The following is a 115,343-nucleotide window of genomic DNA, read 5'->3' on the forward strand; positions in this document are numbered from 1 at the left end:
TGACCGTCGATATCGGTAATGTTGCCGTCGTGTCGGTACCGCAAACCACCCTGGATCTAGGCGGACGATTAGATGCCTGGATCGATTTGAACCGAGATGGCGATTGGGACGATGCCGGAGAAAGACTGACACCGGCGGGTGGTCAACTGCTGACGACGCTGACCACTGAAATCAATTTGCCGGCTGTCGCAACAGCAGGAAACAGGTACGCAAGATTTCGACTCAGTTTGACCGGCGGCCTTTCTCCCGGTGGCAGCTTGATCAATATCGACCCCGTCACCAGCGAAGGTGATAACATCCCTGGCGAAGTCGAAGACTACTTGGTTCGTGTCGTTTCATCGCCGTCCGAGGCTCCCATCACGAAACGTCGCTTCATCGTCTCATCGTTGGAAAATGATTCAACGCCTGCAACCACATCTGCAACCACGCAAGCATCGTCCACTGTCCCCATGACCTCGCGATCGGGAACGGTGGTTGCGGCGGCGACAACCAATGCCAATGTCACGCCGGACAGCCATGATGCGGTGTTCGCGGAATTGGGGCAGCCGACTGTTTCTTCGCGACGACTGATGCTGACCTCCAGTCGCTAGCACTTGGAGTATCCGAGCAGGTTTTCACGGAACGCGGTCAGCAGGCGACTTTGGAATCGATAGGGGTTCCAAACGGCGACGATCGTTCGTGTCGGCTTGATGCCATGAAGTCGTCGGTACACGCGACGTTTGCTGGTGTCTAGCTTTTTTGCCATCGCAGGGATCATCGACACACCGTGCGAGAGTGACACCAGTTCTTGGACCATTGCGAGTTGACTGGTGCGTTCCACTGCGACGGGATGTACGGATCCTTGTCGGCAAAACGATGTGATATTGTCCGACAAACAGTGTGCTTCGTCTAGCAAAACGAACGGGTAGTGCTCAATGTCACTGAGTCGGATCTGTTTTTTGTTGGCCAGCGGATGATCCAAGGGCAACACGAGACTCAATTCCTCCGTAAACAGCTCTTCGATCTCCACATAGCGGGCCGGCACGGGCAAGGCCATGATGGCCACGTCCAGTTCTCCCTGCTTGATTCGATGCAAGAGTTGATCCGTGATGTCTTCTTGGACAATCACCGAAGCCTTGGGATAGGCATCGGCAAATTGACGGAGCAGCCCTGGCAGAAAGAAAGGAGCGACCGTGGGGATCGCGCCGATTCTGATTCTGCCGCTCTGTCCGTCGTCGCAGATCTCAGATTTGGCATCCTCAAAGATCAAGAGGATTTGTTCGACGCGTTTTTGAAACAGCAAGCCGGCGTCGGTCAAGTCCACCGATCGAGGCTTGCGTTCGAACAGTGGTTGCCCCAACTCATCCTCCAGTCGCTGAATGGAACGACTCAGCGCAGGCTGGGAAAGGTGCAGGCGTTCAGCGGCACGGGTGAAATTCTTCAGTTCCGCGACGCACTGAAAGTGCCTGAATTGATCCATGTCCATCTAGAAAAAACCTGTACGATCGAGATCAAAACTTACTTTTCTACCGAATGATGCTACAACGGAAAACGCTGGAACAACTCGTCTTGAGCTGTGGCCCTGAAATCATCTTAAAGCCAGAGATGAGGGTCGATGTGGGCTATGCGGAAACGGACAAGGCAATGCGAATTCAAACGGGATTGAGATTTCAATGAACGGCACGCTCACTCAGATGATTGCCCTTGTGTCAGCGATTCACGGTACGATGGATGGGCAGCGATACGACACTCGCGAACTCATGCAAAAGCCGAGTTTTTCCTATTGTAGCCGGATTGTTTTTATCGACGAGTTAGACGTGAATCGTCCTGATTCACGTGAACCAGAGGACCTGTCGCATTGGCTGGCGTCGTTGATCGACGACCGCGTCCAGAATGCTCGGCTGGCCTACGTTGGCAGCGATGAAACCATCGCCCCAGATCATCATGCACCAGATCATCAGCTCGCCGCTTTTGCCAACGGCGGTGGAACTTGGCAGATCGTGCTTTCCTTTCCAGATCGCAGCGAGCAATGGACATCACGATGGGTTGTGAAGAAGCCAGGTTTCTTTGCCGATCGTTCACGCATTTGGGAAGTGACTTATCGGATTTCCGCAAGGTCGGAGCTCGTCAACGCTCCACCGCCGGCGAGACTTTCGGAGGCCAAGACTCGGTTGAGACTGGCGTTGGACAGGATTCACGCGTTTGCAACGAAACACGCGTTGTCTATTTGGGCCGAAACCTTTGACAGGGCACGCAAGGTCTTGGAAGGCACCACTGAGCAGAATAGCGGCAACGAAACATTTTTTGTGTACCCGAACTGTTGTCCAAGAGATGCCAGGCAACTTTTTTCAGCCGCATCAGCCGCGTGGGTTTTTGGTGGGATGGGATCGTGGAACGATCTGGGATTTGATCCCGAATCCGAACACCGGGAATATGAAGAGCTATCCGCCGAGCTCTATCAAGCCATCCTGTTCGCGATCCAGCAAGGCAGCAACGCGTTCGGCTCCGAGGCATGAAGTCGCCTCGCCCAAGGAACGCTTCCTCAAAAAACAGCGTCGTGGATTTCGCCAGAAATCCCATGCGAAAGGAATTCTGGCGAATCCCACTACCTAGCCCGGATTATTCACGCGACTCACTGCGGTCTTCGCAATGCGTTTGCACGAAACGGTTTGCGCGTATTGGTACGAAAACAGTCTGGGCATATGAGCCGCCACGCGATAGCGTCCGGTTCTCACGCCTAAACTCGGGAACCGGACGCTATCGCGTGCCGGCTGATGAATAATCCGGGCTAGTGCGCAAGTAAATGTTTCGTTGCGTCTAAGTTGGCGCGTTAGCTTTGGCCATCAGTGATTCGAGCCTTCGCAGCATTCGGCGGCTGAAAGGAGAGTTGGGACGGAACTCGATGTAGCGACGTTGTTGTTCGATCGCTTCCTGGATCACCACTTGGGCTTCGGAGAGCTGTTCCATTTCGATCAAGTTCTCGCCGTGATCTTTGAGCGAAAAGGCGAACATCAGGTGGTAGACGGGGATGTCTGAAAATTGGGTGACGAGTGACCGATAGATTCTGACGGATTGCGACAGCGATTCATTGGCGGCGACTCGATCCGTTCGGCTCATGACGTCACCCAGTGTTTGAAGAGACTTTCCCAGGGCCGCGCGGTAACGCGGGATGGTTGGGTGACTCTGAGTCAGTTTTCTCGCCAATGAGACGGCTTTCCTGAGACGTTGCGAAAGTTCTTCCGACTCGACGTCACAGCGACGTGAATACGTCTCTGTCAGAATCTCGCTGAGTTCGCATTGGTAGTCCGGGACGTTTGGAAAATCCGTCACCAAGGATTCCAACAGAGAGATCCCGGACGATCGAATCCTGTTCAGTTCCTCCCGATTGTCTTCCCAAGGAGTCGCCTGCATGAAGACGTTGCGATAGGCGTGTGCGAGCGCCAATCGGTGCGAGGCATCTTGAGGATCATTCCCGACGATCTTTTCCAAGATGGCGACTGCCTGCCGATGATGTTGAGATGCGAGTCTGCCTTTCCCCAGCAGCCATAGTGTCGGGCCGAGATGATTATGCGTATTGGCCAGTTCGGCTTGGAATCGTGTATCGCCTACTTTGGAGGAGTTCTCCAGAACACGTTGTGCTTCGTCAAAGGCTATCTTTGCGGATTCGAATTCACTCTTTGCGAACAGAGTCAGTCCCATTTGGTTGAGCGTCCCCGCTTTCTCCAGTGCCAACTCCGCAGCACTATCGCCGGAGGTCTGATGCAGAGTGTCGGCGTTGAGAATCTGCAACGATCGGCGGTACGCATCTTCGGCTTTTTCGTGTTGTCCCAGTCGATCGTAGATATCCCCCACTCGCCGGTGAACTTTAGCGGTATCTCTCTGCAGCGTAATGTTGCTGGCGTTTTGCGCGGCGAATTGATCGTAAAACTTCAAAGCGTTTTGCAGCACAGCGGCGTTGTGATCTGAGACGGCGATCTGAAAGTTGACGTCGGAGGTGGTGGTCTCACCATCGCCTTCGACTTCGGACGTATAGGGATGAGCCATCCATCCTGAACCAAAGCGTTCGAGGATCTGGTCCATCGACTCCAGCGCCAGTGACAAGTTGGCTTCGGCGCGTTGATTCTCTGCGATTGCTTTTCGCCATTGTTTGCCGACGAGGGCAAAGGAGACGATGGCACCGAGCGCCAGTGTGGCGGTCAGGCCCGCGACAATCGGACTTCGTCGACTCCATCGCCACAAGCGTCCTGCCGGGCCGATCCTGCGGGCGTGTACCGGTCGTCCTTGAGTGAAACGCGTCAGGTCTTGAGCGAATTCGTCCATGGAATCGTATCGCTGTGACGGATCAAACGCGACGGCCTTTAGAATGATCGCTTCCAAGTCTTTGGGGGTCGCAGGATTGATTTGAGATGGTGGAGGAAAATCCGCCTTCTGAATTCTCTCGATCAATCTCAATCGACTTCGCTCGAAAAATGCCGGCTGCAGTGTCAGCAATTCATAGAGCGTCAGCCCCAATCCATAGATGTCAGCGTGTACGGTGTGACGACCGTCAAAACATTCGGGAGCCATGTAACGAAGGGTCCCCGCGATCTCTGCTTGCGATGAGGGGGGCTGCCCAGGTTCCGTTGCGATCTCGGCGTTGCCAGTTTCCAAAGAGGTGGCCAAGCCGAAATCGGAGACCCAGACCGTTCCATGTGGATCGAGAATCAGGTTGCTAGGTTTGATGTCACGGTGCAACACGTTTTGTCGGTGCGCGTACGCGACCGCTTGCGCGATCTGAATGCCAACGTCTGCAATCCAATTTCCGTCGATCCGGTCGGACGGGGAGACGGCATCGCTGAGATGGAATCGCGACTTCTTTGCTCTTGCTGAATCACCAGGGCGCTGCCACGTACCGCTGGATCCAGGATCCGGTGTGTCTCCGGCATCGGTCGATACCGGCTTGATTTGGCTCTGAGTGCTCGCGGAGGCAATCCGTCCATTGGGCGCAGGAGTTTTCTCTGACACGCTGGAACCGGGTTGCCCCGACATGCCGGTGATGTAGACGTCCAGCGGTACGCCGTCGATCCGCTGCATGACAAAAAAATGCAGGTCGTCGTGTTGTCCTACACCGAACACGGGCACGATGTTGGTGTGGTGCAGCTGGGCGGCAGTGCGGGCTTCTCGATGAAATCGTTCCAGCTGTCGAGAACTCTGCAGCATCTTTTTGGGAAACACCTTCACCGCAACGCGCCGGCGGAGCGATTGCTGCTCGGCTTCGTAGACGATGCCCATGCCACCACGACCGATTTCGCGCAGGATACGAAAATCGCCCAACTGTTTCAGATCTGCGATTTCACTGACCGTTGACGGTTCGGACGGCGCGACAGTGGATTGCTTGAATCGCTCCATCGCCAACATCGCTCGAAAGATCTTTCGGACTTCCCCTGACAATTCGGGATACACCTCTTCGTATTCGCTGATAGAAACGTTCTCGTTGGCCCGGCGGCGTTGCAAGAATTCCTCCGCAAGGACTTCGACCGGATTGCGGTCGTCTTCATTGATGATCATGTAGGGATCCTTCGTTGGACGCTGCAGATTCAGTCTTCATCGGCGAGTCCAGGAATGGAGTCAAGGATTTCACCCAGGCGAGCGAGTGCCCGCACGTATCGATTACTTGCTGCGGCTGGTTTCAAATCCAATACTTCAGCGACTTCGTTGTTTCGTAGTTCTTCGAAATGTCTTAATGCAAGGATCTCACGGTCCAGAGGGTCCATTGCTTCGATGGCCAGTTGAATCTGGTCGTGCAACTCGGCTTTCATCGCCAGTTGACTCGGCGAGGCCAGTCGCGCGGCAAGTTGAAACGCGATTGATGCGGATGTCGCCGTCGGATCGAATCGGTTCAGTGCCACCTCGTGGTTGACGCTTCTCATGTCGGTCGCGACGTGTCTGCGGTGGACATCAATCAAACGCTGGGCCGTGAGCTGTCGCAGCCAAATGTAAAACGATAGATCGGGTCTTTTTAGGTAGTGGCGAATCCGTTGGTGGGCATCGATGTAAACCTCCTGCAGGATATCCGACGCGTCCTCTCGCCCCCGCAACCGCCGGTCCAGGCGGAACTCGATCATACGCTTTAATCGACTCCGGTTCTGGGTGAACAATTCAACAAATGCGTGCTCGTCTCCGCAGCCGAGTCGCAGAATGAGTGAATCGTTGAGGCCATCGTGGGACATTGATATTCCTAAAAACGCAACTCACTCATTCTTTTACACTCCCTGCGCCCATCCGTGACTCATTTGCACCTGCCGGACGGCCAAATCTCCAAGGCAGCCTATCGCGGAGGGAAGATGCCTGAGCCCTCCCAAGCACCACCCTGCAGGGGGGTGAGGGCGTCGGTGGTCGGAATTGTCGCAGAAATCAACCTGAGGGGTGTAAAAGTGATCCTGTTTCCCGTTTCAACACCTCAGAACCACATTCGGACTGTCCAAACTCACGAACAAAAAACTCGACTTGGTAGCCCTCACGATGATCGCACCTGCTCGCCCCCCGCATTCCAGTGACATTGATACCGATCTGATGCTGCAGGCGAGCCTGGATGATGACGATGCGTTTGTGGAGTTGTACGACAAGCATCGCCACCGTGTGGTTCAGATGGTCAACAGCATGATGTGGAACAGTGGGCAGTCAGAGGATTTGGTGCAGCAGGTGTTTCTGAGGGCGTATCGTGCCAGAAAGCAGTTCGTGCCATCGGCGAAATTCACGACGTGGCTTTTCACCATCACCCGCAACACGGTTCTGAACTCGCAACGCACGCTTCGTCGGCGTCCAGAACCGCTGCTTCCCTCTCAAAGTCCGACCGAGTCTTTTCGGCTTGCTGATCTTGCTACATCGCGAGACGACGAGCCACTGGAGCGGATTTCGAGTCGCGAACGTAAGGAATGGGTCCGTCATGCGGTGAGCCAACTGAAAACGACTCAGCGAAGTGCCGTCGAGCTTGTCGACCTCAATGGCATGAGCTACCGAGAAGCCGCTGAGGAGATGGGCGTGACGATCGCATCTGTGAAGCAATTGTTAAGTCGGGGGCGGGTCAAGTTGCGTCAGATTTTGATGCCCTTGGAAAACTAGGCTTTGCTCGACTTCTTTTTTCTTTTGACGAGGATTCTGACGCTTAGGCGGAAAGTGGTGCTGTCCAGACGGATGGGCTCTGGTAACGTTGTGGTTTGCGCGTTCCACACTCTGTCCATCTGCTCATGACGAAACCATTCACGGCCGCCGTTGTCGGCACGGGGTTCATCGGCCCGGTGCATGTCGAAGCCTTGTTGCGTGCCGGGGTCAACGTTGCCGGCATCGTCGGCTCGACGCCCGAAAAATCTCAACAGGCAGCACGATCCCTGGGATTGGACAAAGGTTACGCGTCGCTGGATGAGGTTCTCGCTGATGAATCGGTCGACGTGGTGCATCTGGCCACGCCCAATCGCTTGCACTTTGAACAAGCGACAGCCGTGCTGAAGGCTGGCAAGCACGTGATGTGCGAGAAACCGCTGGCAATGAATTCCGACGAGTCTGCACAACTCGTGAAGCTGGCTGCGGAATCGGGATTGGTCGCCGGAGTAGCCTACAACATTCGCTTTTATCCGCTTTGTCACGAATCACGTGAACGCATTGCATCGACTGATTTTGGCGAAACGTTGCACGTGACCGGCAGCTACGTCCAAGACTGGCTGCTCAAACCGACCGATTTCAATTGGCGAGTGGTTGCGGCGGATGGCGGTGAACTACGCGCGGTTGCCGACATCGGAACGCACTGGCTGGACTTGATTCAGTTCATCACCGGCCAGCACGTCGTTGCCGTCTGCGCGGATTTGCAGACGGTCTATCCGACCAGGCATCGGCCGGTCGGCGGAGTGAAAACGTTTTCCGGCGAGGCGGACCGAGGCGAAACGGAACCGATTGAAATCACGACGGAAGACGCAGCAGCGATTCTGCTGAAATTCGCCAACGGTGCCCGTGGCTCTCTGTCGGTTTCCCAAGTCACTGCGGGGCGCAAAAACTGTTTGAGATTCGAAATCGCCGGGGCGCAGCAATCGATTTCGTTCAACAGTGAACAACCCAATCAGCTTTGGATCGGCCACCGCGATCGACCCAATGAAACACTCATTCGTGATCCCGGAACAATGTCCGCGTCCGCCGCAGCGATCGCGAATTACCCAGGCGGGCATAACGAAGGTTTTCCGGACACGTTCAAGCAACTGTTTCGAACCTTTTACGGATACATCGAATCGGGTGATCAAACGTCGGCGTGTCCATTTCCAACGTTTGCCGACGGGCATCGCGAAATCTTGCTTTGCGAAGCGATCCTGACAAGTCACCGGGAACAGCGTTGGGCACAAGTAGAGGAGGCTGGATCATGAAAGAATTATTCGCCGGCGTCGATCTCGGGGGCACCGCGGTCAAGGCGGCCATTGCGGACTCTGATGGCACGATCCTGACGCAAGATTCCATCGCCACGCATTCGCACGACGGCCCCAATGCCGTGCTGAAACGAATTGGCGAGTTTCTGGTCGACATGAGCAATCGTGTCTCGGACGGACATGGAACGCTCAGTGGCGTTGGCATGGGCGTCCCTGGATTGGTGGATGTCCAAAATGGGATCACAAAGTTTCTGCCGAATTTGACCACCCAATGGCGCGATGTGCCTGTGGCAGACCTGCTCTCTGATCAACTCGGCTGCCCGATTCGATTGCTCAATGACGTTCGCACCGCGACCCTCGGTGAGCTGCACTTTGGCCACGGACGGGACCGCCCGGACATCACGATGGTCTTCATCGCGTTGGGCACCGGAGTCGGCGGCGGACTAGTGATCGACGGCCGGCTACGTCTGGGTCCTCTCGGCGCGGCTGGCGAATTGGGGCACCAAACGATCTTGCCACAAGGTCCTCGATGTGGGTGCGGCAGCCGTGGTTGCCTGGAAACACTCGCCAGCGGACCGGCCATCGCATCGGAAGGCAGCCGGCTGATGCAAATCGGGCTCGCGCCGACCCTGCACGACTTGGTCGATGGTCAAGGAGACAATGTGACGACCAAAGCGATGTCGATCGCAGCGGAACACGATCCCGCGATCCGAGAAGCCATCGTGAATGCGGCAAGCTATGTCGGCATCGCCGTGGCCAACGTGATCACCACCCTGCACCCGGACATGATCGTGCTGGGAGGCGGTGTCGCGCAGTTCGGACGCATCCTGCTGGAAACGGTACGCGCCGTCGTCGCCGACCGGGTCCGCATGTTCCCCACCGAATCCATCGCGATCGAGCAATCGCAGCTCGGCGAACAAGCCGGCGTGATGGGTGCCGTCGCCCTCGCTCGAAGTCCAGTGGTGGATTGAGTCCAGGCCAGCCTGGTCTGTTCAAAAGGTCGGGGTTGTGGCACTACTACGCAGTACGGCTCAATGCGTATGGTTCGTGTTTGGGCGGATGGTGGTGTTCGTTTTCGACTTGGAAAGTCGAACGACAATCGTCGCTCGACTTTCCAAGTCGATAGCGTGCCCCGCCAAGCGTATTGCCATTGCTGATCGCTGACTTGCACCAACCGGCCCCCTCCCTCGCATTCGCCGAAAGGGCTCTGCTCGACCTCCCCCAAGCTCCTTGGGGGTGGTGACAGTGGACAAGCAATAGCGCCGAAACTTCGAGCCAATACCAAAGACCAAACAGCCTAGCCCGTTATCCCAGATTATGACTCACACAGCGGGATGATCGGGCTGGCAGACTCCACCAGCGATTTGATCGTCACATTCGCGAACGCTTTTTCCGTCGCCGCGTACGCTTGATCCAGCTCCTTGTGCAGCGGACACAGGTCCGTGTGTGACTTCAGCCCCAATGGGCAATCCTTGATTCGCTGAATCGGGTCGACCGTGTTGACCACATCCAGAATCGTCAGGGAGTCGGTGGGGCGTGAAAGCTCATAGCCGCCACCGGGTCCGGGCCTGCTGGTGACCAATCCCGAAGCGGCGAGGTCCTGCAGCACACGCGTCAAGTAACGGCGTGGAACCTTGGTCTGCTCGGCCAAGACATCCGCCGAAATAGGCTCACCCGTTCGGCTGCCCATGCAAGCAACGGCACGCAATGCGTACTCCGCGGTTTTAGAAAGCATCAAAAACGCCTAGTCGTGTAATAATGAATCTCGAAGGGGACCTTGACCGGCCGCCTTTTATTGTATACCTTGAGGTGCACTAATGCTTGTTCGCCGCGATTTTTTTGCACGGCGATCGGGCACAAGTGCATTGCCCCGCCATACTCGCTGCCAAACTTACTGCCGAATTCGCCGCCAAACTTGCTGCTGATTTCGCTGTCCCGCCACTCGTTTCGCTGCCCAATTCACCGCCCAATTCTATGTGTCGTACTCTGGGAATCGTTGTCGCCTTGCTCTCTGTCGCGTTCACGCTGGTTCGTGGCGCAAACGCTCAGCAAGCAGACTTCGAGCGACCACCGATCGATTATCTTAACGCCAAGGTCAATGATCCGGTCGCCCGGTTGGCAGAAAAAATTGCGGCCGGGTCCGTGACGCTGGAGTATGACGAAGGATTCGGTTTCCTCAAATCGGTCTTGGAGCACTTGGATGTGCCGCTCAGTTCTCAAACGTTGGTTTTTTCAAAGACAAGTTTGCAACTGAGCCGGATTTCACCGACTCGTCCCCGCGCGTTGTATTTTAACGATGACGTTTACGTGGGTTTTTGTCAGCGGGGCGATGTGCTGGAGTTTGCCGCGACGGACGCGAAGCAGGGTGCAACGTTTTACACCCTGAAACAAGACCGCGACGCAGTGCCAACTTTCGTGCGGGACAAGGGCGGTTGTCTTTCGTGCCACGCTTCCTCGCGAACGCAGAACGTACCGGGGTACTTGGTTCGCAGTGTGTTCCCTGACAGGTCAGGGCGGCCATTATTGGGCAATGGAACGTTCACCACCGATCACACCAGTGATTTTCGCGATCGATGGGGCGGTTGGTACGTGACGGGGCGGCATGGCAGCATGCGTCACATGGGCAACACCTTGTGTGGAGAGGATGACACTGATTTTGATCGGGAGTCGGGCGCCAACCGCACGGATTTGAATGACAAGTTCTCCGTGGATGCTTATTTGACGCCTCACAGCGACATCGTTGCGTTGATGGTGCTGGAGCATCAGACGCAGATGCATAATGCGATGGCTGCGGCCAATTATGAAACACGTCAAGCGTTGCATCAGTCGTATCAGATGAACGAGCTGTTGGATCGGCCTGCCGATCACATCAGCGAGAGCGCGCAACGTCGAATCGCGTCGTCATCGGAGCGAGTGCTGAAGCATTTGTTGATGTGCGACGAGTTTCAGTTGACCGATTCGGTCTCGGGAACGTCGGGCTTTGCGACTGACTTTGCTGAACGGGGCAAGAAAGATTCCCGTGGACGATCCCTGCGAGATCTCGATTTGAAGACGCGGGTTTTTCAATACCCTTGCAGCTATTTGATTTACTCGCCCGCCTTTGCCGGATTGCCAGACGAAGTCCGTTTGAAGGTGCTCGGTCGCCTACATGAAATACTGCGAGGTGACGATGATTCGCCCGAGTATTCCCATTTGAGCCCGACGATGCGGCGAGCAATTCTAGAAATCCTGGTGGACACGTTGCCGGAATTTGATTCTCTGCATCCTTCCGGCAACGCCAGTTGATCGGTCATTCCTCCACGAGATGTGCGCGATGAAGTCGCTGAGTGTTCTTTTTTGGCTGTGTCTGATGCCTTGCTGGTTCAACAACTTCGCGGTGGCCCAGTTTCAGCTGGACATCGAGGAGGCACCGTTTCACTACACGGAAACGAAAGCCGAAAATCGTGTGACACGTTTGATGGAGCGATTGGAGTCCCGGGAGCTCAAGCTCGAGTATTCGCCCCAGCAAGGTTACTTGCAGTCGTTGCTCAAAGAACTCGATATCCCCGAGTCGTCTCAAACGCTGGTGTTTTCAAAAACCAGCATGCAGGTGCGTTACATTTCACGGCACAACCCGCGAGCCATCTACTTCAACGACGACACGTACGTTGGCTGGGTCAACGGCAGCTCACTGGCGGAGATCTCGACCACGGATCCGAAGCTCGGAGCAGCGTTTTACACCGTCGACATGATGCCATGGCGTGCCAAGATTCAGCGAGCCGACTACGACTGCTTGGCCTGCCACTCCACATCAATGACGCAGGGGGTACCTGGACATACGATTCGCAGTGTCTTGACGACGTTTGATGGCAGCATCGATTCGCAAAAACAGTCCTTCATCACCAGCGATGCCAGTCCGTTTTCTCAGCGTTGGGGCGGATGGTACGTCACCGGTCGGCACGGTGACATGAAACACATGGGCAATGCTTACCTCAAAGCAGGAATGTTGGACACCTCGGCCAACGGCAATTGGACTCATGTGCGAGACGAGTTCGATACTCAAAACTATCTGTCGCCCTACAGCGATATCGTGGCATTGATGGTGCTGGAGCATCAAACGCAAATGCACAACGAAATGACTCGGGCGGATTTTGTGGTCAGACAGATGCTGCACCAGCAAGGCTCTGCACCGACCGACGCTGAGGAATGGAAAGTGCAGCTGGCAAGCGTTGCCAAGCGGGTCGTCGATAGAATGCTATTTTGCGACGAAGCCCCTTTGACGAGCGAGGTCAAAGGCTCAGTGGTTTTTGCCGATCACTTCACTCGCCGTGGGCCATCAGATTCCAGCGGACGCTCCTTGCGGGATTTTGATCTGCAGACACGAATGTTCCGCTACCCACTGAGTTATCTGATTTACTCGGACGCCTTTGACTCGCTGCAGGATTGTTTAAAACAGGAAGTGTGTCGCCAGTTGGAGGCCGTCTTGACCGGCAAGAACCAGTCGGAGGAATACGCGCATCTTGATGCAACGTGCCGAGCTGACATCGTGCAGATCCTCAGAGAAACGAAACCCGACGTGATTCGTGCACGCTAGCCCGGATTATGCACGCGATTCACAACAGTCATCGCAACACGTTTGCGTGAAACCGCTTGCGCGGATGCGCACGAAAACAGTCTGCGCACATCAGCCGCCACGCGATAGCGTCCGGTTGTTGCACCTATACACGGGAACCGGACGCTATCGCGCCAGCGGCTGATGAATAATCCGGGCTAGTAACGAGCGCCCATTTACCGCCGTAGTGGACGAGATGCGGGGTACTCGTGCCCTCGTCCACTACGAGATGCGTTGGTTAGCCAACAGCATTTCGATCCAGGGGCCGACGTATGCGCCGTTGTCGTGGAACGTTCGTCCGCTGAACAGGTTTCCGTCGATGACGCAGGGTTCGTTGACGAAGATTCCGCCACAGACTTCCAAGTCAAATTGGCACTTCGGGACCGTCGCCATCCGCCGACCGCGAACACAATCTGCGTAGGCGGGGATTTCGACCCCGTGACACACACTTGCGATCGGCTTTCCTTCGGCAAAGAAATGCTTGGTGATCCGCACGAGGTCTTTGTCGTAGCGGATGTACTCGGGCGCGCGACCGCCGGAGAACATGATCCCGGCGTACTCGGACTCGTTGACTTCACTGAACGGAACGTCACACTCCAGCGTGTACCCTTCCCACTCCTTGGTGATCGTCCACCCCGGTTTGATTTCGTGCAAGACGAGTTGGTAGCGACGTTTTTCGGGTGCCGTCACCACGGGCTCAAAACCGGCTTCTTGCAGTCGATAGTAGGGATACATCGTGTCGAGCAATTCGGTTGCGTCGCCGATAACAATCAAGACTTTGTTCATAGGGGGGCTGATCTGGTAGGGTGTGGGCTAGTGTTGCGATCTAAATTTGACCTTGATTGGAAAAGATTCAAGTACCAGCACGAAGCTCAAGTCGCGGCTTGGGCACTCGTGAAAAGACTGGTTGGAATGGGATTGTATCGTCGGACGTGACTACACCGTCTCGAAACCGGAACGCTGCTCACGCTTGAGGTGCCCGTTGGCTTCGTCGTCCCCCACGAACACTTCTTTGCTGGGGTCCCATTTCAGCGGGCGTCCCAGTTTCATGGAAATGTTGGCTAGGTGACAAGTGCTGACGCTGCGATGCTGTCCTTCGATGTCCGAGATCGTTTTTCGACGGGTATCGATGCAGTCAAAGAAGTTGCCCATGTGATTGATGATGGCGTCCAGTTTTCCCGTCCGTTCGGGGCGTTCCAAGTTGTCATCTTGGTAGACACCAAACGACCCGCGTGGCAACGGATTGTCGGCCAGTTGCTCGACGGGCGCACCGGAGATCACCCCGCGATTGACAAAGATCCGGCCCTGGTCTCCCTCGAACATGATCCCATTGCGTCCTTCGTCCATGATGCGTAGCTCGACTCCGTTGGCGTACTGGATCGTTGCGCCGAAGTCGGTTGCGACGTTGTACCCGTTTTGGACGTTGGGATACTTGGCGATCCCATCGATGTGGACGGGCAAGCTATCGATGGCCCATTGGGCGATGTCGATATGGTGTGCTCCCCAGTCGGTCATCTTTCCGCCAGAGTATTCCTGCCACCAGCGAAAGGTGTAATGGCATCGCTCGGGAATGTAGGGCACGTCAGGCGTTTGTCCTTGCCAAAGATTCCAGTTGAGGTTGCCGGGGACCGGGGCGGTTTGGAAGGGGCCACCGGTCGGGTTTTTGTCGGTCGCGCAGGTCACCCGTTGCAGTTTGCCGACGCGTCCTTGGCGAACCATCTCGACGGCCAAGCGAAAGAGGTGGTCGCTGCGTTGCCACGTGCCGACTTGAACGACCTGCTTTGTATCGCCGATGGTGTCACGCAGCACCTTGCCTTCGTCGATCGTCAGGGTCAGCGGTTTTTCGCAGTAGACGTCTTTGCCTGCGCGAACCGCATCGATCAGCATTTTGGTATGCCAATGATCAGGAGTGGCGATCAGGACCACGTCAACATCCTTGCGTGCCAGCAAATCCTGGTAGTCTTCAAAGATGCGTGGGGTGCTGCCAAAACTCGCTCGCGCTTGTTCTCTCACGTGACGGTCGATGTCGGCGATCGCCACCACGTCGCCGTACAATCGAGCTTTCTCGGTGATCACGCTGCCCTGGTACCGCATGCCGATCGCGCCGATTCCCAAACGCTCCACCCGAGCGGCGGGCTTTTCGTTCGGTTCGGCGGCAGTGGCGCGGTCGCCGGAACCTGAGTTCAATGCACCGACCCCTAGAGAGGCAAGGGTCATGCCTGCGGAAAGGGAAGCGGCGGAGCCGAGAAATTGACGACGCGAACCTTCAGACGACATGTTGACCTCGGGTGAAAAGTGGGGGGAGAGTGGAATCAGGACGACAGTCGGTCGAAGATTCCGGCGGGTGGATGGCACCATTGTAGAAGGATTGAACGAGCAAGTGTCGTCTCAGGTGCGACAAACTCATCACTAGTGCATCGTCCAGTCTTAGAACGTGGGTTCGGTAGATGAGCCGTTTTGGCGTTAGCCACGGTTTTTGACACAACCGTGGCTAACGCCAAAACGGCTAACGCCAAAATCAAGACCGGATGATGCACTAGGTGTCGAGCGGACTGGCCAAACGCCGGGAATGCTATCAATCCTGGGTGTTTTTTGCCCCCGGGAGGTCTGTTCGCCGGTGAATCACGTTGCCTCTGGAGAGTCGCATCCTGTAACGTGCGGCAACTGAGCTGAATGCACCGGTCAATGGAATTGCCGGTCGAACCGTCGTTGCCAAGGAAGGATTTCAAGGTGTCATCTGCAAGTTCGCGGTCTCGCGAATCCCTCGGCGAACTTTCCACGCCCGTGGTTCCTCAATCATTGGTGGAAAGACTGCGAATGTTGCGGGAAACCGTTACCGCAGAGGCCAATGCGATCGCCGCAGCGGCAAAACTGTTGACGGCGGACGCGGTGCAAGCCGCCGAGATGACGGCGCAGTGTGACGGATGCGTCGTGGTCACCGGGGTCGGCAAAGCAGGGTTGGTCGGCCAGAAGCTGGTGGCGACGTTGGCGAGCACGGGGACGCCGGCTCATTTTTTGCATCCCGCAGAAGCCGTCCATGGGGATTTGGGGCGTGTCCGCGAAAACGACCTCGTTTGGGCGATCTCCAATTCGGGACGCAGTGAAGAAATCACACGCATTGCATCCATTTTGCGTCATCAATCCAGCGGCTTGATCGCCATCACGGCGGATAAAGAAAATCCGCTTGCCGCCGCGGCCGACTGCGTGGTCACGATCGGTCATCATAGCGAATGCTGCCCCAACGGTTTGGCGCCGACAGCCAGCACGGCGGTGATGATGGCCGTGGGCGACGCGATTGCGATGTTGGTCAGCCAGCTCAAGCAGTTCACGCCACAGGACTTTGCAAAGTTTCATCCGGGCGGATCCCTGGGGCGAAAACTCGCGACCGTTCAACAATACATGCGTCCCCTGTCGGCATGCCGCGTTGCAAGTGAGACGGCAACCATTCGCCAAGCCATCGTCACTCGCAGCGATTGTGGACGACGCAGTGGCGCGGTGATGCTGATCAATGACAGCGGCCAACTGAGCGGAATCTTTACCGACAGCGATCTTGCTCGGCTGTTCGAAACCGGTGACGACAGCGCCACCGACACACCGATCGCGAGCAAGATGACATCGCGGCCACACAGTATCGCGACAGGTGTACTGCTCAATGATGCCATCGCCCGCATGTCGCGTCATCGAATCAGTGAGCTGCCCGTGGTGGATACGGATCACAAGCCCGTTGGGATGCTCGACATCACGGATTTGATCGCGTTGGGCGAAGTCGACGATACGTTTCGCGCCAGCGTTCCTCTGACGCGTCCGCGTCTCAGTGTTTCACACGCGACCCCCAACTCGTCATCCCAATAAACGACCACGCATGCCCTTCAAACTTCAGTCCGAATCAGAGACCGCTCTGCCGATCACGTGCATTCTGTCGGATGTCGACGGCGTGATGACGGATGGCAAGATCATTTATGATGCTGCCGGATTGGAGACAAAATGTTTTCATGTTCGAGACGGGTTGGGGGTCAAGCTTTGGATGCAAAGCGGATTCCAGTTTGGGATCATCACCTCTCGTCAGAGTGAGATCGTGCGTCGACGCGCGACCGAGTTGGGGATCCAGCACGTCAGCCAAGGCCAAGAACAGAAGTGGCCCGAGGCCGTGGGGATGATGGCGGCGCTAAAGTGCAAGCCAGAAAACGTTTGCTATGTGGGCGACGATTTGCCGGACATTCCCGTCATGCAACGCGTCGGACTGGCGGTCGCCCCCGCCGATGCGGCAACGGATACGCGTCGTGCCGCCCAATGGATTCTACGCAGTCGTGGCGGCGAAGGAGCCCTGAGAGAGTTAATCGAGCGACTGCTGCGCAGCAAGCAACGTTGGGAGGAACATCTCTGCCATTGATCCAACGTCACGACTCTGTGTGACTTAGGAGAAATCGTCGGCTGATCACTCAATCATGTTGCGAAAGCTTGCCCATTACTTCACCGCACTTTTCATTCTCATCGGGATGGCTGCTGCCTACAACGCGGCAGCCACCCAGTGGTTGCGTCCCCCTGTCATCGCGATGGTGCCCGCCCGTCAACCGACCGCTCAGCCGGAGCTGAAAGACAACGTTCGGGACCTGTTCGCACCTGGCGACTGGCAACTGGGTGAATGCCGACGTTTGTTGACGCCCAACGGAACGTTGCTGTTCAACAACTGGCAGCAGACGTCGGATTATGAATGGAAACTTTGGCCGATCACGTTGATCGTGGGTCGCGGATTCGGCGACGATCAGTCCGACGAGCCGCTCGTGCTGACAGCGGAGGAAGGTGCGGAATTATTGTTCTCCAAGTCCTTTGACATGACCGACGGCAGTGCACCACCGATTCAGCGTGGTCGCATGCTCGGTAAGGTCTCCATCAAGCGACGTAGCAAGACCAGTCCGAATCAGTCACTTGCGTTGCAAACCAGCAACGTCGGAATCGACAACCAAAAAATATGGACCACCGAAACGATCAAGATGACCATCGGCAGCGCGATGCTGATCGGGCAAAACTTGACCATCAAGCTCGCATCGACGGCATCACGGGCAGCAGCAGGCCAGTCCGACCGATCGATCCTCGACTCGATGGAGTTGGTGTACCTCAAGCAGCTCGACATTCCCTTGGATGATTTCATCAACAAGTCTCCGCCGACGAATGCTGGTGACGTTGCAAAACGGAGACCGGCGGGAACGGTTTCGATCAACTGTGACGGGATGCTGCTCTATGATTTCCTGATCGATCAACTCTCGGTCCGCGACAAGATCGAGTTGCTGTATCGTGTGCCGGGTGAACCCGACGGCCGATTCTCCTGCGATCAACTCGATCTGGTGCTTCGTGATCCGATCAACTCCAAGCTCAAACGCGATGGGCCGATGGACTGGCTGGATCGCTTCAAAGCGGTGGGAAATCCCGCCGCGATGGATTTCCCGTCTCAAAATCTTCAAATCGTGGCCGAAGAAATCAACTTCGACGCGATCAACGGCTGGATGCGTGCTCACGGCAGCACCGGCGTTCAGCTACGTCGTGGAGCCATCGGCGCCAGGCTGTCGCGATTTGAGTACCTTTATCGCCCCGACCGACCAGAGGAACTGGGAACGATCGATGCACAAGGAGCCGGTATCGTCACGGTGGATGATCCAAACATTCCTGTCGCTCAAATCCGTTGGCGCGACGGATGCCGAATCGAGCCCCAAGATCGCACTTCACTCAGCGATCTGCGAGATCAAACCTTGACGAGCAAGGTCAATGTTTTTCTCGATGGAGCAGTGTTCGCAAAACTGACCGACGGCGGCGAGTTCCACGCGGACTCTGTGCAGGGTGTCTTTCAACCGGGGCCGTCACGTTCGCCAACGATCGAACTGGCGGCCACTCCAGCGTTGGAAACACGAGACCCAAGCGGGCTTTCTCCGTCCACCGTGTTGCAGCCTTTGGTTTCCACTTCGTCGACCAAGACACGCGGTTCGACTCAAACCTTGGTTCCCGACCGCGTCCAAGCCACCGGGAACGTCTCCATCGACTCCCGGGCGCTCGAAGCCACTGCGAATGCGGTCTATATTCAGTTCAAACATTTGATCGACCCATTCCCACCGGAAAGCGGCAACTCGGCTGCCGGTCTTGCCGGCAACACAACCTCGGGGGGCACGTCGGGATCTGTGCTCAGGCAATGGGTCGGCCAGCCCCAGAACGCTGACGGCACCAGTCCCCCGGTATCGCGTCCACGTCCATCGATTCACGGCGATCAAGTCAGCGTGATGCTGCAGTTGACCAACAACGTGGTCACGGCGCAAGACCTGAGCGCAACCGGAGGCGTCGAACTGCATCACACGCTCGCCGCGGGCGATCAAATGCTGCGAGCCAAGATGTCAGGCGACCAATTGCGCATGATCGATGGTGGTGGAGCGGACCTGCTGCAATTGGGCAGCGGCCCAGAATCGCCTGCTCGTTTTGAACTCGGCGACGGATACTTCGTCGGTCCCATGATCCGAGTTTGGCCATCACAGAATCAGATCCGAATCGACGGCGCCGGTGAGTTCATGATGCCAACGGCGGTGATGCCCGCATCGCTCGACGAAAGAGCTGAATCGAGAATCCAGTGGGTTCGTCCACCGCATTGCCAATGGAACGGGGACATGCAGTTTGATGGACGCATGGCCGTGTTGACCGGCGGTGTTCAGATCAAAGCCGCCTTGATCCAGAATCTGGAACCGTGGGCCATTCACGTGCAAGGCCAACGAATGGAGATCGATTTGTCCACCCCTGTCGATGTCCAGCAGACGGCCAGCATGCAGCAAGCAAGTATCTCTCAAATTCGTCTGATCCAAGGACCCGGTGAGATGGTGGTCGCGCAAGCCGAACAGCATGACCAACACGGGCAGGTGCTTTCTCGGCACGAGATGCTTGCGAGGCAGATCTTTTTGGAACCATCCGCCGGTGGCAATCTGCTGGCAAGCGGCCCGGGCTCTTATCGCGGATGGATGCTGACCCCGCGCGGTGCTTCCTTGACCGGTCAACTCGGCGGATCCGAAACCACCGAACGCACGAAACCTTCAACGGACGCACCCGTGCTCAACGGTTTGCACCTCACCTTTCACCATTCGATGCGTGCGGATCTCGGGACGAAGATGCTCTCGTTCCTCGGTGGTGTGCGTGCGGGACTTCGTGAACTGGACAACTGGGAGCAAAGTGTTGACGTTAGGCAGATGGAGCAACTGGCGGTCGGCGAATCGACGCTCGATTGCAATGATCTGCGTTTCGGAATCTCGCCGGACGTCTCTCCGGCTCTAAAGTCGATTCCGGGATACCCGATGCCTTGGGAGATGGAGGCCGTCGGCGGGGTGCTTGTCAAGTCTCGTGATGAATCGGGAATCCTGCAGTGCACCGCCGGACGCGCGTCGTACGCGTCGCAAAAAGGTCGTTTGATCATCCAACGTTCCGCCGATGCCAGTGCAACGATCAGTCAACGATTGGCCAATGGCAAACCGGGGCCAAGTTTCCGAGTGTCTCAAGCGTCCATCGATCCAAAGACCTTGAACTTCAACACGCACCTGGAGGAAGCAACGATCGGAACCCTGCCCGGCACGGGAAACCGCTAGCCCATTCTTCCGTAATCAATCGAAAGTCATGTTCTGCATGACAAATCCGGCACGCAGTGAGGCTGGTTTGCAACCTGCCAATACCGGTAGGTCATGCTTTGCATGACGAAATACGTACTACGTAACTCGGACGTCACTGAGAGTTTCTCCCGAAGCAGATCCATTAAGCTTGAGGTCGGGCGTACCGTAGAATTGAAGCAGCATGCCTTGGCAGAGCAGGCGATCTCTGGGACGAGTACGCTGAAACAATGGGTGTTCCTGCTGCTGCACGCCCAGGATTACGACGCGGAAACTCTCCGCCGACGTCTCCAGCAGTTCTTGAGAGAGGAACCCAGTGATTTTCACAGTAACACTTCTTACAGTGGTACATACAACCGGTTGAGTGCGAGCAGTACTCCCGGCCATAGAAAAATTTCTCGTGGCGATTGCTGGAAGCCTGTCATCTCTCGCCGGTGCGTGTGGAAGTACACGTCTGAGGCGAGCAAAACGCTTGACAAGTGGCAAGCAAATTCAGCTCCAAGTTCGATCGCGTTGGCACACCAATTGCAATACCCCCTGAAGTGGACAGGTGCGAGTCAGTTGATCCTTTCCGATGCCGAACGCGTCACCTCGTCCACAATACCAGACATCTGCCGTGGATGCGGTGGAAGACCGATCGCAGTCCATTCAAATCGTCATCGCCGAGCCAGTCGATAAACGTTTGATCCTGCCAGACCTTTGACGAAACCCACAATATCATGCGCTACCACGTTCTCGCTGCGGACTATGATGGCACGCTCGCTAAAGATGGACACGTTGAAGACTCCACCGTTGACGCCCTTCGCCGACTACGCGACTCAGGACGCAAGCTGATCTTGGTGACAGGTAGACGACTCGAACCCGTCCTCGATCTGTTCTCCGATGTTTCTTTGTTCAATCGTATCGTTGCCGAGAACGGTGCTCTGCTGTTCGATCCATCGACTGGTGAAGAAACCTTACTCGCCGAACCGCCACCACCCGGTATTGAGAACGAGCTGCGCCGCCGAGGAGTAGATCGTTTGGAGACCGGCCGATGCATCGTGGCGACCTGGCAGCCTTTTGAGACGATCGCGTTGGACGTGATTCGCGAATTCGCAATTGACTGGCAGATCATCTTTAATAAAGACGCAGTGATGTTATTGCCCAGCGGTGTGAACAAAGCGTCTGGTTTGGCACGAGCTTTGGACCAGCTGGGCTATTCGCCGCAAAACGTTGTCGCAGTCGGTGATGCAGAGAACGACGAGGCAATGATGCGGTCGTGCGGCATTGCAGCTGCGGTCGACAATGCGTTATCCCGAGTAAAGGAGATGGCCGATCTGGTGACCAGCAGTGCTCGCGGCAAAGGTGTCGAGGAACTGATCGAGATGATGCTAGACAGTGATCTTTCTCAGCTTCGCGATCGCCCCGAGCGTCGATTGGTTTTCGGAAGCATGCTCGATGGAAAGCCGTTTTCGATACCCGGTTACGGCGATAGTGTCTTGGTGACTGGCGGACCAGGTGGCGGCAAGAGCAAGCTGGCTATCAGCGTCATGGAGTCACTGACCCGCCGAGGTGAGCAATGCTGTGTCGTCGATCCAGAAGGCGACTACCGCGGATTGGATGGCTCGATCGCACTGGGGACTGCCGATCGTCCGCCGGCAGTCGAAGAAGTGGTGGGTGTGCTTGAACAGCCCGACGACCACTGCGTCGTCAGTTTCTTTGGAATCAAAAAGAATGACCGGCCAGAGTACTTCAATCGTCTCTTTCGCGCTTTAGCGGAGTTGCGAAGTCGTACCGGCCGGCCGCACTGGATCATTGTTGACGAAGCGCATTATGCCGCGCCGAAAGATTGGCAACCGGCAAGAATGTGGAGTGGCGACGAACTGGCCGGAATCATTTTTATCACCGCATACCATGATCAGATCTCAACGGCGGTGCTGGAACACGTCGATTGGATCATTTCCATCGCCGAGAAACCCGATGACGCGATCCGTCAATGTTGTGAACTGATGAAAGAGACTCTTCCCAAATTTCATCCGCCCGAAGATCATCGTCCGCATCGTGCCTTGGCTTGGCGACGAGGTGACGAGCGGCCAGTTTGGTTCAGCCGACTGGCACCACGAACCGATGGCCAACGACATCAACACAGCTACTACGACGGCGAGATGGACCAGGAGCTGCAGTTCGTTTTTCGTGGTGCTGACAAACAACTCTCGCTTGCGACCGCCAACTTGAAGGAGTTTATCAAAACAGCCGAAGGCGTCGATGAAGCAACATGGCTGCACCATCTTCACCAGCATGACTACTCGACTTGGTTCCGAGACATCATCAAGGATGTGGAGCTGGCGGCGGAGATTGAGGACATCGAGCATACGCAGGATTTATCAGCCAAGAAAAGTCGGGAATTGATAGTCGGGCATATCCATGATCGCTTCAAGCCACAATGGTGAGCCATGCCGACAACAAACGGACACTTGCTCAGTGGCGACTTGCTCGATCAAGTTCGCGTTGCAGACCTGCTGGACATCGGTATCGTTGCTGTACTGCTGTATGTGGTTCTTGTCTGGCTGAGGAATCGAGCATCGAGAACTCTCGGGCTTGTTTCGACTGGACTTGTACTTCTATTCTTGCTTGCCCGCTGGCTTGATCTGTACCTGACCACGATGTTTTTTCACTATGGGTTGGTCGGTATCGCATTGGCGATCGTTGTTGTATTTCAACAAGACATTCGGCACGGGTTCGAGCGGTTGGCTTCTTTTCGTTTGTTTCGTCAGCACTCGCCCAACGACTCACGAAGGCGACTGGTCGAGACGATTACCGAAGTAGCCGATGAAATGGCTCAGAAGCGGATTGGAGCGTTAATCGTCTTTCCAGGACGTGAGCCGCTCGATCGCCATATTCACGGTGGCGTTTCGGTCGATGCGAAGATCAGTCTGCCGTTGCTATTGAGCATCTTTCATCCCAAGTCACCAGGGCACGATGGTGCGGTATTGATTGAGAGTGATCGCATCATGACCCTTGGCATGCATCTACCTTTGACGACCCAGGTCGAAAGAGTACACGACTGCGGAACCCGTCACGCTGCCGCGTTGGGATTGGCGGAACGCTGCGACGCGTTGGTCGTCGCAGTCTCCGAAGAACGAGGCACGATTACTGTCGCCCAGGACGCTGAGATGACCGAGGTCGATCCCGCTGATCTGGCCGATCACCTGCGACGCTACTTTGATACTCAAGACGGTTCCTTCGATGCCAAAGGCGAACGCCGACTATCGGATTGGGCGACCGGTCTTGCTGCGTTGTCGGCAGCCACCGCACTTTGGTTCGCATTCGCCTATCACACAGATATCGTCCAACGAACATTCGCGGTACCCATCGAGTTCCGCAATATACCCCCAGATTATGAAATCGCCGAACCCAAACCAAACTTCGCCGAAGCCACTCTCTCAGGACCCGAGCCGACATTCGCAATGCTCGATCCGACAAGGCTTGCCGTCTCGCTTGAGATCAGGGAAGAGCAAGGCAAGACCATTTTCCGCTGGTTCACCGCGGATAGTCTTACCAACCTCCCAGAAGACCTACGAATTGAGAGTACCGTACCCGCTGAGATTGTGGTTTCACTGCGACCAAAACTTGATGAGTCACAGTAGAGCACGTAGCTCAATGATCAAAAATTCTCTGGCACACTGTTTGCTTTCTCGAATCCGCTTTCCAATTCGACTCCGCCGCACCACTCGTATGCCAATGTCCCGTTAGCAACTGATCCAAGACTAGATTCGGGATCTGCTTTGCGATCATGTCAAAAGGAAACCCTATGCAGAACCCTTTGTGGTTGTTTTTCGATCAGCCTGACTTCAAAACAAACTCAAGCAGCTCTACTTCATTTCTCTACTGGAGAATCGAAAGATGAAACATGTTCAACACGAGACCGGCGGCGGGTTCTTTGGTGTTGGCAATAGTTGTTCACGGCGATCTTTTCAATTCCAACTCAGCCCGAAAGAAAGAAAATGAAAACCATTCTTATCTCTTCCCTGCTCACCGCAGTCCTGGTTACAACCGGATGTGACGTCGATGTCAATGAAACATCGCCTGCGACGCCACCGGTGAATGGATCACCAACAGTGGAGATCGATGCTGACTCCGATACCCCTGCAGAGAATCGCAGGGAACGTCGAGAAGAACGTCGAGAGACCCTTCAAGACGCGATCGACAACGTTGATGTCGAAGTCGGTAACGGTGGCGTCAAAGTCGACGTAGACGGGGAATAGCGGCAGACCGTGTACACTGCTGAATGTCGCTGAGTCTAAAGACAGCAGCACCCACTGCGTTATCAAGGACGCCCTTCGACTGATGTCTCGCCCGTGATATTGATGAGCGGCCACGACCGCTACGGGCCCGAATTCCAGACCCGATTGCTTCTCTGCAACTGAAGCTCGGCGTATCGCGACCTTTGGTCGCAGCTTGGTAGGCCTTCGATTACATTAGTCGAATGAAAGTCAAACCAAGCGCGTCCTCAATTGCTGCTCAAGTGCAAGACCTTGGACAAGCATGAACACCTACGATCGCAATTTCCATCCAACGATAACGCCGAGAGCAAAGCACCAGCACACCGCCACGTCCGGCTTCTCATGAGCGTACTGTTGCAATTGCCCGAGAAGGTTTTTTGCGGGCGTAGCTATAAAATGCTCGGCGGCAGCCTGGCCGTGGCGGCTCAGTGCTTCGCCGACGCTTCGATCAGAAGACTCATTGTCGGATTTCGGCGTGGAGGTCTTCGGACCGCGCGACTGAGATGGTGCATTGGACATAATGGTGTTTCCAGTAATGCGATGGTGTGAGCAGTTAAGTTCGCCTATCGTCGCCCAGCGTTGGGGAGGCAGGATTGCAGTAACGATTCTTTCTGCTGAGAACGAAAGTAGGCCGCAGTGGCAAGCACGCCCCACGCCACGCCTGTGACGAAAATCAGACCGCCGACAACGCCAGGCCGTTCGTCGACTTCGTATCGGACACGTTCAATGGCTGATTGAACCGGTGGAACAATGTGCTGGCTGACTTGTTCACCTAAGTGACCTGCACGTTGCAACACTGACGGTGCTGGAGCAAACTCCCGCACCACGGCTTGAATTTCCTCAGCGGATGTTTCGGTAGCCACTCTCAGAAAGTGTTCGATCTCGAAGACATCACAGCGGAGCGATTCGACATCACGTTGATCGAGATGCGGCCACCGCTCGGTGATTGCTGCCTTGACTCGAGCCCAAGGTTCTTCCGACCAGTGAGAATCACTGGGAAGCTTCTTCGCCACGTTGGTTTCAGTCTTTGGATTCACATCTGCACTCCTGTGCAAAAGTTTGTTAGGGGAAACGCATCCGCGATGCCAACGATGCGAATGGCAACAACGGTGTCCGTCCAAAAACGTGTCGGAGACACTGCAACTTTTCGGCTCCGCAAATGGCGAGAGTGCGTGACGTACTGGTGAAGTGGGCAGGGCTACTGCTCGGCACCAACAAACGCGGCTTCGGCATCCGCATGGACGCCATCACGCGAAATGATTCGTTCGAAGTCACCTCGCAACGCTTTCAGCGCGTAGCGTTCCTCATTGATCTCGGCTGATGTGCGGAACCCCATTCGTCGCAGGATCGGCAGTGGGGGACACCAACCTTGCAGTGCATGTTGAAACAGGAATCCGGTCACCAAACCGGGAAGTAGAAGCCATCGTTTGTCGACTGTCGCCGACAACACCACTCCAGAAAAGGCGAGTGCCGAGGCATTGCATTCAAGCGCCCGCTCGATGTCCCATTCGTGATCGAGTTCCAGAAGACGGTCGCTCACTTCCTGCGGCGACCTCGTCGAATAGAATGCAATTCGCTCACGCGTCTGCTCAGCGATTTGCCGATTGGTGGCATCGCAAGTATGCAACTCAACGCGTTGATTCGTCGCTGGTATCATCGGTTTCTCCACTTTCGGGTTTGAAAAAGCTCCAGTTGCCGCTTCTCGATTGTTGAGCATACGTTGTTACGGTCCATAGATTTGCGGTTTCAGGAACGCAACTGATTCGCCGAAGCGTGTCCGGGCTTTTGGAAAGACTATCTGGCCAGCAAATAACGCAAAAACTGTTCCGCTCATTTGCTGTGGAGGCTCAAGTCGGATCGGAACATCTTTTGCACGCCCACCGTTTTCAACGGCATTGCGACTTTTCCAACAACGATTGGATCAGTCAATTCAAATCAACCTTCACAGGAGTCGGTTTTAGTGCCCAAGCAGCCTACAAAACGAATTCGGAGAACTGATCCTGACGTAGTGGACGCGAAACTTCCACTGAATGATCAGCTAACGGTCGAGATGCTCGGAACTACGTCACAGATGAACTCGGGACCCGAAAACGGCGAGCTGTTGCTTCGTGGCACTGAAAGAATGAATGGATCGTCGACACGGGGCAACGGTGTTGACAACGCGGTCAATTGGAACGGTGCGATCTGCTTTGACCGCAATGCGGCGGACGACGCGACCAACCATTTGTCCGAGAGCGGCGACGCCCTGCGCACCGAAGATCCGGTGCCTTTAGACGTCTGGCTCGCCAGGCCTGAAGACGGCTAAGTCAAAACAGAAGCGTTCCGATGCACTGCTAAGAGCACAATGCCGATTTCCACGCTTACCCTACATTGATTCCCTTCTTGGAGATAACGTCATGGCTGAGTGGACTGATAAAGATGAACGGCAGTACGAGCACATCAAAGACAGCCAACTTGAGCGAGGCAAACCGGAAGATGATGCGAAAGAGGTCGCTGCCCGAACAGTGAATAAACAGCGGCGAGAGGACGGACGAACTCCGAACCAAACGACGCAGGGCACCGGGAATCCTAACACGCCGCTGGAAGATCGCACGGTCGATGAACTTCGCAATCGAGCCGCCGAGTTAAACATCAAAGGTCGTAGCAAAATGAGAAAGTCAGAACTCATCGAGGCAATTCGCAACGCCAGCTAAGGTTGATTTCTCGGTAATGAGTGTATCATCCCTTGACCCGTTTACGGATTTGCTCGTCAACAGCTGTGTCGGCTCGGGCCGGCATCTATTCGGCAATCACAGACGATGCTGACCCTCGCCGTTTTCGACGCGTTGACAGCTGACATCGCGATAGACACTCAGTCCGCACGTGCTGGAAAACTTGAATTCCTCGGCATTTCCCAGCGGCGAATTGCGTGGTCGCTACCCGCCTCATTTCCAAAGCTCGCTCCGCCCTTTCCTCCGCCGCCCGACAGCAGATATCGACCATCTGGGGAGACGGTAATTGCCCAGGCAATCTCATGATGATCGCTTAAACGATACAGTTCGTCACCTGACTGAGCATCCCATATACGCACCGTTCCATCACCAAGTGCTCCAATGACTTGCATTCCATCTTGGGAAAACTTAACACCAAAAACTCTAACGCCATTGGTCGCGATGCGACACCGCGACTGTCCCGCAGCGACATCCCAAACAATTGCCTCGCTGCCGCCACAACTGGCCGCGAACTGTCCGTCAGCCGAAAAGGAAATGTCCTCAACTGGACTGGAGTGGCCAGAGAGCATGTGAATCCGTTTCCGTTGGGCAACGTCGTACAAGTACAGCAGCTCAGCTGACGCAGCAAGGACATGCTGAGAAGTAGGTGAGATTGCGACGGCGAGAACACGATCTGGCAGACGATCCAAATCCTCAAGTTTTTCGCTCGCTTCAATGTCCCATAGACGGATCTTCGCATCGTCACCACCGGATACAGCCAAATGCCCCCCAGGACTGATGGCCGTCTCGAGTACGCGTCCCTCGTGACTCGTCAATTTCTGAATCTCTTCTCCTGTTTCGATATTCCAAAGCCGCAACGTACCGTCGTGTCCAGAGGATAAGAGTTTCGTGCCGTTGTCAGCAAAGTGAACACTTTGGACATCATCCGTATGTCCATCAAAGCGGCGTAACTCCTTGCCTAGATGCACATCCCATAGTCGAACCGTCTTGTCTCCCTTGGGCCATCCGCTGGCGGAAGCCGCTAGCTGGCCATCGGGTGAGAAAGCGAGATCGCGAATCGGGCCTTCATGGCCATGCATCCAGTTGAGTGGGGTGATCGAATGTCGATACGCCGTGCGGTCGCTCGATTCCCAAAGCGTGACTGCGAGCCCTTCGCCACCGGCCGCAACGACGTCACCACCAGGACTCATCGCCAGTGTTCGGGGCAGTACGTCGGGCGTATCTAATGCCAGTACTTGTTCCCCCGTTGCCATATCCCATAGTTTGACAGTACGGTCTTCCGAGCAAGTAAGAAGCCGTTTGCCGTCAGGACTGATGGCCATGTCAGCAATGTTTCGGTTGTGAGCCGTGAACGTTTTCAGCGGCTTACCGGACTTTAGTTCGATCAGATGTACCGATTGATGGACAGCACACGCCAACATTTCATCGTTGGATACAAAGACGGCGTTTGCGGTGCCAATTTGAGGGAACTCCATCACCAGCAACCCCGTTTCGCTTTCCCAGACTTTGCTCCCGAGACTTGAGGCGGCCGCCAGTAGACGACCGTCAGAACTGTAAGTTAGCGACTTGATTTCTTCTCCGCTTCCAGCGAGCGTATGGATTTCCTGCCTCGTTTTCGAGTCCCACACCTGCACCGTGTTGTCGACAGTCCCCGTAACGAGAAAGCGACCATCTGGGCTGAACTCTACTGCGCGAAGCGGACTTTTGCTTTTCAAAAAAGTGTTGATTCTTGATCCGGTCGCTACGTCCCATATCATGACGGTCCGATCTTCACTTGCCGTAGCAATTGAAATGCCATCGGGGCTGAAGGCGAAACTGTTTACCGCACCGGTGTGCCCGGTTAGCCGATGCGATTTGGCGAGAGTCGTCGTGTTCCAAAACTGTACGGCTCCCGGATCGCCAACATTCCACACCGCGGTGTCGACACAAGCCAGCCAACGTTGATCGGGACTAAACTTCATATCGGAAACGGTTTTTTGCTGCCCAGAAAGCAGAATGCTTTCTTGGCTGCTGCTCGCATCCCAGATCTTGATCATGCGATTTCTCGCACACGAAATGATGCGAGCGTCGTCAGGATGAACCACTATGCTGGCCACATCATGAGTGTGTCCCTTGAACACACGCAGCAGTTTGCCCGAGTTCGTATCCCATACGTGCACCGCTTGATCGTTGCCACCACTTACAAGCCGCTGGCCATCACGTTGAAATGCAACGCTAAGAATCTGACCGGCACCTTTCAGAACGATGAGTTCTTTTCCAGTCCCCGTATCGCAGATCTGAATGTCGGTACTCCAACCACTGCAAGCCAGTCGTTTACTATCAGGGCTGAATGCCAGTGCTGTTACTGCACTATAGTTGGAACGCCAATGGGCAGTCGCTTCGCCTGTTTGGTAGTTCCAAAATTCGACATGTCCTCCACGCCTGCCGGTTGCCAGTAAATGACCATCAGGACTAAATCGGATCGCAAGCACCCCGGATTTCGCTTGGGGCTTAACAGATAGTTGCTTCGCCGCATCGATGTCCCACAGACAAATCTCACCGAGTTCGGAATTTTCAAAATCTCCTCCCGCTGATGCGAGTAACTTGCCGTTGGGATGAAAAGACAAAGACTCGATCGGATGCTGATGATCCTGAAGAGAAGTGAGCAGGCGACCGGATTTCACATCCCAAACTCGAACTATCCTATCGGCACCACCACTTGCCAATCTCTTACCATCAGGACTGAACGCAACGCTCAACGTATGACCAGTGACTCCATTGAGCCGAGCAATGTTTTTTCCCGTTTCAATGTCCCATAAATGGAGTTGATTGCCCGCGCTGGCAATGATTGTGCCGTCGGGACTAATGGCCACATCATTCAGCCATGAGTCATGCGAATCAATCGTGAGCAAGTCGCTATGACAAGCGTTCCACCAATAGTGCCATTCAAAGCCCCGTAGATCTTCATCGTCATCAGTCACGGGCTGTTGCGAGTTCAACATCTCTACTGTACGACCAACGTTGTCGTTTTTCCATGCGTTCTGGGCCAAGTTCATTTGCGACACATAGAGGTGTCGGGCCATCGTACGCTGGGAACGGCGTGCCTCGTCAGCGGCCTGTTCGGCTTGCTCCCTATGACTGTCGGCAAGCTCTCTGGCGGCTTGCTCGTTGACCGCGAAATAGGATGAAACAATCGTTCCAATCATCAAGACGACGGCGACAAGTGCCATTAGGCTGGCGACACCTGGATTGCGAGCACACCATCGATACGTCCGCTCCAGGCGACCGACCGGACGAGCCAGTATTGGTTCGCCCCTCACAAAGCGACCGAGTTCATCGGCTAGCGCGTCGGCTGATTCGTAACGCTTCTTCGGTTCCTTTTGCAAACATTTTAGACAGATTGTCTCTAGATCTAGCGGGACTTGAGGATTGAGTTGACGTGGTGGAACCGCGTCTTGCTCAAGCACTTGCAGGAGCGTGTCGACGACGTTTGCAGACTGAAAAGGAGGGCGACCGACAAGTGCTGAGTACAAGACTGCCCCCAACGAGTAGACGTCAGCCGCAGGTCCGATTTCCTTCAGCTTTGCGGACGCTTGTTCAGGAGGCATATAGCTAGGTGTACCAAGGATCTGCCCCGTCCCTGTCAACTCGCTCGTGTCAGCGGTGTGTTTCGCTAATCCAAAGTCAGTAACCAAGGGCTCATACCAACCAGCACGTTGCGGACATTCAGACGTCGGTCCTAATAGGACCGTACTCTTGCTACTACCAGAACTACGAGAATCAGGCCGGGACATAAGAATGTTTGCTGGTTTCAGGTCGCGATGGATTACTCCACGTGAGTGTGCATAGCCAATCGTTTCTGCCACTTGTCGGACAATCCCAGCAGCCTCCCGAGGCGTTAACGGTCCGTCGATCAAAACTTGAGCTAAACTAGGTCCGTCGACAAACGCCATGGAAAAGAAGTGTTGTCCATTGTGTTCGCCGACTTCATAGATCGGAACAATTCCAGGATGCTGCAAATTCGCGGAAGCTTCGGCCTCATGGTAGAAACGCCGTACGTCGCAATCAGAGGCGAGTTGTCCGGTCAATATCATCTTGATCGCAACGATTCGATCAAGGTTGACTTGCCGCGCTTTGTACACGACACCCATCCCGCCACGGGCGATTTCAGATAGTAACTCGTAGTCTCCGAAATAAGCGATCGGCTGTCGGTGGGCTCCAACGGATCGATTCGGATTTACAAACCCTTCCATCGTGGGCTCAACAGTGTTTTGGTCACGGATGGCTGTGAGAGGCGCGATGGTGACATCATCCATGAAGTTTCTTAAGTCTTCGTCGGCATCAATAGCGGAACGTACCGAATCTGCATGATCAGGATTCTCGTCAAGCAGACTGTTTGCCTGCGAAAACCTTCCCGCTTTGACCAGCTCGATGTACTCCGCCAATACACTTTCAAACTCTCTACGATCCATACGGGAATCACTCATTCTTGTGCGACCTAAACGAAACCTGATCTGAACGACTGCTGGTTAAACGCAGCAACGACGCGTTTTGGCGATTTACAAACCGAAACGTCATGTGACGAATTAGCGCTTTCGTGTTTAGTTTGTGGCTATTCCTTCGAATTGATCATGGCAGTGAACTCCGTCTATGAGCTTTTCAAGCCTTTTCGCTCTTCTCAAGTCGTAGACCAGTTGTCCGTTTACCTATCCATCTCAGATGTTTTATTGTCCGTCACTCGATTCTTTGCCAATCCGGTAGGTCCTAGAAAGGCGGCCACGGGCAGACCGACGCAGGCTCCGTACATTCCACCCTTAAGAAACCACTCGATGCTGCCTGGCGGCAATACTTCCGCTGCGGATGCAGCGAAGAAACAAGCGAGCATCGCTCCAAAGCCGCTGGCGAAGACCGACACTGGCCAATTCAAGCGCATCGACAACAGTTGGGCGAAGCACCCTGCCGTGGTCAGTCCAATGCCCATGAGCGTGACGCCGCCACCCGGCGGCCACCAGAGCATCCCAAAAACCATCGCGCTGACCAGTCCCAGCAGTGCCGCAAGGGCTGATGCCGCACAACTAACAAATAGTCTGTTCATGTTCTCATCTAGAATTGCAGGGATTCGTAAGGGGTTTGGGCTCGACGAAATTGGATTTTTCTACTTTGCAGAGCCTGTCCATGCTCCAGATGAATCTGAAATTCCCGCAGACACGTCGTTTCAAGGCTTTTTTCCTCAGTTATCGAACTGGCTATCTGTTCCGTGTGACAATCGATACTCGACAGAGTGATCGCTTGACGAATCCACCTACTCCGAGAATCAGTGCTGAGTGTCGAGTCTTGAGATGCTGCCCGTTTCAAACCTCTCCTTCCCCGCCGATGGCGGACTTGACCAGCAGCAGAAATCAATGCTCTCCGATCATGCTGCGAAGTTCCGAAAGCGCTCTCAACCACAGCATGCGGACCGCTCCGACACTGCGCTTCATTCGCTGAGCGACCTCTTCGTGCGATAAGTCATGCAGATTGCGCAGTACAATGACTTCGCGATAATCCTCCGGCAATTCTTCCAAGACTTTGGCCAAAACAAGACTCCGTTCGTTTGCGATCGCTTGTCCGCTGGGGGATGATTGTTGGGCCGCAAGGAAGTTTTCGATTCGTACGGAAGACTGAGCTAACGAAGCTTCGATGGAGGTCTCTCGCGAAACATTGCGTTTTTGCGTTCCCGCGAAATGTCTCGCCAATTTCGCTAGTTGATGTGCAAGGATCTGTCGCAACCAAGCACGACGCTGAGCCTCACTGTCGCCCCGAAACTGGTCCCAATCCTGCCAAGCCGCGAGCATTGTTTGTTGAACGGCGTCTGACGCTGAGAATTTGCCTTGAAAACGACTGTCGATCTCCATCCGCGCAAGGCAACGCAGCCACGACTGGTAGCGAGTGAGTTGTTCGGATCGATGATCGTCCCTATTCAGTTCTGTCATGTCGATGTTTGCCGACCTCATTCATTCCGCGTTTCAGCAATCGTAGAATCTCGCCCTGGCTACGCCGCGTGTCAAACGCAAGCTGATCGATGCTGGTTCCTAGCAAGTAATGCTCGATGAAAACACGTTGAATCTCGGATTCCAGCGAAGCAATCGCGTTTCCCAGTTGCGACAGTTGTGACAACGTGACGGCTTGCTGTGACTGCGACGGCAGATGATGCCGCAAAAAGTTTTCCATGGAATCGGAGATTGAGTTCAATTTCGCCTGCGCCACAGACACTTGCACATCCGTACGTCTGGCTAAAGACTCGCCAAGCAAGATGCGCAATTGGTGTGTGACTAACTCCTCCGCCCTATCGCTCCATTCAATTTCACCAGATTCCGCATCCCGAAGCACTTCCTCCACAACCCACCACATCTCACCGCGCCCCGGCAGTGACCAGTGCCAGAAATCATCAGCAAGAAACATCAAATAACCACGAGCATCTTCTTTGCGGGTTGCTCCGGACATCATTCGCCTCTCTCTCGACTCGCTCAATCGATCTTCCAAGCGCTGCCCGATCATTACAAAGGTTCACGTTTGCTAGATCCATCGATGTATAAAACGTCCACCCAGTTCTGATCTTCGGATATCTTCACGGACATCACGCCACGAACTGTCTGTTCGTTTCCGTTAGCATCCTTCTCAATCAACGCGGTGTAACGTCTCGTGCCGCTGAGGAAGGGCCATTTATCGGTTCCAACCTGAGAATTTCTTGCTATCTGATAGATCCGATTGTATGGCAGATTGTTGTCGTCTAATTCGACAATATCTTTCCCATCAAATTGAACAGCAACGGTATCGATTCTCCAAAAACCAGGTGGATAGACATCGCTGGTGAGCAGTTGCACGATATCCTCTCGGCCAGCATCGATTGCATAATCGACGACACGTTTACCGTCGGCACCCGTGGCTCGGTGATCGGCACCCGCTCGGTAGAGCATCTCAACAATGTCCCAATGGTCTTCGTCCGCCGCGTAGACGATCGCCGTGAAACCGTCTTTCTCCATGTAGTTTGCGTTCGCGCCATTTGCAATCAGATGGCGTGCCAGACTCAAGTGGCCTCGCCATGCAGCATCCTGGAGCGGTGACCAATTGTACCCAAAGTTCTTCTTGATACCGTCGTTGGGATCGGCTCCCAGCCAAAGGTAGAAATGAATCGCAAACGTTCGATCGTCCTTCATTGCGCGATATAGCCGACGGTTCAGATCCGGCCCAGTCGCAATCTGAAAGACAACAAGGCACAATCCCGACACAACGGTCAACAACAACAAACTGCGAATGGAGAACCGCAGGCGAAATCTTCGGAACTTTGTGGGCTTGGTGTTCATTGCTTGATCGTACCATTTGATGTTTCGATGAGGTTGCGAACGTCCACCAGCGATCGAAGTTTCAAATCTCGGTCGATTTGTCGGTTACTCCGACATTCCGCGGGATGATCTTGCATTGCATCCTCATCATGATAGGACCGCTCTGCGAGAAACCGTTTACGGTCTCTCATAGTCGCACCAACGACTTTCCGCTGCGAATCCCATGAAAGAACAACCGCCAAAACGTTCGCAGTGTCAAAAACAGAATCACCGCTAGACAGGGCATCAGAAACATCCAATACGCTACTGGTGCCAGGCCATAGTACCAGCCGCTCCAGTCGTAGCGTTCGCCCGGTTGCAGCAATCCGGTTCGGTAGCGATCCAGCCACACTGCGTACATTCCTAAGCTGATCGAAACGAACGCAACCACAAGCATTGAAATCGCAATCCGTCGCCGCTTGCCTTCTCGCCACCAGCGAGTGAACAAGACCAATGTGAACAGAATAGGCAAGGCCATTACGGCTCCTAACAACTTGATATCCCAGGCAGCAAATTCGAAGTTGCTGGGTTGTGTCAGCATTCCGATCATGGCGATCGCGGTAACGATGGGCAACAACATCATCGACTTCAATCCCCATCGCCTGCGGGAGACGCACCAGTAGAAGAATGCCGCTGGCACAAATCCCATCGTTAGTCCGTAAAGGCCAATCCACAAAAACGCTTTGCGTGCTTCGGCGATCTCAAAATCCTGAGGCACCCAGGGCAAAGGGCGCAGCAACCGCGAGTCAAAACTTTGTGGCGTTGTTCTGGCTGGTTCGGCTGAAATACCAGTCCAGTCCGCAAACCGAGTTTGTGTTGAAGAACCTCGCCGGACCATTGCTTGACCATCGTGTTGAAATAAGGCGAACGGAGGTACTTCGACCGATGGAGTGCTCAGCATCTCCGCTGCGATCTGCCGATCCACTGCCGGACCAACGCAAGTCCAATCCGTTTGACCTGTCAGTGGATCGAGTCCACGGAGCGAGCCGTCGAGCGTTCCGCCCTGAATGACAATCCTCCCAGGAGTATTCTCGTCGGGCAATATCCCGACAATTTCATCCATGTCGGACATCACTCTTTGACGCGTCCAAATCGGCTGATCCAAGTGATCGATCGGCCGCACCGAGATTTCTAATCGGTTGATTATCAACAATTCGTCTGCACCGTCTTGATCGGCATCAATCACAAAGGGGCGTTCGCCACTGTCGAAGAAAGAATCGACGACGATCCGTTGAGTTGTCGCTTCACCTAAATGGTTGATCACATGGATATCACGTCCGTCGTTCCACAATAAAAAGGCGACGGCAGAAGTACCATCGGTGCGATTTGCCAGTAAGGGACGCAGCCGGTCTTGAATTCGATCGCGACGACGCTCAACTTGGTTTTGATCACGCGAGGCTATCGTTTCCCACTGCCACAAACGACGACCATCACTGCCGCCATGTGCTGAAACATGCAATTGCTCAGGTTGCCCATGCTGATTTCGATTTCGGCCAAATGCCATTACGATCACTTCCGGAGTTCCATCGCCATCGAGATCGCCGCTGGCGGCGGGAATCGCGTTACCGAAGGCTTCCTCTGGTTGATCAAAGGCCGGCAGCGGCACGCCCCAAAACGTCTGCCCGTCACGACCGTTGATCGCCAGCATGTCCAAAGTGCTTGCTCCGTCAGACGACTGTGCAGGCAACACTAAGTCCAGCACACCGTCTTGATTCAAGTCGTCGTAGCATGGCTCAATAAACGTTTCTTTGATGTCGAACTGTCGATTGCCATCAACCTGAATACCGCAAAGTGGTTTGGACCAACGGATGCTTCCATCATTTCCGGAAATAACCGCAAGCCATAGCTGCCGATCATTTCCTGTCATATGGGTCGAGCTGCCGAGGTGTTGCGGAACGTTTGTTGGCTGGTCAAAATCGCAGGCCACCACCATGATGATTTCCGCTTGAGCATCTCCGTCCAGGTCTCGACAATCTAACGCCGACATATACTCAAGCGACTCGACTACGAACTGTGAGTTCCACAATCGTTGACCGTCGATCCCTGAAACAGCAATCAGCACCGATCTGGAATCGCCGCGTGAGAGTCTCCAATCTCTCACCAACAGGATGTCAGGCACGCCATCACCATTGAGATCATGGTGATGACCACCAATCTCGTGCCGAGTGTCTCTCTGAGCTGTTGAATGAACAAAGTAACGCCGTGAAGCTTTGTCGACCGCACTTTGCCAAAGGATTTTTCCACTCGCTCCCGAACGCGCAACCAGTTCGTGAACGAGATTGTCTTGCACGGAATCGGCAACCCCATCATGGTCTAAGTCGCCGACGACCCGCTGCGGCGGCAGGAAACGATGCCACGCTTCGCGAGCCACGCCGTGTATCGCCTGAAGTGTCACGCTCGCGTGCATGTCGTCTTTGTTTGCCTGCTTCCCATACAGCAAGTCTTCCGTGCCGTCAGCGTCTAAGTCGGCAATCTTTGGATGGGAGGCGTCTAAGGCGATGTGCGTCAGCTTTCCCCTTCCAGCAGACACGAAAACGATTCGATCGCTTGCCCCCGCGTTGACTTCCCAAGTCTCGTCGTACTGCATCGGGATCATCAACTGTGGCCACCCATCGTCCGTGGCCTCAAACCATTGTAGCCGACCCACACGAAACTCGCCGCCTTCGTGATCGCCCATCAGCAGTGGTTGCTCCAAACGCCAAAGCGACCTGCCGTCTTTTCCAGAAAGACAATCGACGAATAAGTCCAAGTCGATTCCCCATTGCGACGCGATAAATAGATCGTTCACACCATCGGCGTCGACATCCGGTCCAACGATAAACGAGTCGATTTGCTGGTCACCACTGAAGAACTGCCGTTCCCAGCGAGGCTTGCCCGTTTCGCCATCGATCACTTGCACCTTTCCCCAAGGTCGCCCCCAGGCGCGAGGTGCTGTTGCTTCGCTTGGCACGATCACTTCGCATGTTCCATCACCATCCGAATCGACGACCTGCGGCCAGTCGGGGACTGGCAGATCGATTTCAGCCTGTCGCGGCAAATGGGCTTCAATCACCTTTTCCCAAAGCATGGTTCCATTTTTCACAGACATCGCCACCAGTCGCTGTTGTGGCATGTTGTATTGCCCGCCGACAGTGATCGGTTCGACCAACAACAAGTCGTCTTCACCATCTCCGTCCAAGTCGCCATATTTCGGCAGTACGGCCGTGCGCGTCTTTAAATCAATCGAATCATCAGTAGTTGGCTGTCCGGTGCGAAGATCAAGTTGAATCAACTGCGTGCCGCAAACCGTCAAGCCGGCGCTGCGATCGGTGTTCAATTTCAGCGGCGTCTGTGCATATTCGTGGTCTCCGCTGCGTGAATGATTTCCCGCATCTCGGGTACGGAAATAGCTGTGTCGATTGCTACCTGAATTCCCTGAACTTCCACCCCCTCCAGTGATCCACTGTAGCGCCAGCGGAATTTCTTCATTCGCCGAGAGCTGGAAGTACCTTGCAGGAATTTCGTATTTCCAAAGGCTTTCACCCGTTCTGCCAGATAACAGCTCGACCCACCGCTGCGTTTCAGTTCGCTTGCTCGGCGCGAAGATAAACGATACGACAACGTCAGCAACTCCATCATCATCAACATCGGGAACCAATTGTGGCGGCCCGACGGTGGTGCTCGTCAACTGGTACTGTTGCTTCGGTTTCTCTCCTTGAGTTGTTTCGCCCCTGGCCGCAATCCATAGCGGTTTCCCGTCGCGGCCATTGATCGCAATGATCCACGCCTGATGTCGTGCGGCCAACAGCAGATCGCTGTGGCCATCGTCATTCAGATCAGTATTTTCCTTGGTCTCGGCAGCATCGCTTTGCTCATTAGGAATGATCCAGGGTCGCTGATCCCAGAGACCTAATCCTCGGGAATAGCTTCCCCCGTGAAACTGATTCCAGGGCCAAATCAATTGCGGCACCGCTTTGAGGGCATCCTGTTCGGGTGTTTGTAGATTTAGGTCCCAGCGGGCGTAACCGCTCAGTCCGCCGATGCAACGGATCCCCTGTTCGCCCAGTTCGATGATGTCGACACCGCGCGTCCCGCCATTGTCGTCCATTCGTGACGCCAACCGAAAACCGCCCGAAAGCTCGACGTCCTTCCACAGCAATCGCGAATCAAGATCTAGTTCGTGATCGATCTCACTTCCTGGTTGCAAGCTCATGCCAATCGTTTGGCTCAAGCGACCATGACCAGCGACCCGCACTTGATAGTCGCCGGCTTCGATCTCCAATCGCTGTTGCGTTGGCACAGCGATCAACGGAACCGCACGCGTATCGCCATCCAACAATTCAGCAACCAGTGGCTGATGTTTCGCACGCAGCATCACACTTGCCAAACGTGATCGCTGGTAGGCATAGCTGATTCCAACAACCAGTAAGGTCAGCAACAACGTGGCTGCTACCGCACCGCCAGCCAGTGCAACGCTACGACGTTGACGTTTCACCCAACGCGAGGCTCGTTCTGTAAAGCCAACTCGTCGCGCCGAGATCGGACGCCCTTCTTGAAACGCTCGCAGATCGCTAGCCAAATCATTGGCCGAATGGTATCGCTGCGAGGCGTCTTTCGACAAGCATTTCACCAGGATCGTGTCGAGATCGCGTGGCAAAGAAGGACGGTGTACGTGTGGTGCGATCGGCTCGCTGGCAATGATTTGACTGATCACATCGTGCGGCGAGTTCCCGACGAAAACTGGCTGACCCGTCGCCAGTTCGTACAACGTCGCGCCGAGTGAATAGATATCGGTCCGATGATCCAGCTTGTGATGCGCCGCTGCGGCTTGCTCGGGGCTCATGTAACGCGGCGTCCCCAGCAGCGCTCCTGTCATGCTGAGCGTCACATCGTCGAGTCGTTTTGCCAAGCCAAAATCAGTCAGCCAGACGCGTCCTTCGTCATCATCGATCAGCAGGTTCGACGGCTTGACATCGCGATGAATGACGCCGCGAGCGTGCGCGTGCGCAAGCGCCTCGGCAGCCTGCAATCCCCACCCCGCGACCGTGTCCGGCGCAATCGGCACCTTTCGGTCGGCATGTTCACGCAGAACTTGATCCAAGCCGCGACCTTCGATGAACTGCATCGCAAAGTAGTTGACACTGTGTTCACTACCGACGGCAAAGATGGGCACGATGTTCGTATGATGCAAACTGGCGACGGTTTGCGCTTCGCGCTGAAATCGCTGTACTGCGTCCGGATCGCTGACGCCCCCAAACCTCAGAATCTTCAGCGCCACGCGCCGCCCGAGCGAAATCTGGCGGGCTTCATAAACCGCGCCCATCCCACCGCGACCGACCTCACGCAGAATCTGGAAATCGCCAAGTCGCCGCTGCGAGTGGTCCATATCGCTCGTTGAATGAATGAACTCCAGACCAGCTAGACAAGCTTCAAGCTGGCTGGCCAGCTCTGGGTGCTCGGACAACAACTGATTCCGATCCGGTAGTTCTCCGGCTTTCAATTTCGCCAGATACTCGTCCAGTACCTCGACCACTCGCAGCACCTGCGACTCGCCGGGCGCATTGACGCGGATGATCGCCTCCGTTTCGGCTGGTTCGGGGTCTGATTTTTCACGGAATTCGTCGGGCATATCGTAACTCTGGATCTCACTATCCGTTCATGATTCTGGTCCCTGATGACTCAGTACCGAAAACAGGCGTCGTGTCACGCGAAAAACTTAATGATTCGTCCGCATCCAGTTTGCCTACTTTCTTCAGGTTGAAAAATGCTGAATACAGGACCTCGCTGCCGAGCACGAAATCCGCCGCATCAAATGGCCTCCGCACAAGGAGAAGAAGCAAAACGCCAACGAGGTAACACCCTTTTCCCGAAAATGGGTGTTTTCCAGGTTACGTACTAGTGCTGCGAAAACGAAATCATGTGTCTTGAAAATTTCCTAACCCGATGCGTAAGCGAGGGATAACGGAAAAAAATCCCTCGCTTACGCGTCGGGTTAGGAAGCAAGTTCGATTCGTTCTCGCAGCACAAGCTCTTGCTCGCATCGACGAAATTTCTTGGTTACCTTTCCCCTGCTTTGCTTCTGTTCTTGGTAGCGACGACAATATCAGTCTACCAGGAACCGACTCATGAGCAGCGAATCCCATCAACCGACACAACCGCATCGCTGTCCACAGTGTGGCAGTCATTTGCCATTCACATCGTCTGAGCGAACGCCCTGTCCTGTCTGTTTGATGAAGCTGGGACTGGAAAGCTGTGCCGATCCAACCAGTGATGCCGCAGCCAATGGAGGTCCGGCCGAGACAATCGCAAGCAACGGTGGGTTTGAAGCTCCCGAAATCGACCAACTGCAACCCCACTTCGCACAGTTCCAATTCATCAGGCTGCTCGGAAAAGGCGGTATGGGAGCGGTCTATGAAGCGAAGCAAACGACCCTTGATCGCACGGTCGCGGTGAAGATCATTCATCCGGCCGCTGCCGCCGATAAGAACTTTGCCGAACGGTTTCAGCGTGAAGCTCGTTCACTCGCCAAACTTAGCCATCCGAACATCGTTACCGTTCATGACTTTGGCGAGGTGAGTATCCAAGGGAAAAGTGGCGAAGCGAGGAAGCTGTACTTCATCGTAATGGAACACGTCGATGGTGCCAACTTACGTGAGCTGATGCGGACGAAGGAGTTGACACAGGCGGAATCGCTTCGAATCGTTCCAGCGATTTGTGACGCATTGCAATACGCTCACGACAGCGGCATCGTGCATCGAGACATCAAACCCGAAAACATTTTGGTGGATCGAACGGGTCGTGTGAAGATCGCCGATTTTGGTTTGGCAAAACTTGTGGGCGGTCTGCAGAAGGACCGCACGTTGACAGGCGAGTTCCAAGCAATGGGCACGATGCACTACATGGCACCCGAGCAGCTTGAAAAACCGCTTGAGGTGGATCATCGCGCTGATATCTATGCGTTGGGCGTGACGCTGTACGAATTGCTCACCGGCGAGTTGCCATTGGGTCGATTCCTGCCGCCATCGCAGCGGGTGCAAGTGGATGTGAGACTGGATGAAATTGTCCTCAAGTCGATGGATCGTGAGCCCGGTCGACGGTATCAACATGTCAGCGACGTCAAGACGGATGTTGAACACGTTTCGGCATCTACCGCTACACAAACTGAAAATCAAGATGCGCCAACCATCCAACGCAAAACCTATTTGAGCTCGATAGCTGCGACTTGGGTTGGTCTGCCAGATTTTCTTCGCTTTATCGGCCACCTCATTCTTAGCTTCGGCATCCTCTTCTGCTTGATACGATTCCTCGGTTTCCAGCTTGATCCGTCAAACGGCGAAGTTCATTTCCGCTTCGGTGGACCTCAACCGTGGATGACGATTGACATGACGCCGACCAGCAGTTCCGTTCACTGGCATCTAACCCTATCAGCATTGGTGGGTCTGGCTGCATACGGTCTATTCAAGTTGGATAGCTGGCTAACGACCATTGAAGGTAAATCCTATCCGTCCGAGATATGGCTCGGATTCGGTATCGGCTTGTTTTACTATTGGTTCCTCGGCATTTGCTCAATAGGATTGGGAAATAATGCCAGGTTGGCACCCGAAGGCTCGCCGCTCTCGATGCTCCACCTCGGTGCTCAAGGAATGGCACGCTTGATTTCCGCGATTGGATTTTTGATCATGATTGGCTGCCTCGTGCGAATTTCGTGGGAGGCAAAACAGAATGCGATCGCTCAAAATGGAAAATCTCACACGCCAAGACTGTTCCATTCCAAAGAAGGTTTGATCGCGATAGGAATTGCCGTCGCAACGTCGCTGGCGTTGATTGCGTTTGTGGTTATCAACATGCGCGCGATCCCAGTCGCCGAACGCAACCAAGCTGACTGGGAGACAATGCTCCTCGGCGACTGGACCGCGTCGAACGATACCGATGGGGGGCCAAAGCATACGCTCCTGTTTCTGGAAAGCGGCGAGTTCATGGAATTCGGACGGATGGAAATCTCACTGGGAGATAGTCCAAAGATTGCGGTAACCAAAGACTTAGACGATGATGGCAAAGAAGACTTCGTACCGGTACGGTTTACGGGCTGGTGGAAACGAAAAGGCGATCAGCTCGTGACACAGATCACTAGCAGCACGATTCATACATTCAACGAAGAATCACCCTCCGGACGGCGTTTGTTCGACATCAAAGAACTGACGCCTCACAAGTTATCGCTGGCAATGATCGATGATGCTAAACTAGAAATTGAGCGTTGGACTTTCTTTCGGCCCAAAGACCATTAGGCTGATGTATACGCATGAACGACAAAGCCGACTCCCACCACAGGTTTCAAACGACACGCTGGAGCATGGTGCGAGGAGCGGCTTGCCAGTCAGGTTCCGATCAATCGAAACATGCATTGGCCGAACTGTGTGAGTTGTACTGGCCACCGCTGTACGCCTATCTGCGGCGATGTGGTTTGTCGCCTGCCGACAGCGAAGACATGGTACAAGGTTTTTTTGCGCGGTTGCTCGAGCGGGAAGACTTTGGTTCGTTGTCACCGGAGAAAGGACGCTTTCGATCTTTTCTTCTGGCGTCACTAAAGCACTTCCTCAGCAACGAGCGTGACCGAGCGAGAACGATCAAACGTGGCGGTAAGGCACGCACAATCTCGCTGGAATGCGACGAAGCCGAGCGAAATTTCACTCTCTACGCCGCTCAAAATGAAACGGCGGAAGTCGTTTTTGAGAGGCAATGGGCACTCACGATGCTCCATACGGCAAAGAACCGGCTGATCGAAGAACAGGGGGCGCAAGACCAGAAACTGAGTCATGCATTGATTGCTTACCTCACTCCGGATGCCAGTTTGCCAACCTACGCGGACGTCGCCAAGGAGTTCGCGGTATCGGAAGGCAGCGTCAAAATGGCGATCAGCCGCATGCGGAAGCGTTATCGTGAAATCCTGCGTTCGGAAATCGCGCAAACCGTGTCGTCACCCCAGGAGATCGAAGAAGAGCTGCAACATCTGATTTCTGCGTTGCAATCATGAAAAAGCTCTTCCCTATCATCCGTCTGGTCAACCGGCGAACCCATCATCCAGAGTTTCAAAATACAGAGGATTTCTCACATCTATGAAATCGAATGGGCAGTTCGCTGAATTGCCCTGGAGTAAGACTCCGCAAATCCGGAAACACTATGCTGCACGGTGTGACTGAAATCTTTCACAAGTAATCGTATCGAATTTAGAAAGACACGTATGAAACGAGAACGCATTTTCCTTTTTTTGATCGTCGTCCTCTGGATGCTGATTGAAACGTCGGCAAGGATGCTTGCGGAGGAACCGAAACTGACGCCGCAGACGCTTGATCGGCTTGCCGAACCCTATGTTGACGGTGGGATCGTTCAGGCGATGTCGGTGGGCGTGATCGATGGTGCGCGTACCTGGACACGGCACTATGGAAAATTGGGTAAAGACAATTCCATGCCACCGACCGACCAGACCGTCTACGAAATCGGGTCCATCACCAAAGTCTTCACCGGCGTGCTACTAGCTGACGCAGTGGTTCAAAAGCGACTGAGCTTGGATGATCCCTTAAGCAAGGTACTGCCCGAACTGGGCAAGCAAAACCCTGAGCTTGCCGAGCGAATCACGCTGCTCAACCTTTCGACGCACACCTCTGCATTGCCTCGATTGCCCGGCAATTGGATCCCCAAGGACTTCAATGATCCGTATGCCGACTACAACCGCTCTCAATTGGATCAATTTCTGGCCGGTTACCGACTGCTGCATACACCGGGAAAGTACCGAGAGTACTCCAATTTAGGTGTCGGCTTGTTGGGTGACATTCTGGTACGCAAAAGCGAACTTGAGTACGAAGCGTTGGTGCGTCAAACCATCTTTGAGCCATTGAAGATGTCTGACAGCCACTGCCTCGCAAACGCCGCAGCGGACGTTGCGCCCCCGCACAACGTTGCCAACGCTCCCGATCATCAATGGAGCTTCAACGTCCTGGCTCCCTGTGGAGCGATCCGCAGCAATACAGCCGACATGCTGAAGTTTGCTCAAGCGTGTTTGGTACCACCGGACAGCGATCTTGGAAAAGCGATCGATCTGGGCTGGAAACAACACTTGCCGGCAGACAAATCAGCGTTTGCGATGGGACTCGGTTGGCACATCGCACGAGATGGTGAAACTCGATGGCACAATGGTCAAACGGGCGGATATCACACCATGTTGATGGTCAATCGTAAGTTGAATGCAGCCGTGATTGTGATGTGCAACACGGCGACAGAGAAGATCGACGCGGTGGCAGAGCAAGCCATCCAAACGATTGCAGGGATGAAGGTAGAACCGATGTCCGTGCCAAAGACAGTGAAGGTATCGACCGATGCGATGAACGCGTTGGCGGGAAACTACCGGCTTAGTCCATTGGTCACCATCAGCGTGCGGGTCGACGACGACGTATTGCGGGTTCGCTTGACCGGCCAACCCGAGCTGCCGGTTTATCCATCAAGTGAAACGAATTGGGAGTACCGAGCCGTCAAAGCAACCCTTGTGTTTGAACTTGACGATAGTGGCAAAGCAAAATCACTGACGCTGCACCAAAACGGAATGAAGCTCCCTGCGCCGAGGATCTCCCCATAGCCTCATGAAGACATTCCACTCTCAATCTGACTGAATGGATGACGTAAAACGTACCGGAAAAATTGATTTCAAATCTACCTTATCTGGTGGCACGGGGATTGGGGACTAGCTCACAGCGTCCACGGAGTCCCGCGCCGCATTGATTTCTTATCCAAGTGAGTGACCGTGCCCACTAGCCAACACATCGCCCTTCGCCCGCTGATCCGCTACCTCGGTCTGCTCATACCGCTTCTTATTGGCGTGCCCTACGCAATCGGAACGCTGTACTTTGTCCTGAACCCTGACGTCGCGGTCAAGGAATGGCCCGGCGTTTTGATGTCAGTGTTCTTTGCGACCCTTGGACTGGTCAGTGGGTGGAGATGGTGGCGGATCGGTGCCGAGATCGGTCAAGACGAAATCGCAATGCGAGGCTTGCTTTTTAGTGTCTATGTTCCTATCGATGGCTTTGATCGAGTCAACAAGGTGTGGATAGAAACCAACCATCATGAGCAAGGAAAGGGCAAGACGTATCAGTATCGTTTCGTTGACGCTAATGAATCCGTCGTGGGAAAGATTCCCGCCAGCGTCGAAATGTGCGTTGATTTCCAGTCGTTTCTTTCGAAGCTGGAGCAAATCGCGGCAGGCAACCGAAAAACCTCAGCCGGTTCGTCAAGCCGGCAACTCTCCAGTAAACCAGTCGATGAGTGGACGATTCAAGACATTGAACGGTACGAACAGGAGAACTAATTGTGACAGGCCGCCTGAGCTTTGACTACGCTCAAAGTTCTCCGGTCGTGACTAGATCGCCCAGCGAAACGTCATCATCCAATAACTCGATCTGGCTCACTGCCGGCCGAGAGCTGAGCTTGGCCAATTGAGCGTTCACTACCATCTCCGATTTCACCTGAGCGTCAATGCATGATTTGATCTCGTGTGACCGCAAACCGTTTTCGCGACGATGCAATCAAGAACTCCATTGATGCCTCATTGTTTAGTCGTCGTGCCTCGATGACTCATCATCAGATCCCTGGACAGTCGAAAAGTTTCTCCTAGAAAACAGAAGAACAAGAATGCCGAGGCAGCCGGCCATCCCCAAAGGGAGATCCATCGATCCGCCAACACTTGATCCGTGCGAGTCGGATCGTAAAGGACATTGATCGTGTCGCCCACTTTGACTCGTGAAAAAGAAGCGTCGATCGTCGCTTGTCTTGACTGTCCATTGGCTGTCGGAAATTTCACGTGCCAGATGGGAGAATCCAAGTTGTCCGTTCCGACCTTTACTGTTTCGATCTTGGTAACGGTGGCTGTTGCCCTTTCACCACGGCTGACGAGAATCCATGAGTGATAGGTGGTGTAGATACAAGCACCTAACGAGATCGTTACCGTCAAAAAACAGGTAATGATTCGGTACCACCCAGGACGTCCCGGGGTCGTGTCTTGATCGGATAGTGACATCGCATTGAACCTCATTCGGTGTGTTGGCTAAAACTGGGCTGTTCAAAATTTGGAGTTGACTTGATGTTTCGGCGTTTTTCTTGGAGCCGTTTCTTGTCCACTGCCACCTCCCCCAAGGAACTTGGGGGAGGTCGAGCAGAGCCGTTTAGGCGAATGCGAGGGAGGGGGCATTGCGAGCCGGTTGGGCATTAGAGCACGGTTTGCCCAGCGTAGGCCCTCTTCCGGATCTTGCTTCGCTCGATCCGACCTCCCCCAGCTGCGGAGACTGCTGATTTAGTCGTGTTGCATTGTGACTGTGAGCCGATGGCGCTAGCCACGGGCCTCGAACGGTTCCGTCAACACCATTAGGCCCGCGGCTAGTGGCCTGTTGATTTAATCGAAATTGGGAACGCAAGGGTGAGCCGTGGGCCGTAAGGCACCGGGCAATGCGGTAGGCCCGGCCGCTTACGCGTCGCGGCTCACTAAATCAGCAGTCTCCTGCGCCGGGAGAGGTGACAGAAACTTGCGGAGCGCCACAGTGCTACAACCCCAAATCTTGAACAGCCCAGGCTAAAACTGGTTGCGGCATCACTATGGACGACGACCGGCAGCGTTTGGCCTAGCAAATGACGGCTTGATTCCATTGGGGTTTCTCAACAGCTCCAATGCTGCTTGTCGGGCTTCGTAGGACATCCGGCCGCCAGTCGACGTTCCGGCCTTTTGTTGGCCCAACGCTGGTTCCGTTGCGGCAGGCCGGTTAGTAGATGCGGTTGAACCAGGGCTGGAAAGTTGGTACGCGCCCCCAGATTGTGGAGCCGAACTCCAGTGCGTGTGAATTCCTTGAAAGCGGATTTCGCGAGACTTGGAGACCAAACCGACGTAGGTAAGACTTTTCCAAAAAGCGTGGTGGCGTATGAGCTCCTCGACCCCAGTGGCATGAAAATCGACTTGACCAAACACGGAGTACATCGCCGTCCCGTCACGCCACCGTTTGTTGCGAAGTTTCGCGAATCCCGAGCATAAGAAAATAAAACTGACCTCGACTTGCGTCATTCGCTGTATCCACGGAGGTCTCCGAAAGAAGTGCACATCATCCTGATGCGGTGACTTCGGTTCGATCTGCCAGCCCAATCGATTGGTTCTAGGCGCCAACATGAAAAACAAGAAGGTGCTTCGCGCAACTGAACACCAATGGTGTTGCGTTCGTGGAACGACGCAAAGATCGTGTACCGCCCAACACATGTCCCTCGCAGAGCGCATCCGGCGATGAATAGCAATGCTGCCTGCACTCCCAACTAAGAAATGCAGATCACGCCGACGTATCCGTCGATCCAAAGAAGAATGCTGTCGCGTCGTCTTCCCCATCGAGTCGACTGATTGCTTGCAGTCGCATCAGATCACCGAGCAAATGATCATCGGCTTGTTGCTCAGAGGGAATCTCCTTGATCACCTCTCGATGCGTTTCTTCATCTGCTGTTGATGCAGGTCTGGAATGCAACCTTCCAAGTCCGAATCCAACGCTTGCAATTCTCATTGCGTTTGCTCACCTTGCCGGGACAACCTTTCTGAAAAGCTCCGAGAAACGAATGGCACGTATCGGGTAAAAAAAAACCGCGGCCCGAATTTGAATCCTTCAAATTCAGACCGCGGTCTTGCCGCGACTTGCGCACTGGGCACTGCAATCCTTTGCTGTGTCAAGTCTCAAGCGTCATTGCGGCAAACGAAAATTGGGGAGTGACTTCCTTTGTCGCAAGCCCGGGGTAAGACTTGCTGGCAGAGTCCGTTTGGCCAACTCCCAATGTGACAATTGCGTCCTTGCTCAGGTCCGCGATGAGCCAATTCGTTCAGCTCATGCGAGGTCGGTTGATGATCGTTCCGTTGTGTGCCAGTGTGCTGCGTCAGGTCTCGATGCAGACTGGCGTGAACGATCCGTGTTGATCAGGAATGGCAGTCGGTGGTGTGATGATCCGAAGGGACTCGCAAGTCGTTGGTGACATAATTCTGAGCAAGACTCGGAACTCGCATGGGTCACGCACTCCGGTGATTTGAAAAGTTGTTTCAAAAGTAACACTCGTTGCAGCCGTTGTTGCTGGCGGCGATTTGTGTCACTCACGATGGGCCAGAATTTGGCGTTCTCGCTTAGCTGTGTCAACAACAAAGTTCGATTACTTTTTCATGTTCATTTCACCGATGACGTTTTTTTTCGCAAATCGTTTGGCAAAACGATTTAAAAAACTTTTCGTTTTTCAATTCGCGCACACCCATGCAACTGCATCTGGTAAAACGGTGCGTTCTTGAGGGTTCGAAATGAGCGACGAGGTAACTGTCAACGATTTCTAGATGTCCAACGCCGCACATTATTGGTCACGCGATTACGTCGCGCAAATGCAAGCTTTGCTGGGACCGGATGCTTGCCGAAAACTTGCGATCTACGAGTTGCCCGATTCGTTTTTGCTGTCCGTCATTGTCCCCGTCTACAACGAACGTGACACGGTCGCTGGTGTCGTTGAGCGGCTTGCATCCACTGGCATTCCCATGCAGGTCATTCTTGTCGATGACGGCAGTCAAGATGGCACAGGAGACGTCCTGGAGGGCTTGGCAGATGGACAAGGTGTCCTTGCTTGTCGTCATGAAAGGAATCTCGGTAAAGGTGCAGCGATCCGTACCGCGTTGGGTTCTGTGAAGGGTGACTTGGTGGTGATCCAAGACGCAGATCGTGAATATGATCCGTCGGACTTCCGTTACTTGATTCAACCGCTGCTATCAGGCGAAGCAGATGTCGCATATGGGACACGCTACGGCCACTACGACCGCCAGCTTTCTCCGTGGTGGCATCAAGCCGTCAACGGGCTGATCACTTGGCTGGCGAGCATCGCCATCGGCATCCGGCTGAGCGATGTCGAAACCTGCTACAAGATGGTTCCACGCGAGCATCTCGCCGCGATCGAGAGCGATCTGCGCGAGAACCGATTCGGCATTGAGATCGAATTGACCGCGCGTTTGGCGAGACGCGGGCTGCGGTTTACCGAACGACCGATTCGTTACCAGCACAGGTGGTATGGCGAAGGAAAAAAGATCGGCTGGAAAGACGGCGTGGGCGCCCTTTGGTGCATTCTGAAATACGGACTGCTGAGACGCTGAGTTGCTGCCGGCGATTGACCAGGTTTCGACGCTACAGGCCCGCGCTGATGCGGCTGAACTCGACGCAAAGCGTGGAAAGATTCAACACGAAATGAATCAGGATCGGGATCGCAAGCCGCCCCGTTTGGCGGTACACATAGCCGAGTCCGATCGAGAACACGAACAGCGGGATCGGCGCGGCACCTTGACCCAAATGCATCAACGCAAAGAAAACGCTCGAAGCAAGAATGGGTGCCCAGCTCGTGAAGATCATGACCGAGCGAGGTTTTGGATCCGAATGATTCGAGAGCATGCGATTTGCCAATGTCTGTAAGCCGCCTTGCAGGAGCATTCGGAACGCGAGTTCCTCGGCGACCGGCGTCACAATCACCGCGGAAACGAGCAGCAGTGCAAATGAGTCCCAGGTGGGGTCGCTTGCCATCGTATCGAGCAGCAGATGCCGATACGGGACCAGCCAGGAAACCAACGAACTGATCAGCAGCACAGGAGAAAGAATCCAGACGGCCGCAATCAACCCACGTCGAACATCAGCGAAGGTCACGCCCAAGCCGAAAGCCGACAAAGGTCGCCGATAGGAGGCTTGAAGCCAGACGAGCGTGAGCAAGATGGCAGAAAAACTGGCGAAGGTGTGAAGGACGATGGCGCGACGGTACTGATTTCGTTGCTTCGTCGAATCGACAGCGTGTTCGGATTGCTTTGCGAGGACTGCGTCGATTTCCGGTTTCGCCACTTGTTCCGCCGGAACACTTTGCCGCAACGAATTCGGCGACGGGGTGCCGGCAAACGCGTAGGCGGCAAGCACGTACGCGATGATGAAGCTGCCGATCATGATCAGAAAGTCCGACCACTCCCAAAAGGGTTTGGCCTCAGGGTCGGATTCGAGCAGTGGAGTTCGCCGACCGAGCGCAAACCATTTGACCGCCCAGAGTAGCCAGAGAACGACACCTGCAACGACACCGATCCAGACGAGGATGTTCAGTGTCCAGAAGACAAGCGTCGCAGGCTCCATGATCACTGGTCCGTTGAATCTTGGCTCATCACGCGAGCGGCAGCGATGCTGTAGTCGTACCCGGAGTAGATGGTCAGCGCAATCGATCCCCACAGCAGGACTTGGGTCACCACGATCAGCCATGCCGCTGGAGTCTCAACAATCAGTGTCAAGAGGACGGCAATGATCGCGGCGCACTGGAGGACCATTTTCCACTTGCCGAGCCAACTGGCGGAAAAGTCACCCCCGGCGCCCTCAATCATTCCTCGCAAACTGGTCACCAGCAGCTCGCGGCCGACCACCGCAGTTGCCATCCAAGCAGCAACGCCGCTGGATGCAACGCTGACCAATGAGATGAACGAGCCACAAATGATGATTTTGTCCACAAATGGGTCAAAAATGCGGCCGAACTTGGTCACTTGGCCGTATTTTCGGGCCCAGTAGCCATCCATCCAGTCCGTGGACGCAGCAACCACAAAAACAGTCAGGGCAGATTTGTAGTAGGTCAGCGGGATCAGAACCATGACGGCAATAGCCAGCCCGAACCGGACACTCGTCAGAGCGTTGGGAACGTTGTAGATCGAGACTGGTTTCGTCGCACTCATCACAGTACACATGATGATCACCGTCGGGAAGCGTGGAAAGGGGAGTAGGAATCTGAGCCCGGGCCCCCTATGGAGGTGACAACGTCTCCATCAACCAGAGCCCGCCGAACGTCGGACGCGGCGCGGCGGTACATCACGGTTCATAAATCAAAAGTCTGTCGCAATGTGTTCACCGACCCTGATTGAGGGGAGTTCAAGGCGAACGGTAGATAAATCTGCACCCGCCGTAGTGGACGAGGTCATTGTTCATCTGCCTCTCGCTCAGTGAGTTGAACCATGCTGCCTTAGCACGCTGGGTAGTGTTTCCCCTTCCACCAAAAGGTAGTCGAACCCACCCCGCATCTCGCCGATCGAGATGGGAGCAGCCCCCGGCCACTGCACCGTCACATCGGCAGCCGAAGGATGGCCCCCCAGACCGATGCTGATGACCCGTTCGTTGGCGCACTGATAGCCATCGCCCGCGGTCAATTGAGCAATACGACGCTGATTGCCCACGGTCGCTGTGATGGTGGTACCGATCGCATCTCGATGGACGCTACGTCCCTTGAGGAACAAACGGACGGAGGTGTGATCAGTGGGCGTACGATTGACCAATGCGGCAACGGGATCAAACAGATGCGTAACCACCGCGTCCTGTCGGCCATCGCCATCGATATCGGTCGTGACCAGGGCGCGACCGACGACTTGTTTGGAAAAGTATTCTCCGAGCGCAGAGTGATCGGGCTCGGACCACTGCCCGTATTGATCTCTGGCAAAGAACTGCGCCGACATTCTTAGTGGATGTCCGTTGTGCGAGAAATCGTCCACGTTTCCGTTGGCGACCAACAACTCTTGATTGCCGTCGTTGTCGGCATCTAGCCATTCGGTGCCGAAAGCCAGCATGGGGAGCGTCGGTTTGAGCAATCCCACTGATGACGTCTTATCGAACCAAGTCCCCGGTCGAATCTGCTGATACAGCGTGTTGTAGTCTGCGGTGAAATGGGTGACGTAGAGATCCAAGTCGCCATCGGCATCCGCGTCACCCAAGGCAATTCCCATGGAGGCTTGCGCGCGAGAACGGGCATCGACCGCGATGCCTCTCACCGTCGCTTGCTCAGAGAATGAAAACCCGTCGTCTCCATGCTGGGAAGACCAAAACTGGTTAGAGCTTTCATCATTGGCAACGTACAGATCCAGGCCGGGCGTCTCATCGATCTCTCCGATCACTAAGCCCAAGCCGTGCCCTGGCGACTGATTCACCAACCAAGTGTCAGAGACGTCTACAAACGTGCCGTCACCGACTCCCTGATACAAATGATCGGCCTCTGCAGGAAAGACCAGCGGGCTGCAACCACGTGGCTCGCCGACTTGGTCAGACATACAGTCTTGTGAATAAACCTCATCGCCACCGCAGTAGTTGATCTCGACGAGGTCACCGTGTCCGTCTCCGTTCAAATCTGCGATTGCCAGTGACGATGTCCAGCGTTCGCCGGCGATCCCCGACTCAGCGGTCACGTCGGTAAACGTACCGTCTCCATTGTTTCGGTACAGGCGGTTCTGCCCGATGTTTCCCGACAAGAGGTCTGGAAAGCCGTCTGAATTGAAATCGCCAACCGTTAATCCTTGTGTGAAACCTCGGTCATCCAACGAAGTAAACGGAGTTACGTTCTCAAAGTTGCCATCGAGATTGCGGTACAACTGATTTGCCCCCGAGTCTTGCTGCATCGGCTTCCCATCGACGATCGTCAGATAGATGTCCGGCCAACCATCCAGATCAAAATCCGTGACCGCAGCGCCGCCGGCGTTGGACTGATAGATCGCAAACGATGATTCCTTTGTGAGACTGGTCCTGCAGACATGATCCAGTCCACGCTGCTGGGCTTCGTCGGCAAACCGATACTCTGCGTTTGCAATCGTGTCCGATGAGGGCTCTCGCAAAGTGGGAGCGGGCGTTCCACGGTCATCGTCCCAGCGAAATTCAGCTAAGTCGGAGAGATCGAGTCGCAGAGTAAGCGTCTTCTCTGGCAGTTGCCACGGTGTCTCCGCCTGCAAGACGGTTCGCATTGCACGATGCGTTTCCTTGACCGCCGGATCCATTTTTTGCGTCATCGGAAACGACGCCCTGGCCCACGCTTCGGCCTCCCAGGGCCGACCCAACTGCTGCGCTGCGCGAGCGACCCGCAAGCAATCCTCTTGTGAGTTCTTTCTCCAGGATAAGAATCCTTCGACAGCCAAGTGCATCGCAGCTACGTCGGCCGCGCGTTGTGCAACCAGCTTTGCTTCCTCGGCGCGACCGATTTGACCGAGATTGGCTGCCAAGTGTGATAACGCTTCGCCGTGTGAGTCATCGATCTGTACGACTTTCCAAAACGCAGACGCTGCCATTTCGGGTGCATCTGAATTCTCCGCCCAGAATCCGGCTGCCATCCAATAGTTCGGCCAAGCATCGACGTCGTGAGGAGCCTGCTGTCGCCAAGTCAACAGTTCCGCGTTCAAGTTTTGCTGGGCCAATGCTCGTCCATAAAGAGCCCATGCTGGTGCAAAATCAGGATGCTTTGCCGTTACTTCGGCCAAATTCTCGGCGACCTTTTGCCATTTGCCTTCGTATGCGGGTGCGATCATCAACGCATACAAAGGGCGAAGATCCTCGGGTTGCTTCTCGATTGCAAAGCGACATGTGGCCTCGTCCGTCTGAGGTTTATTGAGGTCGGCCAACATGATCAACTCTTCCATACCGCCTTTGCCGCGACGCAGCAGCCAACGCAAGTGGTCCGAGACGGTTAGCGACATTCCTAGCGAAGCGATCAGTCCTGCATAGTCTGCTCGTGCCCGCGGGTTGTCTGGATACGCTTGGACTAACGCTCTCAATTGGTCCGCTGCCTGATAGACGCGACCTGTGTTCATCAACAACCGCGCGTATTTGTCCATCAAAGCCGCCGAAGCAGGCTTCGATAAATCCACTGCGGACCGATAATACTCGATCGCTTCATCCGCCTCGCCAAAGTGCACGGCGAGGTCACCCGCAAGTTCCAATACATCAGGATCGTTAGGGTCCAGGATCATTTGCTGATGGACCGCATGTTTGGCCTGGACGACCTTGCCCATGTTCAACAAACGATGGATCTCGGCCTTGGAAACGGCCTGCTTGGCTGCATCGCTCGTCCCGTCCACAGTCGTCGGCGTTGATACGGATGACGAATCGGACCGAGATCCACAGCCCAACACGACAATCCCCGCAATCAAGATGACGCAGCAAAGACTCGGTCTGTTCTCATAACGTCGTAGGAACGCCTCACATCCACTTCGCCTGTCGCCCCCACCACTCGCGGTGGCCCAGTGAGCCGCGGGATGCGTATTCGCCGAAGGACACTTCGGCGTTCGTTTCGAGAGTAGGTCTTGTTCCACCCCGCTGATTGTATCTTATGGTGTGGCACGACACCATCGAATTGCCGGTCACAGATTCTTGCTTGCAACGGTTTCGTGTGACATGGCAATCAAAATCGCATGGAAAGCCTGTCCATCAAGCGATCTGGTGTGCAGCGTGTCAGCCTGGAAAGTCTGTCGTACACGCTGGCAGGCATGCGGCCCCGGGTGTCGTCCACGCGGCTCTTTCAATGCCAACCTTGGTCACCAAAGTCACCGCCATTGGCAAAGAACCGATCTACCCCGTGGAATCCGCACAGTAGGTCCGGGATCTGGTCGTCATCCACGGTGGCGCCCATGATTTGAACCGGTACTTGACCCGGTCGACTGGCCCCAACGCCGTCTTTGGCCCCCACGCCGTCACTTGAATCGCTGGCTCTGTTCGCCCGGTGTTGCCCCAGTGAGCCCAAGAATCGCAACAAATTCATGGACATCGCGCGTTGCCCCGTTTGTGTATTGAGAAAGTAATGAAAAGGTTTACCTCATCACCCGAAAGAGTTACACCTGGCTGAATGGCGATGCACTCGTCTCCCAATAACCGGCCGGACCAAAATATAGCCATTGCTAACGATGCGGAGATTGCCCGAATGCTCCGATTGGTGGATGGATGTCAACCGTTACAATTCGCAGCGTCGATGCGATACGTGAACAATCCCCATGAAATCGACCAGACTCATAGGCGATATCCGGGGCGCTGAATCCCGTCATCGCCTGCCGTCCAATGGCCCTTGCTCACCTCACCTAATCTTCCGTTTGCGGATTTTCGTGCGGCGCGTTCCAATGCTGGGCGACCACGTTCTATTTGGCAGAAACAAAACATGCAACTTCCCGTCGTTGACGCTCAATCGCCCGCATCCCCTAAGCCCGGCAGCTCAGCCACCCCCCCAGGGTCCGCAAGGGGGCAGTACGCCGTTGTCTCGCTTGGGTGTCCCAAGAACCTAGTGGACACGGAGCAAATGCTGGGACGTCTGGACCAAGACGGCTATCGCATGGTGTCCGATGTCGAGTCCGCTGATTTTGTCGTCGTCAACACGTGCGGCTTCATCGACTCCGCGCGAGAAGAATCGCTCGGCGCGATCGACGAGATGCTGGAGCTGAAACGCCAGGGCAAGATCCGTGGCGTCGTCGTCACCGGATGTTTGGCCGAGCGACAGCAGGGCAAATTGTTGGCGGCACGTCCTGAGATCGACGCGATGGTCGGCGTCTTTGGTCGCAATGATATTGTGTCGGTGGTGGACCGATTCCAATCCGGGATCACGGAACAGCAACAAGTGTTCCGCCCGGCGCCGATCCGACCGCTCAGCGATGCGGTGCGAACCGCGGTCACTCCGAGACATTTTGCCTACCTGAAAATCAGTGAAGGATGTGACCGACTGTGTACGTTTTGCGCAATCCCCAAAATGCGAGGCAAGCACTACAGCAAGCCGATCGAGCAAGTGGTCGACGAAGCCAAACGGTTGGGCGAGAGCGGTGTACGCGAAATCGTCGTCGTTGCCCAGGACACGACTTACTATGGCAAGGATCTGTACGGCCAACCGCGTCTGAGTGATCTGTTGTTGCAGCTTGACCAGATCGAAACGGTTGATTGGATCCGTTTGATGTATTTTTATCCGATGTACATCGATGACAAACTGATCGATACGCTGGCCGGTGCACAACGTATTGTGCCTTACATCGATATGCCGTTGCAGCACGCCAGCGATACCATGTTGAAACGGATGTCTCGAAAGACCACGCGTTCATCACAGGAGGAAATCCTGGGACGGCTTCGAGAGCGGATCGACTCGCTTGTCATGCGAACGACGATGATCACGGGATTCCCCGGCGAAACCGACGATGATTTTCAGCAATTGCTTGAGTTCACCCAGCAACAACGCTTCGAACACTTGGGCGTGTTCACGTATAGTGTGGAAGACGACACGCCGGCGGCGAAGTTGCCCGACCGAGTTCCACCAGAGATCGCGCAAGAGCGAATGGGCGAGTTGATGGCCGTCCAACAGGAGATCGCATTTGATTGGGCGGAGAGCAGAGTCGGCACCGTCGATGACGTGATCATCGACGCACCGCTGCCCGAGCAAGACGGCGTGTGGATCGGACGGACGCGAGCGGAAGCGCCGGACATCGATGGCGTCGTTTACGTTTCGGGTGTTGACCCCGACGAACCATTAACGGTCGGCAGCATCGTTCCCTGCGAGATCGTTACGGCCAACGGATACGATTTGGTCGCCGCGCCACTTTCTGATTCGTGAACTGTCTGATTCGTGAAACAACATCTCTGCTGATATCCGCTAATGCCGCAACGTTCGCCACGAACCAGTGCCCCCGCTGTTCACCGACCGCCAAGACCCGTCGCCGTGATCGACATCGGTGCTTCGGCGATCCGGATGGCCATTGCCGAGATCCGCGACGCGGGAGAAGTCCGTACGTTGGACACACTGGTTCAACCGGTGAGTCTGGGGCGTGAAGCGTTTGAAACACGCCGCTTGTCACGAAAAAACATCGAACGTGCAGCGGAAATCCTAAAGCAGTACCAGCGCGTGCTGCGTGAATATGGGATCACCGATCCAGCCAACGTCCGCGTCGTTGCCACCTCCGCCGTGCGCGAAGCGGCGAATCGACTAGCGTTCACCGACAGGATCTTTGTCGTCACGGGGCTGAGCGTCGAGCCGATCGACGAAGCCGAAGTGAATCGCATCACTTACATGGGCATTACACCGCAACTGCGAGCCCACAACATCTTGGACAACGGACGCACGGTGGTATTGGAAGTCGGCGGGGGCAGCACAGAACTGCTGGTCGTGCGAAGCGGAAACGTGCTCAGCAGCGATTCCTACCGTCTCGGCTCGTTGAGAATGCTGAAGACCCTGGAGACGGCGCGCACGGGAGCCGTCCGGCGACGTCCGATCTTAGAAAATCACATCCGCCGCGCATTGACGCTCGTTTCCGAAGCGGTCAGCAGCGATGGCGGGCTGAACATGGTGGCGATCGGCGGCGACATCCGCATCGCCACCCGATTGTTGCTGGGCGATGACTGGGAAGGAGGCGAGTTGGCGGAGATCGATGTCAAAGCACTTTCCAAGCTGACCGATGAAATCGTTGTGCTCGACGATGACACCATCGTCAAACGCTACGGAGTCAGCTTCATCGAAGCCGAGACGCTCGGACCAGCGTTGCTTTCTTACAGCATGTTGGCAAACCACTTCGGATTGAAGAAAATATTCGTCAGCGATACCAACCTGCGAGATGGTTTGCTGCATGACATGGCCGTCGGTGGCAGTTGGACGGCTGAGTTTCGCAACCAAATCGTGCGTTCTGCGTTATCATTGGGGCGTAAGTTTCATTTCGACGAGATGCACACTCGAAATGTCGCCGAGTTGTCCCGCAAATTGTTTGATCAACTGCATTCGGCCCATCAATTGGACAGCCGTCACGAAGTCCTCTTGTACGTCGCCGCACTGCTGCACGAGATTGGCACGCTGATCAATGTGCGTAGTCATCACAAGCACGCGTTGTACATCATCAAGAACAGCGAACTGTTTGGACTCTCCAAAGGCGAACTGTTGCAAGTCGGCTTGGTGGCGCGTTACTATCGCCGCGCCGCGCCGCAGCCATCACACGTGGACTACATGTCGCTCTCGCGTGACGAACGAGTCGTGGTCTCAAAATTGGCCGCAATCCTGCGAATCGCATCGGCATTGGACGACACCCGCAGCGGCCGAATCCGCGAGATCGAGTGTGTCCGTGAAGGAGACCGGTTGGTGATCAACGTTCCTGGCGTTTCAGACGTATCGCTGGAGCGAATCGCCTTGCAACAAAAATCGTCCTTGTTCCGCGACATCTACGGCATGTCCGTCCTCCTCCGCGCCGGCAACTGAGCACGTCAGTCTTTCCAGGCGGACATGCCCACACGTACGTCAGCCTTTCCAGGCTGACACGGAATCCAGTTTCGCAATTTTAGGGGGGGGTAACAGTTGCGAAGCACGGCACAAGGCGTCTGGCTTGTGTTTGGGCGGATGGTGGTGTTCGTTTTCGACTTGGAAGGTCGAACGACAATCGTCGCTCGACTTTCCAAGTCGATAGCGTGCCCTGTCAAGCGTTTTGCCATTCCCAACCATTGACTTGAGCAGACAAGCCCCCTCCCTCGCATTCGCCTAAACGGCTCATAAAAAAACGCCGAAACATCAAGTCAACGCCAAGTTTTGAGCAGCCCGGGCGAACCCCAGATTCAAGACAGGATGTCAGTCTAGAAAGACTGACGTACTAGAAAGACTGACGTACTTGGTGGCTAACTTTCTTGTCCTGCGTATCGCAGGGCCCGCACGATGGCTGCCTTGGCGGTCACTTCATCTACCCCGCAAGCGACTTCCATGTTGCGCTGCCACTGAGGTCGCAAACGTTGATCAAAGACGGTCATGCCGCGTGTTAACTCACCGCTCGTCTCGACCTTGCCCGCCATTTCCTGCCATTGAAACAGCTCCGGCTCCGTCACCGACAATAACGCCGTCGCGTCATGAAAGGGAATCAGTTCGCGGCCTAATTTCTGGTGCGCCGTGCGAAACGCAAACGACAGCATCTTGTGCAACAATTGGCCCGCACGTGTGTACTTGGCCGGCAATTGCTCCAAGATCTCGAGCCCAAAGGAGACTTGATCGGTCACGTCCAGCGGCATCAAGCTTTTGGTGGTGGGCGACGCAAAGACTGCGTTGGCCGATGCTGCGTCAAAATACATGTTGCGTTCCGCAACCGCAGTTGCATTTCCCGGGCTGGTGACTGCCCCTCCGCTGATCACGATCTTGTCGATCATTCTCATCACACCCGGATCGCGCTCGCACAATCTCGCCAAATTGGTCAACGGCCCCAGGCAAACCAGGGTGATTTCGCCGGGATACTTGCGCAGCAGCTCCGCGATGACTTTTTCGCTCGGCGTGGAATGTTGGCGATCGGTGGTTTCCAGGCAGCAGCCGGCCAAGCCGTCTGGACCGTTGAGATGAATGTCGTCTGAAATCGCCACCCGATCCGACTCGGTTGCTTTGCCGAATCGAGGATAACGCGGCGGGTCCAAAGCTCCGACGATCGACGCCACATTGGACGTCGCCTGATCGGCGGCGACGGTCCCGGCGGTCGCCGTGATCGCTAGGACTTCCAGACGCGGGTCAAACAACGCCATGCAGAGTGCGACCGCGTCGTCGATCCCGGGGTCGCAATCGAGGATGATTTTTCTTGTCATAATCCAAAGTGTATTAACCTTGGCGTCGCAAAACGAGACCGATGCGTTAAGTTATTGGCACATTCTGACCCCATTTTTTCGCCGACGATCTCGACACCCGATGACAGACTTTGCCGACGCGATCGATCAAGTCCAGCATGGACATGACTTGCCAGCCGAACAGACCAGCGATCTGATCGACCTGATGCTGCAGGGCAACGCAGACGAAAAGCAAGTCTCAGACTTGCTGCTGGCCTTGCGAGATAAAGGTGAAGCGGTCAGTGAACTGGTCGGCGCGGCCCGTGCGATGCGTCGTCATATGACTCGCATCCCACACGGACACGGCACCCTGCTGGATACCTGCGGCACCGGTGGCAGCCACAGCGGAACATTCAACATCAGCACGGCGATCGCGATCGTCGCCGCGGCAGCGGGAGTTCCGGTCGCCAAGCACGGCAATCGCAAGGCGACCAGTTTGACCGGCTCTGCGGATGTCTTGGAGGAGTTGGGAGTCCCGATCGAATCGGAACCTGATGCGGTGGCCCAGCGTTTGAACGAACAAGGAATCTGCTTCTGTTTCGCGGTCAAGCTGCATCCTGCGATGCGGCACGTGGTCGGAATTCGTCGAAAACTGGGCGTCAAAACCCTGTTCAACTTACTCGGCCCCTTGTGTAACCCCGCCGGTGCGACGCACCAATTGCTGGGCACTTCATCTTGCGACGCACAAACTAAGATTGCGGATGCGATCTCGCAGTTGGGGACCGTGCGATCGTTCGTGGTCCATGGTCGCGACGGTCAGGACGAAGTCTCCTTGGACGGCTACACCGATGCGATCGACGTTACCACGGGCGGCCAATCTCAACAGCGATGGGTGCCCGAAGATTTTGGATTGGCACCGACCACCATGGAATCGCTGTCCGCAGCCAATCCTGCACAAAGCGCTCAGATCATCCGCGAGATCTTTGACGGCCACTCAAGCCCCAGAGCAGACACCGTTCTAGCGGGCACCGCCGCCGCTTTGTTGTTGGTGGGTGAAGTCGACTCGTTGAGGGATGGGGTCAGCAAAGCACGCGAGACGATCCAAAGCGGCGCGGCGAAAGCAAAACTGCAAGAGCTGGTCGCCAGCTAGCCCGGATTGTTCACACGAATCACTCCAGTCATCGCAACACGTTTGCGTTAAACGGCTTGCGCGGATTGGTAGGAAACACTGCGCAGATCAGCCGAGCTATCGCGCTGCGGCTGATGAATAATCCGCGCCGAGGAAACACGAACGCGCTCTCTCAAAGCAATCCAGCGCAACCGTCACAACCGAATCCTTCTGTCGCCCAGTGTCATATCGACAACAAGATTGGTGCGACAAAAATGACCGGAGCGTTTCCGCGACGGATGCTCGATGCAGGGGGGCGTTCATTGCCTCCCGTCCTCTCTGCCCATATTCCGACAGAGAGATTCCCCGGATTCATCTCCCGTTCTCAGCCCATGTCTCAAGAACTTTCCGCTCCACCGAGTTTTCTGAAGCCGCACAAGCGGATTTATGAATTGGACGGATTGCGTGCGTTGGCAGCGATCAATCTGGTGCTGTTTCATTTCACGCATGTTTACAGCGTCAAATTTGGATACAGCACTCCGCTTGGGTTTGAGTGGCCGTACGGAGCGTACGGCACGGAGATGTTTTTTATCCTCAGTGGTTTCGTCAACAGCATGTCGTTGCTCCGCCGCGGCAAGCCGGTTGACTTTGTCGCGGCCAGAATGATTCGCATCATGCCGGTGTTTTTCATGATGATCCTCGCCAACCTGTGGATCATGCAGTACGCGCCGTTGAACTCACAACCGGTAACCACCGGGCAATTTGCGGCCAACATGACCTTACTGCCTCGCGTCTTGGGCTACGAATGCTTGGACCCGGTGATGTGGACATTGCAGATTGAGATGATGTTCTACTTCACTCTCGTCACCATGTTCCGCTTCGGCGCTCTGCGGCGATACTTCGTCGGCTGGGGCAGCCTGCTGGTCCTGTCCTACTTTGTCTGCCCAACGCTTGATGGCGTTGCGGCCGAGAATCAGAGCACGACTTGGTTTGCCGCAGCGACAGCGCTCAGACGTTTGATGCTGCTTGATTTCGTGCCGCTCTTTGCCATCGGTTTTTTGTTGTACATGATCAAAACGGACGTCGGCAAGAAGTGGCACAACCTAGTCGGTATCGTGCTGGCCGCCTTTGTGTTCCACAGCATCGATCACGGCAAGCACAACCCGGCTGCCACCGCACTGATCGTGGGCTTGGTCGCAGCCAGCGCTTATGGCATCGTTCCTCTGCTGCGGATTCGCCCGCTGGTTTTCATCAGCACGATCTCGTACGCAATCTACCTGTGCCACAACAATCTTGGCTGCGTCCTGATCCGTCGATTCGATTCGATCGGGTATCCACCTGTCGTCTGTTTCCTGCTGACAATCGTCTTTTCCGTTTGCGTCGCAGTCTTGGTCACCAATTGGATCGAAGGCCCGATTACGAAACTGCTACGAACGGGTTGGGAACGATACCGACGCAAAGAAAGCAGCGCATCGGTTCAGCCAGCCGTTGAATAACGGTTGCTGAATAACGGTTGTTTTGGATCACAACAGAGCCGATGCGACCAAAACCTTATCGCACCCTGCGGTGAGATAGGACTCCACATCCTCGTCGCTGCGTACTCCGCCACCACTGACGATCCGTGTGGAGGATTGTTTGGCAACCTCTTTTAGACCGCGACACAGTTCGACTCCGCGCGCGGATTGCCCAGTTCCGACGGTCGAAACATCCAGCGGCAAAATCCATCCCAGTGAATTTCGTTGGCATGCGGCAAGCCAATCGGCTTGGTTGCCTGAGCGCGAAACGAACTGGCCGTTGCGAAAATCCATGCTCAAGCAAATCCGTGAGGGCGAAATCTGACTGACGAATCGCTCCAGGCAGCCGATGCCAGCAACACATTCGGTCGCGATGATGGGTATCAAACAAGCAAATTGCGTTGTCCAAGTCACGATCGATTCCAATGCCTGCCCGCTGCGCCATCCTGAATCCCAAAAAAGCGCTGTCGGACTCCAGTCAATCTCACTGAGCAATCGCTCGACGCAGTCGGTTTGTGGCTTGCCCGATGTGATGCCATCCAGGTCCGCGAGATAGAGTTGGCGAATGCCAAGTCTACCATAGAGACTGGCCAGAGCGACAAAATCGCCGTCGATGATTTCGCCACGAGCGATGGCGATTGGACGATAGTCGTCACGCTTGCCCGCTACCGCATGCACGGCTTGACCGGACTTGAGATCGATCACTCCGACCAGTTTGCCGATGGTCTCCGGTCGGAATGGAGCGGCAGAATCATCGGGCACGCGAGAAGTTGATTCTGGGAAATCTGAGTCGCGATGCTCACGCTTACTGGACACTTACTCTGGCAACGAGAACAACGACTCGACTTTGACGATCGCATAGTCGTCGGGAAAGGTATGGATCGCTTGCACGAGCATCGATTTTCGTCGCGTCTCGATGTTGATGTAGCTCAACGCCCCCATCGCCATTCGTCCGCTGGCGTCAAAGTTATGCAGCAGGCCTTCGGTGGGTTGCTTGCCCAATTGCTGTTGAACCATGAAAAACAGGTCCGGCTCGACCGGTTCCAACTGAAAATGCGTCCGGTAGGTGACTCCGCCGCGGCACGTCTTTCTTTCCGTGCGACTGCCCTTGAGGGCTTGCTTGACCAAACAACGGCGTTTGGGCAAGGGCTGGTGGACTCCGGTGGCGACTTCGCACAAAGTCACCGAACCTGCCCCCGTATCAATGTCCTCTGAATCCGTGTCGCAAAGCGCCTCGATGTCGAAAAGACCGGCATGCTTGGACAGCGGAGAAAGCCCCTTGAGGTCCGCTTGGATCGATTTCGCGTCCTTGGGGCCGGAACTGGGAGCATCAAAACTTCGTCCTGTGGTCTTCCAAGTGATAACATGACCGCAGTTGGTGATGTCGATTTTGGCGTGATACTCACTTCGCTCGATCCGCCGGGTTTGGTGGATGGAGTAAAGTTCTGGGTGGAGGGGCCGGCTAAAAACGTGAAACGCTAGCTCAGCAACTTTGGGGCGAACCGACAGCACAGGAGGATTTCCGAAAAGCGAATATATTGATCGAGAGGGCCGCTTGTGAGCCGTATGACCCACATTCAGTCCCATCGGTGTGAAGGACAACGTACCGCAACAGGCAAGGTAACAGGCAAGGTACCGTAACAGGCAAGTTACCGTAGTAAGTAAGGTACTGTAGCAAGCAAGTTACTGTAGCAAGCAAGTACATGGCCGACGCCTCCTTTGGGCACTCGGCAAATCACCGCACGCATGCCATTATACGCTCTGAGACGGAACAGACTAAAGAGCGTTTGTATCCGCAATGCGAAAGAAAATTTAATTGTTCTACAGCCCCTAATTCCCATTGACATCGCTCGTTTGATTTGCCCCATGGTCATCGTCATCGATAACTACGATTCGTTCACTTACAACCTGGTTCAACGCTTGGGTGAGATCGATGCGGACGCGGACATCCGCGTTTTTCGTAACGATCAAGTCACGCTGAGCGAACTGGATGCGTTGAATCCGTCGCGTCTGATCGTCTCGCCAGGACCATGCACGCCCAATGAAGCGGGTATCAGTGTCGACTGCATCAAACACTTCACGGGCCGCATTCCGATGCTGGGCGTTTGCCTGGGACATCAATCCATCGGCCAAGCGTTCGGTGGCAAGATCATTCGTGCACCACAGTTGATGCACGGCAAGACGGATGAAATCTTTCACGACAACCAGGGCCTGTTCGCCGGCTCCGAAATGCCATTCGTTGCGACACGTTATCACTCGCTGGTCATCGATCCCGATACGTTGCCCGATGAACTCGTCGTTTCCGCGTGGACCGATACCGGCGGCGTTCGGCAAATCATGGGCGTGCGACATCGCCGGCACGCGCTCGAAGGCTGGCAGTTTCACCCCGAGAGCTTTCTCACTCAGCCCGGCATCGCACTGCTAACCCGATTCTTGAAATGGTAAGCCCGCCCAGGTCTCTGACGACGGAACTTTGCTCATGAGGGCACGACTTTGCACCCAGCTGGCAACTTCAAAATCGGCAGTCGGGCTACTGGTCGTGTCATGCATGCTGATCTCCTGTTGTCGCTCGTTGATCGCTCAAGACACAGCGGTGGTGGAGCCCAAGCGAACGACTGCTCAGGAGTTCAACGCCAGCCGAGACCCGGAGAACAAACTCGTTGAACTGGCTTCGCTGCCTGAGCCGCCTGAGTCCATCGCACAACTGCTGCGCGATGCGAAGGTCCAAATCGTGACAGGCGGCAAATCCATGTCAGAGAAAACAAAGTTCGAATCAGCAAGAATGAAACTCGGAGCCGAAACCCGATTTCAGTTGAAGCACCATTATCGCGCCCGTTCTTCATGGCGAATTCGGAACTCGGGTTCCAATGCAGAACTTGTGATCACCGCCCGATTCCTACGGGCCAATCTGATGAAGACCCATGAGGTTTGGTTTCGCATGATGCCTGGGTCGGATGGTTTTTGGGAAAATCCCTTGGTGTTGCACGAACTGGACCACGTTAAGCTTTCCAGCGACAAACGAATCGAAAAATTCTTTGCCGAACAACTCGATCAGAACAAGCTCATCGTGCGTCGTCTCAACGAAGTCGCACCGAATGGCCAACGCGTCAACGATCAACTGATTCAGAGGTTGATCGATGAAGTCGTCCAGGAAGCGTTTGACCAAACCGTTTCGTTGGTCGAAGTTCGCTACAAAGAGCTGGATCGATTGACCAGCCACGGAATCAAACCCGTGCCGGCTGAATCAGACGTTTCCGCTTGGCTAGCCGCAGAGTGAGCCACGACACGTAAGCGGCCGGGCCTGCCGCGTTGCCAGGTGCCTTGCGGCCCATGGCTCACCCTTGCGTTGCCAAATTAGAGCGACTCGGCAGCCTCCAAGTTCCTTGGGTGGGTGCAGCCTTTTTTGACAGCCCAACGCCTTCGATCGCGTTTTCAGCGCGGAGAGTCGAACCACAGTCGCTCGGCTCTCCGGACGTGGAAAACTAATACCGATGGATTCTGCTGCGAACTCGTAAGGCGTTAGCGAGCGAAACGGCTCCGCCCGCTAACGACGTGGAACGTCGAGCGACAGTCGCTACGACTCCATTTTCAACACAGGCAACCGGCCCCGTGTATCGATTTGGTCACGAATCGACTGCGGCGTGTTGTCAGCCGGACGTGGTCGCATGCAGGGCGGCACCTTCGGCGGACGATAGCGACTGCCTTGACGTGTTCCTCGACGCTGGAACTCTTGTTCAATCTCAAGACGCAGGGCAGACTTCTCCAAGCACCACTTCGGCTCGATCAAGTAGTTCGGCGGCGCGTCGCCGCTGACTCGCTCCACAATCGTCTCGGGTGACATCCGTTCCAGGAAATCCACGACGGTTTGCACGTATGCATCGCGCTCCATCATCTGGATCGTCCCCGCTAACACTTCCTCGCCCAACGGGGTGCCTTTGACCGAGTACAGATTGTGCAGCTTGATCGCATCGAATCCCAACCGTGCGACTTCATCCGCCGTCTGCATCATCATCTCATGAGATTCACCGGGGATGCCCAAGATGATATGGACACAGCACTCGAACCCGCGCCCCCGTGCTCGATCAATCGCGTTGATCATGTGCTCGTGACTGTGTGCACGATTCATCCACTGCAACCCAGCGTCGTGCATCGTTTGCATGCCGAATTCCAGCGACACATGATGCCGCAATGCAAGTTCTGACATCAGGTCCAAGACACTGTCGGGAACACAGTCTGGACGTGTCCCGATTGCCAAGCCGACCACATCGTCGCTTCGCCCCAACGCCAACTGATAAACCTCACGCAACTGATCGACAGGAGCGTAAGTGTTTGTCGCCGGCTGAAAGTAAGCGATGAAACCGGCGACGCGATCGTATCGGCGACGTACGCTCTGCATCCCCAGATCCAATTGCTCGCTGACCTGCTGCAGACGAACGCGCCGCGAGGGGCTGAACGATCGGTTGTCGCAAAAATTGCACCCGCCCCGGGCGACCGCACCGTCCACATTGGGACACGTGAACCCGGCGTCGATGCTGACTCGCTGAATGCGTCCCCCAAAACGACGGCGGAGCGAAGCACCAAAAGAATTCATCAACAAGCCTTCATCCTGCCACGCGAGCCGAGAATAAGGGGGCGATCGGTCGTTAGATTCGGAACTGGACACTTTTGTGTGTTGCCAAATGATCGGGGGAGGGCAAAATAGGTAGCAATGCGTCACGCTCGGTGGTCGGTCAAGCTTAACCTGTTGAGCAGGATCCTCGCAGAGGTTGCCTAGCTGTGGGTTTCGTGGATTTCCTTGCTGGGCCGTCGCTGTTCTGGCTGCCGCTTTTCTGGCCGTCACACTTCTGGCCGCCAACCCCTTTGATAATGATGGTTTGAAATTCCGTGAACATACCTGATCCGAACAACGAACTAGAATTCGCCGGCAAATACGGTCAATTGACTCCCACGGGTGGTGGCGACCCGATTCCGCTGCTCAAAGATCGACTGTTGGTCGGTCGTCGAGGCGAAGCCGACATTCAACTGAAGTTCAACAATGTGTCGGGTCAGCATTGTCGCTTGACTTTGGAATACGGGTATTGGTTCGTCCGCGATCTGAATAGCCGTAACGGCATCAAGGTGGACGGGCGTCCCGTCATTCGCAAACGATTGGATCCACACTGCACGATTTCGATCGCCAAACACGAGTACACGGTCGACTACGATCCGCAATCCTTGGGCGCCTACGGACCGCCGCCCGCGGATGATGATTACATCGACGAGTTGATGCGAAGTTCGTTGATGGACCGTGCGGGTTTGAGCAAGCGGGACAGCAAGTCCGGCAAGAATCGACGCACAGAGCTTTGAGCGGACCCGCTAGCTGCCGACGCAGCGGGTGGCCCCAGTGAGCCTCAGGCGCTAGCCGTGGGCCTGAGGCGGATTGTGGTGCCGGCCCACGGCTAGCGCCTGAGGCTCACTTTGATTGCGATGCATGGACTGAAAAAACAATGTCAACCCTAAACTTTGAGCGGACCGGATAGCCTATGTGTCCAATCAATAGCTGATTTTTTTTCGGATGATTTCTCTCATCCGAGGGGACGCTACACTACATGTCCCTGGCGGCTATCGCGGCAACTCGATCGCTTGATCAGCCGTTAAAGTCGGAATGTCGCCGCGGACGGGGTAGACACGCCGTCCGTCGACCGTCACCAAGCCTTCATCCAGCTGCTGCGTTACCTTCTGATCAGACGCATCGCGTAGCGTGCCGTTTTCAATCGCGGTATTGAGCTCTGCTATCAATGACGGCTCTGCGAGTCGAAGTTCGATGCTGTCAATCGGGCACTGCAGCATGCCGATGAGTTTCGGGTCAATCATTGGGTTTGGTTTAGATTTGGGGACGGCTGGGCCGATGAAGAGGCAGAGCGACAAAACCATCACTATGGCGAGGTCAGTACATGGACGCACGCAATCGTTTGATCACGTGGACAAGCGGAATTTCAGCGATTGGGTGGCGGCAACACAATGCCCGCCGCTCTTCTCATAGTCTACGCGGCATTTCGCTAGCGTGCTTGGCATCCGCTTTCGCAACCAGTGTCATCGCAACCAGCGTCGCGGCCCAAGAACCCTCCGCCGGATTCATGCAAGATCCCGCGACGGGAATCACCTACGCCAAGACGATTCAAACGATCGAGCGACCGGTCGTCGAAACGGTGGTCGAAAACCAAGAACAACTTGTCTACCGACCTGAAACGGTGACCGAAATCAAACCAGAAGTCCAGACGGTGTATGCGCCGGTGACCGAAGTGAAATGGCGACCGTACATGGAAGGACGCTGGAATCCGTTTCGGCAGCCCACCGTTGCTTATCGACCGGTCGCCGAAACCTACTGGCAACGTAGTAATCAAGTGGTTAATCGAACGACGTCAACGACGAAGTTCGTGCCGGAGAAGCGAACTGTACAGGTTGCTCGTCAAGTGCCAAAGATGAAACGCGAGCAGGTCATCGCTTATCAACCGGTCGGTCGTGTCGATCCAACACCGACGCGTCCTCAGATCACCGGCATCAGTGAAGCCGTTGCCGCAAGACTGCAACCGATCTCGGCACCATCCGCGGTCGCCGCACCTTCAACCGCGCCAATGGCTGCCCCCAACGGAATGGGCAATGCGACGCAAATCGCGTCCACGTCCATGGGACGCACGATGAGTGACCCGCCACGTCGCTCCATCACGCAGCGTGGGATGCGGGCCAATGACTTGCGGCCCGAATCCAGCGGTTACGCTCAGCCGTTGCCCCCATCGAGCAACAGCACCGGCATCGCCGGCTTGCCCGTGCTCTGGCGATAGGACGCTTGACGGCAGCCTTTACTGTCCAGCGAGCCTCGCAAGGTACTCTTTGATCGCGATCGACATTGTCTTTCCGGCACCGGCCGACGGAATGAATTCGCGCGGGGAGAATGCTCCAGGAGCTTGACCCGCGAACGCACATGGCAAAGGCTCCAGCTCCAGGCCTTCTGACTCGGCCAGACGCATCGCACGCGGCAAGTGAAACGCGCTTGTGATCAATCCGATTCGCGGCTCGGCATTTGCTTGTTTCAGACCATTTGAACCTGCTTGATTCAAAAGGGCCTTCAGGTTCTTCATCTCACCGGCCGTGTTCTCACCCTCGATCTCAATGATCACATCAGCTGGAACACCGATACTCTCCAGAATCGTTCGGCTGATTTCCGACGGCGGCATGTCATCGGTCGGCGAGGAACCGGTGCAAATGATTTTCTTTGCCACCCCGGCGTGCCATAGCTGAGCCGCCAGCAGCAACCGCTGTCCGTCGCCACCGAGTTCCGGCACCCCGAATCGATTGGCCGCTGCACTGCCACCCAATGTCACGACTGCGTCCAATTCCAACTTGACTCCCGAATCAAGCGTCAGCAAGTCGGGTTGAGGCGGGTACTCCAGACTCTGCATCACGGCGCTCGCAAACCGAACGTTGAACAATAAGCTGAAAAACAACGTGATCAGCAAGGCGAATCCGGCAGACTTTCTGAAACCGGATCGCCAAAGTCCAACCGTCACAGCAATGAAAAACAGCCACAGCAGCCCAACCGGCAACGCCAGATCGGTTGCGGTCCTTACCGCCATACCCCGCCCATTGATCGACCAAGTTGCCCCGACGATCAGAGCGGCAACGATCCCAGCGACCAACAAGCCTGAGACCACCGACCCGACGGCGGAAACCCCACTGCTGGACTCTGATGCGGACGGCTGGTTCATTCTTGCTCAGCGTGTTTGGCGAGGTGAAAGTGGAGAAGATCAATAGTTGACGAATCCGCCGTTGACTGATTGCCGGCCCCAAAATGACGGAACCAATTCAGACGCAGTACTAGCGAAGTCGAGGCTGAGCCCACCATAATACTGACTGCAGGGGCATTACTAAAGAATCGATTAAGGGGATTGGCGATGCGTTGGCGAGGCAGACGACAAAGTGAAAACGTGGAAGACCGGCGGATGTCCGGTGGCGGTGTTGCTGCTGTGGGCGGCGGCATGGGGCTGATGATCATCGCTTTGATTGCGGCATTGTTCGGTATCAATCCACAACGATTCATCCAACAAGCCAATCAACAGCGTGCTGCACAGCAAGCAGGCGCGGGTGGCGCTGTCGAATTGACGCAGCAGCAGATCGAAGAAGGCGAGTTTGCAAAGACCGTTTTAGCCGATACCGAAGACGTGTGGACGAGGCTCTTCGCCGAAAGCGGATACGAGTACCAAAAACCCACGCTGGTACTCTTCTCTCAGCGCGTCGAATCCGCCTGCGGGCTGGCTTCCGCCGCCAGTGGTCCGTTCTATTGTCCGGCCGACAGCAAGGTCTACTTGGACACCTCTTTCTTTTCACAGTTGTCGCAACAACTCGGTGCCCCCGGTGACTTTGCCCAAGCCTACGTGATCGCTCACGAAGTCGGTCATCACGTCCAGAACTTGCTCGGCTATACGGACAAGGTCGAGCAGGTGCGGCGGACGCAGAGTAAGGAGGCAGCAAACGAGGCATCGGTGCGACTGGAGCTGCAAGCCGACTTCTTGGCCGGTGTGATGTTGCATCACGCGCAAAAAATGCGAAACATCATCGAACCGGGTGACATCGAGGAAGCGCTCAATGCGGCCACCGCGATCGGTGACGACCGATTGCAAAAACAAAGCCAAGGATACGTGGTCCCCGAGTCGTTCACTCACGGCACCAGCGAACAACGCCTCCGCTGGTTCATGAAAGGCCTGGAGTCAGGCGACCTTTCCAAAGGCGACACCTTTACAGTCAATCAACTATAAGACCGTCTTCACGTAACTGAATCTTCACGTAGCCGCGTCTCTCCGAGACGCGAATCCCACGTAATGAAATTCGCCAGAATTCCCCACCACACACGCAATGGAATTCGCCAGAATTCCCAAGACCCAGGCAGTGGATCTCGCCAGAACACCTCCTTGCTCCACTCGCCAATCAACCCCTAGCCTGGATCATTCATCAGCCGCTGACGCGATAGCGTCCGCTTCTCGAGTATAGGTGTAAGAACCGGACGCTATCGCGTGGCGGCTGATATGCGCAGACTGTTTTCGTGCCAATCCGCGCAAGCCGTTTCACGCAAACGTGTTGCGATGACTGTATCGAGTCGCGTGAATAATCCAGGCTAGCCGATTAACTGTCAATCCGCATCAGCGATCCAAAACTTTGCGATAAACTCGCATCGTCCGCTTCGCCATGGCTCGATCCGAGAAATCCCGACCATGGCGTTCAAACGCTGCTTCGGCCATCTCGGTCCAATCGTATTGACCAGTCACGAGTTGACGGATCTTGTCGGCCAAACTTTCCGGGTCTCGCGGCTCCGCCAACAGTCCTTCCACGCCATCGGTCACGGCCTCTGGTGTGCCCTCGACACGTGTCGCAATCACGGGCAAACCCGCCGCCATGGCTTCCAAGACCACCATCGGTAGGCCTTCACCGAACAAGCTCGGTAGAACCATCGCGCTCAACTTGGCCAATTCGGCAGGAACATCGCGTGTGAAGCCGACACGTTGGATACGATCGCCGATTCCAAGTTCATCAATGCGTTGATTGATCTCCGCTTCGTACGCTTCCGTTTCAAACGGTCCGATACAGCGCAGCACAATGTCATGGTCCTGGAGCTTCGCAAGTGCTTCCAAAACAATCTCCAACCCTTTGCGTGGACGCATCAGGGCGACCATTCCCAGAACCCAACGCCCACCCACTATCGGGACGGTCTCACGTGGCGGCCTGATCGCCGGAACACCGTTGTGGACGACGGAGACGTTGTCTTCATGGCAGCCGCGGCGGATGCAGTCCAATCGCAAACTTTCTGAGACCGTGATCAAGTGCTGACAAGTTCGCAGAGATTGCTTTTCAATCCAAGCGTTCAACTCGTTGGAGAATCGTTTCTCGGAGTCCCGCGCCGCCGGCGAGTGAACGTGATAGATCCAAGGCACACGGGCCAGACTCGCTGCAATCGCTGCGATCATCGCGGTTCGAGGCGTGTGCGCGTGCAACAAGTCGTACTTGTTTTCACGCACGAGGTCGCGAACACGAACTGCGGCACGGAGGTCAAACCGGTTTTTCATGCCGACATCAAAGCCACGGCCCCATTGGCCATCTTGCTCGCCGATCATCTGATGGAACTTGCCAGGTTTAACGGACGCAAAGTCGGCCGTCACCCCGAACTCGGGCAGACAACGTCCCAAGTGCGATTGCACACGCTCGGCACCCGAGAAATGCTCACCGTTGACGATGTGCAAGACGCGCGCCTCCAACCTCTCAGCAGCCTCCCCGCCGCCCCGTTCATCGCCCGGATCAGGGCTCTGCGAAACCGGCATCACGATCGGCGTCGGAAAACCGAGACTGCTGGAGGTGGGATTCAGAGCGTTGAAATTCATTTTGGTTCAGTAAAAAGTGTCACGGCAGCCTTCGAGGGATCGAATGCTGTACATCACGAGACTCACCGACAACGTGCGTCCGAGCCGACCGACACGGAGTCCGGAAATCGCGTCTGACGAGGATTCTGCTGCCGGAGAAGCCTGCCCCAGAGCGATTGTCGGGAATGTTCCGCTTGTAGTGACCAGATACCGACTGGGGCAAACGGCCGCGAGCGACTAAATTGTGCGTCCTCGTTTTTGTCTGCTTGAGCCACAGCGGGTGGCCAGCACCGCGTTTTACCATCCTCCAACACATCACGTGACCTTGAAAGCCAACATTGTCTTGCTGCCCGGCGACGGAATCGGACCCGAAATCATTCAACAAGCCGAGTTGGTGCTCGGTCGTATCGCCGACATCTTTGGCCACGAGTTTGAGTTCGAATCGCACCTGATCGGTGGAATCGCGATCGACACCTGCGGTGATCCCTTGCCACAAGCAACCGTTGACGCCTGCCGAGCCAGCAACGCGATTCTGCTGGGCGCCGTGGGCGGTCCCAAATGGGACGACCCGAGCGCAAAGACTCGCCCCGAAGCCGGCTTGTTGCGCATCCGCAAAGAACTCGGCCTGTTCGCCAACCTGCGGCCCATTCGATTGTTCAGCCAGCTCGTCGATGCATCGCCGCTGAAGCGTGAGATCATCGAAGGCACCGATATCCTGTTCTTGCGTGAACTCACGGGCGGAATCTATTTCGGTGCCTCCGGTCGCGACGACAACAACGGAGACGAGAGCGCCTATCAACAAATGGTCTACAGTGTCAGCGAAGTGGAACGGATCGTGCGACTGGCGGCCAAGGCAGCCCAAGGTCGTGACAACCGCTTGACGAGTGTGGACAAAGCGAACGTGCTGGAACCCAGTCGCTTGTGGCGTCAGGTTGCCGCAAGAGTGATGACAGAAGAATTTCCGGATGTTCAGTATGACGTGGTGCTCGTCGATGCGATGGCGATGCACTTGATCAACCGACCGCGTGACTTCGACGTCGTCGTGACCGGAAACATGTTCGGCGACATCTTGACCGACGAAGCGTCGATGTTGCCAGGTTCACTTGGCATGCTACCCAGCGCGTCATTGGGCAGCGATGGACCTGGTTTGTACGAGCCCATTCACGGTTCGGCACCCGACATCGCCGGCAAAGGAATCGCGAACCCGCTGGCCACCATCTTGGCCGCCGCCATGATGCTGCGTCACTCACTGGATTTGCCCGCCGAAGCCGATGCGATCGAAGCCGCAGTGGAAGCCGTCTTGGCCGACGGTTTGCGTACCGCCGACATCGCGCGGGGCGCAGAGTCGATCGGCACCGAAGCCATGGGCAACGCAGTGCTGCAACGCTTGACCCAATAGTGTTGGAGACTGCTGACTTAGCCGTGTTGCGTTCTATCTGTGAGCCGATGGCGCTATCAAACGCCGTGAGCCGCGACGCGTGAGCGGCCGGGTCTTACACGTACCAAGCATCCATTTCAGTGCGTAAAACCCGTGGCCTGACGGCCAGCGGCGCAGGGCGCATGACACCACCCAGCGTTTGATAGCACAACCATGCTAAGCGGGACGCCAAGGCGAATGACGGCTCTAACCCTGGGCGATGTTGTTAAACGCCTTCGGCGCAGGGAGAAAAGTTGCGCATGCCAATCCCCGTACAACCCCAAACTTTGATCAGCCTAAGCTAAGAACGCGAGTTGAGCTAAGATACCAGCACGACGCGCAAGCGAGTGATTCACGGCGTTTTGTTCACGCGCTTGCGCTTCGTGCAGGTATCTGCAGGTGGACTGAAACACGGGCGCCCCACGATGCTATCCTACACGTTTCTTCAGCCATTTCATTCGGGATTCACGATGCTAACGCTCATGTTTGCTTCAGCACGAACCATAACCTTGAACGCGATTGAATCGATCGTGGCTCAATCTCACGACTGTGCTCAACACACAGCAGGAGGCATGGAAACTTTACGAATCATGGATTCAGGATCCCTGTTCATGGATTTTTATGTTGGGGATGAGGATGAGCAAAATGACACGATGGATGACTTCAAAGGCGTCTCCGAACCACCAGAGTTCGCTGCACTGTTGAAGAGCCGATCGCTATGCTTTGTTATCGTAAACTGCAGTGAAGCACATGCGGCAGCGGTGAATTCGATTCTTGATCGCCTGCGAACGAACGGCATCATTGACTTTGATGCGACGGACGACGTAAGTGTATTGGACGGATCTCCGATTCTCTCCTGAAACTTGAGCGTGACGGCACGCCCGGTAGATCCAAGACGGTTGATGAAAAGCGACTCATTGTTCGATTCATGAGTGTCAAACACTTACGAACGATTTAATCCAAATGCCAAAGCAAGGTTGATTCGGATACCTTCCTACCCGCGGACGTGACCACACGACTACCATCGTGAGACACTGCGAGGACATGAACAAACCTCGCGCGACCTGTTGGCAGCACCGCGATGGGATGACCTGAGCGAGTGAAAACGCTGACTCCTGTCAGGCTTGGATTCGGCGAGTAATCCGCCCCACCGATAAACAAAAGCTCACTGTCGCCGCTCCATCGCGCCATCAGATTTCCCCCGTGCAGCACTTTAAAGAAGATCCGATGAATCGGCTTTGGCGGCACGATCGCCTCACCAATCACGCTGGAATTCCACTGCAAACTCCCCAACGTCGAGATAAGCCATCCCGAGTTCGGTGCGTGTAATCTTCCCGTTTCAGACGTGTACTCCTTCAAGTCAGGTGATATCGAGACAGGAGCGTCTGGCAAGTAGCCTTCCGCTTCGACCGTCACACTGCCGTATCCGCGATCATTCCAATGGATCTTCAGCCTCTGCGTCTTGTGGGGCTCTGGTTGCCAAAAACGTCGGGCCGGCTTGCCGATCAGCGAGGAGCGAATGGCGTACACGGATTCATCATTCGGGCGTAGAGCCAAAGCAGCATTGCCGCCCAGGTCAACAGGCGGCCCCACGAACGTTTGAAGTTCGCGATCGTAGAGCAGCAATTTCGTGCATTTCCGAACGCTATGACTCCCACGTGTGAACACGAGTCTCCCGTCGGCGAGGTTCCCGTAAAAGCTCATGTCGAAGGCTGAGTTGGAGAACGAGCGATTTTCCGGATCCGGTGGCACCTCGATGACTTCCCATTGATCGTCAGGATCGTCGGGTTCGTCGGGATCGTCGGGCCGAGCTTCAAGATCAAGGATCAGAAAGCGACTGTCAGGGCGAATCAAAACGAGTTCGCTCTCATCGGCGGTCAGTCCAAACGTTTGCCAGGAAATCGTTTCCTGAGGTATTTGGTCGGCACCAGGAATCATGAATTCACGCAAAACCACTGCATCCCTTGTGCGAATCTGTTGGATTCGATCGGTCAACAAGACAAACAAGTGATCGCCTGAGCGATCAAATTCGGCTTGCAGAATCGCCGTTTCAATTGGGAATGAACGCTGCGCAGCTCCAACGGAAACGCTGCCGAAAACCAACAGAAACACAATATAAAATCGCATCAATCCACCTTCGATCAGTTGCTCTCTATTCTCTAGTGCGTCGATGGGCTTCAAGGGCGCGCGAAATCTCACCATTTTCTTGCTACTTCATCACCATTTAGTTTTCTCACTTGGCGAACGGGTCCTTTTGCGGTGCCGTGATGTCACCACGCAAACGGGGCTCGTTCGACGATCGGATCTCGTGCATCCGCCGCATTCTTTCCAACGTCATCATGGATGCGGTATGCACTTCCCGGTTTGCATTGATGGTCAGCAGGCCATCGCCTGCCGATGCAGAATATTCGCCTCCGTTTTGAGTCCATTGATTCGGGCTGATGGATTTCAACAAATAGTCAACGATTCGCGATTCCTTTCCTTCAGTAAACCCCGGAAGTTTGTAGACACGTACGTATTGATATGTCTTTGCGTTTTCGATGGAAGTGATCTGAATCGCCTCATCGCGGATGATGTAGGACATCCCAAGGGGCGGGAGCATCAAATCAAGGGCACTGCGCAGTGTGAACCCCTTGGCATCTATCGTAACCGGAACCTCGAGGTCGGGCTGGGCGGCCTCCATCCATTCTTGGTCGACAATGATTCGAACATTATGTTTGTCTGCCAGCAAAGGGATGATGTCGATCAGTGGCGACTGGATCGCATAAAGGGAAGTTCGCTCGCCAAGCACTTCCTCCAGTCGTGCTTCTGCTTGCACCGAATTAGTGAAGGAGCTCGTATTGACCACTGACGCCTGACTCGGCGAGGTCTGTGGTTCGTCGCCGTGGGTTACCGCAGTCATCATTAGCAAGACGAGCAACCCATTCAGGACAACATTGGAAACGCTAGATGGCATGACATTCTCTCCGGAAAATTGAGTGGTGGTGTCCGCAAGTATCTGATGTTTGCGGGCTACGGTGACTTCGCGTCTTCATTTGTCTTCTCCGCCTTGAAACGCTCGTCGACGATGGGCGTATTGGCTGGCAGTTGAATTCGATTCAGGTCAATGATTTGTCCGTCAACGACCAATTCGATGTAGTTGGTCCATTGCCAGCGCGATCGGGATTCAGCGGGGTAACCTTCGATGGGCGCTTCGGGCGTCTTTGGGTTGTCCCACTGTCCTTTGGGAGGACAATGAACGACAACGCCCGCATGGTCTTTGCCTAGAAAGAAGTTGGGCGATTGCACCAGAAAGATGGGGGCCCCTTCGCTCTTGACTTTCAGGATGAACGGCCAGGCGGCCTCAAACTCTTCTCGAGTCTTGAAGCGCATTGCGAAATGCTGTGCCTCCAACGTCGGGCCGACCAAAGTACGTGATTGCTTGCGCAGTGGTTCCAGTTCACTCGGCCACTCTTTCGGCCAATCTCCCGTCTCGGAAACCGAATAGAGCGCGAAAGCGGTGGAACTCAACGCCAAAAAGGCGAGGACGACAATTGAAACTCTTGTATTGCACATGATGGATACTCCAAATTGGGATCTTGAATTGGTTTGCGAAATCAAGTCGGCTGCTGTTAGTAGGTCTGTCACGGCTTAGTTTTAGGGTAGCAAAACTCGCCAAGAGTTTCGGCAGTAAATCACCGAAAGTCTTGACGACTTTCGCTACGGCCTCAACCCGAACATTCAGTTGTCACGGACCTCAATAAATCTTTTGCAGTTCCCCGCTATTCGTCTTGGCTTGATGGGACGCCTAACTCCGGCAATGATCGTTGTTGCTTCGGTGTCTGCCATTCCTCCAACAAAGCGGCGGCTGCTTCGTGAACCTCCCGATTCGCACTGATGGTCAACCAACCGTCGGTTGCCGAGGCAACATATTCACCTCCAACAAGCCACCAGCTTTCTGGAGTGATTTTCGTCGTCAAGGCCTGAATGACCTGCTCCTCCTGCCCTTTCAATGGCGGCGGCAATTCATGGACTCGTTCGTATTGGTAGGCCTCCGCCCTGTCGATCGAAGTGATGCGGATTTCGTCGTCGCGGACGATGTAGGACATTCCCAGCGGTTCCAGGATGAAGTCGAGTGCCGCTCCCAGCGAAAGGTCGCCCAGGTCTGTGCTGACTGGCTGATTCAAATCCGGCGTTTCATCCTCCAGCCACAACGGGTCGATATCGATTTTTACATCGTGGAATCTGGCAAACTGTTCGGCAACTTCAGCAAGCGGCAACTTCTTGATGGATTTTAACGTTGGCTGCTGAAGCATCTTGTGAATCTTGTCTTCTACCTGTGTTCTTCGAGTCGCTCGGTAGGGGCGATATTTGTGAAGAGTTGCCTCGTCGGTCGGTGAACCCGCGTCCGAGACGCCCGCCGATGGCTGATAGGCTCGATCCAGTAGCTGCTCAAACTTGCTCTGTTCTCGTGGTAAACGCTCGTGTGAGGCGCCGAGTCCGCCAAGTCTCACGTTGTCAAAGTTCTTCATCATCTCCACCCTGATTTGTTCCCACAATTCCTGTTCATGAGGCGTTTTCGGACGCGAGGTAAGGAGAACGTCGCGAATCTTCAGCCATGGGACGGCGTCCTTGTCCCCGAAGCGGATTTCCCAGACATCAAATACGTTTCCCTCACTGATATAACGCGAGGAATAGGACAGTTGATGTCCTGGCTGAAACGTTTGCGTGTCAATGATCTCCTGCAGCTCATTGCGTGTTCCTGCGTTACCCTTGTTCTGATCAATCCAATTTCGTAGCGAGCAACGACTTCATCAGTCGTGAGCTCCTGTTGCTTGCGTCCAACCTCGCTTTGACGTGCCATTCGATTGAATGCGGCGACTGCGTCATTAACTGATGCGACTTGCTTTGCCGTAAGGAAACCGAATTGCCCGGTGATCCGTGATTCGAATTTTGCTGACCGGTTATCCTGTGAGGCGCCAGCGGAGGACAACCGAGGCTCTCCCATCGTCGAGTTGTCCAGTCGCAATTGAAAGCCGTTTTTAAGCTCCGCATCGAGCTTCGCCTGTGGCTCATCCTGCGTCAGTGTATCTGCGGGAACCGGAGTGTGGCGATCTCCGATACGAAGGGTGCGGATGGGGTCGCTGTACCACAGCGACCCAATTAAGTATTCAGGTTTGCGCGGCACAAACAGTCGAGCGTCCCAGTAGTCGGATTCGTCACGTGCCACCAACTTATAGGAATCCAGCCGGCAATCATGGAGAACGCTTCGCAGCACTCGATTGACCGCGTTGGAATGATCGTCTTCCTTCATTACCCCGTCAGCCAGGATCGTCAGATGACGCTGGCCGAGAATCTGCTCCATCGCTGTCGCGGAATGCCACTCCACCTTCAGTGGAATCGTGACGTACTCGCCTTCTTCCTGTGGCACCGCCTGAACCCGCTCCACACCTCCGAGTTCAGCCTCTGCTGAAGCTGGCTTTTTTGGAGCATCGATTTCGTCCATCGCCGCTTGAATCTGCTCGGCGAGAGCCTTCGCGTCGATGTTTCCTGTGATCGTCAACTTGTTTCCGATCGGCGTAAGTACTCTGGGGGCGCTCAGGACCTTGCGGTCGAACGTGATCACCATGTATCCACTGGTTCCTTGCTCACTCAGTTTCGTTGTTGCCTCCAGAAAACGCGCACCGGCTTCTTCGGTCAACGTCATGGTAACGATGTCACCTCCGGACGGATTGTTCGGATCGGTGGTGGCGGTGACTTCGATGATGTCGGCTTCGGTCAACACCGATTCTTTGTCGGACTGAATCATTAACAATGGGCCGCCGGGAACCTGATAAGTCTCTGGTCCCGCGGCCACTTCTGGCTCGTCCTCAGGAACCGCGACGGCTCCATGAATCCGCAATCGCCGGACCAGCAGCGGCTCGACGGGCTGGCCATCGGAGATCGTCAGCAGGTTGCGAATGGTCTGCTCGTCGTTATCGTTGGCGAGGAACTTGACCGTGCCATCAGCGAATGCAGCATGCACGCCTTGCTCGAACCAGCCACCGAACTTGGGCAGCGGTTGATCAGCCGAGTATTCGATGTCGTCGGGCTTCGTCCATGGGACGTCGCGTTTCGCTTCGATCACTGCGATGCAGTTGGACGTTCCGTCGAGCATGTCCCTGAAGGACGCCCCATGCTGTTTCCAGAATACGGTGGCTTCGGGCGTGTATTGTTCGAAGTGAGCTTGCAATGTGGCAGGATCATCATCACCAATGTATGCGCTCTCATCCAAGTCATTCGGACCGCCGTCCCGCTGGTCCCGCATTTCTTGAAGCTGTGCCGCCCGTTTGGAGATGTCGTCTGAAACGACTCCAAAGTAGGACGTGTTGGTCGAATCAGCTTTGTCCAGCGGCGAGCGATAAACGTCGGGCATCTTCGCGAGTAGTCCCTTGTTATGCTCGCTATTCCAGGGTTCATCGAAATGATACTGGTCATAAAGCTCCTGATGTCCCAACAGCGGCAACAGTTCGACTCGCCAGCTATGCGGCGGCCCACCCCTGCCGTCTTTGCCGCTGATCGTTCCCGGAGGAAGTTGCCCGTGCACTTCGTGATAGTGATGCAGTGCATTGATGATGTGAGTCAGGTTGTTGACGGTTTCTCGGCGCAGGGAAACGGAGAATTGGTTCGCAGAAGGGGCAACGGCACCTCCGGCGGAATCAGTAACCTGCCCAGCCGAATCCTTTGGATTCGTCCCGCCGAGCGTCGCGGCAAAATCACCGTCTTGGAATTTTTCGTCGACGAAGTAGTCATCCAGCAGGATGATGTTCATGGCGGCGTCGAGCTTGGTTCCGCCGAAGCGATCGACTTTGCTTCGCCACGATGCAATGTCTTGTTTCGCAAGTTGGCTGAGTCGCTTTTGATACTTGATGGCCAGATCCTGCGCGATGGAAGATTCGGCCATGCCAGACGCAAGTGACAGATCGGTGGTTCCGCTTGACAGCTCGTGAATTTCATCATCAAACAACGCGTCAACGGAAATCAAAACCAGTGGCACCGCATAGCTGGGGCCACCGTCGAACACTTCTCGATCATTCTGCCCGATTGTTTCCTTCATCAAGGATTCAAACGCGTTCTTCCACGCCTCAACCTCCGATGGGTTCAATGACTGCAGTTGTTTGAACAATCGGCTCGCAGTATTCGTGTTCCAATCACCGTCTTCGAACAGGACACCCATACGATTGACGATGTATGTCCGGCATGCCTGGCGTGCCATCTCGCCGTTCAGTTTGTCACCCGTGACCCGCTCTAACTCGACAAGCCACTTGTCCAGTTCCCCATCAGGTACTGCCTCCAAACGTCTTGTTAGTTCGGCGCCCATGGCAACGCTAATTGGATCGCCGGATGGAATAACAGGCGCGCCTCCGGGCGGTTTGATCTCTTGAAGATTCTTTCGCAGGCGTCCGTAGGGCCAATCGCCCAGGGCACTTGCTACCGGGGCAACTTTTACGATTCGGACAACATCGTTTCCACCTCGCTGCAACGTGACAGAGTCGTCGTCGAGCGCCAGCCCGTCGATCTGGCCGCCGATCTCGATTTTGTAATTCCCCGCCGCGATGCGAACGGACTTGCCAGATTTTGAGACAGTCAGTTCTTCGACAACGTCTTTGCCCTGGACAACGCGAATCGGAACGTCGTCGGCCTCGCTTTCAATGCGCAGCGTGCCCTTGTTCCACTGAAGGACGATCAGGACGCCGGCAAGTAGAAGAATCGGCAGAAAGCAAGTTGCAAGGAACTTGGACGACCAGCCACGCTTCGACCCACTTGAATTTGGTTCAGCGACCGACTGAGGGAGTCGATCTGCATAGCGTCGGACCGCCGCGTTTGCGGTCGTGACCGGAGTCAGTATTGACGATAGGGGTGTTAGCAACTGGGTCCGCACTGTGTCTCCATCGCGATAGCGGATCGATAGAAAATCCATCCGCGCCGGATGCGTTAAACGTGAGTAATGTCCAATCGAGACTTCTTCAATGCACAATAACGGGATCTTTTGATGCAGGCCGCTGTTGAACGTCCACTCGATTGAATCATTATTCAGACGCACCTTACCGCGTTCCAGGAACGGCCAGACGTGGCGACCGAAGAAGCTGCGCTGATGGTCCGGACTGGAGAATACGCACTTGGCCCATTGCGAAAGATCGGTTGTCACCACGCCGCTGGTATGATCTTCGGGTATCATCGGCAATTCAAACTGCAAGGGTTGCTGAACATGAGCCACGCATTTTTCGAGCAGCTCCGCGACTTCCTTGGCAGAATCGAACCGATCATCGGCATCTTTGGCCATCAGTTTCTGAATGATCGCACACAACCAGTCGGGGATATCGGGATTGGTCTCGCGGATCGGTCGGGGATGCTTGTCGGTGATTAGACGCAGTACACTGAAGCTCGATTCGGCCCGAAACGGTGGGTGCCCTGTACACATCGCGTACAGAACGCTGCCCAGAGAGAACAAGTCACTGCGATGATCGATCTTCTCGGCCCTCGCTTGCTCGGGCGACATGTATTGCGGCGTCCCGGCGATCACGCCGCTGCAAGTCATCGAGGCATCGTCAACGGCGCGGGCGAGCCCAAAGTCCGTGATGGTGACGCGTTCGACGCCTTGTTCCATCAGTATGTTGCCGGGCTTGATGTCACGGTGGACGAGGCCCTGATCATGCGCGGCGGCCAAACCGGCGGCGACCTGAGCAGCGATACGCAGAATATCGACCAATGGCAAGGGACCTTCGGCGTCGATTCGTTTCTGTAGCGACTGGCCACGCACATACGGCATCACCAAATAGGGCAACGCTTGTTCGTTGGAGACACCATGAATCGCGATCACGTTGGGATGCAGCACGGCAGCGGCCGCTTTCGCTTCCCTTGCAAAACGCTGGCGAGCCGATCCGCTGGCCGCCAGATGCGGAGCCATCACCTTGACCGCCACCACGCGATCGAGCGATTGATCGCGAGCCTTCAGCACGACGCCCATCCCACCGCTGCCGATTGCACCAGTGACTTCATAGCCGCCAATTCGACCGAGCGAGTCGGGGTCGTCGGTGGGCGAAAGCTGCGACAAGACCAACTCGATCTGCGCGTCGCGCGAGCGAGTGACTGAAAACTCGGCTTCATGTGCCTGAGCGACCGGTTCACCGAGAAAGACGCTGGCTTCGCGCCATGCGGAGGCTTCAGCAACTTGCTGCTCAAGTGCTAGACCGCACGATTCGCATTCGTCCAGATGCGAAGTGAGTTCCCGCTCAGCCTGGTCGCTCAGTTCTCCACGCACAAACGACGAAAGTCGATTCGGATCACAAACTTGCTGATTCATGCTTCTGATGCCTCCAGTTCGGCAATCACGTCACGCAGTCGCTGCATGATTCGGCAGCGAGCCGTGTAGATGGTTCCAAGAGATTTTCCGAGTTGATCTGCCGCCGCCCGATTGCTTTGCCCGTCGATGACGGTCAGCTCGAACGCACGCCAAGTGTCGGGCTGGACATCACTGCGAACGATCTTCGCGGCTTGCTGGTAAAGCTGGCGACGATATTCCCAATCGATCAGCGATTCCGTCTCCGGATCAGTCTGCTGAAACTGAGCCAACAATTGCTGAACCGACGACCCACCCGCTGCCGGGTCTTTTGGGCCACGAGACAACGCATTGACGATCGCATTGCGAGTGACTCTGGCCAGCCAATGACGAAATCGCGTGGCCCCGTCCCGCTTCTCCCAATCACCAATTGCCGAAGCCACCGCCAACAGGACCTGCTGTGCAAGATCCTGAGCATCAGCGTCCTGTAACCCGCGAGCGACGGCGGTGCGAAAGATCACCGGTCGATAAATCGAGACAAACTGCTCCCACGCCGCCCGGTCTTCCGGGTTCTTGACCTGAACAATCAGGCTTTCGCGTGTTTCTGGGAACTGTGTCATACGGTGCGATCGGCTGCTGTGGCAAAGCGAACATTCTACCCGACAGCAGTTAAACACATGATTTCGCCATCCTTACACGAAAATGGCAAAGAAGTTTTCGCATCGTCGATCGACTGACTGAGTCCGGCTCGACGGTACAGCGTATTTTGTCATACACAGCATGACCTACGGTTCGTTCGTTTTCGACTTGGAAAGTCGAACGACAATCGTCGCTCCTCATTCAAGCCGGTTTGATGCGGCGGTAGGCATCGCAGAGTAAGCGAACGGCTTGTGTGATCTCCTCGTCGGTGGTGAACTTTCCGATCCCGAATCGAACGCTTCTGCGTGCCTCGGATTCCGTCAATCCGATCCCCGTCAACACGTGGCTTGGGTTCGCATCCACACTGCTGCACGCCGAGCCGCTGCTGAAACACACATCGGGCGCCGCAGCCATCCACGACTCGCCTTCCACATCCGGTAATCGCACATTCAAGTTCCCAGCCAAACGCTGCGGGGATTCCAGTGAGATGCCGTTGAGTACAAGCCCTTCAATACACTCCAACAACTTGCCACAAAAAACTTTGCGAAGCTGTCTGATTCGAGCGTCGGACTCGCTCATCTCCGACACAGCAATTTCCAAAGCAGTTGTCAACGCGACGATGGATGCCGGAGCAAGCGTTCCGCTACGCAGATTGCGTTGCTGACCACCACCCACGATCTGCGGACGCAAACGGACACGCCGATTCCCGTTTCCCACGACGAGAATTCCAATTCCCTTTGGCCCATAGAACTTGTGCGCCGAAGCGCTGAGCAAATCGACATCGACGGACTTCATGTCCACGGGCAAACGACCAACGGCTTGCGTGGCATCGCTGTGCAACAGGGCACCTGCTTGATGACACAAATGAGCGATCTGTTGCATCGGGCTGATCGTTCCGATCTCATTATTGGCCCACATCACCGAAACCAGCGCCGTGTCCTCATCGATTGCTCCAGCCAACGCATCCAGGTCCACACATCCGGCCAGCTCGTGATCCTGTGGATAGGCTGGTACGCGTGTGACACGCCATCCGTTTTGCTCGATCTCGGCAACCACATCCAGTACGGCGTGATGTTCTGTGAAGCAGGTGATCAGGTGACGACGTTTTTGCCGCGGGTGACCACAGATTCCACGGATCGCCAGGTTGTTGCTCTCAGTCGCACCACTGGTCCACAGGATGGATTCAGCCGGGCACCCAAGATGCCTCGCCACACATGCTGCCGAACGCGCGACCACGTCCGCCGCAACACGCCCCGCCGAATGCGACGTGCTGTGTGGGTTCCCGAACGACTGCGTCAACCAAGGCAGCATCGCGTCAACGACCCGTTGATCGCAAGGCGTCGTGGCATGGTGGTCCAGATAGATCATTTCACGAGTACAACGCGGCAACGGCCAGTTGGCTCCATGTCTCCAAACTCTCCGACTGGGATTTCAGTTCATCGACGGCGACGAAGCCACCTTCGGCCAAATCGGCTTCGTTGCTGGCCACGTGCGGAGCCGTCAAGACGAATCGATGCACCACACCCAAGTGAACTTTGCCGACATCGTTGGACGGATCGTAGATCAATCCTTCGACCGTGTGGGTGTACTCCGCATCCAACTGGATTTCTTCGGCCAGTTCGCGTTGCATTCCGGTTTCGTACGTGTCGCCTTCTCCTTCGGCGTCTTCGGCGCTGATGTGCCCGCCAATCCCGACACTTCGCTTCGCGTGCAACCGCTTCTCACCTGAACCGCCACCACGTGTGTACGCAAAGAGATTCAATCTTCCTTGCTCATCGGTCCACTCCAACAACACGTAGGGAATCAACTGCTTGAAGGTCGGGTCCGTTTCCATCTTGCTGCGTGGCTGGAACGACAATTGGTCAGATTTCAGTATCGGGCCGAGATACTTAGCCGTATCGGCCTCGAATCCTTCGAAATACCCGATCTCGTTCACCACCGATTCTGGCACGACCAACACGTGTTCTTCGTCTTTACTCACTTCGATTTCCCTGGGATTCAACGGGGGCATTTATCGCGTCGCCAATCTCAGGCAGACAACGTACTGATCGCCACGAAGCAACAGTCTATCACCGATGACAATCGGTGCCGACCAGCAGGGGTAGCTTAGCGCGGGACGAATCTTGGCGTCCTTGTCGTCGCTTTGTTGCGCCGGTTCTGCCATGTCCCAAGCCGCGATCACGTCCAGCCCCTTCGGGTTCGGCTTGATCACTTGCAATTGTCCGCCCTCGTCCCAAACCAACAAATGGTCGTTCACTTGTGCAACCGACGATCGCGTCCGACGATTGTCAACCCACATGACTTCTCCGGTCGACCACTTTACGCATCGAAAATCGCTGTCGGGTCCATTGCGTCCGCTGCACCCGTACAGATACCCATCGATCAGTGCAGGTGTTGACCAATGACATCGCATCGATTGCAAACGGCGATTACGTTGCGGATCCTGCCAGACGACTTCGACGCCTGTCGGTTTCGCAGACAGCAAAACGCTGCCGATCTCGTAGCACTCACTGATGAAGACTTGAGCTCCATCGACGACGGGCACCATCGCATTGACGCTTTCCAGAATTCTCGCGCGGTGGTAATGCGTCCACAGCACGCGACCGTCCGTTGGGTCCAGAGCCAAAAGATGGTCGCGAGCAAAGTACAGCACAACCGTTTTGCCATCGATTTGCATCGTTCGTGGACTACTGTAACTCGACAAGTCGCCACCGCTGGCCCAAAGTTGCTTTCCGTTGTTGCGGTCAAAGGCCACGAGGGCCGATCCGGCCGGTGAAACTCGGTCCAAACGTCCCGGCGCAATACTCGCGTCTTCTGGTGGACTACCACCGACCGGCACAATCAACGAGTCGCCGACGACAAGCGGCGAGCTGCCGACACCGAAAAAGTTTTGAACGACACTGAACCTTTTGTTCGTATCCACGCTCCATACCGTTTCACCGTCCGAGATTTTCCGACAGCACAAAATCCCCGTCACCCCAAACGTATAAACGTGTTCGCCCGCGAGCGTTGGGGTGCTTCGGGGACCGGCTTCGTATCCCAGCATGTCTCGGTATTGAAACGGCGTCGAGGATTGCCAAAGGGTTTCGCCGGTATCCAAGTCGACGCAGCGGAGGCGTTCGACGGTTTCTCCCGATTGAACATCAGCGTCAAATTGGTAATACCGATTGTCAGCGGCGGCCCCCATCCCGTAGCCTTCACCCACCGGCAGCGACCATAGAAATTCCGGCGTCTGGCTCCAATCATACTGTAGCCCGCCGGTCACGGCCGCATTGTCAAAATTGGCCCCCAAGAATCGAGGCCATGAGAGCTGCTGCGTGGGCTCCTCGGCGAATGCAGCAGGGGTAATCCCCGATACCGGGGACAACGCCAACCACAGCCAAATCGTGCTCGAAAACAAGAGAACCGGGCGTAATGAACTGAATGTGAAAGGATTCTGGGGCATGATCTCTGATAATGTGAACAACGGATTCCGCGACGCCGGCGTACGGTTTCTGTTGACTTGGTCTCCGCACACCAGTTGACCCCATGAATGTAACGCAACTTGGCCGACCACGTGATCCGTGGCCGTCCCTGCCCTTTGAAAGTGATCCACTGAGCCGATCCCATGTCTGACCTACGCGTCAATGCACGACTGACGATCCCTGAGCGTGAAATCACGCTTTCTGCCGTCCGCAGTAGCGGTCCAGGAGGGCAAAACGTCAACAAAGTGAATTCAAAGGTGACGCTTCGCTGGTCGCCGGCGAACTGTGAATCCCTCAGCGGACCTTGGCGAGATCGGTTCGTCACCCGATTCGCGAACCGAATCAATCGCGAAGGCGAGCTGGTGCTGCACAGTGACAAGTATCGAGACCAACCGCGGAACATGGCGGACGTTCGCCAGAAGCTGGTCGAGATGTTGCTGGAGTGCCAGGCACCACCCAAATCCAGAAAACCCACCCGGCCGACTTTGGGGTCCAAGCGTCGAAAACGAGATGCGAAAGAGAAGCAATCGCAAAAGAAGCAAGCCCGCCGCACGGACTTCCGCCGAGACGGTTGACTCCTCAATCAGCCCCTCAGCTTGCCCGACAGCGATCCACTAATCGGACCAATCAGTCCATTCGTTGAATCCAGACCAAAAACCGTTTCAGGTTGATCACACTCTTGGTTGCCTGTCGTTGTGGTTGAGCAAAGTTTCAGGCGACGTGAAGACCAGCGTCTCATGTCTGTCCAGCAACGCAATCGATTTGGCCGACCCAAATGTCACTCACCACCGAGCTAATCAGCGATTCATCACAGCTTGATAAGGCGACGATTGATTGTTGGAACTCGCTTGCCGCCAACCCCTTGCAACGTTGGGAATGGCTCGGCAGTTGGTGGCACGCCTATCAAGGCCAACACACCCTGTACGTCCTGCTGGTCAAACGCGGAGACGAGATCGTTGGAATAGCTCCCTGGTGCATGGAAAACCGTATCAGCACCGGACGAACGGTCGTGTTTTTGGGTTCGGGCAAAGCCTGCACGGACCACCTGTCACTGCTGTGTCGCCCTGGCGATATCGAGCCCGTCTGCAACGCTCTTGCTCAGTGGCTCAACGAAACCGCCCTCGGGGAGTCCATCAAAATGCCGCGTGAACTGACTTGGGATGCGATCGAATTGATCGGCGGTGACGAATCCGACGAGCGACTGAATGTCTTTGCCAATCAGATCGAGCGAACCGGGCTAACCGTCAAACGCACTGCTGGTGACGGTTGCTACGTCATCGACCTCCCCGAGCAGTGGGAGCAGTATGTTGCGCAAAGATCCAAGAGTGGACGCCGAGAACTTCGCCAGTCGATCAAGAACGTAGACGACGGCACGGTAGTCATTCATACCGTCCAAAACGAAGCAGAGCTTGAGCAGTACTGGGATGACTTCGTCGACCTCCATCAACGTCGACGACACGCATCGGGAACGACGGGATGCTTTGATCACCCGCCGTTCGATCAATTCATTCGACGCGCCGCCTCGGAAATGCTGAAGTCTGGGATGCTGAGAATGGCCGTCGCCATACATGACGACACCCCCATCGCAGCAATGTTTGCCATCACGGATGCTGAATCATTGTACTTCTATCAGTCCGGAATGAATCCCGACGAAGCCAAACTGCGTCCCGGCAGCACGCTGTTCTGCGAGGGTATTCGAAACAGTATCAACGAAGGACGCGTGCGCTTTGACATGATGCGTGGTGACGAAAGCTACAAATTGCGATGGCGCGCTCAACTGCACCCCTCTCAAGAAATTCGCATCTGTAGTCCGCGTGCTTCCGCTCAGATCCGCAATCAAGTCTACTCCATCGGAATCTCGTTCAAGAACCTGATCAAGTCCGGACTTGCTACGTTTCAACCGTCCGGAGAGTTGCCTTGAGCAGGCTCAGTAGTAGCTGCCGCAAGCTCGCTCTGCGAGCCTACTACCACGGAACCGCTCCGTTCAGGTCGCGAATGCGCGATCGACTGGCCGCGGAAGGTCGCGTACCCGTTTGCGTGCTGTTCTATCATCGGGTCGCCGACACACATCCGAACTCTTGGTCGATGACCAATGCTCAGTTCAAACAGCAGATTCATTGGCTGCAGAAGCATGCTGAAATTGTTCCCCTGTCCGAAGTACAGCGTCGAATAGAAAGCGGCCACAATGATCGCATCGCCGTCGCGATCACTTTTGACGACGGATACGCCGACAATTGCGATCAAGCCATCCCGTATCTGATCGAGAATAAGATTCCAGCGACTTACTTCGTAACGCACGATTCGGTGGTCAACCAGCGATCGTTTCCCCAAGACATTGCGGAAGGAATCCCGCTGAGGCCGAACACGCTCGATCAGATTCGCGAAATGGCAGGAAGCGGGATCGAAATTGGCGCCCACACACGCACTCATTGCAACGTTGCCGCAATCACCGATCCGGCCGTCTTGGTCGATGAAATCGTGACCGCCAGCCGAGAATTGAGCGACCTGATTGGACAGCCGATCAAGTACTTTGCGTTCCCCTACGGCACGCCGAACACCATGTCCGCCGAGGCGGTACGACTGGCCAAGCAAGCCGGCATGCAGGGCGTCTGTTCCGCGTTTGGTGCTTACAACTGGCCCGGGCAAGATCCGTATCACATCCGCAGAATCCACGGCGACCCGCAGTTCATTCGTCTCAAGAATTGGTTGACCCTGGACCGCCGTAAATTCTCAGTCGGTGTCGACTTTCAATTTACCCCAACCGATCTATCACTGCCGCCAGTCATCGCACCCATCACAACCGCCCCCGGCACGATCACTCCTGCGGCGGGATCGCTGAGCTGACCGTGCCCAACCCGCGATAGGGGGATTCGCCAGAATTCCCTGCACGCTTTCTGTTCTCCACTCCGGCGTCCCGACCTACTTGAAATCGAGCAGACATCTCGGCGACAGCCCTCGTTTCCACCTCTGACAGCCACGGCGAGAAAATGCCTGCAAACAAAAATGAGAGTTGGTAAGAAAACCTATCGCCACTACTCACCTCTGAGTTCACCGCGGACGAGACCAACCGAGCGAATGCGGGGTCGGAGTGCGTTGCCTAGACTCTATACCGCAAACATCTGGCAAAAGCCGGGCAGGATCAATTAACGTAAATAGAAACCATCTACCTGCAACGGAGCATCAGTGGTGTGAAGATGTAATTCGTGCAACAGCTTCATCCCAACCTTTTCCGACCATTTGTCGGTTGGACTTGTGGGAAGTTCCAAAGGCACCAAGCCGATGCTCGCCTCACGATCGCCCGGCGTAAACAACCATCCGAGTCCGTCCGCACGTGGAGTCATTTCCGCCAGTCGTTTGGGAGAGAACGCCTGCTTCACTCGCGCAACTTCTTGCCGCAGGTCAGTGACTGAGCCTAATTCATGAGGACGCCGTATGCCCAATACCTCGCAGAGCAAAATAACCCGAAGACTGTCATAGTGAAAAAATCTTGTCGTGATTGGTTCGGATTCAAGAGAAGTATGCGACTCGATATCGTCAATCACTGCTTGAATGCATTGCCCCTGACCTGGCAATGTTCTTGAGTCAACGACAAACATGCGACTCCACATGACAAAAGCGAGATAGCGTCTCATAAACGTCGCATCCTTCATGCATGCATGAAGGATTGACTTCGACATTGATTCCGCAGAAATTGAATTGCGGATGTCCGAAGCACGAATGTATTGCGGAAGAACTAGTCCTTCAGTGGCAACAATAGATGCCAAGAATGCGTACTCATCGCTTGGTCGAGATAACGCTAGAACCGGAAGTGCATGGTCGATACGCTCACTCAGTTTGAGCCTCTGCAGTGAAGCGTAGGAATCGGCGGAAATGAATTGCTCATCTCTCAGATCATCGGCTAGACCTGATACCAACGCGTCCAAGTCCTGAGAACAAGCGATTTGCATCGTTGAACTAGCGATAAACGCAACGGCTACCATCCCTCGAATCATATCGTAACTCCCGTACCACTCACGAAGTCTCTACGACCGCAGTTTAGCAGTCCTGGAGCCTGGGGTCAGCCTCTTTCTCAGAGATTCTGCCATGAGTCGAGGGACTTGAGTGCGTCGATGTACGCTACTCCGAGATCACTGTTCCATGCCAAACCCGCAGAGTCAACTCATTGAGCAACCTAGTTGTCGCGCGGTGATGCCGTTTTACGAAGCACGGTGAAAAACCGACGGTGGTTTCGATGGGTTGGTTTCAGCATGGAGTTCCAGAAAACGACCTTGCAATCCGGAAACTTCTTGAGCGATGGGCGGAAGATCAGCATAAGACCCGCGTCTTGAGGGGCGATGAACACCTGCAAACATCTAGGGACAGAGCCCCCTGCCCGGCATCATCACTCCTGCGGCGGGATCGCCGAGCTGACCGGCCATCCAAGAGCCCACTGCAGTTGGAACTGCGATTGATTGTGGTCCACGACCGCTTGCAAGTAATTTAACCGTGATCGTTCCAATGCCTGAACCGACAGCAAGGCTTCCAGCGGTAACCCTTGACCGTCTTTGATTCGCTCTAAGTTGCGTCGATGAGAATCTTCCGCCGACTGGATGCCTTGCTGGGCGATCTGTATCCGTTGTTCACGTAGTTGCACCAACTTGTACGCCTCCGTCACTTCCCTCGCCACGCTGTCCATCACCCTCAGCTTCTCGAACTTAGCTTGCTGGACACGCGACGAAGCGATTCTTCGCGCGGCGTTCTCGCCCATGCCGAGATTGCGAATCTCCCAGGACATCATCGCGTCCAAATCATAACGACCGTCGACGTCGTCGAGCTGAGTCCCCAAGCCTCCGCCAAAGCCGCCCGTGCTGAAGCCGAGCACGACGCTGGGAACCAACGGAGCGAACTTCTCTCGTCGAAACGCTTCACAGGCCGCAGCCACCAATGCCTGCGATTCTTTCAACTCCGGTCGAGTGACCAATGCCGTTGCCACAAGACTGGACTTGTCGGTCTCCAACGCAACCATTCCGATCGGGATCGCTGCGACATCCAAAGGAACGATTTCGAAATCACCGTCCAAGCTGAGCGACTCGGCCAACCGCGCTGACGCAACCGCGGCACGCTCACGCGATTCCATCATCCGCGTGTCGAGCAAGGCGACCTCGGTCCGCATTCGCTCCGCGTCCGCCCGCAAACCCTCGCCTGCTTCGGCGAAGTCCTGGGTCAACTCACGCAACTGCTCGGTCCGGGAGCGAGATTCTTGCAGGATGCTGATCTCCTGGTGGGCGGCAACCAAGCTGGTGTAGTCTTGCGCAACACGCAGCAGTTGAGTGTTGATCACGCCTCTAGCTGCATGGCTTCTCGCCCAAGCCGTTGTGCGGAGTGCTTGGGGTTGAAAGATCGCATCGGCAAGGTGAAACCTGGCCACGATCCCCGGACGTGGCGTCGTCCCCGCGCCTGTCGCGCCAGCGCCGAGTCCATACTGAAAAGAGTTCCGATTGACATCGACGATTCGACCATCGCTGGCTTGATAGTTTCCATCATGTTTGTGAAAGCTGAACCCGGTTTGGATGGACGGCAACCACATCACACGTGCTTGGTCCAGCCGCGCGTAGGCCTCTTGCACACGCCACTGAGCGAGACCGACTGCGGGGTGGTCACTGCCGACCATCGCTAAAGCCGACGGCAGATTCAGATCGATCGTTTCCGGAGCCAATGGCATCGCAGCGTGCGGCATGTCGACTTCGGCCATCGGTCCATCCGCCAACAGCTGCGAAAGGCTGCTTTCACCCGACGGATCCACCAGTTCCAACGGATCCTCTTGATAGGACGCCAGCTTGCCGAGCAACGGTTGAGGCTCTGAGGATTCGGTCTGCTCGGTCAGTTGAACGGTGTAGCTACGTCCGTTGATCGATAAAACACCACTGGCAGGCTCGTTTCTTGGGTCGTCCGTTGCCTTCGACACGTCCGTTTTGGAAGGCAGTCGATAGCCGACAGGCCGAACCTCAGCGTCTCGAGAAACGACGCTCGGGCGCGAAGCACTGGGCGCTGATGCAACGCGAGGCTCCACCACCGCCGACGATGTCGCGGGTTCAGCCGGTGGAGCGGGGGCGGTGGTCGGCGCGGAATGAGCGTCCGACGAGTGCGTTACCGAACGAGGAGTGCCCGCGCATCCGATGCATCCGAGCAAACCGATCAGCAAAATCCTGTGGGGCATCCTGCCCTCCTATCTTGCGGTTTTCATGGCCTTACGTGCGTCGCAGCGAACGCACAGGCCCTACCGATCATGCTTCGGCACCCGTTCGGCCCGGTATTGATGGTACCCGGGCCATTGAAGGGTCAATTCATGCATTCAACCTGTACCGAATGATCCCTATGCCAACTATGCTGCAACTGGCAGTCGGCGATTCTCGGCTGCTGGTAATGATTACTCCGCCTCGCATGATTCTGACATCGTTAGAACGTATGAAATACAACCGCCGTCCGTCATCACTGGCCCCCCTGTTGGCCTGCTTGGTCGCCGCGTTTTCTGGTTGCGACCAACGACCACCGTCATCCCCGCCACGGACCGTCCAGGCCACTCCCGTGAACACCGTGCTGGTGGAGGAACAACAGGTTCGGCGGACCTCCCTGCAACCTGCGACCATCGCCGCCTACTACCAGGCCGAAATCCATGCCAGGGCAACCGGCTACATCTCGGAGGTCAAAGCCGACATTGGGGACTATGTAGCCAAGGATGCCCCATTGGCGATCATCGCGATCCCTGAAATCGATTCTCAACGCGCCGTGTTGTTGGCGAAAATCAACCGTCTGCAAGCGATGGAAAAGCAAACGCAAGCGGGGGTGGCATTGGCCGACGCACGGGTCAAATCGGTCGAGGCTCGATTGGTCGAAGCGCGGTCGATGATGGATCAGGCAGCGGCCTCGCTCGCTGCCGCGGAAGCAGAGTTAAGCAGAACGCAAGACCTCGTCCAACGACAGTCGCTGCAAAATCGCATGTTGGACGAAGCCCGAATGAAGCGTGACTCGGAAACGGCTCGCAAAAAGGCGATGGACTCGTCGATCGACTCCGCAGCAGCCGAAGTGCTGGTCGCGAAAGCGCAGAAAGAAGCCGCCGAGGCCGACTTGGTGACCGCGCAAGCAGAAACGTCGATCGCACAAAAAGAACTTGAGCAGCTCGACGTGCTGATCGACTTCGCCATCGTCAAAGCCCCATTCGCAGGTTTCATCACACAACGCAACGCCGAACCGGGGGCATTGGTCGGAAACGATGCCAACGATTCAACTTCGCTGTTCGTGATCAGCCAAATCGACACCGTTCGTGTTCAGTTTCATGTTCCAGAATCGGACGCGCCGCTGGTCAACCAAGGCGACGCGGTAACGTTGACACTGCCTTCATTCTCCTCCCAAGTTCCCATCCAAACGACCGTCACGCGCGTCGGTCATTCCCTGGACCCGAGCACACGACTCATGCTGGTGGAGTGTGAATTGCTGAATCCGGAAAACAAACTGCTGCCAGGAATGTTTGGACAGGCAACGGTGGAGCTGTCCAGCGAAGTCGCAGCGAACATGTTGCCGGCCAGAGCGGTTCGTTTTAGCGAGTCCGGAGACGCCTACGTGTACACCATCGGGGACGATGACGCCGTCTCCGTCATTCCCGTCACAACGGGATTGGACGACGGCAGCTCCATTGAGATTGTTTCAGGGCTTACCAAAGGACAACGAGTCGTCGACGCCCACCTCAAGCGTTTTCAAGATGGTCAAAAGGTAACGATTCTGAATCGCTGATCGCGACCTTCCCTCTGCCACTGGTCGCTTCAGGAAAACGGCGACCATCTCCCCGAGTTGTCTCAAACAATAACTACCATCGCTTAGGCCTCTTGATGAGACTGATTGAATTCTCGTTGCAGAATCGGTTTGCCGTACTGGCTGCCACGATCGCACTATGCGTGTTGGGTGCGGCAGTGATTCCGGGGATCACGATCGATATCCTGCCCGACTTTAAGAAACCCGTCGTGGTGAGTTTCTTTTCCTATCCGGGGCTGCCCACGCTGGACATGGAAAAGTCCGTCAGCTCTCGCGTCGAACGTGCGTTGACCTTGGCCGGAAAGATCGAGCATCAAGAATCCAGGACGGTACCCGGCGCCGCTGTGATCAAGGTTTTCTTTCAACCCGGTGCCGATGCCAGCTCGGCGATGAACGACATCGTCAATCTGGAGGCAAGCGACATGTTTCACTTGCCGCCTGGGATTGAATGGCCATTCACACTGCGTAGCGAACCCGCCAACTTGCCCGTCGTGCTGGCCGCGATCTCGGGCGAAGGACTGAGCGAATCGAAACTTTATTCAATCGGCTATTACGCGGTACGCAACAAAATGGGCGGGCTGCAGGGCGTGCAAATCCCGCACCCCTTTGGCGGCAAATTCCGTCAAATGATGGTGTACGTGGATCCGATCAAGCTGCAGGCTCACAACGTCAGTGCGACCGATGTCGTCACGGCCATGCAGAAATCCAATCTGGTCCTTGCCGCAGGTTCCGCACGAATGGGCGGAATGGACTATCAAGTCCACCCACGAAACACGTTGCCGACCGTTGAGGAGATCGAAGAAATCCCGATCACGGTTCGAGATGACAAGCCCGTGTTTATCCGCGATGTCGGACGCGTCGTAGACGACGCCGCGTTGCAGTACAACATCGTTCGTGTCAATGGAAAGCGAAGCGTCTATTGCCCGCTGCTGAGAGAACCGGGCGAGAACACCATCGAAGTCGTCGATCGGATCTTTGAAGGAATCAGTGCCGAGATTCCGAAGATGAAAGAGCGCGGCGACATTCCCGAGGAGACCGAAGTCACGTTGGTTTCTGACCAGTCGCGATACATTCGCACGGCGATGTCGAACCTGTTTTCCCAGATCGGTTTGGGAGCTCTGCTGGTTGCGATCGTCGTGCTCGTCTTCCTCAGGCGTTTTCTGCCCACGGTGATCATCGTCGCGACGATCGTTTTTGCAGTCCTGATCGGTGCCCTGGGTTTCGCTTTCACCGGCCAAACGATCAACGTCATGACGCTTGGTGGCATTGCGCTTGCCATCGGAACCGTGGTCGATGCCGGAATCGTCGTGGTGGAAAACATCTTGCGTCATCAACGGATGGGCAAATCGGCACTGGTCGCCGCTCGCGAAGGCACACACGAAGTCTCCGGGGCGATTCTCGCCGGCACCGCGACCACCCTAGCTGTGTTTCTGCCGGCGATTTTCCTGACCGGGATGATCAAGTACTTGTTCGCTCCCTTGGCGTTGGCGGCAACCTTGACCATTGGTGCCTCCTATCTGTTGGCGTTGACCGTTGTCCCCGCATTCTGTGCGACTTTCTTGAAAACGAAGAAAACGTCGGACGAACCCAACGGTGATACCTCGTCAAAACACGAACAGCCTCGTGGTGTCTACGGAAGGTTTCTCAGTGGTCTGTTGGCTGTTCCCGTTCTGGTCACTCTATTGATCGTCGGTGGCGCGGCCGCTTCTTTCTTGCTGTGGCCACGGATCGGCACCGAGTTGTTTCCCGAAGTGGATTCGGGGTCGTTCGAGATTCGCCTGAAGACTCTGCCAGGAACGGAGCTTGAGAAAACAGAAGCGTTGGTGGCAAGAATCGAGGCTTCCGTTGCCGAAGTGATTCCGTCGTCGGAAATCGAGGCTTTGATCGCAAACATCGGTCTACCCGTCGGCAAAGGCGCCGGATTCTCGACCGTGCTGAGTTCCAACTCGGGACCCGATACCGCCTATCTGATCGTGAATCTGAAACAAGAAGGCCGTTCAACCAGTACGCGAGAGTACATCTCACGACTGCGTGAGCGGTTTGCCAGCGAGTACCCGATGGAGGAGTTTCTGTTCGTCGCAGGCGGCATCGTGAACATGGCTCTCAATGAAGGTGTTCCCACCCCGATCAGTGTGCAGGTTTCCGCGGGAACATTGGACCAATGCCGCGATGCAGCCGAACGCCTGGTTGAGGCGATCAAACCGATCCCAGGAACAGCGGATGTCCAAGTCGCGCAGTCAATGGACTATCCGCAGTTTGATGTCCAAGTTGATCGCACGCGGGCGAAGTACTTGGGTGTGGATCAGGAGGAAGTCGCACAAACGGTGCTGACTGCGTTGGGCTCCAGTGTCGGTTATGCCCCTACCATTTGGATCGACCCCAAGAGCGGCGTCGACTTCTTCATGGGGGTTCAGTACGAATCGAACGAGTTTCAGTCGCTCGATGAACTTCGCAACATCCCGATCTCGGTCAACAGCACGGACGGACCGGTCACGATGCCACTTTCAAACATCGCAACGATCAAACGCGTCAATATTCCAGGAGAAATTGCCCACTACAACATTTCGCGTGTCAACGACGTCCACGTCAACATCGCCGGCCGTGACCTTGGATCCGTCGCAGCAGATATTGAACGCGTTGTCTCCGAAATGGAGTTCGAAAACGGCGTCAGCGTGACCTTGCGAGGTCCGGTAGAGAAGATGCAATCGGGCATGACGCTGCTTGGTGCCGGCATTGCGGTGGCATTCTTGCTGGTCTACCTCGTCCTGATGGCACAATTTCGATCGTTCGTCGATCCGTTGATCATCATGTTGTCGGTTCCACTGGGTATCGGTGGAGTGCTGATCGTGTTGTACCTGACCGACACGACGCTCAACATCCAATCGTTGATGGGCACATTGATGATGGTGGGAGTGGTGGTGAACAACGCCATCTTGTTGGTCGAATTTGCCAATCGACGTCGCATCGAAGGAGAAACGCCGAGAGACGCCGCCCTGCACGCGGCCCAAGTTCGCTTGCGTCCCATTCTGATGACGTCACTGACACTGGTCGCCTCGATGATCCCATTGTCATTCCAGTTGGCACCGGGGAACGAAGCCATGTTGCCGCTGGCGCGTGCGTTGTTGGGAGGAATGGTATTCTCAACCGTCCTGACGTTGATTTTGGTGCCGTGCGTGTACTCGCTCGTCCACCGAAAGCATATGGCAGTGTGATGAGAGGGTGCATCGAATCCCAAACGGCTCAGTTTATCTCAGCGTGTGACGCTACCAAACGCCGTGAGCCGCGACGCGTAAGCGGCCGGGTCTGTCGCACTGCCCGGTGACTTCAGAAGCCAGCCAATGAACGCTGCACGGTGCATTACGGCCCACGGCTCACCCTTGCGTTCTAAGCGTTGATTAAGTCAGCAGTCTCCTGCGCCGTTGAAGGTGACAGCCGATTTAGTGAGCCGCAAGGCGCTAGCCGCGGGCCTCGTAGTGATAACACATCCCTTCGAGGCCCGTGGCTAGCGCCATCGGCTCACATCAAGAACGAAACGCACTCAATCAGCTGTGTCGTTCCTTGGGTGAAGGCGACAGCTGACGAGAAATAGTTCATGGACAACACCAAAGTTAGAACCGCTCAGGCTTCGTCAGGTTTGTTGAGGCCTGACTCGGATTCTGCGTCTGTATCTGCTTCCTCATCCGTTTCGAGTTGCGGAGATGCGGAAGAGCGTGGATGGGCATCTCGCGAGGTTGGCGGCGGGAAATCCGAAGATAGCGCATCTGGAGATCGACCGTCAACTTTAGGTTGCGGCTGTAAACGATTTTCATCCGCCGAATCATACCTATCGCCAGCGTCGAGCGATGGAGCTCGCGACAGTGGGACTACTTGATGGTGAGGCTGTGAATTTGTCGGTTGGTTCCATCTGTTTCCCTGGTTGTCGCCATTCTGAAAAGCTGCCGAAGGAATGAACACTGGAGCTGGGAATCGGCTCGCGGGAGTTGTCGAACCGTTGGGATAGGTTGCAGGGTCTTGGAGCGGGTTCCACTGGTAGGGATCTGGTGTTCGCGTTAGCTCATTCATCCTACGAGCGATGATCTTGTCTCGGGCTTGTTCCCGCCCTGCCTGTGTCTCCTGAAGCTTTTTCAGTCGATCGGCAATTTCGTCGATACGTTTTTGCTGTTCCGCATGCAAGACATCGAACTGCTCGCCGAGCAGCTTTTCCATCTCGGCAATCAGTGTCTCTTTCTCGTTCTGCGATTCATCACCTGCGGCCTGTTCCAGTTGGGCGATTTCAACCCCCAATTGATTCAAGCGTTCGACGTGCGGCAATGTTTCGACAACGTACGTCTTTGTATAAACCGTAAAGGTATAGGGTTGATCTTGATACGAGGTCTCCGTCACTTGCCGTGCCTTGCCATTGTCCATCACGGTTCGAGTGACTGATACGGGTACTCGCCGAACCACGGTTTGCTGAACCGGTTTCACCACCACCTTGGTGTAGGAGTTTGGATCCGCCGACGGATATTGGAGAGGGTTGGGCAGACCGGATTGTGTAGTGAGCGCACGAAATCCAGTATCACGTCCAGCACTAAGCAACCTAGGTGCATATGCATCACGCTGCATTCCCGGCAGGGAACCGTTAGGTTCAGACCACTCTGAGGATTCATCGGGAATAATTGCTGGATTGTTGGTGGCTTGCGACAACGGCCGCCAGGATTCAACAGTTTGAGCCCATGCTGAGTCGGGAGAACGATTTGCCAAATAACCCCATGCAATGATCGCAGTGGCGGCGCATGCTGATCCGATCACCACGCGGCGGATCCATGGTCGTGAACGTTCAATCATCTGATTTAACTCCAGTCGGGGAAGGGGGCTGGACCTGAAGCATTTGCTCGAGGTCCGTGAGTGACTCATCCATGTCTTGGGCGATTTGTTCAAACGAACTCCATCGCCAGTTGGTATCCAGTGGCAAAGTCGTCGGTTTTTTCGGCTTTGACGCTACGATTTCTGTGTCCGCGGAGTCAGTAGGCAAGGAAGCATCGACTTGCTTGGTGGGAAACCACGCAGCGACAGCACCGACAAGCAGTGCCGTCATCAGCAGTGCCACGATGACGAACCGGTGTCTGTTTCGAGATGGATTCTCTGTCTGTAAGACTCGAGGCAATTCGTTTGCGGTTGGACGACGCAGATGCAGTTGGACTTCGTGCAGCAGGTCGTACGCTTGCGAAGCATTTTCCAGCCGTCGACTGGGATCCTTTTCCAAAAACATCGCGACCAATCGGTCAAACCAACCCGGCAGCTCGTCACGTAGATCCGAAGGCGGCGTTGCATCGGCATCGGCGATCTTTCTCAGCACAGCGACCGGCGACTCGGCGCGAAACGGAGGGCGTCCGGTGGCCATGGCGTAGAGCACGCTGCCGAGACTGAACAAGTCACTGCGATGATCGGCCCGTTCTCCCGTTGCCTGTTCCGGACTCATGTACTGTGGTGTTCCGGCGATCATTCCACTGACCGTGACGGTCGCGTCATCCAAGGCTCTTGCCAACCCGAAATCACTGATGATCACCCGAGGGCTATTCTCTTCAAGCAAAACGTTTCCCGGTTTGATGTCGCGATGGATCACACCGTTTGCGTGAGCGGCGGCCAATCCGTCAGCAATCTGCACACCAATCGCGATCACGTCGTCCAGCGGCAGGGGGCCATCGCGATCAATTCGTTGCTGCAGGTTTCCACCAGAAACGAGCGGCATGACCAGGTAGGGTACGTCGGTTTCATCGTTGATCCCGTAGATCGGCATGATGGCCGTATGAACGACGGCAGCGACCGCACGGGACTCACGTGCGAAACGCTGTCGTGCGGTTCCGAGTCCTGACAAGTGTGGTGCGAGCAGTTTAATGGCGACGGGACGATTGAGTTTCGGGTCGACGGCACTGACAACGACACCCATTCCACCAGTTCCGATCACACGATGGATTTCGTATCGATCCAGCAGTCCCAAACAGTTTGCCGGTCCAGGTTGCAGGAAGCCACGCAACCAAGTTTCTGATGGCGTGTGAGCATCCGTGCGGTGTCGTAGGGGCGATTGTTCGGCATGGTTGATCGGTCCACTATCGAGCAATACGGTGCGAGTATGACTCCACAAACTGGCTTCGCCCGCAATCGACTCCAGAGCCACGCGACATTTCGAACAAACATCCAAATGATGATGGGCATCCGTGGCTTCGGATTCCGCGAGCGTTTCATCGAGCAACTGCTCCAGCGTTTGCGTGCTGCAATGCTGGTCGGGATTCGTTGCCCGCTGGATTCGATTGGAATGAAAAGCGACCATGATTACTCCGATGTTGCGGTATCGATGAACCGGCGAATGCGTTTCAGCACTCGGCACTTGGCGATGTAAACAGCACCGACTGTCAGCCCCAATTCCATCGCGACGTCGTCCGCCGGTCGGTCATTGACGGAGGTCTCCCAGAATGCAGTCCAGGTCGAATGGCTGACCATCGATTTGACCTGCGATGCCGCATGTCGAAACCTTTGCTCTCGATGTTCGTTGTCAAATTCGACTTCGATCGATGGTTCACTCTCCCCCGAGTCATCGAGACTCAGAGTCGGCGACTGCGGCCTGATCGTGGACGGTGCGGGCAGTTCTGAAAAGACTCCGTGCGAGTCTCCACCGACCGCTTTGACATCCTGCGCGTATCGCCGAAAACGATCGATCGCCACGCGACGAGTGGTTTGGCTGAGCCAACCGCGAAAGGAACCGTCGGCAGCGGGATCGAACCGATCGATGGCTTGGGCGATCCTCAATAGCACTTCTTGGACGATCTCACTGGCATCGGCGTCTTGCAGGTTGCGACGGATGGCCAGCCGATAGATGACCGGTTCGTAGATCGCCAGGAACTCACTCCAAGCATCATGATTTCCGCGATCTCGCAATCGCAGCATCAGGCTCGGACGTGTAATGGGATCGGCGGCGGACAATGGAATCGACGTTGAAAGGGGCCAACGGATACGCGAAGGATCGCATGGAGATTGTTTCTATGCGATTACACGTAACCGGGTACGCGATTCTTTCACGTCAGAGGAAAGATTGCGGATTTTTTGTTGAACTCCAAGTGCATCTTCCGCTCTTGAGTTTGGCGTTCACCGCTTTGGAGATTGCGTCCGGTTCCCGAGCAGAGGCGTGAGAACCGGACGCTATCGAGAACGTCCTGCTTTGGTAGAAGAATCTTCGACAAAATACCAGTTCGACGCGCAAGTGAGCGACTGGAGGTGCGTTCAAAACAATCATGGCTCCCCTCTCCCCCAAATCCTGGCGAGCCTAAGCGAGCCAGGATTTGGGGGAGAGGGGCTGGGGGTGAGGGGGCAACGTGTACTGAAAAGTTTGCTTGGCGAAGAGTAGGTTTGAGATACCTCGCAGATAATTTCATAGTAAATCAGATCATTAGTTTCGATCGGTTTCAGCCCCTCACCCCCAGCCCCTCTCCCCACAAAGTAAGGCAAGCAGCACTTGCCTTACTTTGTGGGGAGAGGGGAGCCATGTTCTGTGACGTCGACCTTAGCTGGACGTTCTCTATCGCGTGGCGGCTGATATGCGCAGACTGTTTTCGTGCCAATCCGCGTCTAGCCGCTTATCGATCTGACCGACAGTCCGCTATCGGCGATCGATGCCTGATGGCGGTGGAGGCCGTTGGGCAGACGACCCCATGCCGGGGAAGAGCCTTTCGAGGGTTTGCCCGACACCATCGAGGGCGCGACGCTCGATCATCGGATCCTCCAGCGGACCACGAACATCTACGGTCCACAGCGTGTAGCGTTGGCTCTTTAGGGGGCTGAGCAGTTGGCTGAACCCGTTGCGTGGGCTGACACGGGTGTTGAAAGTGAGATCCAGTTCACGGCGTCGATCCAGCGTTCCGCTGCCTTGCAGTGCGATCAAGCTGCCCCACATTTTCAGATCGTTAAAGATCAACTCGCTTTCGCTGAGCGTGAACTTGACATCGCCGTTGGTGAACGCCACGTCTTCCGTAGCCGTGATCGAAAACAGATTCAGCAACTGCACCAAGAAGGGTAGTTGATACAGGTTGGCATTCTCGACCGTGACGGCACCGTTGCCGCTGAGCAACTCGGTTGTCCCCAGCAGACCCTCTAATGTCATTCGGCCATTGAGTGTTCCCGTCAGTTCACTGCGTCCTTCGCCGATCTCCGCCAGGATCGACGGAACCTGGGCATCTTGCAGTGCCATCTGAACGTCAAAACTCGCGTCTGACAACAACACGCTTCCTTGCACGCTGGCGTGACCGCCAAAGAGATTTCCTTGCAAAGGAATGGCTTGGTCGGTCACCGATCCGAGTTGTAGCAGGTCATCGACGACGGAATAGGGGCCTCGGATGCCGGTGATTTGCAAATCATCAACGTGCATGGAATCGATTTGGACATCGCCGTTGGCACGAATGCCGGATTCGTCTTTCTTGCCTCGGACGAACAGCTCACCACGCAGGGAGTGTACCGGGCCGACGTCGCCGATTCGGTTGCCCTCCAGTTGCAGAACGAGATTCCAATCGAACACAGGGTTGGGATTGTTTTCGTCCGACAACAAGGTTTCGGTTCTGCCGCGGACGCCGACCGGTCCTCGCAACTGCAATTCCCGCATGGCTTGTCGCATCTCGATCGGCAACGCTTCGATGAGTTCCGCATCCGGATTCAGCCGGCTGCCGCTGTGGACATCCAGCACCAATCGCCAGCGACCGTCGGGGCGTTTGCCACAGAATCCTTCGGCGGACAATCGTGTCGCATCGTGTTGGGCACGCAGCGAATCGATGGTGACTTTCTCGCCGTCAAATCGTACCAAGCCGTCGGTGATGTCCAGTCGATAGGGTAGGGCGACCGGTTGCAAACGCAGTGCGGGCTGAGATGGACTCTCTGTGATGTGCTCTCGCGCCGCGACATCCATCTCCAGGGGAGCGATTTCGCCGGTCACCGGATCGGGATGCTGCTGCGTCAGTTTGACGAACAGTTCGTCCAGCACACCGCTTGGCGAAAGTGCATCCCAAGTCATCTGGGAGGCTTCTGGCAAAGAGGCTCTCAGGGCGCCGTCCATGGGCACGTCGGTGGCGTGAAAATCCAGCTCCATGGCAGGCAGCGTCGCGACGGACGGTGTGTTCGGTGACGGTGTGTTCGGTGACGGTGTGTTCGGTGACGGTGTGTTCGGGTACAGCGGCTTCGGTGGCAGACGATAGATTCCGTTGCAGGCGATCCGGCCTCCGCTGGCATTCACGCCGTGGAACTCTTGGATGTAGACATCGTCGTTACGCAGTTGAACGTTGCCGGTGACGTTGTAGATCGGATACGCGAATTTGTCGAAGCGGATGGTCCCGTCAAAGACTTGCAGTTTGATGTCTCGGTACTCGTCTCCTGATTTGTCGTTCCCCAGGATGGCGGTTTGCAAGTGGATCGCGCCGCGGGGATTGAGCGAGCGCATGAACGACTCAAGTTTTGAAGTTGCCTTTCCGCGTGGTGACAAGGAATCCAACATCACATTGTCGATGGCGATCGGTCCATCGGTTTGAATCGTAATCCGTTTCTCGATGGGCAACTCGGGACGTGTGGGAACGACAAAAGCGCACTGCATGCCTTGCCCTCCCACGCGACCGACCATCAATTCGGACGAAACGATGGTGGGTGTCAGCTCGATGTCGCCCACGAGTTGTTGAACGGGATAAGGAAATTTTTCGTACCGGACATCGACGCCTTTGCATGTGACCGTCGCATTCGCCGACCACTTGCCGTTTTCAAATTTCAGTTGTGGAATTCGAGCGTCCACTCGACCGTACGGCTGAAACTTGTCCCAGTGCGCTCGCAGCTTTTCGGGCAACACCGATGCGACCCGTTGATCCAACAGCAAGTGATTGATCCCACAGTTGAGTTGCACCTTCGCGGGCCACTGCAATCCCTCCATTCGTCCGGTCACGTGATAGTTGGCGTCCCCCCACATGCCGTAAAAGGATTCAATATCGACGCCGTCGCGGGTGCACGTGACGACGCCACCGAGACGATCCAAGGGTAACGGCAGAGCGGGATGTTCCAAGCGGCCGTCGCGAATCTTGGTCCGCGTCTTGAATGCGATCGGTGCATCGACGCGATAGCGTGCCGAAATCCGCGTGTCGCTGACGGCGGTCAGACCACGAGCCTGTTGAATCTTTTCGCGATACGGTTCCGGCAAGCGATCGAACAAATCATCCGACCAACGCAGTCCGCCAATGCTGGCTTCGACATCTGCTCCGCCTGGAACGATATTGGCGTTGATCGCAAATTCGTCGACGAACGAACTGCTCCCGCGCGCCGTAACGACTTTCTGGACCTCCACCACGTTGCCTTGGGCATCCATCGAACCTGCCAACGGATTCTCCGTGGTGACGATTTCGGCAAAGTTCATTTTGATCGGTTTGCCTGTGGATTGGTCCGAGATGAGTGTGAAGTCGACGTCTCGAACTTCGATTCGCGGACACGCTTTGGGACCAAACTTTGGCAATGGCCACAGAGACTGCAGCGAGATCGTTCCGTCGGCTCGCAATCGACCTTCGGCCTCGACGCCTTCGATCACCAAGCGACGTGTTACCAGAGGGTTGCCACGTTCGAGCAAACGTTGCGGTTGAGTGTCGGCAACCACCACCAAGCGTTTGATGTGTACCATTTGCTCGGAGGGACCGGTCAGCATCTCAAGGCCGGCTTGGACCAATCCGCTTGACGACGCAGGTTCGGAGATCGAGATATTGTCAAAGATCAAACCGATCTTGGGATCGTAACGCCCACGCTCGATCGAGACTTGCAAATTCGGATAGTGCTCGCGAAACGTCTTCTCAAGATGCCGCCGTGCTTGCTCGCCGACGGTTTGCGGAGCGATCGTCCAGATGATGAACAGGCACCCGGCGATGACAAGCAACGAAAACAACCCACGAGAGGAATGTCTCGAGGGTTTCGCGTCAGTCGTCCTGGCTTCCTTGCCGGCCAATCCTGCTCCGTATCAATCTAGTGCCGTCATCCTTGGCAATTGCTCTGCGTGCGATGGTAGTCCCTGTTTCACGGCTCTATCCAGCCCAAAAACGACCAAAACCGATAGATCCAAGGGCTTTGCCAAGGACTCGACAGTGCCGTTGCCATCGAAAAAACACTCCACGCTAGCAAGCCGATCGCCAGCCATCGGGTGGCCGCCCAGTCGGTCATTTTTCGCAATCCCCAGGCAGCAGCCAGCAACCACATCGGAGCGAACCACAGCATCCAGCGGAAACACACGCTGACACCGCCATAATTGCGGTCGATCTCCGGTCGCATCACATAAAAGGCACCGCAGACAACGCTGGCAACCGCCATCGCGGCAACGATCAGCCAGAATCGGTTCTCACGATCTGCCAGCACGCTAGCAATACCAATTAGCGAAATCACCCAAATCGGCGTGAGCGAAAAGATCCCGTAGTGGCCGATCATCATGTTGGCAAAATAGGTCAACCTCGACGGCTCACCTTTGTCGACCCCACGTCGACGATCCCCGATCCAGTAGCTGGTTGGATAGTCGTACCAGTCATCCCAATCACGGATTTCGAACTCGGTGGGGGAGCTTTGTTTGAGTGCATAAAATCGATGTCCGTTGACGACGGCTCGCCAGCGATCCTGATCGTCCGTAGGTTCGATGGTCACCTCGGAGTCCGCAAACTCGCGTTTCGCTTTGGCCAGTTCATCGATGACATCGAGGGCGGCAGGCAATTCGTTTTCGGCCGCCGAAACCAAGGCGAGGACCGAGCCATCGCCGCGGTGCATGTAGGGCGGACGCAGGCATCCATGGGCGGCATAGTTGGTCACAAAGAACGCAATGGCGACGACGGCGACCCCTGCCGTGTAGCCGACCAAGGCGCTGCGACGCGTGAGCAACAAGATGCCGCCCCACAAAGCGACCATGGAGAGCGCGGGCAGTTCATTTGCGGCGGTGAATCCCGCCGCCATTCCGGCAACGATCCACAGCCAGGACGGTGTGTGATAGCGCCGACTACGGACGAACAAGTACATCGTCAACGCGGTCATGGCGGCTGCGGGCAAATGATTGTTCAGCGCGATTGCGAAGGGCAACATCATGGTGCCGAAGCACGTCGCAGCGGTCGCCATCATCACGGTCCATGGATCGCGAACAACCAAGCGGATGGCGGCCACGGTGCAACAGTAGAACAAGGCCAGCAGGGGCAGATTGATCAAGAACAGCAGGATCCGAGCCAAGTAGATCGGCTGATCCGTCAGTGTCATTCCAGTGACTTGATACAGGCACCAGTAGACACCCGCGATCATCGTCGGAAACAACGGCGGCTTGCTGCTGTAATAGTGTTGTTTTCCGTCGTCGCCTTCGTGGCGTACCATATCGATGGTGTACCAAGGACGCCGGTTCTTTTTTTCGCCGGTGATGGCGACTTGCCGATCGATTTGATAGGTACCGTCTTCCACGAGTGCGGCGACCGTGCACCAACGACTGCGATCATTCGCGCTCAGGAAAGCCGTGTCTCCTTCGCGACTGGTGACCACCGCCATCCGTGCCGACGCGATCACCAATGCGATCACGATCAGTAAAGTAGAGATCCCCAGTCGATGGGACTCCGGCTCTTCGGTCTCCCAGTCGTCGTCCTGGAAAACTTCTTCGTCGTCGTAGCGGTCGTCCGAAAAGAGCAGGCTCATGACGGTTCCCCCGCGCGGTTGAAGTCACCAGCCTTGAAATTGGTGCCGACAGCCAGGGAATTGGTGCCGACAGCCTTGGAATTACTGCCGACTGCTTCGGAGATGTTATACGGTCGCTTGGCCGAATCCGATTCGGCGACGATCAGTTCAGCCAGCAGTCCAGTAAGGAAGAGCTGTGAGCCGAGCAGGATCGCGACGATGCAGTAATAAAACAGTGCGGATTGATGCAGATGCAAATAGCTATCCTCTTCGTAAAACACTCGCGTGATGACCCAGCGTGAGGACAGATACATCATCACGACGCCGCCGATGGTGAAACAGAGCAGACCGAGTGTGCCGATCAAGTGCAGTGGTCGTTTGCCGAAGGTCGTCAGAAAGAAAACCGAGAGCAGATCCAGGAACCCTTTGACGATCCTCGCCACGCCGTATTTGGAGCTACCGAATTCGCGTTCGTGATGCACCACCGGGATCTGACCGACCCGCCATCCTTGAGCCGCCGCCAGGACCGGGACGAAACGGTGCAGTTCTCCGTACAGTCGGACGTCTTCGATCACTCCGCGTCGGTACGCTTTGAACCCACAGTTGTGATCGTGCAATCGGACTCCGGTCATGGTGCTGACCAGCCAGTTGAACACTTTGCTCGGGTAGACTTTGTCCCACGAGTCCTTGCGTTTTTGTTTCCAGCCGCTGACCACATCGAAGCCTTCGTCCAACTTTGCCAAGAAGCTGGGGACTTCGATCGGGTCGTCTTGCAGGTCCGCGTCCATCGTGAAGACGATCGTTCCGCGAGTCGCTTTGAAGCCCGCCGAGAGTGCGGCAGCCTTGCCAAAGTTTCGCCGAAATCGAATCGCGGTCACTTCACCACGCTGCGTCGCCAATTCCCGCATCCTCTGCCAAGTCGCGTCGGTGGACCCGTCGTCGACGAAGATGACTTCGTAGGTGTAACCGTTCTGCTGACAGACGCCGTGGATCTTTTCGACCAGCGTGACCACCGTTTGTTCTTCGTTCATCGTCGGGACAACGAACGACAATAACGGCGCGGGCGACGAGGTGGCATCGAGCGTGAGATCACCCACCGGAGCGGATTCGGGTGGCGGGGGCTCAAAATCGTTCATTCGCGTCTGTCGGTCGGGGGGAGTGATTGTGCTGCAGGATTCTTATTACAATGTACTCGAAACATCAACATCCCATTTGCCTGCAGTCCGCACACGGTATCCAACCCATGGTTCAGCCCCCGCCGATCGAAACGCAAGATGATTCCGCCAACGCCGCTCGGTTGGTCGAGGCCTGTTCCGCCATTCGAGAACAAGTCGGACGGGTGGTGGTCGGCCAAGACGATGTGATCGAACAACTGTTGATCGCGATCTTGGCCCGTGGTCACTGTCTCTTGGAAGGCGTACCGGGACTGGCAAAGACGCTGATGATTCGTACGCTGGCCGAGTCGATGCACTTGACCTTTCGCCGCATCCAGTTCACGCCCGACCTGATGCCCGGCGACATCACCGGTACTGAAATCATCCAAGAAGACCCCGAGACGGGGCGTCGCAAGATGATGTTCGAACGCGGGCCGGTTTTCACCCAAATGTTGCTGGCTGACGAAATCAATCGAACGCCGCCCAAGACTCAGGCGGCGTTGTTGGAAGCCATGCAGGAACACGAGGTGACCGCTGCGGGACACACGTATCGCTTGGAAGAGCCGTTCTTTGTGCTCGCCACGCAGAACCCGATTGAACAAGAAGGCACGTATCCGTTGCCGGAAGCCCAACGTGACCGATTCCTCTTTCACGTCGTTGTCGATTATCCGTCGCGAGACGAAGAGTCCGAGATCGTTGACCGAACGACATCGACGTTCGACTCTGTGGTCAAGGCGGTCGTGTCCGGCGAAGAAATCATCCAGTTCCAACAAACGGTGCGACGGGTTCCGTTGCCGCCGCACGTCAAAGATTGGGTGCTCGATGCAGTTCGCGCGGTGCGACCACGTGATCCCGAAAGCCGCAGTTGGACCAAAGAGTTGGTGGAATGGGGGCCGGGGCCCCGAGCCAGTCAACAATTGGTGCTGGCGGCGAAAGCACGTGCATTGGTTCATGGCCGACCCCATGTGACGATCGATGACGTCCAAACCCTGGCGTTTCCCGTGCTGAGGCACCGCATTGTCCCCACGTTTGCCGCGGAAGCCGACGGGATCACGGTGGATGATTTGATCGCGCGTTTGGTGAAGGAAATGGCCGTGAAACCCGCCGCAGTTGTTTGAAACCGGGACAGCAGCAACGGGGAATTCTGGCGAATCCCATTACGGGTGAAGTGAGGACAGCGGTCGCCATGCGGGGCACGGGTGTTGTAATTGTTGACGTCGATTCATACTGACGCGTGTTCTGATTTCACGTACTCGACTCAACGAAAACATGCATTCAACATCCGATACTTGGCAAGCGATCGCAGACAAACTGACTGAGGCAGGCTCTCCCGCGGTCATTCACGAGATCTTTCGCAGGCAGTTCGAGCGTCTCGCCAGCGGTGCCGAGACTTACCTGCGCGAAGCCGATATTCGACCTGCCACCGGTGTTGTTGACGCCGAGACATTGCCCGATGAACTGGAGCAAATCGGCAACGAACACTTGGATCAGTCGGCGTTGTTGAAGCTCAACGGTGGACTGGGGACCAGCATGGGTTTGGAGGGGCCGAAATCGTTGTTGCCCGTTCGTGGTCGGACGACTTTTCTGGAGTTGATTCTTCAGCAGACCGGGTTGCTCGGCGTTCCGCTGGTGCTGATGAATAGCTTCTCCACCGAAATCGAGACCGCCGCGGCGGTCTCCGACGCAGAGAACGTCGTTTCCTTTTTGCAGCATCAGGTCCCCAAGCTCGATGCAGAAACACTGCTGCCTGCGGAGTGGCCCAGTGACTTGACGATGGAATGGTGTCCGCCAGGGCATGGCGATATCTATGCGGCGTTGGTGACCACTGGGACGATGGAACGACTGATCGGCCAAGGACGCCGGTACTTGTTCGTCTCCAACGCGGATAACCTCGGCGCGACGATGAACACGCGTTTGCTGGGGCACCTGATCCAGTCCGGTGCTTCGTTCATGATGGAAGTCGCCGATCGGACGATGGCTGATCGCAAAGGCGGTCACTTGGCGATGGACACCAACGGTGGTTGGTTGTTGCGTGAGTCGGCGCAATGCCATCCCAGCGAGGAAGCCCAGTTCCAGGACATCACGGTGCATCGTTATTTCAACACCAACAACCTCTGGATCGACTTGGTCGCACTGCAACAGCACCTTGATCAAAGCGGCGGCTCGTTGGACTTGCCGATGATCGCCAATCGCAAAACGGTCGACCCCAAGGACACTCAGTCGCCGGCGGTCTATCAGTTGGAAACCGCGATGGGGGCTGCGATCGCTTGCCTGCCCAATGCGACGGCCGTTCGAGTGCCCCGATCGCGGTTTGCGCCGGTCAAAACGACGGGCGACTTGTTGGCCGTACGCAGTGACGCGTACGAGATCGCGGAGGATCGGTCGGTGCGATTGATTGCAGAGCGAAAGGGAGTGCCGCCGAACGTCCAGTTGGACAAAGCGAATTATCGAACGATCGCGGACTTGGACGAACGGATCCGCGAAATTCCATCGCTGCGAGACTGCGTGACGTTGACGGTTCAAGGCGACGTGGAATTCGCCGCCGATGTGTCGTTTTCCGGAGAAGTGGCAATCACGAACCAGTCAGGTGGACGCCAAGTGCTTAGTAGCGGAGAGTACACCGGTGAGGTGACGCTGACGGGTGCTTAGCGGCCTTCGCGGAGGCGGTAGCCGAGGAAATTATCGAGCTCCGGTTCGGCTTCGATTTTTCGCACCGTGTCTTCGATGTCATATTCCACGCGGTGGTACGCCACCGAATCTCCGTCGAACACGACGTAGCAACTGCGTGAATCGCCGTCGCGGGGCTGACCGACGCTGCCGACGTTGATCATCAACCGCTTATTTGCATTGGTGACCGAGTAGCTACCGACGATTTCCGTGTGACGGATGAACTGGTGATCGGTGGTGAAGATGCCGGGGACGTGCGTGTGTCCTTGGAAACACAGATGCGGCACCATCGAAAACAGCTTTTCCATCTTCTTGATGTTCTGGATGTCTTCGGGCATCACGTATTCGTTTGTCGGCCCACGAGGGGAGCCGTGCACGAACAGGACGTTGGATTCACGGACGGTGCGTGGCAGCTCGCACAAAAACTCCATTCTCTTGCGACTCTGCTCGGGGCCATCGCGTCCGGATTCCAGTTGGTTACGAGTCCAAAAGATGGCCTGTTCGGCCGTCACATTGAATCCCTCCGGGTCAAACAGCGCGCTGCTGTCGTGGTTGCCCAGGACACAGAACCCAAAGCCCATCACGATATCGAGGCATTGACAGGGTTCGGGGCCGTAGCCGACCACGTCGCCGAGACAGACGATGCGATCGACATTCTGTGTAGCGACATGATCCAAGACGGTTTTGAGCGCCGTCAGATTGCCGTGGATATCGCTAAGGATCGCGGTTCGAGTCACGATGGGGTCAATTCTGGTCAGTGGAGATTGGTCCGCGTGCCGGATCGTGAGCGTGATGGAGCTTACCGACTTTGGTTTGAGCTTACTATCCGTCGGTGCTGCTAACGACCGTGCTTGATTCGGTCGCCCAGCGCGTTGGACAGGTCGGCTTCCGCGTAGATCTTGTTGGCCGTTTTTTCGATATCGTACTCAACACGGCGGAAAGTCACGGTGGGGCCGATCGGGCCGTCTTTATCCAGGATCACGTAGCAAGCACGATTGTCGTCGTCGCGTGGTTGGCCGACGCTGCCGACATTGACCATCGCTTTCTCGCTGCCCAAAACATACTGATAATCACATTCATCGGGGGCGATGAATTCGCAATCAGTGGTGAAAACGCCGGGCAAGTGGGTGTGGCCCATGAAGCAGTACTGTTTGACTTTACCAAACAAGATCTCCATCTTGCGTTGGTCAAAGACGTATTCAGGAAACACGTATTCGTTGGTGGGATCGCGTGGCGAACCATGCACGAACTTGTATTGATCGTCTTCATAGAATCTGGGCAGTTCGCCCAGGAAGTCCCATCTCGCGTTGACTTGGCTGGCCGACCCGGGGCCATTGTCTAGCTGGTCCCGTGTCCAATAGATAGCTTGCAAGGCCATCGGATTGAATCCGTCAGGATCGAACAATGCGGCTTGGTCGTGATTGCCCAAGATTGTCACTTGGGCATGGGTCATGACGTTGTCCAGGCACTCGCAAGGATTGGGGCCATAGCCGATGATGTCGCCGAGGCAAAAAATCTCGTCGACATTGTTCGCACGAATGTCCGCTAAGACCGCGAGCAGCGCTTCAAGATTTCCGTGAATGTCGCTGATCAGAGCTCGCGTCACGTCGATTTTTCCTGAGAATGGCCTGTCCTGCCGCCTAGGCTTGGACCGTGAAAGAACGGATTGTAAGGCAAATCAAAATTTAACAGCAATCCCACGATATATTTCGGAACCAAAGTTTCCATCCATCCCGTACGCGACTGCCCGGTGATTTGAGCTGCCTGATGTCTGAGCCCCATTGTACTTGCCACATCGCGATCGAAACGACAGGACGCTTCGGTTCGCTGGCGGTTTTATTGGGAGATCGAGCGGTTTGGCAGGCCGACTTGCCTCGTGATCGGCGGACCGCGGCCTCGGCTGCACCGGGTTTACAGGAATTACTGCATGTTTGCCGAGAAAATCAATGGTGTCCCCAGTGGATCGATGTCGCGATCGGCCCGGGGTCCTTCACCGGCCTGAGGATCGGCGTGACGATGGCAAAAGCGATCGGATACGCACGTTCGTGGCCGATTGTCGGTGTGGATTCGTTGGCCGGGATCGCCGCTGCGACCTTGGATTCCTTGGACACGCAGCCGGGCGAAATGCCTGCACAGCAGGTGCTCGTCGGGATCAATGCGTTTCGCGGCCAGATTTTTGCAGGCGTCTTTGATGTGGGCGAGCTATTGTCCGCACCCCCAGAAATCCCGCTTGAGTCGCTGTCCAAGTCGCCGCTTACTACGCCACTGACTCCATCCATCTATGCCGAGCGTATGGACGCATCGGTATCTGTCATGGAGTCGGAACAGTGGAGCGAGTTGGTCCAGCAGATGGCGGGTGACCCGACGGTGGTGTTTGCTGGCGATCGAGCCGTCTTTCCGGAATCCCATCAGGGGAAGGTTTCAGGACGGACCGTCAGCGACGCAGTGGGCGTGGGGCGGATCGGGCTACGACTGGCGGCGATGTCGCAGTTTCAGGACGCGATGCGGATTTTGCCGCGATACATCAAGCACAGTTCTGCGGAAGAGAAACGTGAATCGACTCGCTGTGACGACGAATCCCGTCTGGGCCGTAATAAATCACCTGCTTCTTGAGGGCGTCATAGATCGCCGTCAGTTTCACGCTGCGGGGACCGTGAACACAGAAGTAAAACCCGCAAGATTTGCCCCCCCGAACGACTTCACGTTGCGTCATCGGGAATTGGCTTGGCTCCAGTTGTCCGAAATCACACAGTCTTTTTTCGACGAGCAATCGGAATTGGTCAAATGCAACGGTCTGGTGTGAAAACCCGATCATGCGAGGCTGGGGCTGGAAGGAATGGGCTGGTCGGTGAGGTCGATCGTCGCACCGAGGCCCGAGGGGACGCCGACACATTTGAGCGACTTTGCAAAGCCATCCTGAGCTTGGCTGGTGTCGTATCGGCGAGGTCGCCGCGAAAGATTAGTCTTGAAAAAAGACTCAGCCTTGCGACCGCTGCATCTTTCCTGGT

At 55.6% G+C, this 115,343-nt stretch carries 89 protein-coding genes (1 of these 89 only partly in view); 43 read left to right on the forward strand and 46 right to left on the reverse strand.

The genetic code is table 11. The features are described 5' to 3' along the window. A protein-coding gene (locus Pla52nx_RS20675) for an SdrD B-like domain-containing protein (protein WP_146520868.1) crosses the window boundary here: on the forward strand, window positions 1–590 show its 3' end. The gene continues 4,411 nt to the left of window position 1, outside the view; the window shows 590 of its 5,001 coding nt (coding positions 4,412–5,001); its start codon lies beyond the left edge, outside the window; the stop codon is at window positions 588–590. On the opposite strand, the gene Pla52nx_RS20680 is transcribed toward Pla52nx_RS20675, so the two are convergent. Continuing rightward, a complete protein-coding gene (locus Pla52nx_RS20680; protein ID WP_146520867.1) occupies window positions 587–1,465 on the reverse strand; it encodes a LysR family transcriptional regulator in 879 nt (292 codons plus the stop codon). The two genes, Pla52nx_RS20675 and Pla52nx_RS20680, sit on opposite strands and share 4 nt — an antisense overlap. Before the next feature lie 47 nt (window positions 1,466–1,512). Between Pla52nx_RS20680 and Pla52nx_RS20685 the strand changes: the two genes are divergently transcribed. Then, window positions 1,513–1,656 carry a hypothetical protein gene (locus Pla52nx_RS20685; RefSeq protein WP_342190211.1) on the forward strand — a complete coding sequence of 48 codons (144 nt, stop codon included), beginning with the start codon at window positions 1,513–1,515 and terminating at the stop codon, window positions 1,654–1,656. After that, complete coding sequence (locus Pla52nx_RS20690; protein WP_197454703.1) at window positions 1,653–2,495, forward strand: hypothetical protein; 843 nt, start codon at window positions 1,653–1,655, stop codon at window positions 2,493–2,495. The genes Pla52nx_RS20685 and Pla52nx_RS20690 overlap by 4 nt, the downstream gene beginning before the upstream one ends. A gap of 301 nt (window positions 2,496–2,796) precedes the next feature. Here the strand turns inward: Pla52nx_RS20690 and Pla52nx_RS20695 are convergent, their stop codons facing one another. Both Pla52nx_RS20695 and Pla52nx_RS20700 read right to left on the reverse strand, forming a co-directional pair. After that, on the reverse strand, window positions 2,797–5,526 hold the full coding sequence (locus Pla52nx_RS20695; RefSeq protein WP_146520866.1) for a serine/threonine-protein kinase: 2,730 nt from the start codon (window positions 5,524–5,526) through the stop codon (window positions 2,797–2,799). A gap of 29 nt (window positions 5,527–5,555) precedes the next feature. Beyond that, a complete protein-coding gene (locus tag Pla52nx_RS20700; protein WP_146520865.1) occupies window positions 5,556–6,188 on the reverse strand; it encodes a sigma-70 family RNA polymerase sigma factor in 633 nt (210 codons plus the stop codon). A gap of 292 nt (window positions 6,189–6,480) precedes the next feature. Between Pla52nx_RS20700 and Pla52nx_RS20705 the strand changes: the two genes are divergently transcribed. The 3 genes from Pla52nx_RS20705 to Pla52nx_RS20715 all read left to right on the forward strand — a co-directional run bounded on the left by Pla52nx_RS20705 (window position 6,481) and on the right by Pla52nx_RS20715 (window position 9,337). Beyond that, a complete protein-coding gene (locus Pla52nx_RS20705; RefSeq protein WP_146520864.1) occupies window positions 6,481–7,080 on the forward strand; it encodes an RNA polymerase sigma factor in 600 nt (199 codons plus the stop codon). A 125-nt stretch (window positions 7,081–7,205) separates the two neighbouring features. Next, the gene (locus tag Pla52nx_RS20710) at window positions 7,206–8,366 is read left to right on the forward strand and encodes a Gfo/Idh/MocA family protein (RefSeq protein ID WP_146520863.1); all 1,161 of its coding nucleotides are present in this window, start codon (window positions 7,206–7,208) and stop codon (window positions 8,364–8,366) included. Continuing rightward, window positions 8,363–9,337, forward strand: a complete 975-nt coding sequence (locus Pla52nx_RS20715; RefSeq protein WP_146520862.1) for an ROK family protein — start codon at window positions 8,363–8,365, stop codon at window positions 9,335–9,337. Before Pla52nx_RS20710 ends, Pla52nx_RS20715 begins: the two co-directional genes overlap by 4 nt. Window positions 9,338–9,681: 344 nt before the next feature. On the opposite strand, the gene Pla52nx_RS20720 is transcribed toward Pla52nx_RS20715, so the two are convergent. Beyond that, entirely contained in the window at window positions 9,682–10,101 is a 420-nt protein-coding gene (locus Pla52nx_RS20720) for an RrF2 family transcriptional regulator (protein WP_146520861.1), read from the reverse strand. Between the two features lie 239 nt (window positions 10,102–10,340). On the opposite strand from Pla52nx_RS20720, the gene Pla52nx_RS20725 reads away from it, so the two are divergent. Together Pla52nx_RS20725 and Pla52nx_RS20730 are read left to right on the forward strand one after the other, a co-directional pair. Further along, a complete protein-coding gene (locus tag Pla52nx_RS20725; RefSeq protein WP_231742069.1) occupies window positions 10,341–11,651 on the forward strand; it encodes a hypothetical protein in 1,311 nt (436 codons plus the stop codon). A gap of 64 nt (window positions 11,652–11,715) precedes the next feature. Beyond that, window positions 11,716–12,939 carry a hypothetical protein gene (locus Pla52nx_RS20730; RefSeq protein WP_146520860.1) on the forward strand — a complete coding sequence of 408 codons (1,224 nt, stop codon included), beginning with the start codon at window positions 11,716–11,718 and terminating at the stop codon, window positions 12,937–12,939. A gap of 240 nt (window positions 12,940–13,179) precedes the next feature. On the opposite strand, the gene Pla52nx_RS20735 is transcribed toward Pla52nx_RS20730, so the two are convergent. Further along, window positions 13,180–13,743 (reverse strand): DJ-1/PfpI family protein, encoded by a 564-nt coding sequence (locus tag Pla52nx_RS20735; RefSeq protein WP_146520859.1) that lies wholly within the window; start codon window positions 13,741–13,743, stop codon window positions 13,180–13,182. A 150-nt stretch (window positions 13,744–13,893) separates the two neighbouring features. Continuing rightward, entirely contained in the window at window positions 13,894–15,234 is a 1,341-nt protein-coding gene (locus Pla52nx_RS20740) for a Gfo/Idh/MocA family protein (protein WP_146520858.1), read from the reverse strand. Between the two features lie 453 nt (window positions 15,235–15,687). On the opposite strand from Pla52nx_RS20740, the gene Pla52nx_RS20745 reads away from it, so the two are divergent. The 7 genes from Pla52nx_RS20745 to Pla52nx_RS20775 all read left to right on the forward strand — a co-directional run bounded on the left by Pla52nx_RS20745 (window position 15,688) and on the right by Pla52nx_RS20775 (window position 24,826). After that, complete coding sequence (locus Pla52nx_RS20745; RefSeq protein WP_231742068.1) at window positions 15,688–16,809, forward strand: KpsF/GutQ family sugar-phosphate isomerase; 1,122 nt, start codon at window positions 15,688–15,690, stop codon at window positions 16,807–16,809. A gap of 10 nt (window positions 16,810–16,819) precedes the next feature. Continuing rightward, window positions 16,820–17,347, forward strand: coding sequence for a KdsC family phosphatase (locus Pla52nx_RS20750; protein ID WP_146520857.1), 528 nt, complete (start codon window positions 16,820–16,822; stop codon window positions 17,345–17,347). A 55-nt stretch (window positions 17,348–17,402) separates the two neighbouring features. Next, window positions 17,403–20,564: a hypothetical protein gene (locus Pla52nx_RS20755; protein ID WP_146520856.1), complete on the forward strand. Its 3,162-nt coding sequence runs from the start codon at window positions 17,403–17,405 to the stop codon at window positions 20,562–20,564. 592 nt (window positions 20,565–21,156) lie between these two features. Beyond that, the gene (locus Pla52nx_RS20760; RefSeq protein WP_261344251.1) at window positions 21,157–21,285 is read left to right on the forward strand and encodes a hypothetical protein; all 129 of its coding nucleotides are present in this window, start codon (window positions 21,157–21,159) and stop codon (window positions 21,283–21,285) included. Window positions 21,286–21,301: 16 nt separating this feature from the next. Beyond that, on the forward strand, window positions 21,302–23,011 hold the full coding sequence (locus tag Pla52nx_RS20765) for an HAD family hydrolase (protein WP_146520855.1): 1,710 nt from the start codon (window positions 21,302–21,304) through the stop codon (window positions 23,009–23,011). A 3-nt stretch (window positions 23,012–23,014) separates the two neighbouring features. After that, window positions 23,015–24,208 carry a diadenylate cyclase gene (locus Pla52nx_RS20770; protein WP_146520854.1) on the forward strand — a complete coding sequence of 398 codons (1,194 nt, stop codon included), beginning with the start codon at window positions 23,015–23,017 and terminating at the stop codon, window positions 24,206–24,208. Window positions 24,209–24,565: 357 nt separating this feature from the next. After that, on the forward strand, window positions 24,566–24,826 hold the full coding sequence (locus tag Pla52nx_RS20775; protein ID WP_146520853.1) for a hypothetical protein: 261 nt from the start codon (window positions 24,566–24,568) through the stop codon (window positions 24,824–24,826). 288 nt (window positions 24,827–25,114) lie between these two features. On the opposite strand, the gene Pla52nx_RS20780 is transcribed toward Pla52nx_RS20775, so the two are convergent. The 3 genes from Pla52nx_RS20780 to Pla52nx_RS20790 all read right to left on the reverse strand — a co-directional run bounded on the left by Pla52nx_RS20780 (window position 25,115) and on the right by Pla52nx_RS20790 (window position 26,501). Next, a complete protein-coding gene (locus tag Pla52nx_RS20780) occupies window positions 25,115–25,363 on the reverse strand; it encodes a hypothetical protein (protein ID WP_146520852.1) in 249 nt (82 codons plus the stop codon). A gap of 44 nt (window positions 25,364–25,407) precedes the next feature. Continuing rightward, window positions 25,408–25,881, reverse strand: a complete 474-nt coding sequence (locus Pla52nx_RS20785; protein WP_231742067.1) for a hypothetical protein — start codon at window positions 25,879–25,881, stop codon at window positions 25,408–25,410. Between the two features lie 161 nt (window positions 25,882–26,042). Further along, window positions 26,043–26,501, reverse strand: coding sequence for a hypothetical protein (locus Pla52nx_RS20790; protein WP_146520851.1), 459 nt, complete (start codon window positions 26,499–26,501; stop codon window positions 26,043–26,045). Window positions 26,502–26,852: 351 nt separating this feature from the next. Between Pla52nx_RS20790 and Pla52nx_RS20795 the strand changes: the two genes are divergently transcribed. Both Pla52nx_RS20795 and Pla52nx_RS20800 read left to right on the forward strand, forming a co-directional pair. Beyond that, window positions 26,853–27,149, forward strand: a complete 297-nt coding sequence (locus Pla52nx_RS20795; protein WP_342190212.1) for a hypothetical protein — start codon at window positions 26,853–26,855, stop codon at window positions 27,147–27,149. Between the two features lie 91 nt (window positions 27,150–27,240). Continuing rightward, complete coding sequence (locus Pla52nx_RS20800; protein ID WP_146520849.1) at window positions 27,241–27,537, forward strand: Rho termination factor N-terminal domain-containing protein; 297 nt, start codon at window positions 27,241–27,243, stop codon at window positions 27,535–27,537. Between the two features lie 158 nt (window positions 27,538–27,695). On the opposite strand, the gene Pla52nx_RS20805 is transcribed toward Pla52nx_RS20800, so the two are convergent. Beyond that, on the reverse strand, window positions 27,696–32,021 hold the full coding sequence (locus tag Pla52nx_RS20805; protein WP_146520848.1) for a protein kinase domain-containing protein: 4,326 nt from the start codon (window positions 32,019–32,021) through the stop codon (window positions 27,696–27,698). A 144-nt stretch (window positions 32,022–32,165) separates the two neighbouring features. Here Pla52nx_RS20805 and Pla52nx_RS20810 point away from each other — a divergent pair, with 144 nt between their 5' ends. After that, complete coding sequence (locus tag Pla52nx_RS20810; RefSeq protein WP_146520847.1) at window positions 32,166–32,819, forward strand: hypothetical protein; 654 nt, start codon at window positions 32,166–32,168, stop codon at window positions 32,817–32,819. A gap of 114 nt (window positions 32,820–32,933) precedes the next feature. Here Pla52nx_RS20810 and Pla52nx_RS20815 read toward each other — a convergent pair whose 3' ends face one another. The 4 genes from Pla52nx_RS20815 to Pla52nx_RS20830 form a co-directional block, all read right to left on the reverse strand. Then, the gene (locus Pla52nx_RS20815; RefSeq protein WP_197454701.1) at window positions 32,934–33,506 is read right to left on the reverse strand and encodes a sigma-70 family RNA polymerase sigma factor; all 573 of its coding nucleotides are present in this window, start codon (window positions 33,504–33,506) and stop codon (window positions 32,934–32,936) included. Next, window positions 33,490–34,017, reverse strand: a complete 528-nt coding sequence (locus Pla52nx_RS20820; protein ID WP_146520845.1) for a hypothetical protein — start codon at window positions 34,015–34,017, stop codon at window positions 33,490–33,492. Before Pla52nx_RS20820 ends, Pla52nx_RS20815 begins: the two co-directional genes overlap by 17 nt. A 53-nt stretch (window positions 34,018–34,070) precedes the next feature. Beyond that, the gene (locus Pla52nx_RS20825; RefSeq protein WP_146520844.1) at window positions 34,071–34,877 is read right to left on the reverse strand and encodes an ankyrin repeat domain-containing protein; all 807 of its coding nucleotides are present in this window, start codon (window positions 34,875–34,877) and stop codon (window positions 34,071–34,073) included. Window positions 34,878–35,043: 166 nt separating this feature from the next. Then, the gene (locus tag Pla52nx_RS20830; RefSeq protein ID WP_146520843.1) at window positions 35,044–40,503 is read right to left on the reverse strand and encodes a protein kinase domain-containing protein; all 5,460 of its coding nucleotides are present in this window, start codon (window positions 40,501–40,503) and stop codon (window positions 35,044–35,046) included. A gap of 496 nt (window positions 40,504–40,999) precedes the next feature. On the opposite strand from Pla52nx_RS20830, the gene Pla52nx_RS20835 reads away from it, so the two are divergent. The 4 genes from Pla52nx_RS20835 to Pla52nx_RS20850 all read left to right on the forward strand — a co-directional run bounded on the left by Pla52nx_RS20835 (window position 41,000) and on the right by Pla52nx_RS20850 (window position 46,227). Continuing rightward, window positions 41,000–43,159, forward strand: coding sequence for a serine/threonine protein kinase (locus tag Pla52nx_RS20835; RefSeq protein ID WP_146520842.1), 2,160 nt, complete (start codon window positions 41,000–41,002; stop codon window positions 43,157–43,159). 14 nt (window positions 43,160–43,173) lie between these two features. After that, complete coding sequence (locus Pla52nx_RS20840) at window positions 43,174–43,905, forward strand: RNA polymerase sigma factor (protein ID WP_146520841.1); 732 nt, start codon at window positions 43,174–43,176, stop codon at window positions 43,903–43,905. 207 nt (window positions 43,906–44,112) lie between these two features. Beyond that, window positions 44,113–45,501 carry a serine hydrolase gene (locus Pla52nx_RS20845; RefSeq protein ID WP_146520840.1) on the forward strand — a complete coding sequence of 463 codons (1,389 nt, stop codon included), beginning with the start codon at window positions 44,113–44,115 and terminating at the stop codon, window positions 45,499–45,501. Window positions 45,502–45,666: 165 nt separating this feature from the next. After that, window positions 45,667–46,227, forward strand: a complete 561-nt coding sequence (locus Pla52nx_RS20850) for a hypothetical protein (protein ID WP_146520839.1) — start codon at window positions 45,667–45,669, stop codon at window positions 46,225–46,227. A 237-nt stretch (window positions 46,228–46,464) separates the two neighbouring features. Here the strand turns inward: Pla52nx_RS20850 and Pla52nx_RS20855 are convergent, their stop codons facing one another. Beyond that, a complete protein-coding gene (locus tag Pla52nx_RS20855; RefSeq protein ID WP_146520838.1) occupies window positions 46,465–46,935 on the reverse strand; it encodes a DUF3592 domain-containing protein in 471 nt (156 codons plus the stop codon). Between the two features lie 1,288 nt (window positions 46,936–48,223). After that, window positions 48,224–48,448 (reverse strand): hypothetical protein, encoded by a 225-nt coding sequence (locus Pla52nx_RS20860; protein ID WP_146520837.1) that lies wholly within the window; start codon window positions 48,446–48,448, stop codon window positions 48,224–48,226. An 806-nt stretch (window positions 48,449–49,254) separates the two neighbouring features. Between Pla52nx_RS20860 and Pla52nx_RS20865 the strand changes: the two genes are divergently transcribed. Further along, window positions 49,255–50,055, forward strand: coding sequence for a glycosyltransferase family 2 protein (locus tag Pla52nx_RS20865; RefSeq protein WP_146520836.1), 801 nt, complete (start codon window positions 49,255–49,257; stop codon window positions 50,053–50,055). 31 nt (window positions 50,056–50,086) lie between these two features. Here Pla52nx_RS20865 and Pla52nx_RS20870 read toward each other — a convergent pair whose 3' ends face one another. The 3 genes from Pla52nx_RS20870 to Pla52nx_RS20880 all read right to left on the reverse strand — a co-directional run bounded on the left by Pla52nx_RS20870 (window position 50,087) and on the right by Pla52nx_RS20880 (window position 54,732). Continuing rightward, window positions 50,087–51,064 carry a CPBP family intramembrane glutamic endopeptidase gene (locus Pla52nx_RS20870; RefSeq protein ID WP_197454699.1) on the reverse strand — a complete coding sequence of 326 codons (978 nt, stop codon included), beginning with the start codon at window positions 51,062–51,064 and terminating at the stop codon, window positions 50,087–50,089. A gap of 2 nt (window positions 51,065–51,066) precedes the next feature. Continuing rightward, entirely contained in the window at window positions 51,067–51,648 is a 582-nt protein-coding gene (pgsA, locus tag Pla52nx_RS20875; protein ID WP_146520834.1) for a CDP-diacylglycerol--glycerol-3-phosphate 3-phosphatidyltransferase, read from the reverse strand. Window positions 51,649–51,909: 261 nt separating this feature from the next. Then, window positions 51,910–54,732 (reverse strand): FG-GAP-like repeat-containing protein, encoded by a 2,823-nt coding sequence (locus tag Pla52nx_RS20880; RefSeq protein WP_146520833.1) that lies wholly within the window; start codon window positions 54,730–54,732, stop codon window positions 51,910–51,912. Here Pla52nx_RS20880 and Pla52nx_RS20885 point away from each other — a divergent pair. Then, window positions 54,731–54,904, forward strand: a complete 174-nt coding sequence (locus Pla52nx_RS20885; RefSeq protein ID WP_231742066.1) for a hypothetical protein — start codon at window positions 54,731–54,733, stop codon at window positions 54,902–54,904. The two genes, Pla52nx_RS20880 and Pla52nx_RS20885, sit on opposite strands and share 2 nt — an antisense overlap. A gap of 334 nt (window positions 54,905–55,238) precedes the next feature. On the opposite strand, the gene Pla52nx_RS20890 is transcribed toward Pla52nx_RS20885, so the two are convergent. Further along, window positions 55,239–55,484 (reverse strand): hypothetical protein, encoded by a 246-nt coding sequence (locus Pla52nx_RS20890; protein WP_146520832.1) that lies wholly within the window; start codon window positions 55,482–55,484, stop codon window positions 55,239–55,241. A gap of 384 nt (window positions 55,485–55,868) precedes the next feature. Between Pla52nx_RS20890 and rimO the strand changes: the two genes are divergently transcribed. Together rimO and Pla52nx_RS20900 are read left to right on the forward strand one after the other, a co-directional pair. Next, on the forward strand, window positions 55,869–57,299 hold the full coding sequence (gene rimO, locus Pla52nx_RS20895) for a 30S ribosomal protein S12 methylthiotransferase RimO (protein WP_146520831.1): 1,431 nt from the start codon (window positions 55,869–55,871) through the stop codon (window positions 57,297–57,299). A 42-nt stretch (window positions 57,300–57,341) separates the two neighbouring features. Beyond that, window positions 57,342–58,925, forward strand: coding sequence for a Ppx/GppA phosphatase family protein (locus tag Pla52nx_RS20900; RefSeq protein ID WP_146520830.1), 1,584 nt, complete (start codon window positions 57,342–57,344; stop codon window positions 58,923–58,925). Window positions 58,926–59,335: 410 nt separating this feature from the next. On the opposite strand, the gene Pla52nx_RS20905 is transcribed toward Pla52nx_RS20900, so the two are convergent. Further along, window positions 59,336–60,277: a nucleoside hydrolase gene (locus Pla52nx_RS20905; RefSeq protein ID WP_146520829.1), complete on the reverse strand. Its 942-nt coding sequence runs from the start codon at window positions 60,275–60,277 to the stop codon at window positions 59,336–59,338. A gap of 100 nt (window positions 60,278–60,377) precedes the next feature. Here Pla52nx_RS20905 and trpD point away from each other — a divergent pair, with 100 nt between their 5' ends. Further along, entirely contained in the window at window positions 60,378–61,385 is a 1,008-nt protein-coding gene (trpD, locus tag Pla52nx_RS20910) for an anthranilate phosphoribosyltransferase (RefSeq protein WP_146520828.1), read from the forward strand. 350 nt (window positions 61,386–61,735) lie between these two features. Beyond that, window positions 61,736–62,839, forward strand: a complete 1,104-nt coding sequence (locus tag Pla52nx_RS20915; RefSeq protein WP_231742065.1) for an acyltransferase family protein — start codon at window positions 61,736–61,738, stop codon at window positions 62,837–62,839. 27 nt (window positions 62,840–62,866) lie between these two features. Here Pla52nx_RS20915 and Pla52nx_RS20920 read toward each other — a convergent pair whose 3' ends face one another. Continuing rightward, entirely contained in the window at window positions 62,867–63,619 is a 753-nt protein-coding gene (locus Pla52nx_RS20920; RefSeq protein WP_197454697.1) for a HisA/HisF-related TIM barrel protein, read from the reverse strand. Window positions 63,620–63,673: 54 nt separating this feature from the next. Then, on the reverse strand, window positions 63,674–64,369 hold the full coding sequence (locus Pla52nx_RS20925) for a DUF2617 domain-containing protein (protein ID WP_231742064.1): 696 nt from the start codon (window positions 64,367–64,369) through the stop codon (window positions 63,674–63,676). A 354-nt stretch (window positions 64,370–64,723) separates the two neighbouring features. Here Pla52nx_RS20925 and Pla52nx_RS20930 point away from each other — a divergent pair, with 354 nt between their 5' ends. After that, complete coding sequence (locus Pla52nx_RS20930; protein ID WP_146520826.1) at window positions 64,724–65,302, forward strand: anthranilate synthase component II; 579 nt, start codon at window positions 64,724–64,726, stop codon at window positions 65,300–65,302. A gap of 103 nt (window positions 65,303–65,405) precedes the next feature. Then, window positions 65,406–66,134: a hypothetical protein gene (locus tag Pla52nx_RS20935; RefSeq protein ID WP_146520825.1), complete on the forward strand. Its 729-nt coding sequence runs from the start codon at window positions 65,406–65,408 to the stop codon at window positions 66,132–66,134. Between the two features lie 297 nt (window positions 66,135–66,431). Here Pla52nx_RS20935 and Pla52nx_RS20940 read toward each other — a convergent pair whose 3' ends face one another. Next, a complete protein-coding gene (locus Pla52nx_RS20940) occupies window positions 66,432–67,448 on the reverse strand; it encodes a TIGR01212 family radical SAM protein (RefSeq protein WP_146520824.1) in 1,017 nt (338 codons plus the stop codon). A 293-nt stretch (window positions 67,449–67,741) separates the two neighbouring features. Between Pla52nx_RS20940 and Pla52nx_RS20945 the strand changes: the two genes are divergently transcribed. Beyond that, entirely contained in the window at window positions 67,742–68,203 is a 462-nt protein-coding gene (locus Pla52nx_RS20945; RefSeq protein WP_231742063.1) for an FHA domain-containing protein, read from the forward strand. 255 nt (window positions 68,204–68,458) lie between these two features. Here Pla52nx_RS20945 and Pla52nx_RS20950 read toward each other — a convergent pair whose 3' ends face one another. Further along, entirely contained in the window at window positions 68,459–68,710 is a 252-nt protein-coding gene (locus Pla52nx_RS20950; RefSeq protein ID WP_146520823.1) for a Trm112 family protein, read from the reverse strand. Between the two features lie 194 nt (window positions 68,711–68,904). Between Pla52nx_RS20950 and Pla52nx_RS20955 the strand changes: the two genes are divergently transcribed. Continuing rightward, entirely contained in the window at window positions 68,905–69,678 is a 774-nt protein-coding gene (locus Pla52nx_RS20955; RefSeq protein ID WP_146520822.1) for a hypothetical protein, read from the forward strand. 18 nt (window positions 69,679–69,696) lie between these two features. Here Pla52nx_RS20955 and Pla52nx_RS20960 read toward each other — a convergent pair whose 3' ends face one another. After that, complete coding sequence (locus Pla52nx_RS20960; RefSeq protein WP_146520821.1) at window positions 69,697–70,602, reverse strand: YdcF family protein; 906 nt, start codon at window positions 70,600–70,602, stop codon at window positions 69,697–69,699. A gap of 186 nt (window positions 70,603–70,788) precedes the next feature. On the opposite strand from Pla52nx_RS20960, the gene ypfJ reads away from it, so the two are divergent. Next, window positions 70,789–71,649 carry a KPN_02809 family neutral zinc metallopeptidase gene (gene ypfJ / locus Pla52nx_RS20965; RefSeq protein ID WP_146520820.1) on the forward strand — a complete coding sequence of 287 codons (861 nt, stop codon included), beginning with the start codon at window positions 70,789–70,791 and terminating at the stop codon, window positions 71,647–71,649. A gap of 381 nt (window positions 71,650–72,030) precedes the next feature. Here the strand turns inward: ypfJ and Pla52nx_RS20970 are convergent, their stop codons facing one another. Beyond that, complete coding sequence (locus Pla52nx_RS20970) at window positions 72,031–73,263, reverse strand: glycosyltransferase family 4 protein (protein ID WP_146520819.1); 1,233 nt, start codon at window positions 73,261–73,263, stop codon at window positions 72,031–72,033. Window positions 73,264–73,567: 304 nt separating this feature from the next. On the opposite strand from Pla52nx_RS20970, the gene leuB reads away from it, so the two are divergent. Then, window positions 73,568–74,641 carry a 3-isopropylmalate dehydrogenase gene (gene leuB / locus Pla52nx_RS20975; RefSeq protein ID WP_146520818.1) on the forward strand — a complete coding sequence of 358 codons (1,074 nt, stop codon included), beginning with the start codon at window positions 73,568–73,570 and terminating at the stop codon, window positions 74,639–74,641. Between the two features lie 608 nt (window positions 74,642–75,249). Then, the gene (locus Pla52nx_RS20980; protein WP_342190213.1) at window positions 75,250–75,519 is read left to right on the forward strand and encodes a hypothetical protein; all 270 of its coding nucleotides are present in this window, start codon (window positions 75,250–75,252) and stop codon (window positions 75,517–75,519) included. A gap of 94 nt (window positions 75,520–75,613) precedes the next feature. Here Pla52nx_RS20980 and Pla52nx_RS20985 read toward each other — a convergent pair whose 3' ends face one another. The 9 genes from Pla52nx_RS20985 to Pla52nx_RS21025 form a co-directional block, all read right to left on the reverse strand. Beyond that, window positions 75,614–76,786: a hypothetical protein gene (locus tag Pla52nx_RS20985; RefSeq protein ID WP_146520816.1), complete on the reverse strand. Its 1,173-nt coding sequence runs from the start codon at window positions 76,784–76,786 to the stop codon at window positions 75,614–75,616. 106 nt (window positions 76,787–76,892) lie between these two features. Further along, window positions 76,893–77,615, reverse strand: coding sequence for a hypothetical protein (locus Pla52nx_RS20990; RefSeq protein ID WP_146520815.1), 723 nt, complete (start codon window positions 77,613–77,615; stop codon window positions 76,893–76,895). A gap of 56 nt (window positions 77,616–77,671) precedes the next feature. Beyond that, entirely contained in the window at window positions 77,672–78,214 is a 543-nt protein-coding gene (locus Pla52nx_RS20995; RefSeq protein ID WP_146520814.1) for a hypothetical protein, read from the reverse strand. Window positions 78,215–78,420: 206 nt separating this feature from the next. Continuing rightward, window positions 78,421–79,173, reverse strand: coding sequence for an STN domain-containing protein (locus Pla52nx_RS21000; protein ID WP_197454696.1), 753 nt, complete (start codon window positions 79,171–79,173; stop codon window positions 78,421–78,423). 77 nt (window positions 79,174–79,250) lie between these two features. Continuing rightward, window positions 79,251–83,981 (reverse strand): protein kinase domain-containing protein, encoded by a 4,731-nt coding sequence (locus tag Pla52nx_RS21005; protein ID WP_146520812.1) that lies wholly within the window; start codon window positions 83,979–83,981, stop codon window positions 79,251–79,253. Further along, a complete protein-coding gene (locus tag Pla52nx_RS21010) occupies window positions 83,978–84,577 on the reverse strand; it encodes an RNA polymerase sigma factor (RefSeq protein ID WP_146520811.1) in 600 nt (199 codons plus the stop codon). Before Pla52nx_RS21010 ends, Pla52nx_RS21005 begins: the two co-directional genes overlap by 4 nt. Window positions 84,578–84,797: 220 nt before the next feature. Beyond that, window positions 84,798–85,985 (reverse strand): cysteine desulfurase family protein, encoded by a 1,188-nt coding sequence (locus Pla52nx_RS21015; RefSeq protein ID WP_231742061.1) that lies wholly within the window; start codon window positions 85,983–85,985, stop codon window positions 84,798–84,800. After that, window positions 85,966–86,577: an NUDIX domain-containing protein gene (locus tag Pla52nx_RS21020; RefSeq protein ID WP_231742060.1), complete on the reverse strand. Its 612-nt coding sequence runs from the start codon at window positions 86,575–86,577 to the stop codon at window positions 85,966–85,968. Before Pla52nx_RS21020 ends, Pla52nx_RS21015 begins: the two co-directional genes overlap by 20 nt. A gap of 30 nt (window positions 86,578–86,607) precedes the next feature. Further along, window positions 86,608–88,041, reverse strand: coding sequence for a PQQ-binding-like beta-propeller repeat protein (locus tag Pla52nx_RS21025; RefSeq protein ID WP_146520809.1), 1,434 nt, complete (start codon window positions 88,039–88,041; stop codon window positions 86,608–86,610). A gap of 162 nt (window positions 88,042–88,203) precedes the next feature. On the opposite strand from Pla52nx_RS21025, the gene arfB reads away from it, so the two are divergent. The 3 genes from arfB (at window position 88,204) to Pla52nx_RS21040 (ending at window position 90,904) form a co-directional block, all read left to right on the forward strand. Continuing rightward, window positions 88,204–88,635: an alternative ribosome rescue aminoacyl-tRNA hydrolase ArfB gene (arfB, locus tag Pla52nx_RS21030; protein WP_146520808.1), complete on the forward strand. Its 432-nt coding sequence runs from the start codon at window positions 88,204–88,206 to the stop codon at window positions 88,633–88,635. Window positions 88,636–88,835: 200 nt separating this feature from the next. Then, window positions 88,836–89,981, forward strand: coding sequence for a GNAT family N-acetyltransferase (locus tag Pla52nx_RS21035; RefSeq protein ID WP_146520807.1), 1,146 nt, complete (start codon window positions 88,836–88,838; stop codon window positions 89,979–89,981). Further along, window positions 89,978–90,904, forward strand: coding sequence for a polysaccharide deacetylase family protein (locus Pla52nx_RS21040; protein WP_146520806.1), 927 nt, complete (start codon window positions 89,978–89,980; stop codon window positions 90,902–90,904). The genes Pla52nx_RS21035 and Pla52nx_RS21040 overlap by 4 nt, the downstream gene beginning before the upstream one ends. A 299-nt stretch (window positions 90,905–91,203) precedes the next feature. Here the strand turns inward: Pla52nx_RS21040 and Pla52nx_RS21045 are convergent, their stop codons facing one another. Beyond that, complete coding sequence (locus tag Pla52nx_RS21045) at window positions 91,204–92,052, reverse strand: hypothetical protein (RefSeq protein ID WP_146520805.1); 849 nt, start codon at window positions 92,050–92,052, stop codon at window positions 91,204–91,206. A gap of 389 nt (window positions 92,053–92,441) precedes the next feature. Beyond that, entirely contained in the window at window positions 92,442–94,256 is a 1,815-nt protein-coding gene (locus Pla52nx_RS21050) for a TolC family protein (RefSeq protein ID WP_146520804.1), read from the reverse strand. A 158-nt stretch (window positions 94,257–94,414) separates the two neighbouring features. Here Pla52nx_RS21050 and Pla52nx_RS21055 point away from each other — a divergent pair, with 158 nt between their 5' ends. After that, entirely contained in the window at window positions 94,415–95,827 is a 1,413-nt protein-coding gene (locus Pla52nx_RS21055) for an efflux RND transporter periplasmic adaptor subunit (protein ID WP_197454693.1), read from the forward strand. A gap of 95 nt (window positions 95,828–95,922) precedes the next feature. Further along, complete coding sequence (locus tag Pla52nx_RS21060; protein WP_146520803.1) at window positions 95,923–99,057, forward strand: efflux RND transporter permease subunit; 3,135 nt, start codon at window positions 95,923–95,925, stop codon at window positions 99,055–99,057. Window positions 99,058–99,463: 406 nt separating this feature from the next. Here Pla52nx_RS21060 and Pla52nx_RS21065 read toward each other — a convergent pair whose 3' ends face one another. The 6 genes from Pla52nx_RS21065 to Pla52nx_RS21090 form a co-directional block, all read right to left on the reverse strand. Next, the gene (locus Pla52nx_RS21065) at window positions 99,464–100,672 is read right to left on the reverse strand and encodes a hypothetical protein (RefSeq protein WP_146520802.1); all 1,209 of its coding nucleotides are present in this window, start codon (window positions 100,670–100,672) and stop codon (window positions 99,464–99,466) included. Continuing rightward, entirely contained in the window at window positions 100,665–102,155 is a 1,491-nt protein-coding gene (locus Pla52nx_RS21070) for a serine/threonine-protein kinase (RefSeq protein WP_146520801.1), read from the reverse strand. Before Pla52nx_RS21070 ends, Pla52nx_RS21065 begins: the two co-directional genes overlap by 8 nt. A gap of 2 nt (window positions 102,156–102,157) precedes the next feature. Continuing rightward, complete coding sequence (locus tag Pla52nx_RS21075; protein ID WP_146520800.1) at window positions 102,158–102,769, reverse strand: sigma-70 family RNA polymerase sigma factor; 612 nt, start codon at window positions 102,767–102,769, stop codon at window positions 102,158–102,160. Window positions 102,770–103,478: 709 nt separating this feature from the next. Beyond that, window positions 103,479–106,763 (reverse strand): AsmA-like C-terminal region-containing protein, encoded by a 3,285-nt coding sequence (locus Pla52nx_RS21080; protein WP_146520799.1) that lies wholly within the window; start codon window positions 106,761–106,763, stop codon window positions 103,479–103,481. 137 nt (window positions 106,764–106,900) lie between these two features. Further along, complete coding sequence (locus Pla52nx_RS21085) at window positions 106,901–108,535, reverse strand: hypothetical protein (RefSeq protein WP_231742059.1); 1,635 nt, start codon at window positions 108,533–108,535, stop codon at window positions 106,901–106,903. Beyond that, window positions 108,532–109,650 carry a glycosyltransferase gene (locus Pla52nx_RS21090; RefSeq protein ID WP_146520798.1) on the reverse strand — a complete coding sequence of 373 codons (1,119 nt, stop codon included), beginning with the start codon at window positions 109,648–109,650 and terminating at the stop codon, window positions 108,532–108,534. The genes Pla52nx_RS21085 and Pla52nx_RS21090 overlap by 4 nt, the downstream gene beginning before the upstream one ends. A gap of 107 nt (window positions 109,651–109,757) precedes the next feature. On the opposite strand from Pla52nx_RS21090, the gene Pla52nx_RS21095 reads away from it, so the two are divergent. Together Pla52nx_RS21095 and Pla52nx_RS21100 are read left to right on the forward strand one after the other, a co-directional pair. Then, the gene (locus tag Pla52nx_RS21095) at window positions 109,758–110,786 is read left to right on the forward strand and encodes an AAA family ATPase (protein ID WP_146521267.1); all 1,029 of its coding nucleotides are present in this window, start codon (window positions 109,758–109,760) and stop codon (window positions 110,784–110,786) included. Window positions 110,787–110,937: 151 nt separating this feature from the next. Further along, window positions 110,938–112,317 carry a UTP--glucose-1-phosphate uridylyltransferase gene (locus Pla52nx_RS21100; RefSeq protein ID WP_146520797.1) on the forward strand — a complete coding sequence of 460 codons (1,380 nt, stop codon included), beginning with the start codon at window positions 110,938–110,940 and terminating at the stop codon, window positions 112,315–112,317. Here Pla52nx_RS21100 and Pla52nx_RS21105 read toward each other — a convergent pair. After that, the gene (locus Pla52nx_RS21105; protein WP_146520796.1) at window positions 112,314–113,072 is read right to left on the reverse strand and encodes a metallophosphoesterase family protein; all 759 of its coding nucleotides are present in this window, start codon (window positions 113,070–113,072) and stop codon (window positions 112,314–112,316) included. The two genes, Pla52nx_RS21100 and Pla52nx_RS21105, sit on opposite strands and share 4 nt — an antisense overlap. A 101-nt stretch (window positions 113,073–113,173) precedes the next feature. Beyond that, window positions 113,174–113,941, reverse strand: coding sequence for a metallophosphoesterase family protein (locus Pla52nx_RS21110; protein ID WP_146520795.1), 768 nt, complete (start codon window positions 113,939–113,941; stop codon window positions 113,174–113,176). A 161-nt stretch (window positions 113,942–114,102) separates the two neighbouring features. On the opposite strand from Pla52nx_RS21110, the gene tsaB reads away from it, so the two are divergent. Further along, the gene (gene tsaB, locus Pla52nx_RS21115) at window positions 114,103–114,948 is read left to right on the forward strand and encodes a tRNA (adenosine(37)-N6)-threonylcarbamoyltransferase complex dimerization subunit type 1 TsaB (RefSeq protein ID WP_146520794.1); all 846 of its coding nucleotides are present in this window, start codon (window positions 114,103–114,105) and stop codon (window positions 114,946–114,948) included. The last annotated feature ends 395 nt before the right edge of the window (window positions 114,949–115,343 follow it).

Source organism: Stieleria varia (genome assembly GCF_038443385.1).
Lineage (GTDB): Bacteria > Planctomycetota > Planctomycetia > Pirellulales > Pirellulaceae > Stieleria > Stieleria varia.

What these genes read in the sequence shown, in the direction of transcription:
- Pla52nx_RS20680 (WP_146520867.1), bottom strand. Translation starts at nt 1,465, where the DNA reads ATGGACATGGATCAATTCAGGCACTTTCAGTGCGTCGCGGAACTGAAG.
- Pla52nx_RS20685 (WP_342190211.1), top strand. Translation starts at nt 1,513, where the DNA reads ATGATGCTACAACGGAAAACGCTGGAACAACTCGTCTTGAGCTGTGGC.
- Pla52nx_RS20690 (WP_197454703.1), top strand. Translation starts at nt 1,653, where the DNA reads ATGAACGGCACGCTCACTCAGATGATTGCCCTTGTGTCAGCGATTCAC.
- Pla52nx_RS20695 (WP_146520866.1), bottom strand. Translation starts at nt 5,526, where the DNA reads ATGATCATCAATGAAGACGACCGCAATCCGGTCGAAGTCCTTGCGGAG.
- Pla52nx_RS20700 (WP_146520865.1), bottom strand. Translation starts at nt 6,188, where the DNA reads ATGTCCCACGATGGCCTCAACGATTCACTCATTCTGCGACTCGGCTGC.
- Pla52nx_RS20705 (WP_146520864.1), top strand. Translation starts at nt 6,481, where the DNA reads ATGATCGCACCTGCTCGCCCCCCGCATTCCAGTGACATTGATACCGAT.
- Pla52nx_RS20710 (WP_146520863.1), top strand. Translation starts at nt 7,206, where the DNA reads ATGACGAAACCATTCACGGCCGCCGTTGTCGGCACGGGGTTCATCGGC.
- Pla52nx_RS20715 (WP_146520862.1), top strand. Translation starts at nt 8,363, where the DNA reads ATGAAAGAATTATTCGCCGGCGTCGATCTCGGGGGCACCGCGGTCAAG.
- Pla52nx_RS20720 (WP_146520861.1), bottom strand. Translation starts at nt 10,101, where the DNA reads ATGCTTTCTAAAACCGCGGAGTACGCATTGCGTGCCGTTGCTTGCATG.
- Pla52nx_RS20725 (WP_231742069.1), top strand. Translation starts at nt 10,341, where the DNA reads ATGTGTCGTACTCTGGGAATCGTTGTCGCCTTGCTCTCTGTCGCGTTC.
- Pla52nx_RS20730 (WP_146520860.1), top strand. Translation starts at nt 11,716, where the DNA reads ATGCCTTGCTGGTTCAACAACTTCGCGGTGGCCCAGTTTCAGCTGGAC.
- Pla52nx_RS20735 (WP_146520859.1), bottom strand. Translation starts at nt 13,743, where the DNA reads ATGAACAAAGTCTTGATTGTTATCGGCGACGCAACCGAATTGCTCGAC.
- Pla52nx_RS20740 (WP_146520858.1), bottom strand. Translation starts at nt 15,234, where the DNA reads ATGTCGTCTGAAGGTTCGCGTCGTCAATTTCTCGGCTCCGCCGCTTCC.
- Pla52nx_RS20750 (WP_146520857.1), top strand. Translation starts at nt 16,820, where the DNA reads ATGCCCTTCAAACTTCAGTCCGAATCAGAGACCGCTCTGCCGATCACG.
- Pla52nx_RS20755 (WP_146520856.1), top strand. Translation starts at nt 17,403, where the DNA reads ATGTTGCGAAAGCTTGCCCATTACTTCACCGCACTTTTCATTCTCATC.
- Pla52nx_RS20760 (WP_261344251.1), top strand. Translation starts at nt 21,157, where the DNA reads ATGCCGAACGCGTCACCTCGTCCACAATACCAGACATCTGCCGTGGAT.
- Pla52nx_RS20765 (WP_146520855.1), top strand. Translation starts at nt 21,302, where the DNA reads ATGCGCTACCACGTTCTCGCTGCGGACTATGATGGCACGCTCGCTAAA.
- Pla52nx_RS20770 (WP_146520854.1), top strand. Translation starts at nt 23,015, where the DNA reads ATGCCGACAACAAACGGACACTTGCTCAGTGGCGACTTGCTCGATCAA.
- Pla52nx_RS20775 (WP_146520853.1), top strand. Translation starts at nt 24,566, where the DNA reads ATGAAAACCATTCTTATCTCTTCCCTGCTCACCGCAGTCCTGGTTACA.
- Pla52nx_RS20780 (WP_146520852.1), bottom strand. Translation starts at nt 25,363, where the DNA reads ATGTCCAATGCACCATCTCAGTCGCGCGGTCCGAAGACCTCCACGCCG.
- Pla52nx_RS20790 (WP_146520851.1), bottom strand. Translation starts at nt 26,501, where the DNA reads ATGATACCAGCGACGAATCAACGCGTTGAGTTGCATACTTGCGATGCC.
- Pla52nx_RS20800 (WP_146520849.1), top strand. Translation starts at nt 27,241, where the DNA reads ATGGCTGAGTGGACTGATAAAGATGAACGGCAGTACGAGCACATCAAA.
- Pla52nx_RS20805 (WP_146520848.1), bottom strand. Translation starts at nt 32,021, where the DNA reads ATGAGTGATTCCCGTATGGATCGTAGAGAGTTTGAAAGTGTATTGGCG.
- Pla52nx_RS20810 (WP_146520847.1), top strand. Translation starts at nt 32,166, where the DNA reads ATGGCAGTGAACTCCGTCTATGAGCTTTTCAAGCCTTTTCGCTCTTCT.
- Pla52nx_RS20815 (WP_197454701.1), bottom strand. Translation starts at nt 33,506, where the DNA reads ATGACAGAACTGAATAGGGACGATCATCGATCCGAACAACTCACTCGC.
- Pla52nx_RS20820 (WP_146520845.1), bottom strand. Translation starts at nt 34,017, where the DNA reads ATGTCCGGAGCAACCCGCAAAGAAGATGCTCGTGGTTATTTGATGTTT.
- Pla52nx_RS20825 (WP_146520844.1), bottom strand. Translation starts at nt 34,877, where the DNA reads ATGAACACCAAGCCCACAAAGTTCCGAAGATTTCGCCTGCGGTTCTCC.
- Pla52nx_RS20830 (WP_146520843.1), bottom strand. Translation starts at nt 40,503, where the DNA reads ATGCCCGACGAATTCCGTGAAAAATCAGACCCCGAACCAGCCGAAACG.
- Pla52nx_RS20835 (WP_146520842.1), top strand. Translation starts at nt 41,000, where the DNA reads ATGAGCAGCGAATCCCATCAACCGACACAACCGCATCGCTGTCCACAG.
- Pla52nx_RS20840 (WP_146520841.1), top strand. Translation starts at nt 43,174, where the DNA reads ATGAACGACAAAGCCGACTCCCACCACAGGTTTCAAACGACACGCTGG.
- Pla52nx_RS20845 (WP_146520840.1), top strand. Translation starts at nt 44,113, where the DNA reads ATGAAACGAGAACGCATTTTCCTTTTTTTGATCGTCGTCCTCTGGATG.
- Pla52nx_RS20855 (WP_146520838.1), bottom strand. Translation starts at nt 46,935, where the DNA reads ATGTCACTATCCGATCAAGACACGACCCCGGGACGTCCTGGGTGGTAC.
- Pla52nx_RS20860 (WP_146520837.1), bottom strand. Translation starts at nt 48,448, where the DNA reads ATGAGAATTGCAAGCGTTGGATTCGGACTTGGAAGGTTGCATTCCAGA.
- Pla52nx_RS20865 (WP_146520836.1), top strand. Translation starts at nt 49,255, where the DNA reads ATGTCCAACGCCGCACATTATTGGTCACGCGATTACGTCGCGCAAATG.
- Pla52nx_RS20870 (WP_197454699.1), bottom strand. Translation starts at nt 51,064, where the DNA reads ATGGAGCCTGCGACGCTTGTCTTCTGGACACTGAACATCCTCGTCTGG.
- pgsA (WP_146520834.1), bottom strand. Translation starts at nt 51,648, where the DNA reads ATGAGTGCGACGAAACCAGTCTCGATCTACAACGTTCCCAACGCTCTG.
- Pla52nx_RS20885 (WP_231742066.1), top strand. Translation starts at nt 54,731, where the DNA reads ATGTTCAACAAACGATGGATCTCGGCCTTGGAAACGGCCTGCTTGGCT.
- Pla52nx_RS20880 (WP_146520833.1), bottom strand. Translation starts at nt 54,732, where the DNA reads ATGGGCAAGGTCGTCCAGGCCAAACATGCGGTCCATCAGCAAATGATC.
- Pla52nx_RS20890 (WP_146520832.1), bottom strand. Translation starts at nt 55,484, where the DNA reads ATGTCCATGAATTTGTTGCGATTCTTGGGCTCACTGGGGCAACACCGG.
- rimO (WP_146520831.1), top strand. Translation starts at nt 55,869, where the DNA reads ATGCAACTTCCCGTCGTTGACGCTCAATCGCCCGCATCCCCTAAGCCC.
- Pla52nx_RS20900 (WP_146520830.1), top strand. Translation starts at nt 57,342, where the DNA reads ATGCCGCAACGTTCGCCACGAACCAGTGCCCCCGCTGTTCACCGACCG.
- Pla52nx_RS20905 (WP_146520829.1), bottom strand. Translation starts at nt 60,277, where the DNA reads ATGACAAGAAAAATCATCCTCGATTGCGACCCCGGGATCGACGACGCG.
- trpD (WP_146520828.1), top strand. Translation starts at nt 60,378, where the DNA reads ATGACAGACTTTGCCGACGCGATCGATCAAGTCCAGCATGGACATGAC.
- Pla52nx_RS20915 (WP_231742065.1), top strand. Translation starts at nt 61,736, where the DNA reads ATGTCTCAAGAACTTTCCGCTCCACCGAGTTTTCTGAAGCCGCACAAG.
- Pla52nx_RS20930 (WP_146520826.1), top strand. Translation starts at nt 64,724, where the DNA reads ATGGTCATCGTCATCGATAACTACGATTCGTTCACTTACAACCTGGTT.
- Pla52nx_RS20935 (WP_146520825.1), top strand. Translation starts at nt 65,406, where the DNA reads ATGCTGATCTCCTGTTGTCGCTCGTTGATCGCTCAAGACACAGCGGTG.
- Pla52nx_RS20940 (WP_146520824.1), bottom strand. Translation starts at nt 67,448, where the DNA reads ATGAATTCTTTTGGTGCTTCGCTCCGCCGTCGTTTTGGGGGACGCATT.
- Pla52nx_RS20950 (WP_146520823.1), bottom strand. Translation starts at nt 68,710, where the DNA reads ATGATTGACCCGAAACTCATCGGCATGCTGCAGTGCCCGATTGACAGC.
- Pla52nx_RS20960 (WP_146520821.1), bottom strand. Translation starts at nt 70,602, where the DNA reads ATGAACCAGCCGTCCGCATCAGAGTCCAGCAGTGGGGTTTCCGCCGTC.
- ypfJ (WP_146520820.1), top strand. Translation starts at nt 70,789, where the DNA reads ATGCGTTGGCGAGGCAGACGACAAAGTGAAAACGTGGAAGACCGGCGG.
- Pla52nx_RS20970 (WP_146520819.1), bottom strand. Translation starts at nt 73,263, where the DNA reads ATGAATTTCAACGCTCTGAATCCCACCTCCAGCAGTCTCGGTTTTCCG.
- Pla52nx_RS20980 (WP_342190213.1), top strand. Translation starts at nt 75,250, where the DNA reads ATGGATTCAGGATCCCTGTTCATGGATTTTTATGTTGGGGATGAGGAT.
- Pla52nx_RS20985 (WP_146520816.1), bottom strand. Translation starts at nt 76,786, where the DNA reads ATGCGATTTTATATTGTGTTTCTGTTGGTTTTCGGCAGCGTTTCCGTT.
- Pla52nx_RS20990 (WP_146520815.1), bottom strand. Translation starts at nt 77,615, where the DNA reads ATGCCATCTAGCGTTTCCAATGTTGTCCTGAATGGGTTGCTCGTCTTG.
- Pla52nx_RS20995 (WP_146520814.1), bottom strand. Translation starts at nt 78,214, where the DNA reads ATGTGCAATACAAGAGTTTCAATTGTCGTCCTCGCCTTTTTGGCGTTG.
- Pla52nx_RS21000 (WP_197454696.1), bottom strand. Translation starts at nt 79,173, where the DNA reads ATGATGAAGAACTTTGACAACGTGAGACTTGGCGGACTCGGCGCCTCA.
- Pla52nx_RS21005 (WP_146520812.1), bottom strand. Translation starts at nt 83,981, where the DNA reads ATGAATCAGCAAGTTTGTGATCCGAATCGACTTTCGTCGTTTGTGCGT.
- Pla52nx_RS21010 (WP_146520811.1), bottom strand. Translation starts at nt 84,577, where the DNA reads ATGACACAGTTCCCAGAAACACGCGAAAGCCTGATTGTTCAGGTCAAG.
- Pla52nx_RS21025 (WP_146520809.1), bottom strand. Translation starts at nt 88,041, where the DNA reads ATGCCCCAGAATCCTTTCACATTCAGTTCATTACGCCCGGTTCTCTTG.
- arfB (WP_146520808.1), top strand. Translation starts at nt 88,204, where the DNA reads ATGTCTGACCTACGCGTCAATGCACGACTGACGATCCCTGAGCGTGAA.
- Pla52nx_RS21035 (WP_146520807.1), top strand. Translation starts at nt 88,836, where the DNA reads ATGTCACTCACCACCGAGCTAATCAGCGATTCATCACAGCTTGATAAG.
- Pla52nx_RS21045 (WP_146520805.1), bottom strand. Translation starts at nt 92,052, where the DNA reads ATGATTCGAGGGATGGTAGCCGTTGCGTTTATCGCTAGTTCAACGATG.
- Pla52nx_RS21050 (WP_146520804.1), bottom strand. Translation starts at nt 94,256, where the DNA reads ATGCCCCACAGGATTTTGCTGATCGGTTTGCTCGGATGCATCGGATGC.
- Pla52nx_RS21055 (WP_197454693.1), top strand. Translation starts at nt 94,415, where the DNA reads ATGCCAACTATGCTGCAACTGGCAGTCGGCGATTCTCGGCTGCTGGTA.
- Pla52nx_RS21060 (WP_146520803.1), top strand. Translation starts at nt 95,923, where the DNA reads ATGAGACTGATTGAATTCTCGTTGCAGAATCGGTTTGCCGTACTGGCT.
- Pla52nx_RS21065 (WP_146520802.1), bottom strand. Translation starts at nt 100,672, where the DNA reads ATGATTGAACGTTCACGACCATGGATCCGCCGCGTGGTGATCGGATCA.
- Pla52nx_RS21070 (WP_146520801.1), bottom strand. Translation starts at nt 102,155, where the DNA reads ATGGTCGCTTTTCATTCCAATCGAATCCAGCGGGCAACGAATCCCGAC.
- Pla52nx_RS21075 (WP_146520800.1), bottom strand. Translation starts at nt 102,769, where the DNA reads ATGCTGCGATTGCGAGATCGCGGAAATCATGATGCTTGGAGTGAGTTC.
- Pla52nx_RS21085 (WP_231742059.1), bottom strand. Translation starts at nt 108,535, where the DNA reads ATGAGCCTGCTCTTTTCGGACGACCGCTACGACGACGAAGAAGTTTTC.
- Pla52nx_RS21090 (WP_146520798.1), bottom strand. Translation starts at nt 109,650, where the DNA reads ATGAACGATTTTGAGCCCCCGCCACCCGAATCCGCTCCGGTGGGTGAT.
- Pla52nx_RS21095 (WP_146521267.1), top strand. Translation starts at nt 109,758, where the DNA reads ATGGTTCAGCCCCCGCCGATCGAAACGCAAGATGATTCCGCCAACGCC.
- Pla52nx_RS21100 (WP_146520797.1), top strand. Translation starts at nt 110,938, where the DNA reads ATGCATTCAACATCCGATACTTGGCAAGCGATCGCAGACAAACTGACT.
- tsaB (WP_146520794.1), top strand. Translation starts at nt 114,103, where the DNA reads ATGTCTGAGCCCCATTGTACTTGCCACATCGCGATCGAAACGACAGGA.